The following is a 115,343-nucleotide window of genomic DNA, read 5'->3' as shown; positions in this document are numbered from 1 at the left end:
CCTGCAATCTCAGTAAGTACAAGTGTTCTACCTACAAAATGCCACGTTGGCAGGAAATTAAGAGCCAAAACAATAATTCCTAATCCCCCCATCCAATTGCACGATGCGCGCAGCATCTGTAAGCCGATCGGCATTGCTTCCGCGTCAACAAGCGAGACACCTGTAGTAGTCCACGAGGCCATGGATTCAAACAGAGAGTCAATAATCGATAGATTGAGTCTGCTGAGGTAGAACGGAATAGCGGTGATAAATACCATAGTGAGCCATGTAAAAATTGTTGTCATGAAGCATATTCTAGAATTCATGCGAGTCACATCATAATAGAAAACCTTTTGACCAACATATCCGATAGCTAATGTTGTAACGCAAATTGCTCCTATGTTTATAAATTCGTCATAATCATGATATCTGACGCACAGTAAGACAGCCGGAACAATGAATGCTCCGAATATCATCATTGATGCGAATATCATGTGAAGGACGAATTTCTTTTCTTTGTTAATCATCTGTGCCTCTGCTGTAACTGTAACCTGTTCTTAATCTTACTATACTTATATGATCTATACGTATATCTATACGCGATTTCTGTTCCAATAGTGACGCGAGAACATTATAAGAAATGTGCTCAGCTCCAGTCTTCCGATTATCATTACGAGAGCCAGAATAAATGTCGCAAAATCATTATAGAAATGGAAGTTTTCTATTGGTCCGACCTGTGCAAGTCCGGGTCCTACATTACTTACACATGATAAAACAGCCGTAAAATCGGTAAGCAAATCTGCATTAGATCTGAGTGAAATCAGCATCGTGGCTGCAGCCAGAGTGAAGAAGTATGTGATGATAAAAGATACCATATACATCATCACTTCGCCTGAAATCTTGGTGCCGTTGTATTTTACATCATCGATGACATTATCATGCAATCTGACACGAACCTCACGCTTGATCATTTTAAAAATAGATAGCACTCGGATAAGCTTAATTCCACCTGCAGTCGATGAACTCATTGCGCCTGTAAACATAACCATGATCAGCACCATCTTACAAAATGCCGGCCAGAGATTGAAGTTTCTGGTTGCGTATCCCGTAGTAGATATCATCGTCGAAACTTGGAATGCCGCATCAGTAACCGTTTTTGATATCTGACTGTAGCCGCCCTGCATCATGAGACTTATGCTAATCAGTGTCACAGATACAGCCAGTATACATCCATACAACCTGAGCTCTTCATCGGCAAGCGCAGTTTTGATCTTGTCGAATATCATAGTGAAGAACAGGTTAAAGTTAGTGCCGGCGATTATCATGAATACCGTTATAACCCACGTAATGTAGTAGCTGTGGAAGTGTGCAATACTATCGTTATATGTTGAGAAGCCTCCGGTTGCCATCGTAGCAAATGCGTGGGCAACTGCATCATATAAATTCATTCCTCCTAAAAGCAACAGGGTGGTAAGTGCTATCGTGAGAAGGAAATAGGCGATGTAGAGGCTTCGTGCTGTGTCCGAAAATCTGGAAGTAAGCTTTGTAACCGTAGGTCCCGGTGTTTCGGCACTTGCTACGTTTTGCGCCTTTACCCCTAGATTAGGTACAAGCGCAACCATCAATACTATAATTCCCATGCCTCCAAGCCACTGGGTTTCCGAACGCCAGAACAGCAGGGATTTTGGAAGTGCTTCGACATTTGTCAGTATCGTTGCGCCAGTAGTTGAGAAGCCTGAGCACATTTCGAAAAAAGCGTCGATGATATTTGGAATGGATCCCTGAATGACAAATGGAATTGCAGCAAGGATAGACGACATAATCCATGCGTATGTAACGATAAAGTAACTGTCGGTGTATCTTAACGATTCAGAATGTGTATCCCGTCCAAATACGCCAGAAGCAACGATGCCGAGAGCTATTGATATAGCGAGAGCAATTGTGAACGCAACCGCTGAGGAATATTCTTTGTAAATAAACGCAACGAATAGAGGTAGCATCATGCTACCTCCGATTATAAAGTGTAATTTCCCGATGATATTGATAACTCTTTTACACATGGCACTTACTTAAGAATATTTAGCCTGATATTGGGCTTAAACAACTTTTCCACATATCCGATGTTGGAGATCATGCAGACGATGGTCACACGATCACCCGGTTTTATCCTCGTATTACCGTCAGGGATGATAGTTTCCATTCCGCGGTGTATAGCTGCTATGATTATATAATCCGGCAGCTTCAAATCCTTAAGCGAAACATTTATCATACTCATACCTTCCTGAGCATACACCTCCATAAGCTCTGCCTGACCCTGCAGAAGGACAGATGAGATAACCTTTTTGGCGCCCCTGATCAGCCTGAGAACAGTTGTAGCACTTATGTCCAGGGGATTGAGTACGACATCGATTCCTAGCTTGGAAATCAACTCCGTATAGCTATCGTGGCTTACCTTTGAGATAACATCCTCTATGCCGTGAGTCTTTGCCATGAGAGCTAATAGCAGGTTCTCTTCGTCATAACCGGTTGCAGTTACGAATGCATCCATTTCATCCATGTCTTCTTCGGTGAGGAGTCCTACGTTGGAACCATCTCCGTGAAGAATCATTACATTCTCAAGTCGATTAGCCAAATAATGGCAACGTTCCTTGTCTCTTTCGATGAGCTTGACGAATGCGCCGTATTCCGAAAGTCTGTCGGCAAGATAGTATCCGGTTTTTCCGCCGCCGATAATCATTACCTTTTGGACGGAAGAACGATGTATTTTGGTGTGAACGCGGCTTGCAAGCTCGAAGACATTTTCTTTTTCGCCGATGAGGTAGAGCAGGTCATGAGCTTCTATAACGGTACTTCCATGAGGGATTATCATTTTGCCCTTGCGAGATATGCCGACCATCATCATATCCGGCATGATTGTTCGGAATTCAATCAGTGACTTCCCGATCAGCTGTTGCTTTTTGTCAGCCTCAAATTCAATCAGAGCAATGCTTCTCGATGTGAAAATTCCGTTACTCAAGGTGTATTTTTCAACCAGATACCTGTAGATTTCCGAAGTTATTAACAGGTCAGGATTGATGAGCATGTCAATGTTATAGTGCTCCCTGAGGAAATCATGCTGATTCATGTGTTCGGGTTCACGCACTCTGGCGATAACTCTCTTGCAGCCGAGAATCTTGGCAAAAGAAGCAGCGAGAATATTTGTATCGTCAGAAGTAGTGGTAGCGATAAGAAAGTCGAATGTTTTCACGTCAATCCTGTTGAGAAGTTCGATAGTCTTAGCGTCTCCCAGAACGGTAAATACATCAAACTGTTGTGAAAGAATGTCGAGCTTTTTCTCGTTGTTATCAACAACCGTTATGTCATAATCGCCATCCAACAGAGCTTCAGTAAGCCTGATTCCAAGCTTACCAGCGCCAATAATTGCAATTTTCATTTATTGCCTTCCTGTCTAATAATTATAAAATATAGATAATCCAAGCTTTTCAATATATAATAAACAATTATATATACAGTTTCCGATAGTTCAATAGTGCATTATAATTCAACCTTAGATTATTTGCAATTGGCTGTAGACAATTCGTGAGTATATATTATTTGGTAATTTTTTCAGAGTTAATTTAGAGGTATAAGGTATAAGAGGTATAGATGGGAATTAAAATTATAGGACTTGATCTCGACGGGACGACCCTGGGTACCAATGGCTGCTTGCCGGATTTGAACAAGGTTGCAATTGAACGCGCAATTGCTTGCGGGGTTAATGTTGTAATAGCAACAGGCCGCGTTATAAGCGCTGTGCCTGATGATATCATGAATATCCGTGGTCTTCGATACATTATCTCTTCAAACGGGGCACATGTGCGTGATTTGCAGCTGGACAATGATGTGTATACAAGCTACATTGATCCTAAAGTAATAGGGCGTGTAGTTGATTTAGCTAGGGAAAGAGATCTCCGGTTAGAAGCCTTTCACGGTGGAAGGGCTTACATCGATGCGACGCTATATCACGACATAGATGTAAGAGGTAGCGTGCACAGAAGACGGGAGTATGTGCTCAAAACAAGGAATCCTTTGGATGACATCTTTGAATTTATGCTTGCAAATTCAGAAGAAATTGAAAATATAAATATTTTCTTCGAAGACAAGGATAAGCTTGAAGCTACTCGCATAATTGTAAATGAGTTCGATGATGCCAATATCACGTCATCTGTTCCAAACAATATCGAGATTGGAGGCGTAGGATCCGGCAAGAGCAAGGCTATTTCTGAGCTGCTTAGGATTCTATCGATAGACAGATCCGATTTGCTTTGCTGCGGAGATGCAGCTAACGACATTCCGATGATAGAGCTTGCCGGCGTTGGCGTCGCTATGGAGAACGCATGGGATATTGTAAAGGCACATGCAGATTATGTTACCGACACCAACATTAATGGCGGGGTCGGGAAGGCGATACTGAAGTTCTGCTTCGGTGAAGATGTGTAACGGTTTTTAATCATTTTTAATGCAAATTACTTAAACACAAAACATGCATATAGACCGGGAGCTCACTATTTCCGGCTCTATATGCACTTTTTATGCAAGCATAATGATTCGTCGGCTATTTCATGATACAAATACCTTACAGGTGTATTCACAGATGGTCGTCGGAAGGTGAGTTATGAATTATAACAGAGCTATAGGGAATATAGGGGAAGACATGGCATCGGCGATATTGAAACAGTATGGATATGATGTCATTGATAGAAATTATAGATGTAAACTTGGTGAAATTGATATAATTGCAATTGAAATAAAATCAAGAATTATCAGCTTTATCGAAGTTAAGACAAGAACCGGAAGTACTTATGGTTACCCGGCTCAATCAATATCCGGATCTAAAATCAGGCATATCAGGAATGTTGCCAATATTTTCTTATCCGAACATAAGGAGTTTAATAGCTACAACGTTAGTTTCGATGTCTTCGAGATTGAGACAAGATTCAATACCGATTGCTTCTAGAGGTGAACATGCTTTCGAACATAAAAAGTGGAGTTATCATAGGGATAGACGGTAGGGTTGTAAATATTGAAACGTGCATTACCAATGGACTTCCTAATTTCAATATTGTCGGACTTGCATCAAAATCTGTTGTTGAGTCCAGAGAAAGGATTAAAGCATCGATCATTCAGTCAGGATATGCGTTTCCGCATGGACATATAACGGTCAACCTGTCTCCGGCAAATTTGAGCAAGAAAGGCAGTCACCTGGACCTGCCGATTGCTATTGGCGTATTGGCAAGTCAGATGGTTGTGAATGATATCAAAGCAAGAGAGTATGCGTTGATCGGAGAACTCTCATTAAATGGCAAAGTTATGCCGATTGATGGAGTATTACCGATTGTACTCTCCTTAAAAAAGGCAGGTATAAAAAGAATCATATTGCCTAAGCAAAACACCGTCGAAGCATCCATGGTAGGAGACGTTGCGATTATAGGAGTTGAAAGCTTGGAAGAAACCATTGCCTCGATTAACAATCAGATAACTGAAAGCAATATTCAGAAGTCACGACTGGAAACTGATAACCTCAAATGGTCTCGCATGCCGGATTACAACGAAATTCGTGGACAAGAATACGCAAAACGAGCTCTTGTGATTGCAGCAGCAGGATATCATCCGATGCTTATGATCGGTCCGCCCGGTTGCGGTAAGACTATGCTGGCCAAGAGACTGCCGGGGATACTTCCGGAGCTGTCTAAAGAACAGCTTCTAGAATCAACAGTGGTACATTCAGTGGCAGGTAAGCTCAATAAGGGTCAAAGAATGCTGTCCCATCGACCTTTTAGGTCACCACATCATACTGTAACACGTGCTGCGCTACTTGGCGGTGGGATGCAACCTGTACCCGGAGAGCTGTCTCTTTCCCACAACGGAGTGCTGTTTCTTGATGAACTGTGTGAATTTGATACCTCGCTGATTGAATCGCTTCGACAACCGTTGGAAGAGCACACTATAACTATTTCTCGGCAAGGTGCGACATACGAGTTTCCTTGCGACGCATTGGTTGTTATGTCGGCAAATCCTTGCCCATGTGGATTTCTGGGTTCTGAATCCAAAGAGTGCACTTGTACTATGGCTGAAATTGCGAGATACAGAAGGAAACTCAGCGGTCCTATGTTAGATCGGATTGATATTCAACTCAACATGCACGAAGTGACATATTCTGATCTTGAAGCGGTTAATTTGCAATCTGCCGGAAATCTTTCTACCGTTGAAATGCGTGGGATGGTTAGTTCTGCTAAAAGCTTTTCGATGATGAATGGACGAGGTGACAAGTGCGGAAATATCAGTGACAGCCGTATTCGTGATGCGTGCCGCCTCGGGAGGAATGAAAAAGTATTTCTGGAAAATGCATATAACAAATTAAAGCTTTCTCCAAGGAGTTATATTAGGACGTTAAAGGTAGCAAGGACTATTGCGGACATAGGACAGTCGGAAAGCGTAACCGTAGATCATTTGGCTGAGGCGCTACGCTATAGAAGCAGTGATTTTGAGAATGGAAGGTGATGAACATTCAATGGATGACAAAATTAAGATAATAGATATTGATTCAGATTATTATCCGGACAATCTGCGTATGATACGTAACCCCCCTGAACGTCTTTATTGCATTGGAAATGTGCAGCTACTGAAGAAACGATCGGTTGCAGTAATCGGTTCCAGAAAATACACTTTATACGGCAAGATAGTATCTCAGATGATCGGGAAAGAACTCGCATTAGCAAAAATTCCTGTTATCTCAGGATTAGCATACGGAATTGACAGCTTTTCACATGAAGGGACAGTTTCGGTCGGAGGTGAAGCAATAGCTGTTCTTGGTACCGGTATTGATATAATTTATCCGGTCAGAAATGCCTGGCTATACAAAGCAATCAAGAAACGAGGTGTCATAGTATCTGAATATCCACCGGGAACTTCCGGTTCAAAGTTTACATTTCCACAGAGAAACAGGATTATAAGCGGTCTAGCAGAAGCAGTAGTGGTCGTTGAGGCGGGATTAAATAGCGGATCGCTCCTTACTGCTGAATACGCAAACGAGCAAGGTAAGACCGTTTATGCTGTTCCGGGCAATATAAATAGTCAATTTAGTGTGGGAACTAATAAGCTTATCAAAGACGGTGCAATCCCAATGATCAGCGTTGGGGAGATTGCGGCTGATATTGCAGGATACGAGCATGTTCCAACAAAGATTGAAGAAAAAAGCTTAGGAGGTGATGAGCTGAGAGTATACGATGTTATTCGAAAATGTAACGGCTGCACTATCGATTTCGTTGCACACAATCTCAACATAAACGCAGGAAAAGTCAGTGCTATACTAACAGTGCTCGAGATTAAAGGTGCTATAATTACGTATGGCGGCAAAGTATTTCTTGCAAAATAAAAAAACAGGGTTTATCATGAACTCTAATATTTAATCGTATAGAGGAAAGTTATATACCTGCAATAATGAGTAAGGGGTAAATTAATGCCTAGAACAGCAATCGAAACATCAACGCAGAAGAAAAGCACGACCAAAACAAAAAAGCGTACAACTAGAAAGCGTACTCTGCTTATAGTTGAGTCACCTTCAAAAGCCAAAGTAATTGGCAAATATCTCGGCTCGTCCTATAACGTGTTGGCATCAGTTGGACATGTTAGAGACCTGCCAAAAAGCAGACTTGGAATTGACCTCAGTGATGATTTTGAGCCTGATTACATTAATATAAGGGGGAAGGGTGACAAGATTAAAGAACTTAAGAAAGCCGCTGCCGCTGCATCGCGCGTGCTTCTGGCAACTGATCCCGATCGCGAGGGAGAAGCAATATCTTGGCACTTAGCGTTTTTACTTGACATCGATCCTACGAGCAATTGCAGAATTGTATTCAACGAGATTAACAAGGAGGCTGTTAAGGAGGCGATTAAAGCTCCTAGACCAATAGAGATGGGACTGGTTGATGCTCAGCAGGCAAGACGTATACTCGATAGGCTTGTCGGATATCAGATAAGCCCTTTGCTTTGGCAGAAGGTGAAAAGAGGGCTGTCAGCAGGTCGTGTTCAGTCTGCGGCACTTAAGATGATTTGCGACAGAGAGCGTGAAATCAATTCATTCATACCTGAGGAATATTGGACAATAGCTGCTGACTTTGGTGATAACTTTATCGCAGGCTTGAGCAAGTTTAAGGGTAAGGATATCAGAATTAATACCGGTGAAGAAGCTGATGAAGTGGAGAAGCAGCTTTTAGCCGGAAAATTCATTGTGAAGAGTGTCAAATACGGCAAGAGAAAGCCAAAACCTTATGCTCCGTTTACAACGAGCTCCTTGCAGCAGGATGCATCGATTAAACTGGGGTTTCAGACCAAAAAGACGATGCAGATTGCCCAGCAGTTGTATGAGGGCATTGATGTTAAGGGCATCGGCACTCGAGGCCTGATTACGTATCTGCGTACTGATTCAGTTAGAGTATCCTCGGTTGCCAAGGAATCTGCGGCTGAATACATAACTGCTCATTTTGGGGCTGAATACAGCCACAATAATTCTTTCTCAAATAAGAATAAAGATATTCAGGATGCTCACGAAGCGATAAGACCGGCAGATGTGACACTAGAACCGGAAGATATACGTGACTCGCTGACACCTGACCAGTTTAAACTCTATAATTTAATATGGAATCGCTTTGTTGCCTCCCAAATGTCTCCGGTTGAGTTTGATACAGTTTCTGTTTCCATAGATAATAACGATTATGAGTTTAGAGCAACCGGCTCCAGACTTGTCTTTGATGGCTGGAGAAAGGTATATCCGGTATCCAGTGAGAAGGATATATCCATTCCCGAACTTGGCGATGGAGAAGTGCTATCTTGTGACTCTATTTTGAAGGAGCAGAAGTTCACACAGCCTCCGGCCAGATATACCGAAGCGGGATTAGTTAAAGAGATGGAAGAAAAAAATATTGGACGTCCAAGTACATATGCGGCTATAATTACGACTCTTACCGGCAGGCGGTATGTTACCAGGGAAAAAAAGAACTTAGTTCCTACTCAATTAGGCTTTGATGTGACAGGAATATTATCTCAGTATTTTGGAGACATAGTCGATGTCGAATTTACCGGAGAGCTTGAAAATCATCTCGATCAGGTGGAGCTGCAAAACGAGGCATGGAGAAGTGTTATTAGGGATTTTTACGGGCCCTTTAGCAAAGAACTAAAAATTGCTCAGGAGGAAGTTGAAAAAATTGAGCAAGAAACAGTTCTTAGTGATCAGGTTTGCGAACTATGCGGAAGACCTATGGCGATAAAGGAAAGCAGGTTTGGTAAGTTCCTGGCATGTACCGGCTATCCGGAATGCAAAAATACAAAACCGATCATCAAGGAAATTGGTGTAAAATGCCCAAAATGCGGTAAGCCGATTGTCGAGAAGAGAACCAGACGCGGGGGAAAACTTTTCTATGGTTGCAGCGGATATCCGGATTGTGATATTTCGTTCTGGGATAGACCAACCGGAGAGTTGTGCCCAAAATGCGGCTCGATGCTCATAGAAGGAAAAGGTAAAAAGAAAAAAATAAAATGTTCTAACGATAAGTGTGATTATGTGCACTTTGATCAGGAACAATAGATATAGACAAAACTGGAGGTTAGAATGATACAATTTCATGCAACAACCATATGTGCCGTTAAAAGACCTAATGGCGATATATGCATAGGGGGAGATGGACAAGTTACAATGGGTGAGACAACCATCATGAAAAACGGTGCGAAAAAAGTAAAAAAGATATTTAAGGGTAAAGTCCTTACCGGCTTTGCAGGTTCGGTTGCTGATGCTTTTTCTCTTACTGATAAATTCGAGAACAAGCTGCAGGAGCACGACGGAAATTTAAAGCGTGCTGCAGTTGATTTGGCGCAGTTTTGGAGAAATGATAAGGCTACACGAAGTCTAGAAGCGTTGATGATTGTTGTAGATACGGATGACATGCTTGTGATTTCCGGAAATGGTGAAGTAATTGAACCCGACAAGGATGTGGTAGCTATCGGTTCAGGTGGTAATTATGCATATTCTGCGGCTTCAGCACTTTTTGACAATACAGATTTGGACGCAGAAAGCATCGTGCGTAAATCACTCGAAATCGCTTCCTCGATTTGCGTATATACAAATGATAATATTTCAGTAGAAAAGCTATAGGGGGTTAAAATGAAACAGAACCTTAAGATAATGACTCCTAAGCAAATTGTGGCAGAGTTGGATAAGTATATTATCGGACAATCAGAAGCTAAGAAATCTGTTGCGATTGCACTTCGTAACAGGTATAGAAGAAGCCAGCTCAGTGATGCTATGCGTGAGGAAATCACACCTAAAAACATACTGATGATGGGACCAACCGGTGTTGGAAAGACAGAAATTGCCAGACGTCTTGCCAAGATTATGGAAGCCCCTTTTGTTAAGGTTGAAGCTACGAAGTTTACTGAAGTAGGATATGTCGGACGCGACGTTGATTCTATGGTTAGAGATTTAGTAGAAGCATCAATCAGGATTACCAAGCAGCAGAGAATTAATGAAAAATATGATTTAGCAGATGAAATTGTTGAAGAGAAAATTATTAATGCACTAATTCCCGGAGAAGTTCCCGGAGAATCCGATGACAACGCAAAGAATGTAAATGGCCCTAATCCGTTCGAATTCTTTTTGAATAATTCGAACTATCCAAGCCAGAAGAAGCAGTACGAAGAGCAGCAGACTAACGATAAGCAAAGTACACCTATTCCTGAAGATGTAGCTATGGCAAAAGAGCAGGTTAAAGTACATCTCAGAGAGGGCAAATTGGAAGATCAGTTGATCGATATAGAGGTTGACGACACCCCTAAAACTAATCAGCTGGACATGCAAAATGAAGGTGTGGGAATTGCAATCGGTAATATCTTCGGCGACATGCTGCCTAAGAAAACCAAGCACAAAAAATTAACAGTTAGAGAAGCAAGAAAAGTTTTGCGTGAGCAGGAAGCACAGAATCTGATTGATATGGATCAGGTTGTTGACGATGCCATAGAGAATGCAGAGCAGAATGGAATAATCTTTATAGATGAGATTGATAAAATTGCTTCAGGCAGTTCTATGGCCTCGGGAGCCGATGTTTCTCGAGAGGGAGTACAGAGAGATATTCTACCGATTGTTGAAGGAAGTGTCGTCAACACTAAGCACGGTCCGGTTAAAACCGATCATATGCTCTTTATCGGAGCGGGTGCTTTTCACGTGTCAAAACCTTCGGATTTGATTCCGGAGCTTCAGGGTAGATTTCCTATAAGTGTAGAGTTGAAGAATCTCGATAAAGATGATTTTAAGCAGATATTGACGGCAACTGAAAATGCAGTCACAAAACAACAGAAGGCGCTTCTTGAAACAGAAGGTGTTGAGGTTGAATTTACTGACGATTCGATTGATGAGATTGCTGAAATGGCTTATTTGATGAATGAACAGACCGAAAACATCGGTGCCCGCAGATTATATACCATCCTGGAAAAGCTGCTGGAGGATATATCCTTTGAGTTGCCTGATGATTACATAGATAAGGTTATGATTGACAGGGAACTTGTAAGAAATAAATTCAAGGAGACTGTCAAGGAAGTTGATGTTGACAAGTACATACTATAAATGAAATTATATGAAACTGTATATCGGGAAGCCGAAGCAGAATATTCAATTCAAAAATCTCGCTTTATAGCACATATTTTTCCTGTCGAGACCTACGATGAGGCAAAGGCTTATATATCCTCAGTAAAGTTAAAATACAAGGATGCTACGCACAATGTACCGGTGCTGGTCATTGGAAATAAACAAGAGATGCAATGGTCGAGCGAAGATGGTGAGCCACAGGGGACTGCCGGCGCACCGGTTCTTCGCATGATTGTGGATAGCGGTTTAACCAATCTTGTTATTGTGGTTACAAGATACTTTGGCGGAATAAAACTCGGTACTGGTGGCTTGATGCGCGCATACACAGCGGCAGTCAGGTTAGCTCTTAACGAGGCTAAGCTCTGTGAGGTTAGAGAATCAGTTTCGTTAAAATATGAGATTCCGTATAATCATTTGTCACAAATTGAAAAATTTTCAAAATCAGGGCTTTTCAAGATTGATAAAATAGAGTACACTGATATGGTCACTTTGGAAATAAGTGGCGATAAAGCTCATAGAGAGGAAATTATATCTGTCGTCACAGAGGTTACATCCGGTGTATGTAACCTTGTAGATGAGGAGGCGAGAAAATCAAAAATTGTGATTGACAGCACAGAATAGCTGTGCTAGTATAAGTAACGCAGTTGAGTGAAATTGTAGGCACAAAATTGGAGATTTGAGGTTATAAACTCTAGTGCGACAAACAAATATTATGGACGCTTAGCTCAGCTGGGAGAGCATCTGCCTTACAAGCAGAGGGTCATAGGTTCGAGCCCTATAGCGTCCACCATATTTTGGCCGGGTAGTTCAGTTGGTTAGAATGCCAGCCTGTCACGCTGGAGGTCGACGGTTCGAACCCGTTCCCGGTCGCCAATTTAGTAAATATGCTGATGTGGCTCAACGGTAGAGCAGCTGATTTGTAATCAGCAGGTTGGGGGTTCGATTCCCTCCATCAGCTCCAGCTTTCGAGGGATTCCCGAGTGGCCAAAGGGGGCGGACTGTAAATCCGTTAGCTGTGCTTTCGATGGTTCGAATCCATCTCCCTCGACCAATATATGTGCGGAAGTGGCTCAGGGGTAGAGCATCGCCTTGCCAAGGCGAGGGTCGCGAGTTCGAATCTCGTCTTCCGCTCCATTTTGCGGATGTAGTTCAATGGTAGAACTTCAGCCTTCCAAGCTGATAGCGTGAGTTCGATTCTCATCATCCGCTCCATTTTTTGCTTTTGCGGGTCCATAGCTCAGTTGGATAGAGCAACGGCCTTCTAAGCCGTGTGTCCGGGGTTCGAATCCCTGTGGGCTCACCATTTTTTTAGGAATTAATTTGGTTAAGTAGACGAACTAGAAGTCATGATTTTGGGGTATAGCCAAGTGGTTAAGGCAACGGACTTTGACTCCGTGATTTCGCAGGTTCGAGTCCCGCTACCCCAGCCATTGTGACCCATTAGCTCAGGTGGTAGAGCACTTGACTTTTAATCAAGGTGTCCGGAGTTCGAATCTCCGATGGGTCACCAAATTATTTGCAGCATCCGGAGAGGTGTCCGAGTGGTTTAAGGAGCTGGTCTTGAAAACCAGTGATTCTGAAAGGGACCGTGGGTTCGAATCCCACCCTCTCCGCCAAGGATCATTTTGTCGTAGCTTTTGGAGAAGTACTCAAGAGGCTGAAGAGGACGGTTTGCTAAACCGTTAGGGTTCGTTATTAGGGCCGCATGGGTTCGAATCCCATCTTCTCCGCCATATTAATAAATATACCATAGGGGTATAGCTCAGTTGGTAGAGCAGTGGTCTCCAAAACCACGTGCCGAGGGTTCGAGTCCTTCTGCCCCTGCCAATGTTAACGGGGTGTAGCGCAGCTTGGTAGCGCAACTGGTTTGGGACCAGTGGGCCGCGGGTTCAAATCCTGCCACCCCGACCATTTTTGGGCCATTAGCTCAGTTGGTCAGAGCGTCCGGCTCATAACCGGCAGGTCCTGGGTTCAAGTCCCCGATGGCCCACCATTATTTATTTAGTTTACATGCCCAGATAGCTCAGTTGGTAGAGCAAGGGACTGAAAATCCCTGTGTCCTTGGTTCGATTCCGAGTCTGGGCACCATTATTAAAGGAAGCTTTTCGGCTTCTTTTTGTTTTCTATAAATATTCTATATATTGGCTTATTAATTTTAATTATATTTATATATTGTGTTTTTGTTATCTTTTATTAATTTTGCACTGCCATATTCATATTAAATATTGAAATTTCAACGGTTATAGCCTGCAATTTCTTTAAATGATATTCATAATTTGTTATCATATTTAAAAGTGGCGTGTCTGTTCGCGCAATTTTGTGTAATTTATCGATTTCGAATGAATATATTTATTAAGAAAGAGGAGCTAATGAATAACAGTTTAAGGAAAAAACTTAATTATTGTTTGGCGGTATTCATCTTTTCACTTATTATAGCTGCGTTTTGCTTCACTGACGTAGATGCTCAGTCTGTTCAGAATGCTACCGGATATGTCAATTCAAGCATCGGTGTCAACGTGAGGTCAGGCGCATCTACTTCAACAAGCAAAGTAATGGGGATCTCCAACAAAAGGAGAGTTACAATAACAGATGTTGTGTTTACGTCAAATTCTAATGGGGATGCTAAATATAGATGGTACCATATAAAATACGGAGGAAGGAGCGGCTACATCAGATCTGACTTTGTTAACAGGGTAGAATATTCCGCTGTTACAGGAAGAACTACCGCGGCTCTTAACAGCAGACTGGGTGCGGGTACCGGCTTCAAGCGGTCTACAACATTTGGAGCTAATGTTAATCTGACAGTGTTATTAAAGGCCAAGGCCAACAACTCCAATGTTAACTGGTACATGATTAAATATAACGGCGGGTATAATTTTGTGTGTGCTTCGTGGGTAAATATAACCGGCAGTATTTTTTCCGGCAATGAAGGCGGAACATCCAGCAATACCGGTACTACAACTCCACAGAATAAGCCCGGCATACAACCGACACCGGGGAATTCCCAGAACGGTCAGCCTTCCGATAATCAGACTGCACAGGGCGATTTTGAAAGCTCTATAGCTGCTTTTCCGGAGGATTATAAGGTTAAGTTGAGAGCGCTTCACGCTGCACATCCTAACTGGAAGTTCGTAGCGAAAAATACCGGCATAGATTGGAATACTGCGCTGGCTAAAGAGAGCAGAGATGGTGTTTCGCTCATTAATGGAGCATACCCTCTATCTTACAGAGATGTAAACTCATACAGCTTCAAAGCAAATAATCAAGCAAGACCTTTATACAATGCAGCTAAAGCGGGAGCAAGTACGATAGGTTCGGTTAATGCCAATACAGAGCTTGTGCTTCTCGATGAAGTATTCGCTGAGAATAAAGGTAGCGATGATGCGAAGTATGTACACGTAAAGACTGCGTCAGGGCAGATTGGATACATTCAGAACAGTGTTACTAATGAGAATTATTCAAATGAAGTATCCGGAACTGTGAAGGGTGGATACACTAATATAAGAAAAGGTGCCGGCACAGGCTATAGCAGAGTCGGAGGTGCTAATACCGGCAACAAAGTTTCCATTGTTTTGACAGCAAAGGCTGCTGACGGAGTAACCTGGTACAAGATTAAACATAACAACGGTTTCGCATATATTTGCGGCAATTTTGTTCAAGTTGATAACACAGCAGGTGGTACTCAGCCGGCACAGACACCTAAGGCATTGAATAATAACGGTTCTGTATATGGAACTGTAAAGCAGGAAGCAACCTATCGGATGGGACCATCAAATCTCTTCAAAGAAGTTGGAAAGATTGCAAATGGACAGGGCGTAACTATTATTTCTGTAGTTAAGAATGTTGATAATCAAAGCTGGTATAAGATTGCAGTTAGCGGCAAGGTATACTATGCTCCTGTTGATTCGATATCAGCAGCTGCTGATGTGAAATCCGACGATGCAAGCGTTAGTGGTAAGGTTCGCGATTATTTGAACTATAGGGCTTCGTATGATTTGTCCGGTGTGCCAGCAGGAACATTCTCCAAGAATACCGATGTAGTTGTTACGGGTGCAATCAGCTCTGCAAACTACACATGGTATAGACTTCAGTATAAGGGAAGAACCTATTATGCTGCATCTAATTGGATTACGCTTAGCGACCAGAAATATGAGGGGCGGGAAGCTGACGCACCTGCGCAGGAAAGTTCGACAAATGCTCAGCCTACTGTAGTCGGAATAGATTCGCTTCAGGGAACAGGTAAGTTCATAGCATCTGGAACATATATTCCTAAGGACGGATCAACATGGTTCAATGCTAACACTGAAGTTATCGGATACTACATGGATCCACGTAACTTTATAAACGAGAACAATATCTTCATGTTTGAAGATCTCTCATATCAACCATATCAATCCAATGCAGCGGTATCTAAGATCCTCTCGGGAACAGCACTTGAACGTAACGGATTCATGCCGGGTTGGTTCGTAAATGCTGGTCAGCAAAACGGTATGAGTCCAATCGCACTTGCAGCTCGTGCAAGACAGGAAACCGGAGGCGGCAGTATCGCAATAACCGGATATACGTACTTAGGCAAAACCTACTATAACCCATATAATATAGGAGCATATTCCGATGCTAATCCGGTGATGAGAGGTATGGAATATGCTAAAAGCCAGGGTTGGGATTCAAAGGAAAAGGCAGTTTTCGGCGGTGCTAAATTCATCGCCAACGGATACATCAAGAAGGGTCAGAATTCCGTATACTTCCAGAAGTTTAACGTTGCCAACGGCCCGAGCAGAGTAGGAACTCACCAGTATATGACTAATATTTCTGCCGGATATACTGAGTCGATTTCGACTAAGAACAGCTACAGCGCATATGGAATTACAAATGAATCTCTCGTATTTATAATTCCGGTGTTTAGCAATATGCCTGCGTCGACATCATTACCACACTAGTGATCGATGATTATTGGTTGAGCGTTTTACCCGATAGTCAATACGCTCTTCTTAAATTTAATAACAAGCCGAAACCGGGTAGCAACACTGATGTTGTTATCCGGTTTGATTCTGATTATTTGTTTTTTCTGCGAACTTTGCGCCTTGATATGTGTCTCTGGCGCGCAATCCGTTGTTAATTGAATTGAGGATTGTCCTTTTTTTATAGCTCCACTCCGGACTAACCAGCAGCATTCTCGGAACATCGCCAGTTAAGCGATGAATTGTTACATGAGGAGGAATGCGTTCTATCATACGAATAACTAAATCCACATATTCTTCAATGCTATTAAAAGATACGTAGTCAGGCATTTCCTGATATAGCGGGGAAGATCGAACGATATTCATCAGATGTAGTTTTATGCCAAATATCGAACTGCTGCAAACATAGTCAAGAGAACTCAACATATCATCTTGTGTTTCGCCAGGAAGGCCGAGGATGAGATGTACAACTGTCTTGATTCCTCTTTTTCTTAATTCGCAGACGGCTCTATCATAATCGGATAGCTGGTATCCAATATTCATCGAATCCAGTGTAGCATTATGAATTGACTGAAGTCCCAGTTCAACCCACATAAAGTGTTCTTTGTTAATCTCTGAAAGCAACTCCAGTACATCATCATAGAGACAGTCCGGTCTTGTTGCTATTGCAATTCCTTCGATTTCGGGATGCGATAGTGCCGCGTAAAACTTCTCTCTCAAAATATCTACCGGCGCATAAGTATTGGTGTGACTTTGGAAATAGGCCAGATATCCCACATTAGGCCACTTATTCTTGAGCAATTCTATCTGATCTCGTATATTTGATGCTAGTTCGCCAGAGCCTCCTGAAGAGCAGAACTTGCACCCTCCATATCCGACAGAGCCGTCGCGATTGGGGCAGGTAAAACCGGCTTCGATGGAAAGCTTTACCATCTTCTTCCCGAAATGTTCCTTGAGATATGTGCCTATTGAGTAAATTCTATTTTCTTTAATCAATTTCAATTGAAGCTCCAAACTGGTTTATAAATAAGTTGTATTTATTACAATATGTCATTTTTACTAGAAAACAACAAGAGATTTCTGTATAATTAATAGATAATTTGCAAAAAGAGGTAAATCCGATGAAAGAAAAATGCGATACCTACGTGAGATTTTGCACTAATGAGCTTCAACCCAATAGGTCAACCGCTTACCTCAATGTGAAGCTGGCTGACAGAAAACCGAGCATTCTGTTGCATGCATGTTGCGGACCGTGTTCTACGACGTGCGTTGAACGCCTGGCCTTTGATTACAATGTAACCGTTTTTTATTATAATCCAAATATAATGGATCAGGAAGAATATCTTTTGCGTAAGGACAACCTGATTAAGTTTCTTGATGCTTTTAACAATGAGTATCGTGATATGACTCATGTAAATTATATCGAGGGAGATTACAAGGTTGAAGATTTCATAAAGGTTACAAAGTCGCTGTGCGACGAGCCTGAAGGTGGCAAGCGTTGTGATGTGTGCTTTGAGCTTAGGCTTGCAGAAACGGGACGTAAGGCTAATGAGCTCGGAATGGACTATTTCGCGACAGCGATGGCCGTTAGTCCGCATAAGGATTATGCGTCAATTCTGAAAATTGGACAATCCATCGGTGACGCCAAAAACGTCAAGTTCTTGGATATGGACTTTAAGAAAAAGAACGGTTTTGGCAGAAGCGTGGAATTATCCAAGAAATACGGTTTATATAGACAGAAATTCTGTGGTTGTGAATATGCTCGAGCTATGATGAAGAATCACGAATAGCCGGGATATATCCGTAACGCCGAATATGAATATAAATTTAGATTTTTTATGGAAAGGTACTGAGATAAAATGGGCAAATTATTACTTCCGAAGGGTTATAAACCAATCATAGATCATGTTGAGACGCAGAGGGCAATCAAGAAGATTAAAGACTATTTTCAGCAGGAGCTGGCTTACGGTCTGCAGCTTCGGCGTGTTTCGGCGCCTCTCTTTGTGTTCCCGGAAACCGGACTTAATGATAATCTGAACGGCTATGAACGCAGAGTAAACTTTACAGTGAAGGACATTGATGAAAAGGAAGTCGAGGTTGTGCAGTCACTTGCAAAGTGGAAGAGGATGGCACTTGCAAAGTATGAAGTTGCTCCCGGACACGGCATTTACACGGATATGAATGCCATCCGTAGAGATGAGGAGCTCGATAACATACATTCCATCTATGTGGATCAATGGGACTGGGAAAAGGTTATCAGAGCTGATCAGCGCACCGAAGAGTACCTGGAGGAGACAGTCACAACTATCTACAATGCGATGAAAAATCTCGGTGACTACGTAAATCGTCTATATAGAGATATTCAGACAGAGCTTCCAAATGAAATAACTTTCATCACCACACAGGAGCTCGAGGACAGATACCCCGACAACACGCCCAAGGAACGTGAGAGATTTGCTGCGAAAGAATATGGTGCAGTATTTATTAAGAAGATTGGCGGAGTACTCGCGTCCGGACAGAAGCATGATGGTAGGGCGCCCGACTATGATGATTGGGAGCTTAACGGTGATATCATCGTTTGGAACGATGTGCTCGATGACGCTCTGGAGTTATCATCCATGGGTATACGTGTTGATAAAGAGGCTATGGTGTACCAGTGTAAAATAGACGGCAAGGAAGACAGACTTAAGCAGTCCTTTCACCAGAGTGTGTTGAGTGGCGACGTACCGCTATCTATTGGCGGAGGAATCGGACAGAGCAGAATTTGTATGTTTTTCCTTCAGAAAGCACATATCGGAGAAGTTCAGGCTTCTGTATGGCCGGAGGACATGATTGAGGCCTGTGCGAATGACAATGTTTTTTTGCTGTAAGATGTTCCGATAGATAGCTAATAAAATATCAGAGAAAGGATTCGTGTTCATGAGATATATCGATGTCGTTATTGATAATAAAAGTGAATATACGGATTCTTTTTTTACTTATAAGGCTCAAGATGATATCGCGGTAGGCGACAAGGTTTATGTTCCTTTTGCAAATCGCACAAAGAGCTCCGAAGGTTATGTTGTCAAAATTGACACGCTCCCCAAGCTTGACGAGAATAAAATAAAAGCTGTTTCCGGTGTCGACAGAGATCGTTCTTTAACATCTGAAATCATTGATACTGCAATATGGATGAGATCGAGATACGGAGTCAAGTATATCGATGCAATCAAAATGTTTGTTGTTGGCGGAAAGCGGATTCCGGATACATCGCAGGATGCAGATAACGGGGATACTGAATATCGAGAGTCGCCGCTTAAACTGTCTCAGGAGCAGCAGGCTGCTTTGACACAGATCTGCAACTCTATTGATAACGCAGCCGGCAAGACTTTCCTTATTCATGGCGTTACGAATTCGGGCAAGACAGAGGTATATATGCGTGCAGTTCAACGTTCTCTGGAAAAGGGAAAAACGGCCATAGTTCTTGTTCCGGAAATCGCACTGGCGTCGCAGATTGCGGAGAGGTTTGCAAAAAGATTCGGAAAAGATAATATCGCCATCATGCACAGCAGGCTCAAGACAAGCGAACGCCTTGCAGAATGGATTCGAATCAGAACCGGGAAGGCAAAAGTAGTCATCGGAGCCAGGACTGCGATTTTTGCACCGGCATCAGATATCGGGGTAATTGTCATAGATGAAGAGCATGAAGCTACATACAAATCTGACCACAATCCCAAATTTGAGACTGTTGATGTCGCTTTCAAGAGAGCCGGCCAGCACGGTGCAACTCTGGTTCTAGGAAGCGCAACACCAAGCATAGTTTCGTATAATAGAGCAAAGTCGGGCATTTATCAGTTAATCGAGATGAAGAATAGAATCGGCTCCAGTATCATGCCGGAGGTTCAAGTCGTCGATATGCGAGAAGAGCTGAGAGCAGGTAATTCCGGAGTGATAAGCAGAGCGCTTTTATCATCGATGGATGAAACGCTTGCAAGTAATGAGCAGGTAATTTTGTTTCTAAACCGTAGAGGCTTTTCTACACAGATCATGTGTCCGGATTGCGGTTACACAATGACTTGTCCCGACTGCGATATAACGCTCACGTATCATAAAAAAGAAAATGCAGCTATCTGTCATTATTGCGGCCGCAAATTTAAGGTGTCTGTTAAATGCCCTGACTGCGGAAACGAACATATGGCGTATGTCGGAACCGGTACTGAAAGGCTGGAAGAAACGATTGCCGAACTGATTCCTGCAGCTAAGGTTGAACGCTTTGATCTTGATACAGCAAAAAATAAGCGCGAGATCGAAGCTCTGCTCAAGAGGTTTAGAAATAAAAAGACAAACGTGCTTGTGGGAACACAAATTCTGGCAAAGGGTCTTGATTTTAGAAATGTAGGCTTAGTTGGAATAGTACTTGCCGACTCATCATTAAATATCCCCGACTACAGGTCTCCGGAACGCACATTTCAGCTCATCACTCAAGTTTCAGGTCGAGCCGGCAGAGCTAGTGGCGACAGTAAAGTTGTACTTCAAACTTATCAGCCGGATGATGATACGATAAAGAAAGCAGCGACCGGTGATTACGACGGATTCTATGAATCTGAGTTGCTTCACAGAGAGCGCATGAATTATCCGCCTTTTTCTGATATTATATCTATTACTTTTGTAGATAAGAAAGAGCTTAAAAATGGTGTTAGCTCAACGCTCGAACACGCAGCTGATTTTAGGAAATACCTGTTATCGATGAAGAATTTACCGACCTCCACAACAATCTATGAGCCGAAGTTTGACCTACAAAGGGGTGGAGCAGAACGCAATAGAGTGTATTTTTTTATAAAGGCACCTAAGGGCAGCAGGAAAGGCTTTGTAAATGCGTACATGATGTACCGAGATATGATGATAAAACATAAGAGTACTTGTCATATTGAAATGGATATCAATCCTTATGGTATAATATAGGGCGTAGATAGAAAGGAAGTACCATGGCACTTAGAAAGATTGTAATCAGGGGTGATGAAATCCTCACTAAGCAGTGCAAGCCCGTGAAAAATATTACTGACAGAATAAAGATTCTCTGCGAGGACATGATCGAAACAATGGTTGATGCTGACGGCGTAGGCCTTGCAGCTCCACAGGTCGGAGTTATGAAAAGGATTTTCGTCTGCAGACCGGAGCTCGAGGATTTTGAGAAGGTCTACGTGATGATTAACCCTGAAATTTTGGAGAAGGATGGTGAGCAGGATTCTGCAGAAGGATGTCTCAGTGTGCCCGGTTATATAGGAATGCTAAAGAGACCTGAGAGAGTTAAGCTGAGAGCTATGAATCTCGATGGAGCTACTAATGAGTATGAATTCAGCGGTTTTGCGGCAACTTGCATTATGCATGAAAACGATCATCTAAATGGTGTTGTATATCCGGATATCGCAGAGGAAGTGTACACAACGGAGCAGTACAACGAGATGATGGCTGAGATCGCTGAAGAGAGCGAGAATAAAAATAAAGAAAAGGAAGAAAAGGAAGACAAGTAGATGCACATTGTTTACATGGGAACTCCTCAATTTGCCGTGCCGACATTGCAAAAGCTGATTGCTGAAGGACACGAGATTGATCTGGTTGTAACTCAACCGGATCGCAAAGGTAATAGAGGCAAGGTAATATACTCTCCGGTTAAGGCGTGTGCGCTGGTGCACGGCATAGATGTTGCACAGCCATTTAGCATCAAGAATGATCCCGAGTTTGTAGACCTGCTCAAACAGATTAATCCTGAGCTGATTGTCGTAGCAGCATTTGGTCAAATCCTTCCTCAATCGGTGCTGGATATTCCGATACATGGATGTATCAATGTACACGGCTCGTTGTTACCGGAATATAGAGGTGCAGCGCCTATGCAATATGCTATTCTTGATGGCAAGACTGAAACGGGTGTGACAATTATGAAGATGGAAGCAAGTCTCGATACCGGAGATATGATCAGTTCTGCCAAAACTGAGATTGATCGCAAGGATATCGTCGAATTGTCTGAAGAGTTGGCGGAGCTTGGTGCCAACCTTGCAGCAGAAGCTGTCAAGCAGATAGAGCGGGGTCAAGAAACCTACACAAAACAAGACGATTCTCTGTCATCATACGCTCACATGATTAGCAAAGAAGATGGTTATACTGATTTTAATGCTTCGGCAGTATCAATAGATAACAAGATCCGTGCGTTCAAGGCTTGGCCAGGAACCTATACAACTGTAGGCGATAAGATATTAAAAATATTCGAGGCCGTTCCAACAAAGGATGTAGATGACGAGGCTCCTTATGGTACGGTTATAGAAGTAGACAGAGATTCGTTTGTTGTCAGATGTGCTGATGGCGCGCTGAAAATATACGAAGTTCAGCTACAAGGAAAGAAGAGAATGCCGGTTGCTGATTTCATACGGGGTTTCAGTCTGGATGTAGGTATGCGCCTGGGGATGCGCTTATAGACTGTAAATTGGAGGTAGTTTGAATATGTATATGTTTAATGGATATTATTCATCGTTGATCGTGCTAATTCCGGCAATGATATACACGATGATTGTTCAGGCACGAATTAATAATGCTTTTTCAACTTATATTAAAATTGAAAACAGCAAAGGAATATCCGGAGCTGAAGCCGCTAGATGTATGCTAGATGCAAACGGATTGCAGCATGTACAAATAAACATATTAGAAGGCAGTGCGCTTGAGAATTTCTACGATCCGCGCAGCAATACTGTAAATCTCAGTGCCGAGATCTACAATCAAGCTTCCGTTGCTTCAATATGTATTGCATGCCACGAAGTTGGACATGCAGTGCAGCATTCAGTCGGATATGCCCCTGTCAAGATGAGGAATGCTTTAGTACCGGTCATGAATTTGGCACAGAACACCTCGTGGCCGCTGATTTTATTGGGTCTGCTTTTATCTGCTACAAGCAACTATGGTTCCTTGCTGTTTAATATTGGGGTGCTATGCTTTGTAATTGTGGTGATCTTTCATCTGATTACGCTGCCGGTTGAGTTTAATGCGAGCAGCCGAGCGCTCAAGCAGATGAAGGAACTCAATCTTGTCGATAGCGCAGACTATAGGGGCAGCAAGAAAGTTCTCCATGCTGCTGCTATGACATATGTTGCAGCCCTGGCAACTGCAGCTGCTGCGCTCATAAGGGTACTGCTGATCAGAGGAAGCAGAGACTAATGAGTACGAATTGGAAGGCTGCGTATACAGCATTGTACAAAGTATACGCAGAAGATGCATATTCAAATTTGGCAATTAACGAAGCTCTCAGGGATAGTGATGTATCCTCGCAGGGCTTCGTTCGCGTTATGACCAAAGGAGTAATTCGCGATACTATCCTGATAGATGCCAATATAAACAGGTTTGCTGATAACGGAATAAAAAGTATTAAAAAAAGGCCCTTAATCATTCTACGTATGGGATTCTTTGCGATCGCCCGGATGAATTCCGTACCTCCGTACGCAGCGGTAAATGAAGCAGTGTCTCTAGCCGGGAGAATGACGCCGGGGGAGAAGGGATTTATCAACGCAGTGCTCCGAGCATTTGTCAGGGACGGCGGAAATTTAGTAATTTCAAGTACTGATGATAAGCTTAAAGAGATATCGTACGGGTATTCGTTTCCGTATCACCTGGTCAGATTTCTCAGCAAGCAGTATGGCAGCTCTGATATCGAAAAAATTATAAAAGGACTCTATGATATACCTGAACTGAATATTCGCCGGAATTCTAACGCTTGCGGTAGAGTCGATTTACTGAAGCGCTTGCATGATAGAGGGATAGTCGCATTTGTAAATGAGCTTACTCAAAATGGAATCATCGTTGAAGACGGCCAAGTTGTAAATACGCCGGAATATATGAGAGGGATGTTTTCAATACAAAGCACTTCATCTCTTCGCAGCATCGAATCATTCAATCCTGCGCCGGGGGATAAGGTGCTGGATCTGTGTGCTGCTCCAGGCGGAAAGGCGGCTGCAATGGCCGAAATGATGAATGATGAAGGGGTAATTATTGCAACGGATATTCATGAGCATAGAATACGGCTGATCAATGATACAACTGCTCGTCTAGGGCTAGGCTGTATTGATGCCGAGGTGGCGGATGCTGCTGTGTACAGAAGCGATTTTGACGAATACTTCGACAAAGTGCTAGCCGACGTACCATGTTCAGGACTCGGAGTAATCGCCGGTAAGCCGGAACTAAAACTGAGGGTAGATTTGGATGAGCTTCCTGAATTATACAAGCTGCAGTATCAGATCTTGGAAAACGCTTATAGATACCTTAAGCCGGGAGGCACACTTATGTATTCGACTTGTACAATCAATAAGAAGGAAAATGAACAGATTGTCGCAAAGCTGTGTGATTCCTTTGAAAAGGCACGGGTTATTGAATACAATTCAATTTTACCGTATAATAAGCAAGTAGGATTTTACTATTGTAAGATTCGGAAATAGTATCGTTTATAATATATAATTTACTCAGGTGGTAAGACTTTAATGAGAGTAGGATATTTAACAGATATGGGCATGAAGCGGCCCAAAAATGAGGATGCTGTAAAGGTACTTAGAGACAGCAATTTTTTTATGTTAGCAGACGGAGTAGGCGGTAATAAGTCCGGGGAGATTGCAAGTACTGCAGTGCTGGATTTCATGGCGGACTACGTGTATAACAACCCTATCGAGCTGGTCGAAGGCAGCGAGGCTATCTTTGTCTATTTCGAGAACGCCGTTAATTTTGTTAACGAGAGCATTTTGCAGCTTTCAAGCACTAGGCCGGAGTATGCAGGGATGGCGACAACGCTTGTATTTGCCTATGTAGATCACAAGATCCTGTATGTCGGCAATGTTGGCGATAGCCGCGTTTACTTCCTGCACAAGGATGAGGTTCATCAGATCACAGATGATCATACCTATGTAAATGATCTCGTCAAGATGGGAGCAATTACGCGCAGGGAAGCCGATAATCACTATAAGAAAAACGTGATCACTAGAGCAATTGGTGCCAACGCATATAACAACCCTGACTGCTTCAACATATACATGGAGCCGGACGATAGAGTATTGCTCTGCAGTGACGGGCTGTATGAGGAAGTCTCTGATAAGGAAATCCTTGAGATTTTTGAAGAGAGCGATGATATGCAGGACTGCGCTGAACGCCTGGTTGAACGCGCTAATCTAAATGGTGGAAACGATAATATTTCAGTAATTTGCATCGATATGTTGGAGGAATCAGATGAGTAGTAGACTTCTATCTGGCCGTTATGAACTCCTAGAGAAAATCGGTGATGGTGGTATGGCAGTCGTATACAAAGGCAAGGACAGACTGCTGAATCGCTTTATCGCAATCAAGATATTGAGGCCGGAGTTCACAAAGGATGCTTCGTTCGTTGAGAATTTCAAACGCGAGTCGCAGGCCGCCGCCGGACTTTCTCATCCCAACATCGTAAGTGTGTATGATGTCGGCAAGGAAGGAAATATCAACTATATTGTAATGGAGCTGGTTGAGGGGAAAAATCTAAGCACTATTATCGCTGAAGAAGCACCGCTCGACTACCGCAGAGTAATCGACCTGACTAAACAGGTTGCATCAGCTCTTAGAATCGCGCATAAGAATAAGATTATTCATAGAGATGTCAAGCCTCATAATATCATGGTCACTTCCGATGGTGTTGCCAAGCTGGCAGATTTTGGTATTGCCAAGGCTGTTAACGATGCAACTCTTTCAACTAACAGTAAGGTTATCGGATCAGTCCACTACTTCTCGCCTGAACAGGCAAGAGGTAACTACGTAGATGAGCGTTCCGATATCTATTCGCTTGGTATTGTTATGTATGAGATGCTAACCGGGAGAGTTCCGTTTGATGGAGATAATCCTGTGTCCATTGCGCTTAAGCATATCAACGAAGAGATTGTACCTCCACATGAATATGTAGACGGAATTCCACCTGCGCTTGAACGAGCAGTACTCAAAGCTACGAACAAGTTCCAGACCAATAGATTCAATAGCGCTGATGAGCTTATCGAAGAGCTCGACAATATAGAATTTGTTACAAAGGTTGTCGGGAATTCAATATTTGCCGAGGCCTCTAACGAGGTTGCACGCAAACGTTCAGATTTGGAGGACCCATCCGAGGATGAGGAGCTGCTGTCAAATCGCAAAGGCAAAAAGGCCAAGAAGAATAAGAAGCAGGGCAATAGCAGTCGCAAGAAGAAAATTATAAGAATTGCACTTGCCTTAGCTGCGATTTTGTTAATTGCTCTCGGTGTTGCTTTTGCAACGGGAAAATTCTCAGGAAAAGCGAAGGTGCCGGATCTTTCCGATATGACATACAAGGAAGCAAAAAAGGCAGCTGATGATGCCGGCTTCAAAATTGAAAAGGGGAAAGCTGTTTATTCGTCAGAGATTTCTGAGGGTCATGTAGTTGAACAGAATCCCGCAGGAGGCGAAGAAGCCAAGAAAGGCTCGACGATCAAGGTCAATTTAAGCAAGGGCTCAAAGGATGGAACTGTTCCTAATCTAGTAGGCCAGAATTATAAGAAGGTCGAAAAGGATCTCAAGAAAGCAGGATATAAGCTTGGTATAGTTAAGTCAGAGACATCGACTAAGCCTGAGGGAACTATCTTGAGTCAGGATCCCGCCGCCGGCAGCAATGCTGATAAGGGAACGAAGATTAACATAACAATAAGCGACGGAAAAGGTAAAGACAAGGGAACTGTTCCTTCTGTTACCGGTAAGTCGCTGGAAGAGGCAAAAGCCGCTATAAGGAATGCCGGATTTAGCGTTGGAAATATCACGTATGATGAAAGCAATGTTTATGGAAACGGCTATGTTATGTGGCAGCAGTATGCCGCTAACACTTCGCTTGAAAAAGGGCAAACTATAGATATCGAGGTCAGCAAGGGAGCTCCTTCATCAGGCGGAGGATCCTCCGGCAGCTCCGGCGGAAGCAGCGGTACAAAGTTATAGTATGCTGGGAAGAGTTGTTAAGGGAATTGGCGGTTTTTACTATGTAGATGATGGTCAAAGCGTGATAATAGGAAATGCGCGAAAAAATCTCAAGAGAGGAAAGAACATCATTTACGTCGGAGATATTGTCGAGTTTGAGCTTAGAAATGAAGATGGTGATTGTATTATCAACAAGGTGCGCGAAAGGAAAAATTTTCTTTCGCGCCCACCTGTTTCTAATCTGGACAAGCTGGTGGTAGTTTTCGCAGCTGCGTCGCCCAATCCTAATACCTTTATAATCGATAAGTTCACGGCAGCTATTCTGTACAATAAAATCGACGTTATAATCTGTATCACCAAGCCGGATCTCGTTTCTAATGATGAATTGAATAAGCTTGTCTCGACATATGATAGGGCTTTTCGGGTCGTTACAGTAAACGGAAAGACAGGAGAGGGAATACAGGAGCTGTACAAAATTATCAAAGGTAATAACGTTGCGCTTGCAGGTCCTTCAGGAGTCGGTAAATCAACCGTTATGAATTATCTGACTGGTAGAAATGATATTGAGACAGGAGCAATCAGCGACAAGACATCCAGAGGTCGTCATACTACGAGGCACGTGGAAATATTCAACATGGACGCTGAAACTCATTTCTATGATACGCCGGGCTTCACTTCGCTTGATATGCCCAGGATTGACAAGTATAGCGTCAGGGAGTATTTTCCGGAGATTAGAGAATACAAGGGGTACTGCAAATATCTAGATTGTATTCACGTGCAAGAACCTGAATGTGCCGTCAAGGAGGCGGTTACAGAGGGTAAAATAGCTAAGAGCAGATACGAATCTTATCTTGCGATTTTAGAAGAGGTAAAGAGATGGCAAAAATAGCACCTTCGATATTGGCCGCAGATTTTGCGAAGCTTGGCGCAGAGGTTGAGGATATCTGCAGGAGCGGATGTGACTATATTCATGTTGACGTGATGGATGGTGCGTTTGTACCAAATATAAGCTTTGGAAGTGCTGTTATGAAGAGTCTCAACGGATACGCAACTGTACCGTATGATGTTCATCTGATGATCGAAAATCCGGATCGGTATTTAGAGGATTTTGTAACTGATAACACTGAGTTCATCACAGTGCATTACGAAGCATGTTACCATATATGCAGGACGATTTCACATATCAAGGAGCAAGGGCTGAAGGCCGGCGTATCTATTAATCCCGGAACTCCGGTTTCTGCATTGGAAGCAGTTCTCCCACATGTTGACTTGGTTCTGGTTATGGCTGTAAATCCCGGATTTGGAGGTCAGACCTTTATTCCTGAAACTGTGGCAAAGGTTGCCAAGCTCAAGGATATCAGATCTTCAAAAACTTATGACTTCACCATAGAAGTTGACGGAGGAGTATGTGACAGAAATTCGTCCAAACTAATAGCCAATGGTGCAGACATTCTTGTTGCCGGTTCAGCAGTATTTAAACAAAAGGATAGAGCTCAGGCAATTATGAACCTGAGAAAGATTGATGCATAAAGCCAATGCCCGGCCTTCTAGCTTCTTAGAATGGCCAGGCAATTTTTCATATCTTCAGGAAGTGACGCCTCTACAGTTAATTTCTCCTTTGTCATAGGATGCCGAACTGTCATCTGTGCCGCATGTAAAGCCTGACGTTCCATCAGGCCCGGTGCGTCGCCGCCGTATAGACGGTCTCCGGTGATAGGATGGCCGACATGCTTTAAATGAACCCGTATTTGGTGCGTCCGCCCCGTATGGAGAGTGACCTCAACTAATGTGTTATTTGTAAATCTCTCTAACACACGTACATCTGTTATGGCGTCTTTTCCGCCTTCTTCGAGAACTGTTCTCTTTATTGACTCCTCTCTGGGTCTGCCGATAGGAGCATGAACAGTAAATTCATCTTCATCGATAATCCCATTTACTATAGCTATATACTGCTTATGTACTGTATTGGATCTCATCTGATGTGAGATATCGTTCTGAGCATTGGCGTTCTTGGCTACGATAACAATACCTGATGTATCCATATCAATCCTGTTCGCAAACCTGATTTTATAACTCTGATCGTGATCCTGCATATATTTCATTATGCCGTTTGCAATTGTATGATGCGGATGCCCCTTGGTAGGATGGACTATAATACCGGGCTGTTTATTGATAAACATCAGATCATCGTCCTCATACAGAACAATGACAGGAATATCCTCAACCGGGAAATCACTGGTCTCTTGCGGCAGTCTGATTGAAATCACATCTCCTTCTTCAGGTTTTTTGAATCCGGGTGTTTGTATATCGTTTAGATCAACCAGCTGCTGATATTTCATCTTGGTTTTAAATCTGGATGAGAATTTGAAGTTGGCCTTGATAATCTGGTTGATTGAGAGTCCAACCTCGTCTTGTGTAACGGTGTGATTGTATTTTCCCATTATTTCCTCTTGTTTTAATAGTATTTTCTACATTATTTATAGTAATTTACCCTTCAGCTTTTCCCAGTAATCATAGCCCGGGAGCCTAACCAGTTGGATCTGGCTGTCGGACTGCGTGACGTCAATTTTGGAAACTCGGCTAAATTCTCTGGTAAATCCGTCATAAGCGAGCAGCAGCTTATCGCCGACTGTACTTTTGCGAGTAATCATTCGTACTTTTTTGGAAGCAGGGTAGAGTATGCTTGATCTAAAGCACCTATATGCACTGGTGTTCAAGGGTGCCATAGGCGTCAGCTGCAAAGCATCAAGCTGTGGTGCAACCAGAGAGCCTCCAAGAGAATAGTTGTGTGCCGTAGAACCAACAGATGTGGATACCAGCATTCCATCACCTATAAACTCCTGTATTGGAGTATCATCCATGATGATGGCAAGGTGTGCAAGTTTAGCGTACATCCCCATTACAAGTATTTCATTGATGCCGATAAGCTCGTGCACACCGTCTCTATCGGTAACCAAAGCTCTAATAGGCTTGATTTTTTCAATAGTGTATTCTCTGCGTTCAAAATATTCCACAAACATCTCCAGCTGAGAGGGCATCAACTCCTGAAAAAATCCGAGATGACCTGTATTTATTCCTATTATAGGAGTTTCAGGCAATCTGCACTCATGAGCGCAATTCAGGAACGTTCCGTCTCCTCCAATGCACGCAATCAAATCAACTGACTCGTCGTACGTATCAGCGACTTCAATTTGACGAGCTTCCAAAACTTTAACGAGCTCAGCTCTGGTAGCCTTGGATAGTCCCGTATCATTACTATAGATGTATATCATTGTCGGTTTCATTTGAGTCCCTCAATCTAGATCATCTCATCGAGCTCTGCAACGAGGTTATTGAATGTTGATAACGCAGAAAGAACCGGTTCCTCAGCGCTCATATCTACGCCCGCAATCTTGAGCAGCTCTATAGGATGGTTAGAATCTCCTGTTGTCAGGAATTTTAAATAATCATCGCGCTCTGCTTCTCCGCCGTTGAGGATTCTGTTTTCGATAGCGTTTGCTGCAGAGTAGCCTGTTGCATACTGATATACGTAGTACGCACGGTAGAAGTGTGGAATCCTCGACCACTCGTACTGTATAAGGTCATCGTGCTCGATAGCAGAACCGTAGTACATAGTGTTGAGCTTGTCATACTCCTTATTCAGCGTTTCTGCAGTGAGCGAACCGCCGGCTTCTACAAGCTCATGGGCTAACTTTTCAAATTCGGCAAACATAGTCTGCCTAAATAGAGTCCCTTTAAATTCGTCTATATAGAAGTTGACAAGATACTTCTTCATATCGTCAGATTCAGAGGTCTGAAGCAAGTAGTGAATAAGCAAAGTTTCATTCACTGTACTCGCAACCTCGGCAGTAAAAATCGAATGACTGCCATATATATATGGCTGTTCCTTGCGCGTGTAATACGAATGCATCGAGTGCCCGCCTTCGTGAACAAGCGTAAACACATCTCTGAGATCTCCGCTGTAATTCATCAAAATGTATGGGTAGCTATCATAGGAGCCAAAACTATATGCTCCCGAGGTCTTGCCTTTATTCTCATAGACATCCACCCAGCGCTCTTCAGTCAAGCCCTTGCGAAGCACGCTGACATATTCCTCACCAAGAGGAGCGAGTGCTTTGCATGCGATATCAACAGCCTCTTCAAAGCTGCACTTGAGGCCTTCGGGTTTAACCAGAGGTCTGTATACATCGTACATTTTAAGCTCGTCTACCCCAAGGGCTCGCTTTCTGAGCTCCATATATCTATGCATAGCCGGTAAGCTTCTGTGCACTGCATCAATAAGGTTCTCGTATACGGAGATAGGGATGCATTCGCCAGACAACGCACTGTCGAGAGTTGATTCATATTTGCGCATTCGTGACATAATCACATCATGCTTGACGTTGTAGTTGTACATAACCGAAATGGAATTGTTAAATTCCTTATATCGTCCATAAAGCAATTCAAAAGCTTGCTTTCTCACGTTGCGATCTTCCGACTCCATGAGCTGTACGTAATTGCCATGGGTTAGCTCTACCTCATTGCCGTCATCATCTGTAACAGTGCCAAATGTTAAGTCGGCATCGCTGAACATCGTATATATCTCGTCCGGGGCTTTTGCCGTCTCACTCAGCTGCGCTATTATTCGTTCTTCATCAGATGAGAGAACGTGCGGTTTGCTGATCATGATGGAATCGAGCATAAACTTATAAACTTTGAGTTCAGATAGCTCTGCGACATAGCGGTCAATAGTCTCCTTGTCGGTTTCGAGGAGTTCAGGCGTGAAGAATGACAGGTTGGCTGATATCTGAGCTACAACTGATAACGATTTGCTGTTCATCTCAGTGTATTTTGAATTTGCATTGTCCTCATCATGACGCATGCGAGAGTATACAAAAGCATTTTCCGCCTTGCGCATAATATCGACATACAGGTCGAGAGCGTTCAGCAGATGCGAAGCGGATGATGTAATCGTTCCTCTAAGCGATGAGAATTCCTGACTTTCGGTTAGGGCGGAGGTTAAATCCTCGTCCCATTTTGATTCGTCAGGATACATAGCTTCAATATTCCATTTATCATAAGCCGCTATCTCGGAGCGGTTTTTTGATTCGTATTTATTCATTTAGTTAACTCCTTATGCTATAATTGACGATGTATCATTATAGCATAAATCATTTTAAAGGTGAATTAATGGACAGAGATAAGCTGTACGAAATATTGGATATTGAGTCTCCCGACGAGTTCGAGTACTACGAAAATCTGTCAGCTCTGTTGGAAGCAGATGAAATGATAGACAGTGATCTCATTTTAGCCTTGCTGAAGGAAATAGAGCTCGAAAAACTCGCGGATATGTTAGAATCATACTTTGACGAATGGAACAAGGTAATCCCGGATGAGCTTGCCGAACTGTATGTGACCATCGATACCGCAAAGCTCAGTATAATGGGAAATTTCAACGAATATATGACGGATGAAGATTATTCTTCGCTCGCTCAAGCGATATATGATTTTAGACGCTGGTACGTACTCGAGGATCACGTGCATGACGAGGAGTCGGGAATTGAACTCAATGTGAGGGATGCGCGATACAACTTGAGCGCATCGAGATTCACAGGAGACGAATGTAATTACAATTTTGACGATGCATATCAATATGTCGGAGATTCATACTCGGTCAAGGTATCTGACATCATAGAGGCTGAATACAATTAGGAGGACATATGCTGGAAGTTATTGCGCTCGATTCGGGCGTTAGACTAATACTAAATTCGATGGATTCAGTGAGATCGTTATCCATCGGTATATGGTGCAACAACGGCTCGGTGAATGAGAATGACGATGAGCAGGGGATATCTCATTTTATCGAGCATATGCTTTTTAAAGGTACGGAAAACCGCAGTCACTTCGATATCGTCAACGAAATCGACAGTCTGGGCGGTCAGACGAACGCTTTTACAGGCAAGGAAGCCACCTGCTTTTATGTAAAATGCCTTGATGAACATTTTCGTGCGACAGCAGATGTGCTTACCGACATGATCTGCCATCCGACGTTTCCGGCAGACGAGCTTGAGAAGGAGAAGCTTGTAATCGTTGAAGAGATCAACATGAATGCTGATGATCCTGACGATGTTGCGTTTGACATGCTTGAAGACAGTATTTATGTGGGGATGAGAATGGCGCATCCGGTGCTTGGTACCAAGGAAACTGTGTCTTCGTTTGATCATGACAAGCTAAATGAGTACTATTTTAATCACTACACAAGAGACGAGATTGTAGTATCGATAGCGGGATCGTTTGACAAGGCGGAGGTGATAGGGTACTTTGCCGAAAAGTTTTACAACCTCAAGGAGCACAGAGCAGACAGTACAGTCAAGAATATATCCAAGGTTCCTGATGGCAGCTATCTGGAGATTCGCAAGGAGATTGAACAGTCGCATTTGGCTATGGGCGTAAGGCTGTTTCCGGCGGATGATGACAGAAGATATCCGATGATGCTCTTATCCAATCTGCTGGGGGGAGGCATGTCCTCGCGTCTGATGCAAAATGTCCGTGTCAAGAAAGGGCTGGCATATTCAGTCTATGCCATGACTGGCTTCTATGCGCATATTGGAGTATTCATCATTTCGGCCGGAGTTGCAAAGGAAAGAACACAGGAAGCTCTCGATGCTATCAGAGAAGAATTGGACAGGCTCAAAGGTGATGATATCAGCCTAATGGAGTTCAACAGCTCAAAGGAGCAGCTCAAGTCCGGATTTATATTCAGTCAGGAAAGTGTACAGAGCCTGATGATATTTAATGGGCGAAATATGCTCACATATGGTCGGTGTATTTCACCTTCTGAAGTGCTTCAGACAATTGAACGTATCACACTCGACGATATTAACGCTATCAAGTACATGATAGCTGATTACGATTCATATAGCATAATTAATGTTACGGGTAAAAATTAACCGTTAAATATATGAGTTTGCTACTGTATACTTCGTACTTATCGTCGAAGCGCTAACGATAAAACAGAAAGGATATCATTAATTATGGAGCTGAAAGTTATTTCAAGGAGCGGTGTTTTGCCGGGATACGCTACCGACGGAGCTTCAGGTCTGGACCTCAGGGCTTATCTGGATGAATCCATTACACTGGCTCCTATGGAGAGACGCTTAATTTCTACCGGTATTTTCATACAGATTCCGGAAGGCTATGAAGGTCAGGTTAGGGCTAGGTCGGGACTTGCCATTAAGCATGGGATCGGGCTTGTAAACAGCATCGGTACGATCGATTCCGATTACAGAGGTGAGCTCAAGATACCGATGATAAACTTTGGAAGTGAAGAATTTACTGTTCATAACGGAGACAGAGTTGCTCAGCTTGTAATTGCCGCTTATGAGAGAGTTGAGCCGGTTTTAGTCGAAGAACTGGATGATACTGAACGCGGTGCAGGCGGTTTTGGACACACAGGGGTAAAGGGATAGATGCTATTAAGACAAGAGCTTGAAGAGCGTGAATATGAACTGCTCGATGCAAGAGCATCCAAAGCTCTGGCATCCGCCGGCAGAGAGGTTCCCGAAGAAAAGTGCGACTTCCGTACGGACTATCAACGTGACCGTGATAGAATTATTCATTCAAAGGCATTTCGGAGGCTTATGCACAAGACTCAGGTATTTCTCGCACCCGAAGGAGACCACTATCGGACGAGATTAACACATACCCTTGAAGTTGCCCAGGTTGCGAGGACTATAGCCAGAATTCTCAATTACAACGAAGATTTGACCGAGGCGATTGCTCTGGGTCATGATTTAGGGCACACTCCATTCGGTCACAACGGCGAGGATGTGCTCAACCGCATTCACGAGGGTGGCTTCCGTCACAACGAGCAGAGCTTGCGAACAGTCGAGCGCCTTGAATGTACTGCCAAAAGAATAGGGCTTAACCTTACAAAGGAGGTACGGGACGGGATTCTGAATCATCGCGGTGCAGTAATCCCTATCACACTGGAAGGTCAGATCGTCAAGATTAGCGACAGAATCGCCTATATTAATCACGATATTGACGATGCGATTCGCAGCAATGTTATCAGTGCTGCAGATTTACCTGCCGAGGATCTTGATATTCTCGGTCATTCGCATAGTATGCGCATCAATAATCTGATAACGGACCTCGCCAGAACAAGTGATGGGAAGGATGTCATCAAGCTTAGCCCTGATTATAACGACGCGCTTTTACATCTTCGAAAATATATGTTTGATAATGTATATTGCAGCGAACTTGTTAAGAAAGAGGAAGATATGAATAAAGTCGAAGTCGTCATCACTGCACTCTATGATTATTTCGTTCAGCATCCTGCCAAAATGCCCGAGCTTTATCGCGAGGTTGCATCGGAGGATGGAACCGGGATTGCAGTTAAGGATTATGTTGCGGGTATGACAGATCGCTATGCGATATCTCTATATTCAGAACTTTTCGTTCCTCGCGGCTGGACAGATTTTAAATAATGATTTATTTTGCGCACAAGCCTAGAGCAGTAAGGAGAGACTATGGCATTCAATAGCAATTTTGTAGATGAGATTAAATCGAAAGTCAATATTGTAGATGTCATCGGACGTGAAGTCCCCCTCAAGCGTGCTGGTAGCAATTACAAAGGACTGTGTCCCTTTCACAATGAGAAGACACCATCCTTTATGGTCAACGAGCAAAAACAGATATTCAACTGCTTTGGCTGTGGAGAGAAAGGTGACGTTATTCACTTCGTTCAGCGATATAACAACCTCGAATTTATGGAGGCATGCGAAAAGCTGGCAGAAGAGTACAACATCGAGCTTCCTAAGCGTGGTGGTCATAAGAAAGTTGATTTGACTCACTACTACGAGATAAACTCCATGGCTGCCAGATTTTTCTTTGATAATCTGACGAAGCATGCTAACCCTGGATACACGTATATCCATAAGCGCGGACTTAGTGATGACACTATTCGCCATTTTGGTCTGGGATACTCGCCTAATTCATGGAATAACCTTTATGACTATTTGCGAGATAAAGGCGTGTCCGACGAGGATATGCTCAAGCTGGGGCTTGTCAATAAGGGCAAGAAAGGTCTGTATGACAAATTTCGCGGACGAGTCATGTTTCCTATCTTCAACACTCAGAGTAAGATCATAGGCTTTGGAGGCAGGGCGCTTGGTGATGAGATACCTAAATACCTCAATTCTTCGGAGAGTGATGTGTTCCTCAAGAAGAACAATCTATACGGACTAAACTTCACCAAAAAGTACATTGGAAAGGACGATCAAGTCCTGATGGTCGAAGGATATATGGACGCTATTTCTCTTTATCAGAGTGGCGTTCGTAATGTTGTCGCTTCGCTTGGAACCGCATTGACGGAGAATCAATGCCAATTGATCACCAGATACACCAAGAATGTCGTGTTATCATACGATTCCGACAGTGCCGGTATCAAGGCGGCACTCAGAGGTATTGATGTAATGCGCACAGTGCACGCTAACGTCAGGATACTCCAAATTAAAGGCGGTAAGGATCCTGATGAATTCGTCAAAAAATATGGCAAGGAGGAATTTTTAAAGCTGGTAACAGGGGCGTTGCCGGCCACTGATTTCTCACTGGAGATGATTAAGAAGAATTTCAACCTTGACGACAATCTCGAGTTGATTGAGTACGTGCGCAGTTGTGTGCCTATTCTCAAAAAGCTCGGAGCCGTCGAACAGGATCTGTATATCAAAAAATTGGCTACAGAGTTTGATATCTCTGAGCATGCAATTCACACGGAGCTTGCTTCAGCTGAAGGGTCAAGAAGATACGGATATAACAATAACCGCTTTTCTGACAGACAAGATCGCATTCGTTTAAAATACAGTAATGACGAGCGCATAGAACTGTCGTTACTCTATCTGCTGACAAGGGATGCGCGTTTTCTCGGGCAATTTGCTGAGGACGGCATTGAGTTCAGAACCGGCATAGGCCAGCAGTTTTTTGAGATTGCCGAGAAGTTAATCAGTGGAAAAGCTGCTTCGGAAATACGGATAGAGGATGTATATAAAGAAGTGGATCCTGAGGATGAAAAGAAGCTTCGGAACCTGCTCTCAAATATAAGAATAGGTGCGGATGAAGCTTCGTACTATAGAGAATGTTACGTCAAGTATATGCAGATGCAATATGGGGAAAAGATAATAGAGCTTCAAAACGCGATTGCAGTCGCAGAGAAGCTGGGAAATGAAGAAGAGATCTCACGTCTTGCGCTGCAGCTACAAGATATAGAAACTAAAAGAAGAAAGGTCAGGTAGAACATGCCAAAAAAGGAAACAGGCGAAGCAACTGCAAATGAGCGCGTTGAACAGGCTGTCGAGGAGATCATGAAGCTCTCCGAGAACACGGGTAATGAGATTACACTTGCTGAAATTGGAGAGCATCTATCAAAGATTAAGCTCAATAAAGACCAGATTGATGAGGTTTATGATCTGGTTGAGAAGAACGGCATCAGTATTGTCGACACTAGGGAGCCTAATGGCAATGAGCTTGATGATGTCGAGGATGAGGATGACTCAGCTGATGGGGTTGTGCTTAAAAACAACGGAGAGATCGATGTTGATGCTACAGTTCCTAAATCTCTTCCTACCGATGATGCCGTCAGAATGTACCTCAAGGAGATCGGAAAGGTACCGCTGCTGACCGGAGAACAGGAGAGAGAGCTCGCAATCCGCATGGAACAGGGAGACGAAGATGCTAAGAAAAAGCTCTGCGAGTCCAATCTCCGTCTGGTCGTCAGCATTGCTAAGAGATACCTCAATAGAGGTCTGAGCTTCCTCGATTTGATTCAGGAAGGCAACCTTGGACTGATAAAAGCCGTTGACAAATTTGATTACACCAAAGGCTATAAGTTTTCGACTTATGCAACTTGGTGGATTAGACAGGCCATTACACGTTCGATTGCTGACCAGGCCAGAACGATCAGAATTCCTGTGCACATGGTTGAGACTATCAACAAGCTGATTAGAATTTCCAGACAGCTGCTGCAGGAACTAGGGCGCGAACCAACTTCAGAGGAAATCGCTAAGGAAATGGGTATTACGGTGGAAAAGGTTAGAGAGATTAAGAAAATTTCGCAAGACCCGGTTTCGCTTGAAACCCCAATCGGCGAAGAAGAGGATAGCCATCTCGGAGACTTTATTCCGGATGATGATGTGCCGGCACCGGTTGAGGCTGCAGCTTATTCGATGCTCAAGGAACAGCTTATGGAGGTACTCGACACACTGTCAGAGAGAGAAAAAAAGGTACTGATGCTAAGATTCGGACTCGAGGACGGCAGACCGCGTACACTCGAGGAGGTCGGTAAAGAGTTTAATGTTACCAGAGAGCGTATTAGACAGATTGAAGCTAAAGCTCTCAGAAAGCTTCGCCACCCGAGCAGGAGCAAGAAGCTTAGAGATTACTTGGAGTAAATATGAAGGCTAGTGACAGAATCAAAGCTATTTGCGCAGCTGTCGCTGAAGGTGAGACTGTTGCGGACATAGGCACTGACCATGCCTATGTCCCGTTAATTCTATACAAAAGTCAGACTTCACCGTCAGTGATTATGTGTGACATAAGTGAAGAATCGCTATCCAAGGCTAGATCCAGCTTTCAAAATGCCAACATAGTCATGCCGGAATCTGCATTTAGGGTTGGTAACGGACTTGATGTTATTAAAGCCGGTGAAGTAGATGATGTTATAATAGCTGGCCTCGGTGGACTTACGATAGTTGATATATTATCGGAGACTGATAAGCTGTACAGTTTCAAAAAGCTGATTTTGCAGCCTAGAAATAACAGTGGCTGTGTCAGGAGCTTCCTGTATGAAAAAGGCTTCGACATTATTACGGATTTGCTCGTCATGGAGGGAAATTTCTCGTGTGAAGTTATTGTCGCGCTCAGAGGAGAGATATGTTTGACGGATAAATATTCCGGTTTATTCACAATAAGAGAGCTGCCCTATAGCAAATCGGACATTCGTTGGAGATACCCGAGGGTTATACTGCAAAGCGAAAAGCGAGTAGTTCTGAATCGTCTTCAACATGCTATAAATAACCATGTTCAGGAGATTAATAACCTGCGCAGAAGCAGAGAAGATAATGGCAATCGCATTAGACTTGTGAAGTCCGAGCTTAAATACCTGCGTGAATTAAAGGGTGAGATAGATGAATAAGCGACTTAATTTTATCGGCGTTGCCACGATGTATGTAGGCGTAATTATGGGTGCCGGATTTGCCTCCGGCAGAGAATGCTGGCAATTTTTCGGCATATTTGGAAGCAAGGGATATATTGGAATTATTCTAAATGGAATAGGCTTTCTGCTGATAGCTGCCATGCTCAACTATGTTGCGATCTCCAAGAACACCATAATGCTCGGGGAATTGATATCTCCTTTCAAAAGCGTGAGACTCTCAAAGGCAATAGGTGTGATATTAGCATTTATCTACTACACCATGCTAATCGCTATGTCATCTGCCGGCGGTGCTCTAGTCAATCAGGTCTTCGGTATACCTCAGTGGATTGGCGGGGGAATCATCACTGTGCTTACACTGCTGACAGTTCTCGGTGATTTTTCCAGAGTATCGGAAGTATTCAAGAGATTTGTACCTATGCTGTTTGCTATCTGCATATTAGCGATTATATTGGTTCTGTCAGTTCATACAGACGCTCCTGCGGGTAAATCCTTCAAACCCGGAGGCATATCTCCTAATTGGCAGCTGTCCGCGTTGCTGTTCTTGTCATATAATTCGCTCGGTATGATCGCAATGGCCGGATCCTCTGCAGTGAATGCCAAGAACTCAAAACATGCATATCTTGGTGCAGCATTAGGGTTAGCTTTTCTCACCGGACTTACACTGATGCTCCTGACAGTTCTTCTAAAGGGGCCGGAGTACTCGAGCACATTAGGACTTCCGATGGTGGGATGGGCGTCTTTAGTCAATAGAAAATTTGGTTATATATATGCAGTTGCCCTCATGGGAGCGATTTATCAGACTTCATGCAGCACATACTACGGATTTAGCACTACCATAAAAAAGGGCAAGTATAAAAAGTACGTGCTGATTGTCGGCGCTGTCATCGGATTTGTCCTCGGGCTAACTGATTTTAAAGATATTGTAGGTGTTCTGTACCCGGCACAGGGATACATAGGGTGGCTAATTTTGCTGTTGATATCATTAAACTTCTTTAATGAACTTATTAATAATACAAGAATTGTCAATAATGAATTAAAATAGATTCATCACAATTACTACGTATTTTACACAATGTATTTGTGTTATTATATTCTGAAATGGGTAAACTGGATGATCGCATGGTGCTGTGCACCATGAGGAAAGTCCGGGCTCCGCAGGGCAAGGATGCCGGATAACGTCCGGCGTAGGTAACTATAGGGAGAGTGCAACAGAAACATTCCGCCGAAACGGGTAATGCCGTGGTAAGGTTGAAATGGTGAGGTAAGAGCTCACCGGCATCGTGGAGACATGATGGCCGTGTAAACCCCATCCGGAGCAAGACTAAGATAGGCATAAAACGCGACGGCCCGTCGCAGCCGGTAGGTAAGTCGCTTGAAGCAGTTAGCAATAGCTGTTCTAGATGGATGATCGTCAAATACAGAACCCGGCTTATAGTTTGCCCATTTTAATTTAGGGATACGAGTAAGGGGACGTCTCGATACTCTATCGGGACTTTTTTAGGTGTAACATATGAGATTAGGTATTGATGTTGGATCAACTACGGTTAAGTTAATCGTTCTTGATGATTCAAATAATATCGTTTATTCGAAATATGAGCGTCATATGTCGAATGTTTTTGATAAAGTTGCCGAACTTCTCGGTGATATGGAGGATGAGCTTGGCGACATTGAAGTAAATGCCGTAATTACCGGTTCCGGCGGCATGGCATTAGCTCAGATACTGAGAATAAAGTTTGAACAAGAGGTGATAGCTTGCAGCAAGGCCATCGAGACCATTATCCCGATGACTGACGTCGCTATAGAGCTGGGTGGTGAAGATGCCAAGATCACATTCTTTGAGTCGACTATCGAGCAGAGGATGAATGGTGCATGTGCCGGCGGTACCGGAGCTTTTATCGACCAGATGGCAGTCCTTCTTCATACAGATGCGGAAGGACTTAATGAAGCGGCCAAAGAGCACACAATGATTTATCCGATCGCTTCAAGGTGCGGTGTATTTGCCAAGACAGATATTCAGCCCCTTATTAACGACGGAGCCAATACTGCGGATATCGCAGCTTCCATATTTCAAGCAGTTGTAAATCAGATGATCAGCGGACTTGCCTGCGGTCACCCGATCAAGGGACATGTCGCGTTCCTTGGTGGACCGCTCCAGTATCTCTCGGAGCTGAGAAAGCGCTTCGTCGAAACACTGGAGCTCAGCGATGATGAGGTTATTTTTCCGGACAATGCAAAATATTTTGTGGCAATTGGAGCTGCAATTCTTGCAAAGAATGAATCCAATAAAGTTTCATTAGCAAAATTGATAGACATAGTTCGTCACGCTGATCCGGCTGCTGCCGGAGGAACAGCTTATCTTGATCCGCTATTTAATAGCGAAAACGAGCTCGCGGAGTTTAGAGCCCGCCACGCCGGGGCAAAAGTCAAGAGAGCCGACATTGCTAATCAGTCAGGTGCTTTGTTCCTCGGCATCGACGCAGGTTCTACGACAACCAAGGCAGCTCTCATCAACAGAGATAAGGAGCTGGTTTTCGAATATTATCAGAGCAACGAGGGCGATCCTCTCAACGTAGTACACAACATCATGAATGCTATATACGACAGGATACCTGAAGCTGCATTTATCGGAAGGTCAGTGGTAACCGGCTATGGAGAGGGGCTGGTGAAGGCAGCATATAGACTGGATGCCGGCGAAATTGAGACGATGGCACATTATAAGGCTGCAGAAGAATTTCTTCCGGGAGTGTCGTTCATCCTGGATATCGGTGGTCAGGATATGAAGTGCATGAAGATTAAGGATGGAGCCATAAACAATATCATGCTCAACGAGGCATGTTCGGCTGGTTGCGGTTCCTTTATCGAAACCTTTGCAAAATCAGTAAATACGAATGTAGAGGACTTTGCCGAATATGCGCTTGAATCGCGTAGTCCTGTGGATTTAGGTACCAGATGCACAGTATTTATGAATTCTAAGGTAAAGCAAGCTCAGAAGGAGGGTGCTTCTGTTGCCGACATCTCAGCCGGTCTTTCGTATTCAGTTATCAAAAATGCCCTGTACAAGGTAATGAAGCTCAGGAATCCTCGTGAAACCGGCGACAAAATCGTCGTTCAAGGTGGTACCTTCCTCAATGAAGCGGTTTTGCGCAGTATCGAATTAATTCTAGGCAAGAATGTCGTTAGACCGGATGCCTCCGGCTTGATGGGTGCATACGGTGCGGCCATCATCGGTTATAACGAATACGTTGAAGGTAATAGGTCTACCGTTCTTAGCAAGGATGGGCTTGATAGCTTCTCTGTTGAAACAAGCAATGACAGATGTCAGAAGTGTGGTAACCACTGTCTGCTCACGATTTCATCATTTTCGGATGGAAGCAAGTACGTCTCGGGGAATAGATGTGAACGAGGAGCAGGTGATACTGTTAAACCTCACAACAATCCCGATCTGTACAAAGAGAAGATGAAACTGCTGTTCGGCAGATACAATCTCAAGGCAGACGAGGCGAAGCGTGGTGTTATCGGAATCCCAAGAGTGCTCAACATGTATGAGGACTATCCGTTCTGGCACGGTTTTTTCACAAAGCTCGGGTTTAGCATCGTTCTAAGCCCACAGAGTTCCAAGAAGCTATATGAATCGGGTATGGACAGCATCTCATCTGACACTGCATGCTATCCGGCTAAAATCACTCACGGTCATGTCAAATGGCTTGTCAAGAATGGAGTTAAGAGGATATTCTATCCTTGCGTCAACTTTGAGGTTATAGAAGACAAGACTGCAGCAAACCATTATAACTGCCCGATTGTTGCTACATACCCTGAGGTAATTGACAAGAATATGGCTGAGCTGTTCTACGACAACGGAGTCGAGTTCTATCATCCTTTCCTGCCGTATGATGATGATGACAGAATGGTTGAAGAGCTGCATAAGTTTTTCTCTGGTAAGCGTAAGATAGATATCGACAGAGTCAGGAACACGGATATCATCAATAAATTTAAAACCGACACTAGAGAATACGGCCTTTTTGATATGAATATCTCCAGAAGCGAGCTGAGAAAAGCCATAAGAGCCGGCAGAAGTGCGTATCGCGAGTTCAAGGATAACATGGATAAGCTTGGTACCGAAGCCCTCAAATTCATGGAAGAGCACAACAAGAAGGGAATCATTCTTTCCGGCAGACCCTATCACCTTGACCCTGAAATCAATCATGGCATCAACAATGTAATCAACCAGCAGGATATGGTTGTATTGACTGAAGATTCGATTGCCAATAAGATTGAAATTGCCAGAAATGTACGAGTCCTCGACCAGTGGACATATCACTCGAGATTGTACCGCGCAGCTGTGTTTGCAGGGCAGCGCGATGACCTCGAGTTGGTTCAGCTCAATTCGTTCGGCTGTGGTCTGGATGCAGTTACTACTGACGAAGTGGATGAGCTGCTTGGGAAAAACAACAAGCTGCATACAGTGCTCAAGATAGACGAAGGTTCAAATCTTGGAGCTGCCAAAATCAGAATCAGGTCTCTTAAGGCAGCCCTGGATGAGAGAGAAAAGGCTGGTGCTCACACAAAGGGCATAAACACACCTTACGAGCGCGTTGTCTTCACTAGAGAGATGAAAGAGGATTACACTCTGCTTGTCCCTCAGATGTCGCCCGTTCACTTCCAGTACTTTGCCCCAATCCTGAAAGCCGCCGGTTACAGGGCTGAACTTTTGCCGGAGTCTACCAGGAACTCCGAAGAAGAGGGCTTGAGATATATCAACAACGATGCCTGCTATCCGACTATAGTTACGCTTGGTCAGATTATATCGGCACTCAAGTCCGGCAAATACGACCTCAATAAGGTCGGGGTATTCATGTCGCAGACCGGCGGTGGCTGCAGGGCTAGCAACTATGTTGCACTTCTCCGTAAGGCTCTCAGAGATCTCGGCATGGAGCAGGTTCCTGTAATCTCATTTAATGCTGCAGGACTTGAGAAGAATCCAGGATTTAAAATTACTCCTAAGATGGCACTTAGACTTGTGTTTGCCGTAAACTACGGAGACTTGATCATGAAGTGCTTATACCGCACCAGACCTTACGAAACGGTTAAGGGGAGTGCAGAGAAGATTATGAACTCGTGGTATGACAGAATTGTCAGCAACGTACTGGATTGTAAGACAGGTACGTTTAAGAAGAACATCAAGCGGATTGTGAGCGAATACGATAATCTTCCAATATACGAGGATATCAAAAAACCAAAGATCGGGATCGTAGGGGAGATACTCGTTAAATACCACCCGAATGCCAACAACAATCTGGTTGAAATAATCGAGGCTGAGGGAGGAGAAGCCGTTGTTCCGAGCTTCATCGGATTCTTTGAGTACGGCATGCTCAACAAGACCTTTAACTTCAAGAACCTCTCAGGTTCACGCAAGGAAATGATCTACAACAGTGCTGCGCTCAAGGCTGTTGAACATTATAGAGAATTCGTAAGGCAGGCTTGCCGAGACAGCAAGCGATTTGAACCCGATGATTACATCGAGGAAACAGCTGAGAACGCTGAGCACATATTGTCCGTCGGAAACCAGTGCGGAGAGGGATGGCTTTTAACTGGAGAGATGGTTGACCTCATCAACTCCGGAGTCAAAAACATTCTCTGTCTGCAGCCGTTCGCCTGCCTGCCTAATCATGTTACCGGAAAGGGCATGATTAAGGTTATGCGCAGCTATGACGAGGATGCCAACATCGTAGCTATCGACTACGATCCCGGTGCCAGCAACGTAAATCAGCTCAACAGAATCAAGATGATGATGTCGACTGCATTTAAGAATCTTGAAAAGAATTAGGGCTTATGCTATCATGTTACGGCAAATTGTTAGAAATTAGATAGAAGGAGGTGCCACCTGTGGGTAGACATGGCACAATAGCAGGTAGAAAATCTGCGCAGGACGCAAGAAGAGCAGCAATGTTCACTAAGTATACAAGACAGATTATTGTTGCGACTAAGGAGGGTGGCGACCCAGAGTTTAACTCATCGCTTAGAGTTGCAATCGACAAAGCAAAGGCAATCGGCATGCCTAACGATAACATCAGCAGAGCTATCAAGAAAGGAACCGGCGAGTTAGCAGGTGAGTCGTATGAAGAGCTGGTATTTGAAGGATACGGTCCATCAGGTGTCGCTGTTATTGTCGAGGCACTTACAGATAACAAAAATAGAACCGCTGCATTTATCAGATCTACATTTGACAGAAACGGCGGTAATCTCGGAACTCCCGGATGCGTATCATACATGTTCTCAAGAAAGGGTGTCATCGTCATCGCTAAGGCTGACGGACTCGATGAAGACTCTGTTATGATGGAAGCGCTTGAAGCCGGTGCCGAGGATATGATTGTCAACGAGGATAACCTCGAGATCAGAACGGAAGCTGCCGATTTCCATACAGTTCTCGATGCACTCAAGGCCTCCGGTTATGAGATTGTTGAGTCTGAGGTTGAGTTTATTCCCTCGATGGAATCAAACGTAGATGATGAAGCCTCAATTAAGGCCTTACACAAGCTGATCGATACGCTGGAGGACAATGACGACGTTCAGAAGGTGTCGTATAACTGCGATTTACCTGATGTAGAGTAGTCTGGTTTCCAATCACTAATCGATCGATATTTCAAGTATTGAAATATAATTAATTGGCACTATAATTTAAATATAAGTTCTGGGATATGCGTTGTGTATCATTAATTGAACCTACACTTCTTGCACGGGATTCCGCGTTCGCTGCTAGGCGATATACTCGATTATCGGGTTTCCGATATATCCGGGAATTACTGAATAGCGACAGGAAGTACCCACCTTATCTTTCGATAGGGCGTCAATTAAGAGCATGACGGTATTTCGGATCTTTGCTTTAAACGCAAGCCTCGTCTTTGGACGAGGCTGTTATTTTAATTACAATAATTACATGCTATAATGTGATGAATTGATATATACTTGCTGTTTTATATCCGCTTGACGTGTAATTTAATAAGAATCAAAGCGAAAGGTATCGGAAAATGGGCTTTAAGAGAATTGACGTAAAGGAAATCAAAGGGTTCAAGCTTGGAAATGCCGAAAATCAGGCTACAGGTACTGGTTGTACAGTTATCATATCGGAAGAAGGAGCAGTCGCCGGGGTTGATATCAGAGGAGGAGGTCCGGCTACTCGTGAAACTGATTTGCTAAAATCAGAAAACACCGTCCAGTTCATCAACGCAGTTGTCCTGAGCGGCGGCAGCGCATTTGGCTTGGAAGCAGGATCAGGAGTAATGAAATACCTCGAAGACAAAGGCGTAGGCTTTAATATGGGGGACAGATGCATACCGATTGTCACACAAGCATCCCTGTATGATCTAGATGTGGGAAGCGCCGATGTGAGACCTGATGTTGAGATGGGAAAGCAGGCATGCATCAGCGCATATGAAGACAAATTCGAGCACGGCAACCATGGAGCCGGAACCGGCGCATCTGTTGGAAAGTTATACGGTATGGACAGGGCTATGAAATCATCTCTCGGTACCTTCGCATGCTCCGACGGTGTGCTTGAAGTCGGGGCAATCGCCGCTGTCAATGCTTTGGGGGACGTGTACAACGGCAATAACAACATAATTGCAGGTCTTCTGAGCAAGGATAAGTGTTATATCAAGGGTTCGATCTCTGTGATGAAGAACCATGTTCACGGAGAAGCCGGTCCTGAAGCTCCAGATATCAGAGATCCATTTAAGAGAGGGGATGTAAACACAACATTTAAATTTGACAACGGTGAAGAAGTTGATTTGGCCGTAGAAGCTTCTGTAGAGAATAAGGCTGATTATCTCACCGAAGCGGCAATAAAATCGACATTAGAATCTCAAGTTCCGTTACAAGCCAAAGCCGAATCTTTATCGGCGCGTGCTGAGCCAGAATCCGCAAGTGCCGTAGCCGATGCTTCTATATCTAATGCTGAAGTAACTTCTGTTGACCCCGATACAAGTGGTGAGGTTAATGATATTGAAGCCAGGATTGAAGAATTACAAGCCGAACTGGATGATGCAGGATCTGATAAGCCTGAATATGAGCCAATTACTATAGAGGAGATGGGCTATGATGTACCATTTAACACAACCATTTCATGCTTAATTACCAACGCTAAGCTGACTAAGCCTCAAGCTAACAAGCTCGCTTCAATTCTGCATGACGGCTATGCAAGAGCGATTAAGCCGGTACACAGTACGTTAGACGGTGATGCAATATTCGTGATGAGCACAAATCAGATTGAGGTCAACTTCGACGCATTTGCAGCACTCGCCACAGATATACTTCAGTACAGCGTTATCGATAGCGCGCTTGCCGCCACGGACGCTTATGGTCTGAAGTCTTCGCGTTCAATAATCGACAAATAAAATTCTTATTTAAGATTTAAGAGGGAAACTGACAATGAGACTAGTAATAATAGATGGCAATAGCTTGCTCTTCAGAGCATATTTCGCTATGAGGCCAATGATGACAAAGGATGGGGTGTACACGCACGGTGTGTACGCCTTTATCAATATGCTAAATAAAATTACGTCCGACTACACTCCCGACTACATAGCGGTGTGCTTCGACATGAAGTCGGAGACCTTCAGACACCGGCAGTACAGCGAATATAAAGCCGGAAGACAGCAGACGCCGATTGAATTGCTCTCACAGATTCCTCTTATGCACGATGTCCTGCATGCTATGAATATCAGGGTGTTCGAAAAGGAGTCATATGAGGCAGATGATCTGATAGGTACTATTACGGCGGATGCTTCCCGCATGGGCATTGAATCTATAGTAATCACCGGTGATAAGGACGAGCTTCAGCTGGTAGACGAAAACACAAAGGTAGTCATCAATAAAAAGGGTATGACAGAGTTTACAATGTATGACGAGGAGGCTATATTCGAGAGATACTCTCTTACACCGCTGCAATTTATAGATTTAAAAGGCTTGATGGGTGATAAATCAGACAATATTCCGGGCGTTCCCGGCATTGGTGAGAAAAAAGGAATAGCTCTGCTCAAGGAGTACGGCTCAGTTGAAGGCGTAATAGAACATGCTGATGAGATTAAGGGCAAGATGGGTGATAACATCAGAGCCAATATCGAGATGGCAAGACTGTCCAAAGCTTTGGCAACAATCATGCGTGAAGTTCCCGTAGCATACGATTTTGATGATCTGAGATACGTTGAGCCTGATTATGAAACTCTGATCAAAGTGTACAGAGAGCTTGAATTCAACAGCTTAATCAAAAAGCTGCGGTTGAGCAGCAGCGCTGCCGAAGAAGAGGTGTTAAATTCAGGCGCAGATATCAGCTCGGAGCTGGCCAAATTCAAACGAGTTGATCCGTCTAAGTTTTACGCTAAAGTATCTGCCGGCAGTGAGGTTGTCGTCCTGTACGAAGGAGATAACAACCACACCGGTCTTCCTGAACTGAAAAGGCTAATGCTTCTGTCTTATGTCGATAAGCTGTACACAGAGCTGACGCTATCCCCGCTCAACGTATCAACCGCTTTAACTATTCTTGCAAATCAAGGCTATAGATATATCGGATATGACCTGAAGCCGTTGCTATATTCAATGCTTCGTTACGAGATCAGAGGTGTGCGCATTGTACATGATGATTTAATCGCTGAGTACCTGATCGATCCTAACAGGAACAGGTACGGTATAGACAAGATGCTGATCAAGTATACGGCGATTGCATATGATGAGTCGGCAGATGAGCTGACACAGCTGTATTATATTTGGATGGTCTGTGTGGAGCAACGCAAGCTTATTGAGTCTAACAATCTATCTAAGGTCTATATCGAATGCGAGTTACCTCTGATTGAGACAATGGCCGATATGGAGGCATCAGGAATACGTGTTGATAAGTCGGTTCTCGAGCAGGTCGGCGTTGAGCTCGATGATAAGATCGCGGCACTTGAGTCCGCTATCTACGATAAGGCCGGCAAGGTGTTCAATATCAAATCGCCCAAACAGCTGGGAATAGTACTTTTTGAAGATCTGGGCATCCCATATCCCGCTCGCAGCAAGAAAAAGACCGGGTATTCGACTTCCGTCGACGTGCTGGAGAAGCTACAGACAGACAATCCGATTATCGGCGATATTCTCAAGTACAGAAAGGCTACAAAACTGAGAAGCACTTACATCGATGGACTTATCGCTCTAATTGGTGATGACAATAGAATTCATCCTCATTTCAATCAGACTGTCGCCGCTACAGGACGTATCAGTTGTACGGAGCCCAATCTGCAGAATATTCCTATCCGCGATGAATACGGGAGGAATATACGCAAGGCGTTCGTAGCTGAGGACAATAATCATACATTCATCGGCGCGGATTATTCACAGATTGAATTGCGTATTCTTGCAGCGCTCAGCGGTGATGAGGTGCTTTTAGATGCCTTTAACAACAACGAGGACATTCACCGCATAACTGCTTCAAGAGTCTTCAATATACCTCTTGACAAGGTCACAGCTCTCGACAGAAGCAGAGCTAAGGCGGTTAACTTCGGAGTTATCTATGGCATGAGCGGATTCGGGTTGAGCGAAGAGCTGATGATCTCCAGAGCCGAGGCGCAGAAGTATATAGACGACTATTTTGCTAAGCACGAAGCTGTAAAGGCATATCTTGATGAGCAGATCAGGATAGGAGAGCGTGACAATGCCGTCAAGACTATTATGGGACGTATCAGACAGATACCGGAGTTCACATCGCGCAAATACATGGAGCGTCAACTAGCGCACAGACTTGCTATGAATACTCCCATTCAAGGAAGTGCAGCAGACATCATAAAGCTGGCTATGAACAGGGTTTATAGGGAATTGGAGGATAGAAAACTCAAATCAAAGCTCGTCCTGCAAATTCATGATGAGCTGATAATTGAAGCGACCAATGAAGAGATTGACGTCGTCAAAGAGCTGCTAAGGCGGAATATGGAGGGTGCTGTCGAACTAAAGGTTAAGCTGTTATGCGACATGCACACCGGCAGCACATGGTACGATTTAAAATAAGGATATAATATGCTAAAAATTGCTATTACCGGCGGAATAGGTGCCGGAAAAACTGCGATTACTGATTATCTCAAGTATCTGGACTTCACTGTCATAGACGCCGATGTGATATCAAGGGAAATGACCGGTCCGGGCGGGTGCGCAATCACAGCAATTTGCGAGAAATGGGGATCGGATATTGCCAATCAGGAACGCGGCTTGGATCGTGATCTAATGCGTAGCATTATATACAGCAACGAAGAGAGTAAGCGTGAATTTGAGAATATTGTCACCAAATCAGTGATTAAAACCGTAGCTCGTCTTCTAAAAGTACATGAACTGCGAGGCAGTAAGGTAGTGTTCGTCGCCGCGCCACTTCTGTTCGAGTGCGATATGCAGGATGATTATGATGCCGTATGGCTTGTAATCGCAGATAAGGACACACGTGTAGAGCGTGTTTCTGAAAGAGATGACCTGGGATATGAGATTATCAACAGAATCATTGCTTCGCAGATGAGCGATGATGAAAAAGCAAAATTATCATCAGATGTAATCGAAAATAACGGCACCCTTCCTGAGCTTAAGAAAAATGTGGACAAGCTTTTGAACAAATACGGTCTCGAAGCTTAGTTGAGCATATATAGTATTTGTGATACAATTCTATGTCATTATATAGGACGAGGGAGATAGTATGAGAGCTGATTTTTTATACAAATTAAGAGTTCTTTCGGGAGCAAGATTCGCTAAGCTTAACGAGGTTACAACTGAAATTAACAAGAGATGCGGAAAGAGTAAGGCCGGCATTATCAAGGATATTTTTCACTGCTACAGGAAGTTTGGAAGTGGATATTATGATTATATAATCTATCATTTTTATGAGCTCGACGACAGTATGCGTGACACGTACATGACTCGTATGCGCAGCAAGAAGCTCGTAACATTTCTCAACGATCCTGAGATGGCAAAGCTTTTTGATAACAAGAATCAGTTCGATGAGGTTTTCAAGGAATTTATCTCCAGAGATTACCTGGATGCTGTAAATTGCGATTTAGCGGAGGCGACACGCTTCTACAACGAAAATGAAATCGGATTCGCTAAGATGCTTGACCTTGCATGTGGCAAGGGGGCGGAAATCATCAGGATGGCTGATTTTGAAAATGCTGAGGCGTTCTACAATTACATCAAGGAAAAGGGCTTTGGTGTAGTAGAGGAATATCTGATCAATCACGATAAAATTAGAGAGGTATACAAGCCGGCTCTCAACACCATGCGAATGATTACTATAATCGGGGACGATGGGCAGCCGCACTTGTTTTTTGCGGCACAAAAATTTGGAGTACACGGACGTTTCATCGATGTTCATGGAATTCATGCGCCAATTGATCTCGAGACAGGAGTTGTACATTTTCCATTCCACAGCGGTAATACCGATACAGATTTGATATACACAAAGCATCCTGATACCGGATATGACCTTACTGAGTATGAGGTTCCGATGTTCCGGGAGGCTAAGGATATGATTCTCAAGGCTGCCATGAAGGTCCCTGAGATGAGATATGTTGGCTGGGATGTTGCAGTTACAAATAAGGGACCCAAGATTGTAGAAGGCAACGATTACACAGCATATGACTACATGCAGCTACCACAGCAGAACCCCGGCAGGGTCGGTGTGATTCCTGATATCCTTAAGCTCGTTCCAAGCTTCAAGGATGAACTGTACAAGTAAGTGATGATAAGTGATAAATTTCTATTGTGATAGGTAAGAATTAGAAAGGTCGGCGTATTTCAGATGGGTAAACTGCGTTACTTTTGTGCACTTATAATTGCAAAGCTTTCGATTATAGCGCTGAAGATGACCGGGCATAAGGGAACAAACTTTCCCGGAATAGTTGCAATTAAAATATGTCCAAATTTTCTCAAGTACATCAAGCTGCCTAACAAAATAATCGGAGTAACGGGTACTAACGGCAAGACTACTTGTTCCAACTTGCTGAGAGACTCGCTTGCTGTGCTCGGAGAGAGCGTACTCAACAACTCCGCCGGTTCCAATACTATCACCGGCATCACTGCATCACTGATTACCAGCGTCAATGTGTTCGGCAAGCAGAGATATGGGACGGCAGTATTCGAGATTGACGAGCTGTCATCAAGGCGGATTTTTCCATATGTGCACATAGATCATCTGATAGTTACTAACTTATCTCGCGACTCCATCATGCGAAATGCTCATCCTGAATACATTCGTTCAGTGCTGGAGGCACATATCGATAAATCAACTAAGCTCATTTTAAATGCAGATGATCTTATATCTTCGCAGCTATGTCCTGACGGTGACAGGGTGTTTTTTGGCATCGACCTGCTCAAAAGTGATAAAACTGAGTGCACCAATCTTATTGACGATTGTCCAATCTGCCCGGTATGCAATAATAAATTAAAATATACAAGGAATAGATACAGCAATATAGGAAGAGCATACTGTCCTAATTGTGATTTCAAGTCTCCTGATGCTGATTATCTCGCTACAGACATTAATCTTGAATCAATGACTATGAATATCGAGCTTGAGGGGGAAAGCTGTACATTTAGGCTGTTTAACAACGGAACCTTTAACATTTATAATGAGGTTACATTAATAGCAGCGCTTAGCGAACTCAGATATTCAGTAGATGAAATCAAGGCTGCAGTAGACAACGTAAATATTACAAAAGAACGTCTTAACCTGTTTAAAGCCGGAGACATCTGTCTTAGCTCAGTACTCTGCAAGGATAGAAATGCTTACGCAAGCTCCCGTGTTTTTGAATATATAGATGCACAGCCGGGAGACAAGGAGATCCTGCTATTCAATAACAATTTTCAGGATGATGTCAAATGGTCGGAGAACACGTGCTGGCTCTATGACGCTGATTTTGAGCTGTTGCGGGACGATAGAATAAAAACCATCATAACTACAGGTTCACGCGGACTTGATTTCAAGCTCAGACTCTTAATGGCCGGAGTGCAGCCTGACAGAATTAAGTTTGTACGGGACCCTCTATCATGCATTGATGATTTGAAGTTTGCAAAGGGAGAGACGATATATCTCCTTTATGGAACCGACCCGTTATCGCCTGCTCGCAAGGTGAGAGAAAAGCTGGAGAAATATCTTAAAGACATGGAAAGGTTAACTAAATGATTATTGAAATGCTCTATCCCGAGCTAAGCAATCTATATGGGGATTCTGCCAACATCAAATATCTGCAGGAATCACACCCTGAGACCAAGATTATCGAGACACACCTAGGTGATAAACCTTTCTTTATTGACGGAAAGGTTGACCTTGTCTATCGCGGCACGCTTACCGAGCACGGGCAGCAGCTATTTATCGAAAATGCTGAGCCGTACGTTGGAGGATTTAAGACTGCCATTGAACGCGGGCAACATTTCCTCGTGACGGGGAACGCTGTTGAGCTCTTTGGCAACTACATTATAGATAAGTCCGGAGAAAAGATTGACTGTCTGGAGCTCTTTGATTTTCATGTAGAGCGCGACATAGTCGCAAAAAGATTCAATTCGCTGTATGTAGGCACGTACGCGGATCTCAAGGTTGTAGGGTTCAAGAGTCAGTTCTCGCAAGGCTTTTATGATAGTGAAATACCGGCTCTTTTTGATACAACAAGAGGTCCGGGCTTCAACCCTGATATCAAACAGGAAGGTATCCATTATAACAATTTTATGGGTACATATCTGCTCGGTCCGCTGTTGATACTTAACCCGGATTTCACGAAGGCTTTGGCTGCTGAATTAGGTATAGGCGGTTTTACGCCTGCGTATTACGACATAGCCAGAGAAGCGTATGCGTTCAGACTCAATCAATATACCGATGCCAGCACCGGATTCTATTACTAGTTGATTAGATCCGGTTGTTTAAACATTCAGATATTGATTGAGTTATCAAACGAGCGCTCGGATCGCGATTCCCGGAAAATTCTATTTATTTGGAACTTTACCGTTAACGTTGACGTTGACATTTACGAAGTTTAACTTATTTTAAGAAATTACTTGCATTTTCACCTGTTTTTTTGTATATTTAAGTAGTCGTGTGGCTGTGGCGGAATGGCAGACGCGCATGCTTGAGGGGCATGTGGGAGACCGTGCTGGTTCGAGTCCAGTCAGCCACACCATTTTTTTTACAAAAAATAAGATTTGCCGGCGTGGTGGAATTGGCAGACGCGCGGGATTCAAAATCCCGTGGTAGAAATACCGTATGGGTTCGACCCCCATCGCCGGCACCAATCATATTTTCACTTATATTAACGAAAATATTGGAGGTGCTGAAATGAAGAATGCAGGTGTTTTTAACGTTGTTCTACTGGTAGCTTTTATCGCTTTGATCTACTTTATGATGATCAGGCCGCAGAGAAAGCGTGATAAGGAAGTTTCCGACATGCGGGCTTCGCTTAAGCCCGGAGATCAGATTGTCACTATCGGCGGTATTGTCGGTAAAGTTGTTAGGATCAAGGATGATCGTATCCTAATTGAAACCGGTTCCGGCAAAACCAAGATGGAAATTGTAAAAACCGCAGTCGGTAGTGTAGTGGGTAAGCAGGCAGCTGAAAAGCTGGATGATTCCACTTCCGAAAAGGAAGCTGAGCCGGAAATTGAGGAGACTCACGTAAACAGAAGCAAAAAGGTTACTCCTAAAAAGCTTGGAGCTAAAAAGTCAGAAAACGAGAACGGTAAAACCGACAAATAACAGTGAACTGAAAAGGTGTGCAGCTGCACACCTTTTCCTTTTGCATATTTTTCTCTAATTTGTATCAACTGTAACCCCCCGATACGGTATCACAAATTTAAATACCCGAAATGTTCAAAATCCTAGAAAATCCATATTTATCAAGGGATTTATAACTTGAAGAAATCGACTATATAATGTAAAATATCTTGAAGTATTATTTGACAATAAGGTCGTGTGACCTTAATTTTGTTTTTATATTTATCATTGATGAAGGAAAGGCAATTCACAATCATGAAAACTGGAACAAAGAAGCTTTTGGCGACTATAGTGACTCTCATCATCGTTCTGGGATGGACAGTTGCTATAAAGGGTGTTGGTCCCATAAAGAGCATCAGCAAACAGATGAAATACGGTCTTGATATTAACGGCGGTGTATATGTGCTTCTTCAGGCTGACACTAAGGCAAAGGGGTCGGATCTTGCGAAGCTCATGGATCAGACTAAGAACGTTCTTGAGAATCGTGTCAATGCAATGGGTATATCGGAAGCAACAGTATCTGTTGAGGGAACTAACAAGGTTCGTGTTGAGATGCCAGGTGTTGATGATGCGGATTCGGCAATCAAGCAGATCGGTAAAACAGCTCAGCTGAGATTCCTCCTCGCTGACGGAACTCAGATAATGAGCGGTAACGATATCAAGGATGCAGCCTTCAGCACAGATCAGAGCAACGGCGGATACAAAATTACAATGGACTTTACATCTGCAGGTTCTGACAAGTTCGCCAGGGCAACTGAAAGGACTTCGCGCGGTTCAGTTACTTCGACACTCAAAAATGCCGACGGTACACCTGTAGATGCACAGTCTATCATCATCATGCTGGACAATAAAGTGATTTCAGCCCCGACCGCTAAGAGTGCTATTAACAGCAGAAGCTGTGAAATCACCAGACCTGGCGGCTTTTCCAAAGAAGAAGCGTCACAGACGTCATCTCTCATAAGAGGTGGAGCACTTCCTGCAAGCTTGTCGGAGGTTAACTCGTCCGTTGAAACCGCAACCATAGGCGCAAACGCCTTGGTTAAATCGGTAAAGGCCGGTGTCATCGGTCTGGGACTTGTATTTCTGATCATGTTAGCTGCCTACGGTTTGCTTGGTTTTATCGCTGACCTTGCTCTTTCTCTATATGTCCTGATAGTGCTGGAGATCATGGCAACTCTCGGAGCAGTTCTCACGCTTCCAGGAATTGCCGGAATTATACTCTCGATAGGTATGGCGGTTGACTCCAACGTAATCATCTTTACAAGAATCCGCGAGGAGCTTTCAAAGGGCAAGTCCGTCAGAGCTGCTGTCGATTCGGGATTTAAGTCAGCTCTATCTACTGTTGTAGACGCTCAGACAACTACGCTGATTGCCTCAATTGTTCTATACCTGATTGGAACGACAGCTGTAAAGGGATTCGCGCTGACCCTGATGATAGGTACTGTCTGCAGTATTTTTACGGCAGTTATTATCACTCAGTTGTACGTAACACTTCTTGCGGACAGCAAGAGGTTCGGTCATAACAAATTCTTTGGAATCAGAGAAGACGGAACTCCAAAGTTCAAAATTAAGCGTCAGTTTAACTTTGTTGCTAACCGCAAGAAGTTCTACGCTCTATCGCTTTGCGTTATCATGATAGGAATTGCATGCGCTGGATTTAAAGGCTTTAACTACGGAATTGACTTCACCGGCGGTACAACTATTCAGCTTGAGATGAGCAAGAAGGTAGATATCAACGAAGTAAAGCAGACTATAGCAAAGCATAAGCTTGACCCTCAGATTGTGTATGCCGGTGCGGGGAACACACAGGTTGTAATCAAGACAATTAAGGCTCTCAAGGCTGATAAAAGGCAGGATGTAATCAATACAATCGACGCTAAGTATCATCTCAAGAAAGGCGCTGTTTTATCGTCAGAGGAGTTCGGACCAACAGTCGGCAAAGAGCTTCGTCACAACGCTGTTAAATCTATTCTGATTGCGACATTTTGCATGTTGATATATATCAGGTTCAGATTTAAAAATTGGAATTACGGATTAGCTGCTGTAGGCGGACTGGCTCACGATGTACTCGTAACACTTGCTCTATATGCGATATTTGGATTTACGATCAACAACCCGTTTATCGCCGGCATCCTGACAGTTGTAGGTTATTCAATCAACGATACAATCGTTGTATTCGATAGAATTCGTGAGAATACCAAGTTCTACAAGCGTAAGGAAGTTGAAACTCTGATTAACGACAGTATCAACCAGACACTGTCGAGATCGATTATGACATCATTGACAACGTTAGTCGTCATGATCCCGCTGTTTATTCTTGTGTCATCTGAGATCAGACAATTCCTGATTCCACTGATTATCGGTGTATCGGTCGGAACATACTCATCGATATTCCTGTGCAGTCCTCTGCTCTATGAATCAATGCGCAAGAGAAGTATGTCTAAGTATGCTAAGCGGGTTGAACAGAATGAAAAGCAACGGAAGAGAATTGAACGTGCAAAGCGCGAAAATGACGGCATAATCAAATAGCCGCACAAAATTCAACTATCGGAGGCATCAATTTGCAGGCACAAGCTCCCGTTATGACAACTGAAGAATTTATAGCTCAACTCAAAAGTATTAATCCCAAGTACGATTTACCGCTTGTTGTTAAGGCTTTTGAAATTGCTAACAGATTACATTCAGGGCAACTTAGGAAAAGTGGCGAGCCGTACATTATCCATCCTATTGCTGTATCTTTTATATTGGCAACTTTTGGTATGGATACAGAGACAATCATTGCCGGCTTGATGCATGACGTCGTAGAAGATACGCCTTATACGCGCGAGCAGCTTGTCGAGGATTTTGGTGAAGAGATTGCGCTTCTCGTAGATGGTGTAACAAAGCTCGGCAACATCAAATACGATTCAAAAGAGGAGCTTCAGGCGGAGAACTTCCGTAAAATGTTCCTCGCTATGTCAAAGGACATTCGTGTATTGATTATTAAGCTTGCCGACAGGCTTCATAACATGCGTACGCTCGAATATATGCCTACCACTAAGCGAGAGGAGAAGGCTCTCGAAACACTTGAGATATATGCTCCGCTCGCCGGTCGGCTCGGAATTTACAGCATTAAATTTGAGCTTGAGGATCTTGCTCTGATGTACCTACATCCTACTGAGTACAGGGAGCTATCCAACAAGGTTAATAAGAGGCGTCAGAGCAGGGAAGCCGTTGTTCAGCAGTTAATCACCGAGATTAAAGCGGGACTTGACAAGGCAAACATCGAATATGAGGTAACGGGGCGCTCCAAACACCTTTACAGTATTTATAAGAAGATGGTAATCCAAAAGAAACAGCTGGATGAAATATTTGATTTGACTGCCATCAGAGTGATTGTCGATAATATCAAGGACTGTTACGCCACTCTGGGGCTTGTTCATACTAGATGGACTCCAATTCCCGGCAGATTCAAGGATTACATAGCTATGCCTAAACCCAATATGTATCAATCGATACATACGACGGTGCTCGACGATGAAGGAAATCCCTTTGAAATACAGATCCGCACCAAGGAAATGCATCGCATAGCTGAATATGGTATTGCAGCACACTGGAAATACAAGGAAGGCAAGTCCGACAGCAAGCAAAACGAAGACGAGAAAAAGCTGGCTTGGCTCAGACAGGCTCTGGAGTGGCAAAAGGAGACGGACGACTCTCTGGAATTTCTCGAGACGCTCAAGGTTGATCTTTTCGACCATCAGGTCTTTGTATTTACACCTCATGGTGATGTAGTCGAATTACCGGCATCCTCTACGCCGATCGATTTTGCATTTAAAATTCATACCGACGTAGGTGTTAGATGTGTTGGAGCCAAGGTTAACGGCAAGATGGTTACTATTGACCATAAGCTTATGACCGGTGATATCGTAGAGATTATAACCTCTGCGAACTCTGCCGGTCCGAGCATGGATTGGCTCAATATAGCCAAGAGCTCTCAGGCTAAGAACAAGATTCGAAACTGGCTGCGCAAAGCCGATAGAACAAGTGTAGTTGAAAAAGGCAAGAATAATATAACCAACTACATTAAGAAAAAAGGGTACGATCCAACGCTTGTAGCTAAGAATGCGTACCTTCTCAGAGCCGTCAAAGATCTGGGTATGAGCAATATCAACGAGCTTTACGCATCTATCTCTAGCGGCGGTGCAGCACAGACCAGACTAGGTCAGCGCCTGATTGAGTATTACACTGAGGAAACTCACAGGGAAGAAAAGAAAAAAGACGAGATAATTAACAAAAAGCCTAATAGAAAGGAACACAACTCAGGAACTCCCGGGATTACAGTGAAGGGCGCCGACAACCTTTTGATAAAGGTTGCCAGATGCTGCAACCCTGTTCCCGGAGATGACATAATCGGCTTTATAACTAAAGGGCGAGGCATTACGGTTCACCGTAAGGATTGCACCAATATTTTGAGCCTTCCTAATGAGGAGAAGGCAAGGCTTATAGACGTTGAATGGGAAACACCTAAGCTCGGTCAGACGTATTACGCTGATGTAAACGTATCGGGACAGGATAGAAAGGGAATGTTCAGCGATATCTCCAAGGCATGTGAGGATTTGGATATCAAGTTGTCCGGTGTGAATATGAGGCCGATAGAGGACAATTTTGTAACATGTACTTTGACCGTCTCAATTTCTGATACGCATCAGATGCAGAGACTTCTCATCGCACTCAGAAATGTTCCCGGAATATCAGAAGTATATAGGGTTAGATCATAATGAGTATAATTTTTACAAAGATTGAAGCTGCTCCAATTGGAGAAAACACATATGTAATAAAGGATGAGAGTACCGGTAAATGCGCAGTTATCGATCCGGGTTGTATGACTGCGTCTATCAACAGGTTTATTTACGACGGATCCGGCCTCGAATATATCCTTCTCACTCATGCGCACTGGGATCACATTGCTGCTCTCAATGAGTATGTATCCAAATATCCTGACGCGCGTGTCGTGGCGAGCTTTGATGAGCGGGAGATGCTTATCGATTCGTCGATTAATCACAGCGCTCGTTATACAGAATCCGCAATATCCAGAGAAGCCGATATATACGTGTCTGACAACGAGGAGCTTTCGCTCGGAAATTCCAAGCTTAGATTTATCGCAACCCCCGGACATACAAAAGGCGGGATGTGCATCCTCGTTGACGATAAGCTTTTTAGTGGAGATACACTGTTTCTCAGGAGCGTAGGCAGAACCGACTTATATGGTGGCAGCTGGCAAGATCTGAAGGCATCTATCCAAGATAAGCTATTCAAATTGGATGGTTCGACGAAGGTGTATCCCGGTCACGGTCCATCGACAACAATTGAATTAGAGATGAGGGAAAATCCTTTTGTATAGACTGTACGTTAACGGAATAAGCAATGAGCATCATTATTCGGAGCTTGCTCGCGAGTTTTTCAGCGATGGCGACTACGAGGTAGTTCCGATTTATATTAAAAATGCGGGTGGTCTTGCACTCGGTGCAAACAGTTTCATCTTCAACTCGGAGGATACTCTCGATAGAGACGGCATCAAAAAAGAGATGTTCTTTCGTCTTTCTTCGATTACCGGTATAACTCCCGATTGGGGAACGCTGACGGGAGTTAAACCTCTTAAGCCGGCCATGAACCTATATCTTGCAGGTAGCGATCTGGAGGAGGTCGATAATAGCCTGTCAGAGATATATCTTGTATCCGATGCCAAGAGAGCTCTGATCAACGAGATTCTTAAGTACCAAACTGAAAATGTACCTGCGGCTGATGACAATAACTGGGCTATCTATACTGGCATTCCATTCTGTCCCAGTATCTGTTCTTATTGCTCTTTCGGATCTGAATTGGCAAGGGAGAAGTCAATAGCTAGATATCTCCCCGAATTGAATCGTGAGATTTCAGAGTGCGGAAGTCTGTTTAGAAGGAGTGATAAGCGAATAGAAAGCGTGTACTTTGGAGGCGGAACACCTACATCACTGAAGGCTTCCGAACTAAAAGCACTATTTGAAAGAATTGAAGCTTCATTCGACATAAGTCTTTCAGACCTTGAAGCCACCGTTGAGGCGGGAAGACCTGACACTATTGATGAACAGAAGCTCAACGCTATCAGAACTGCAGGGGTTAACCGCATAAGCATCAACCCGCAGTCGATGAAGGATGAAACCTTGCACAGGATTGGCAGATTACACTCATCCCGTGATATCGCACATGCGTTCGAGCTTGCAGCATCATATCGCTTTGAAGTAATCAACTCAGACGTAATCGCCGGACTTCCAGGTGAAGACGCTAACGATGTTGCAGATACGGTTCGCGAACTTATAGAGCTAGGCGCCAATAATATTACCGTGCATACATTATCGGTCAAGCGAGGCTCCAAGCTTAAGAGCGAAGATCCCGAATACTATCTGCGCGGAGTGAGAGAAGTTGAGAATATGCTGGAGCTTACAGCTCAAATCCTACATGAAGCCGGATTTATACCTTATTACGTATATAGACAAAAGCATCAGATGGGCTCTTTTGAAAATACCGGCTGGTGCAGGCCGGGGCTTCATTCAATGTACAACGTCCGAATTATGGAAGAAATGCAGACTATCATCGGCCTGGGGGCAGGTGCCATAGGCAAGAGATTCTATAAAGATGACAATCGTCTGGAACGAATTCCAAACATTAATGACTACAGGATGTACGTAGACAGAATAGAAGATATCATAGCAAGGAAACGCAGATATTTCGATTAATAATATAATTTTCAGGAGGAGATTATGGCTATCAAAGCACCAAAGGGAACTAAGGATACAATGCCGAAGGACTCGTTTAAAGTGCAATACATTGAAAGAGAGTTTGCCGAGCTGTGCCGCCGCTACGGTTTTGGCGAAGTTAGGACTCCGATGTTCGAGAGCACCGAACTGTTCAACCGCGGAGTGGGCGAGACAACAGATATCGTTCAGAAGGAAATGTACACTTTTGAGGATCTGGGTCATCGCAGCATAACCTTGAAACCGGAAGGAACATCTCCGGCTGTAAGAGCTTTTATCGAAAGTCGCGATTACGCTGAAATGCAGCCTACTAAGTATTATTACAACACTCCGTGCTTTAGATATGAGAGACCTCAGGCCGGTAGACTTAGAGAATTTCATCAGTTCGGAGTGGAGAGCTTCGGAACGCCTGACATGATGGCAGACGCAGAGGTTATAGCTCTTGCTTCGGATTTTCTGACCAAGGTCGGGATTGAGGATATCGAACTTCGCATCAACAGCGTCGGCTGCAGAGAATGCAGGCCTGTATATAGAAAGGCACTACAGGATTACCTGCAACCTTATTACGGGGAATTGTCCGAAACAAGTAAGACCAGATTTGAATCTAATCCGATGCGTATCATAGACAGCAAGGATCCACATGATCAGGAGATCGCCCAGGCTGCACCTGACATGCTTGATTACCTGTGCGATGATTGCAGAGCTGCGTTTAAGGAGCTCAAGTCAAACCTGGATGCTATGGGCATAAGGTATACGATTGATCCTGGAATTGTCCGCGGTCTGGACTACTACACAAAAACTGCGTTTGAGTTCGTAACTACCGGGATTGGTGCACAGGACACGGTGTGTGGCGGTGGCAGATATGACCATCTGGTCGAAGAAATCGGAGGACCTTCAATTCCCGGAGTTGGATTTGGATTAGGTAAGGAAAGATTGATAATCCTGATGGAACAAAAGGAATCCTTGATTGAGGATAACAATGCTCCGGATATTGCGGTTTCCTTCATAGGTGACAAAGCCAGACTGTACGCACTAGGTCTGGTACACGAGCTGAGGCAGCAGGGCGTAGCTGCGATTATAGACACTCTCAACCGCAACCTCAAGGGGCAGATGAAATACGCCAACAAATTAAAAGCCGGATATTCAGTGGTAATTGGTGATGACGAGATTGAGCACGGCGTTGTTACACTCAAGGACATGAAGAGCGGAGAGCAGAAGCAAATTAATAGCAAGGATATAACTAAGGAGATTACAAAATAATGTCTACATTACTTAAGAGAACACATATGTGTGGAGAATTACGACTGGAGGACGCAGGTAAGGACGTTGTCCTAAATGGCTGGGTTGCTAAGGCGAGAAGTCTCGGTAGTCTGGTATTTGTCGACATTAGAGATAAATCCGGAATTACTCAGGTTACTTTTAATGAAGACATACCCGAAGACCTGCTGGAAAGAGCCAAGTCTCTCCGATCAGAATACGTTATAGGAGTTACCGGTGCGGTAAAGGCGAGAGCCTCCAGGAACGCAAAGCTTCCGACAGGCGATGTCGAAGTATTTGCAAACGACTTAGTGATTTACTCTGAAGCGGATACTCCGCCGATTTACATCAGAGATGACGATAATGTAGATGAGAATTTGAGGTTAAAATACCGTTACCTGGATTTGCGCAAGAACAAAATGCAGCATAATCTCACCTTTCGCCACATACTAACCAAGCTTGCCAGAGATTATTTTGACGAGAATGGGTTTATCGAGGTTGAGACACCAATGCTCATCAAGCCTACACCTGAGGGCGCTAGGGACTACCTTGTACCGAGCAGAGTAAACCAAGGTTCGTTTTATGCACTGCCGCAGTCTCCTCAGATGTTCAAGCAGCTTCTCATGGTTTCTGGAGCTGACAGATACTTTCAGATAGTAAAGTGCTTTAGAGATGAGGATCTCCGAGCTGATAGACAGCCGGAATTCACGCAGATTGACCTCGAGATGTCATTTGCTGATTCTGAGGATGTTATGACCATGCAGGAAGGCTTCCTAAAGCGTGTCATGAAGGAACTCAAGGGTGTAAACCTTAAAGCTCCATTTCCTAGACTTACATACGCTGAAGCGATGGAGAGATATGGATCGGATAAACCTGACACTAGATTTGAAATAGAGCTCAACAAGCTAAATGATATCTTCGAAGGAAGCGAATTTAAGGTATTCCGAGATGCTCTCGCTGCAGGCGGAGATATCCGTGGCATCTCTGTTCCCGGCGGAGCAGCTGAGTTCTCACGTAAGAAGATAGATAAGCTCACAGAAGAAGCCAAGCACTACGGAGCGAAGGGTTTGCTCTGGATTAAGGTGGAGGAAGCCGGGTATGCGTCTTCCGCTAGCAAATTCCTCAGCACCGAAGAGCTTGACAAGGTTAGAGAACGCTGTAGATCCAATGTCGGCGATATCATCTTTATAGTATCCGCGGCAACGAAGGTTGTTTTCGATACTTTAGGTTGGCTCAGAAGAAAGATAGCGAGCCAACTTGGATTACTCGATGATAACAAATTCAACTTCCTTTGGGTCGTTGATTTTCCGATGTTTGAGGAGGACGAGGATGGTAATCTCAAGGCTATGCATCATCCTTTCACACAGCCTAAGCTCGATGAACTCGATAAGCTTGATGGAGATATACTGTCTCTGAACGCCGATGCTTACGATATCGTACTCAACGGAGTGGAGCTCGGTGGCGGTTCAATCAGAATCCACGATAGACAGCTGCAAGACAAAATGTTCCAGGTTCTTGGTCTTGGTGAAGAAGAACGGATGGAGAAATTCGGATTCTTTATTGAAGCTTTCAAATACGGCGCCCCACCACATGCCGGCCTTGCATACGGACTCGATAGAATGGTAATGCTGCTACTCGGCGAGAGCAGTATCCGTGAAGTAATAGCATTCCCTAAGAATGCAAACGCTGAGTGTCCTGTTTCCGGGGCACCCGGCAAGGCAGACAAGGTTCAGCTAGAAGAGCTGGGGCTTGCAATTGTTAAAGAAGATAGTAATTAGAAGATACAAAATGAGCAAGATAGCGATATTTGGCGGTACATTTGATCCCATCCATCTCGCGCACATCAGATTAGCTGAAACTGCTGTGGATGAGCTGTACCTTGATAAAGTCATATTCATGCCCAATGCCGTATCTCCGTTCAAGCTCGACGCCAAGATATCATCTGGTGCAGATCGCTGTAATATGATTGAACTTGCGATACAGGGCAATCCTCAGCTTGAGCTTACGAGGTATGAGATTGAGAAGAAAGGAATTTCATATACCTACGAGACCTTGATCGAGTTGTCCAGGATATATAGCTCTCGCTTATACTTTATCCTTGGCTACGACTCCGTGGTCGCTATAGACAAATGGCACAGAGGGGCAAATATACTTCGTGAGTTTCCACTCATTACGGCTTTACGACCGGGTACAGAAAACGAGATAGGGAAGAACAAGATACGAGAATACAGAGAACTGTATAGTGCCGAAATACACATTCTGCATATGCCGCCGATCGATTGCTCATCATCTGCGATAAGAGAGGCTTGCCGAGCGGGGAACCCTCTCACGGGACTGGTAGATGAGAAAGTCGAGGAATACATAATTGCAAACGAACTATACAAAGATTAAAGAGCTCGACGAATATCTGAGAAGGGTTTTAAAGCCTAAGCGTTACACGCATTCGCTAGGTGTCGTAGAAATGGCAGGCACGCTCGCTGAAATTTACGGAGCAGACGTGCAAAAGGCCAGATTCGCCGGACTCGTACACGATATTGCAAAATGCAATTCATGTGAGATGATGAACCGACTTATCCGCGAATACGGCGTGGAGCTGCGGTATATCAACAACCCGGAGCTTGCTCATTCCAAGGTCGGAGCAGCAATGCTCAAACAGGATTTTGATATTTGCGATGAAGATGTTCTAATGGCAGTTTCCTCGCACACCGCCGGCCGTTACGGAATGACGTTGCTTGAAGAAATTGTATACGTTGCTGATGCGATTGAAATGAACAGGACGTATGCTGAAGCTTCCGCGCTAAGAGAGCTTGCAAAACACGACATTGACAAAGCGTGCCTCGAAATTATCGATTACAGCATTGCGCTGCTTGGAAAAAGAGGCATCAAGATAGATACAGATACATACGAAGCAAAACGCTTCGTACTTGATAAAATTAACCGAAAGGAAGTGTTCATATGACAATGCAGAATAATGCAATCGAGATTGCCAAGGTTTTATCCGAGAAAAAAGCTCGCGATATCACAGTGATTAACATTGCGGAGAAGTCATCCTTCGCAGATTTCTTCATCAACGCAACTGCCGGATCTGAAAGGCAACTGAGTGCGCTGCTGGATTTCGCAGAGGATAAGGCTGCTGAGTTGGGGCTCGAAGAGAAGAGCGTTGAAGGTCTACATGGCTCAGGCTGGGTTCTAGTCGATCTGGGAGATATCATTATAAATTTATTTACTGCCGAGACAAGAGACAAGTACACTCTGGACAAGATTTGGAGCGACTGCGAAACTATATACATAGAAGAGCAAAGAGAAAAGGATGAAATATATGAGAGATAAGTATAACTTTGAAGAAATCGAAAAGAAATGGCAACAGGTGTGGTCTGACGAGCATGCCTTCAAGACTGTTGACGATGAGACAAAAGAAAAATATTATGTGCTTGAGATGTTCCCATATCCATCAGGTAAGCTACACATGGGACATGTGCGCAACTACTCAATCGGAGATGCTATAGCCAGATTCAAGAAGATGAAGGGCTACAATGTGCTGCATCCTATGGGATGGGATTCATTCGGACTGCCGGCTGAAAACGCAGCTATTAAGAACGGCATTCATCCGGCTATCTGGACTGACAGCAATATCGCTGAGATGCACAAGCAGCTGGCCGGGTTGGGCTTCAGCTATGACTGGGACAGAGAGGTCGCAACATGCAAGGACGACTATTATCGCTGGATGCAGTGGCTGTTCATACAGTTCCAGAAAAAAGGGTTGGCATACAAGAAGGAGAATCCTGTAAACTGGTGTCCTTCCTGCCGGACAGTACTTGCCAACGAGCAAGTAGTCGAAGGCTGCTGTGAGCGTTGTCACACGCCTGTAACTAAGAAGCACCTGTCGCAGTGGTATCTTAAGATTACGGATTATGCAAACAGACTTCTCGAGGAGCTCGACACTCTGGACGGATGGCCTAACAAGGTCAAACTGATGCAAAAGAATTGGATCGGAAAGTCCACGGGTGCCCAGATTAGATTTGCAATAGACGGAACGGACCGTGAGCTCGAGGTATTTACAACCAGATGTGACACAGTATACGGAGTGACCTTCATGGTTATGGCTCCTGAGCATCCATATGTAACTGAGCTGACAAAGGGAACTGAGTACGAACAGGCAACTAACGACTACATAGATGAGTGCACTCACAAGAGCGAAATAGAGAGAGTTTCGCTAACCAAGGAGAAAACGGGTGTATTTATCGGTCATTACTGTGTAAATCCGTTTAACGGCAAGAAGATTCCAATCTACATCTCCGATTACGTCATGATGGACTATGGTACCGGAGCAGTTATGGCCGTTCCGGCACACGACCAGAGAGACTTTGAGTTTGCCAGGAAATTTGGACTCGATATCGTACCGGTTGTTGACGTCGAGGATCCGGCTGTAGACCTCAACAACCTGGAGTCTGCTGCTCCTGCGGAGGGAAGGCTTATCAATTCGGGCGAGTTCAACGGTATGGATAACCTCAAGGCGATTCCCAGGATAATTGATCTTATCGAAGATAAGAGAATAGGTCAAAAGACAGTTAACTATAAGCTCAGAGACTGGCTTATCTCAAGACAGAGATACTGGGGCTGCCCAATACCTATGGTTTACTGTGAGGATTGTGGCTGGGTGCCTGAAAACGAAAAAAAACTCCCGGTCAAGCTGCCTACAGATATCGAATTCACGGGTAAGGGAGAATCTCCAATCGCTACAAGCAAGACTTTTATAGAGACAATCTGCCCGTGCTGCGGCAAGCCCGCAAGAAGAGAGATCGACACAATGGATACATTTGTTGATTCTTCCTGGTACTTCTTGAGATACTGCGATCCTAAGAATGCCGAGAAGCCGTTTGACAAGCAGAAGGCTGATTACTGGATGAACGTCGACCAGTATATCGGAGGCGTAGAACACGCAATCCTGCACCTGCTCTATGCCAGATTCTTCCAGAAGGTACTTGCAGATCTCGGTCTTGTTACCGCAACAGAGCCTTTCCGGAATCTGCTCACACAGGGAATGGTTATCAAGGACGGAGCCAAGATGAGTAAGTCGCTCGGCAACGTCGTAAGCCCCGAAGAGATTCAGAAGAAGTACGGAGCTGACACCGCCAGACTGTTTATACTTTTCGCAGCACCACCGGAAAAAGAGCTCGACTGGTCTGACGCCGGAGTTGAGGGCAGCTACAGATTCCTCAACAGAGTTTACAGACTTGTGTACGAATATGTAACCGATATCAGAGACGCCGACTCCGCAACCGGCGAACTGGTTGTATCCACCTCTGAGGACAGAGCTCTCAACTATCAGCTCAACAAGACTATCAAGAAGGTCTCTGAGGACGTTGGTGGAAGATTCAGCTTTAATACAGCTATAAGCTCAATCATGGAGCTTGTAAATGAGCTATACAAATACAAGCAGCTTGACACCGTGAACATGCCGCTTCTCGACAGAGCTGTCAAGAGCATGATACTCGTTTTGAGCCCATTCACGCCGCACATCTGCGAAGAGCTGTGGTCAGAGCTCGGGGAAGAATCTCGTGTGTTCGAAGCTGCTTGGCCTGAGTTTGATGAATCAGCTCTCGTACTTGACGAGGTTGAGATTATCGTACAAATTAACGGCAAACTTAAGGACAAGCTGACCATGTCCAAGGACGCTTCTAATGAGGAGCTTGAGAAAGCAGCTAGAAGCAGTGATAAGGTGAAGGAGGTTGTTGGTGAGCTAAGTATTGTTAAGGCCATTATAATTCCTGGCAAACTTGTTAACTTCGTTGTTAAATAAGCTCTGATGACACATAGATGACACATATGAGAATAGATAATAATAAAAATAATAATAAAAAGTTCCAGAACGATGACAAGTTAAAATCAGCAGGGACTGATAAAAGAAAGGTTGTTAAAAATAGTGCCGGAGGAGCTGCTTCGGCGCGAAGCGGCAGCTTCGCGGTCAGTGATAATTCTCGTTCCAGAGCAAAGAGCATGAGGTCACTATTGAGCAAATCATCGAGTGACCGTTCTACCGGCAATAACGAGACTCGCAAAAAACGAAACAGCAATAATAACCACAAGAACAATTCAAATAAAAGCAACAATGCCAGAGGTATTCAAAGTTCCGGGTACAATCGGAAAGCTCAGAATAACAGAAAATATAACAACGGCAGACGCTCAAAGACACCGCTTGAAACTATGCGGATCATGCCTTTAGGCGGGCTCAAGGAGATAGGCAAGAATATTACGCTTGTTGAGTACAAGGATGACATACTGATTATCGATTGCGGCTTCTCTTTCCCGGAGGATGAGATGTTTGGTATCGACGTCGTAATACCTGACTTCACATACCTCAAGGAGAACCTTGAAAAAATCCGAGGTCTTATTATCACACACGGGCACGAGGATCACATCGGAGGTGTACCGTTTCTTCTAAAGGAGATCAATATACCTGTATACGCTCCGCCTCTTGCGATGGGGTTGATCAGAAATAAGCTCAAAGAGCATGGCCTAAGCATGGATGAGCACGTTATTGACGCTGGTGCTGTATTCAATGTGGGTGCATTTAGAATAGAGGCTATCCACACTAATCACAGTATTGCGGATGCGATGGCCTATTCGATCAAATGCCCGGCAGGTCACCTCGTGCACACTGGAGACTTCAAGATTGATTATTCGCCGCTCGACGGAAAACGCATCGACCTGGCTAAGTTCGCACAACTCGGACAAGAAGGTGTTGACGTGCTGATGTGCGATAGCACTAATGTACTCAGACCGGGATATACTCCGTCAGAGAGAGTTGTTGTTGATTCGATGAACGAGATTTTCTCTAAGACGGATAAGCGTCTTATCATAGCGACATTTTCGTCCAACATATATCGCATCAAATACTTCATGGAGGCTTCCATCAAGTATGGTAGAAAAATTGCAATTTCAGGACGTTCTATGGAAAATGTTTCGACGCTTGCTCGGGAACTGGGATATCTCGACCTTCCGGAATCAGCGTTTGTAGATATCCGTAAGATTGGAAATATTCCGGATGCGAACATTACGATTATCACCACCGGAAGCCAGGGAGAGCCTATGTCGGCGTTGACAAGAATGGCAAACGATGCTCATAGGGCGGTTAAGCTCAAGAGCGGGGACACTGTCGTATTCTCATCGTCACCAATTCCCGGCAATGCAAAGGCAGTGACCAATATCGTCAACAAGCTTTACGAGAAAAAAGTTAATGTTTTTCTGTCCGACTTTGTCGATATACACGTCTCAGGTCACGCGTGCAAGGAAGAGCTTAAGTTAATCCACTCGTTGGTCAGACCGCGCTTTTTCATTCCGGCACACGGTGAATATCGTCATTTGAGAGAACATGCTCATCTAGCCGAGTCCTTGGGCATGGATAGAGGCAACATCTTCGTAATGAACAACGGAGATGCGCTGAGAATTACCGGCAAGCAAGCCAAGATAGAGCCATCTCAAGCATCCGCAGAGGATGTTCTTGTCGATGGTTACGGAGTAGGCGACGTTGGCAACGTTGTACTGAGAGACCGCAAACAGCTATCTGAATCAGGATTAATCGTAATTGCCGTATCGATAGACAGCAATTCCGGACTGCTGGCAGCTCGGCCGGAGCTGATTACTCGCGGATTTATCTATGTAAAGGAAAACATGCCGCTTATCAATGAAGCTACTGATACCGTTTACGATTCAATTGAAAAATGGAATAGTTCCGGTTCAGAAGATTATAACGCTTTGAAGGGTATTATCAAGGATGACATGAGAGGCTTCATATACAAAAAAACTCGGAGAAGTCCTGTGATTCTGCCTATAATTATGAATATTTAACATTATAAACAATCAAGTATGCAGGAGGTTATTACATGAACGTATATGCAAGCGCACATGATCTTGCAGCTGCAATAAAAGCGAGTAACGAGTATATAGATTTCGAGAGACTTCGCAAGGAGCTCGAACAGGATGCTAATCTAAGCCGGATGATAAAGGATATCGAAAAGCGTCAGATTGAAATCCAGACTAAGCAGCTTAAAGGGGAAGAGGTTGGACAGGAAGCCGTTGCTCAAATGCAGTCATTATATGCAATGATGGCATCTAACCCGAAAGCGGCCGAATACATGCAAGCCGAAGCGAGATTTGCTATAATGATGAAGGACGTATATGAGATCCTTTCGGATGTTGTCAAAGTCAATATTTAAATTTGATTTGAACATCTGTAAGTATATAAGGTAACATATACATTAGATTGATGATTTAATATAAATTGTGATATTTAAAGAAAGAGAGATTAAATATGATCAGTGCAGGAGATTTCAGAAAAGGCGTAACTTTTGAGATGAACGGCGAGCCGCATGTTGTACTCGACTTTCAGCACGTTAAGCCGGGAAAGGGTGCAGCTTTCGTAAGAACTAAGTATAGAAACATCCTTACAGGAGCGACAAGAGAAGAGGCCTTCAACCCTAACGATAAGTTCCCTAAGGCTCATATCGAGACTAAGACTATGCAGTACCTCTACAACGATGGAGAGCTCTACTACTTCATGGATCAGGAGACTTTTGATCAGGTTCCTCTAAGCGCTGATCTAGTTGAGGATGCTGTCAAGTTCATCAGAGAGAATGACACTGCTACAATCAAGTTCTACCAGGGAAATGCATTTGCGGTTGAAGCTCCGAACTTCGTAGACCTTAAGGTCATCGAGACTGAGCCGGGAGTTAAGGGCGATACGGCTACCAACGTAACAAAGGCTGCTACGGTTGAAACCGGGGCTGTTATTCAGGTCCCTATCTTTATCGAAGAGGGAGAGATGATTCAGATTGACACCAGAGATGGTGGAGAGTACCTCGGCAGATCCAAGTAATCCAAGCTCATTGGTATTACAACTATTAATTATTGAATAGACGTTTAGGTAATTGTTAGCTGATCTTGATTCGGTATCGATATTGGCTAACATTATTCCTAGTTGTGGGAGGAAATATGAAGAAATCAGCAAAGAAAGCTTTGACCATTCTTATTGTGATATTGCTCATCCTAATCGCTTTAAGTGCTACGCTTCTAATCATAAACAGACCAAAGGATAGAAACGATAACACTTTCGTAATCGTCAAGATTGAAGCAGGATCTTCGACAGACGATATCGCACGCGCACTGCACAAGAAGGGTGTTATAAGCAGTGTGTCTAAATACAAGCTTGTATCCAAGCTGTGGAGATACGACGGTAAGTATAAGGCTGGAAGCTTCTCTGTTTCTCCCAGCATGAGATCTAGTGATATAGCGCAGACAATTTCAAAAGGGGTATCCAGCACTAAGAATTTCACGATTCCTGAAGGTTATACGCTCGAACAGACAGCAAAGAAGCTTGACAAGGAAGGCATTGTCAATAAGGACAAATTCCTCGATGTAGCAAGACATGGGGATTTCAGCAAGTTTAGCTTCCTGAAGGGAGCCCAGTCAGGTGATAACCACCTTGAAGGCTATCTGTTCCCGGATACCTACGCTGTGGACTTGGATGCAGATGAAACGCAGATTATCACAACAATGCTCAATCAGTATGACAAGGTATTTACCAAGAAATACAGGGAGCGTGCCAAGGAACTCAACCTTACGGAAAATCAGATTATCATCATAGCTTCTCTTATAGAGAGAGAGTCACAGTATGACGGAGATAGAGCAAAAATCGCAAGCGTTATCTACAACAGAATCAAAGCCGGCATGCCTCTGCAGATTGACGCCACTATTCAGTACGCACTTGGGAAAACAAAGGAGAATCTGTCAATTGATGATACTAAGATTGATTCTCCATTCAACACATACACCAATAAGGGACTGCCTCCGGGGCCGATCTGCTCACCCGGCAAAGAGTCCATCAAGGCAGCGCTGTATCCCGAAGATACAGATTTTCTGTACTACGTTGTAAGTGAGAAGCTGGACGGTACACATAACTTCAGCAAGGATTACAACCAGTTCCTCAAAGATAAGGACGCATATTCAAAGGCATTAGCGGAGAAGAACAAATAATGAGCATAACCGATAAACGAATCATTGAATTCTTAGACTCATTCTATTCTCCGATCAATGGTGAATTAGCTAGGTTAAGGCAGAAATGTGAGGATGATAACGTGCCGCTCATCCTGCGCGAGACTGAAAGCTATTTAAACACATTTCTTAAGATAACCAAACCTAAAGACATCCTTGAAATAGGAACAGCATATGGTTATTCAGCGTGTTATTTTGCAACAGCATGTGAGGACTCTCACGTAACAACGATAGAGAGAGCCCCGCACATGTATAGAAACGCAGTTTCGAATATTGAAGCTATGAAGCTGAGCGACAGAATAAATGTAAGATTCGGAGATGCCAACGACATTCTTGATTCTATAATTGGTGATAATAGCCGAGACTCAGACTTTGACCTTATATTCATCGATGCTGCAAAGAGCCATTATAGGGAATTCTTTGACAGAGCGGAGAAGCTTGCTCGACCCGGTGCCAGCATTGTATGCGACAACATGCTTATCCACGGATATCTGACAGGTTCAACTGTCGATCCGGGACACAGACACCGGACAAGTGTCAAGAGAATGAAAGAATTTTTGGAGTATTTAAACGGAAGAAAGGACTTGACCATATCGTTACTGAGCTGCGGTGATGGTCTTTCAATAGTTAAATTAGATGACTAAGAAGAAAATCGAACTACTTGCTCCTGCGGGAGATCTCGAAAAGCTTAAAACCGCCATTATCTATGGTGCTGACGCCGTTTATTTCGGCGGAGAGCTGTTCAGTCTGCGCGCCGGAGCGGGTAACTTGTCTATAGATGAAATCAGAGAGGCTATGGACTTTATCCACAAGCATGAGGCAAGAGGATACATGACCATCAATATCTATCCTCATAACGAGGACATCGCACCTCTCAAATCGTACCTTGAAAAGATAAAGAATATTCCTATCGACGCTTTTCTGATTTCCGATCCGGGAGTTATGACTATCGTCAAGGGGATTATACCTGACGCTGAAATTCACATCAGCACTCAGGCAAATACGACCAACTACATGACTGCAGCCTTTTGGGTGCAGCAGATGGGAGCTAGTCGTATCGTAGCTGCCAGAGAGATGAACCTCGAGGAGCTTCGTCAAATGAAGGAAATACTCCCTCCCGAGACTGAAATTGAAGCCTTTGTTCACGGCGCAATGTGTATGTCATATTCCGGACGATGTCTGCTTAGCAACTTTATGGTTGGACGAGATGCTAATCGCGGTGCGTGCACACATCCTTGTCGCTGGCAATACTCTCTAGTTGAAGAGAAGAGACCTGGTGAATACTACCCGGTTGAGGAGGACGAGCGCGGCAGCTATATCATGAACTCCAGAGACCTATGCATGTTGGACAAGCTTCCTGACCTTATTGAGGCAGGCATATACTCACTCAAGATTGAAGGTCGAATGAAGAGCTCCTTCTACGTTGCTACTGTCGTTTCTGCGTACAGGGCTGCACTTGATGCGTATATGGAGGATCCGGAGCACTACGAGTTCCAGGAGAAGTGGTTTGATGAACTATGCAAGGCCAGTCACCGTGACTTCTATCATGGCTTCTATTATTCCAAGCCGGATAGCTCCGCACAGAATTACGTAAGCAGCGACTACACAAGGGAGTATTCATTTATCGGAGTGGTCAAGGAATGCGAAACGGACACCGGCCTTACTGTCGTTGAGCAGCGCAACAAGTTCTGTGTGGGAGATGAGATCGAAGTCTTTGGACCTCGCACAGAGTACACTGATGAGATTGTACGCGAGATGTACGATGAGGACGACAAGCCCATCGGAGCTGCACCTCATCCACAGCAGACAGTCAAGGTAAAGCTTAGCAAGACCTATCCGGCCGAGTTTATTCTCAGAAAGAAAAAATAGTGTATCGGTAAATTACCGGTAGTTAGTGTAAAGTTTTTGTTGGCATGAGAAGATAAAAAATAAAAAAAGGAAGTCTGAACTTCCCAGATATACAGCAATTCTTTAATTTAAAACTAAAATGAATTGTAAGCTTTAATAGGCTGGATTATACTGATAAAAAGGGACGCTGAAAATACTAGAATTAAGTAAGGAGCATACTATGTCACCTGACCCCGTGAGTTGGCCCATATACATACTGATACTGCTGATAGTGATGGTTTCCAACGGATTGGTATCCGCTGCGCTCAATGCGCTCGACTCTGTCGACAGGAACAAGCTCAACGAGATAGAAGAAGACGATCCGAACAACAAAAGAGCAGAACTCGTCCATAGCTATATTAAAAAGCCATCCAGATATCACTATCCAGACAGGCTGTTTATGTATTCGATGTCCATCGTTGCTATCGTGATATTTAATTTCGGATTCTGCTTCAAGCTCTACTCGTATCGGTTATTGCCAATCGCAGCCAATGTGATATTTGCGATATTTTACATCGCCTGGGCGGATATATTGCCTAAGAAGCTTTCCGCACAAGCTGCGGAGGCGTATGCGCTTAGGCTCGCAAGGCTGCAGCGAGTTATCTGCATAGTGCTGCTGCCTATAACCAAGCTTTGTGTCGGTATTGCCAACATCATTCTTCTCATTCTAAGAAAGGATCTCGATGTTGATGACGCGCAGTTTTCCGAGGACCACGTCAGATCGATGCTCGACAAGGGACAGGAAAGCGGTGAACTCAAGGAAGAGGGCAGGCGTATGATTGACTCTATTTTCGAGTTTGATGATCTGCTAGCCTACGAGATCATGACGCCAAGAACGGATGTCTTCATGATTGACCTCGAGGATGATAAAGACGAATACTTTGAAGAGCTGATGGAGCTCCGACATTCCAGAATACCTGTCTGCGAGGGTGACACGGACAATATCATAGGTATTCTCCATATCAAGGACTATCTACTCAAGGGTGCAACTGACGGCTTTGACAGCATCGATATCAAGGAGATACTCAGAGCCCCTTACCTTGTGCCTGAGACAAAAAATATCGACTCACTGTTCGTCGAGCTTCAAAAGACAAAGCAGCATTTATCTATACTTATAGATGAATACGGCGGCTTTAGCGGAATCGTCTCGATCGAGGATATCATCGAGCAGATTGTCGGAGACATTGACGATGAGTTCGATGATGAGGATCGTATAATCGAGAAGGTTTCGGATAACGAGTATATTGTGGATGGAAATGTGTATTTGGATGACCTCGATGAAGAGACCGGAATTGAACTTGAATCAGAGAACAGCGAAACTGTCGGTGGATTTATCATCGATTACATCGGTGAGATTCCTAAGGAGAATTCAACATATAAGCCGATCCGCTATGAGAATATCATTTTTCAGATATTGGAGGTTAAGGATAGACGCATTGAGAAGGTGCGCATCTCTATAGATGAAACAGATACAGAGATTGAAAAAGGAGATGATTCTGATGAGTAATATCGATACGAGCAGCGGCAATATCATGATTGAGGATCAGGTGATTGTCGGTTATGTCACGGAAGAAGTTCAGAAAATTGAAGGCGTAAGTCGCATGCTTTCCAGTATCTCGGATAGCTTTTCAAAGAATATACTCGGCAGAGACAGCGGTATGAATGGCGTTCGTATCACTCGCGACGGCAACAACATCACGATTAACATTCATATAATCGTGTACTACGGCATAAATATTCCCAAGATTTCGTATGAAATTCAGGGCGCTGTAAAGCAAACAGTAGAGGAATACACGGGGCTTACCGTAGACGCAGTTAATATCGGGATTGAAGGCATCGATAGGGAGAAATAGCTTTAATGAACAGAAGAATAATAAGAGAAAATATAATGCAGCTCGTATACCAGATGGACGTCTCGGATAACTTCGATTACGAAAAGCATAGCTGTGTTGAGGAGGCCGAAAAGGCGCTTAGACAGAAGCAAGCGATAGAGACCCTTGAAGCGATTCGCGACCACATCGCAGACATCGACCGCCTTATCGCCGATAACATCGACCACTGGGATATCAAGAGATTGCCTAAAGCTGACCTGGCGATACTCAGAACAGCACTCGCAGAGATGATTTATATCAATACGATTCCTGCAAATGTCTCCATCAACGAGGCGGTAGAGCTCGGCAAGACATATGGTGACGACCGTTCTTACGCTTTTATTAATTCCGTGCTCGGTAAGATCAACAGGCAGTTACATGAACAACGGCAGATATAGTCTAGGCATTGACACATCAAACTACAAAACGTCTGTCGCGGTGACAGATGAAAAGAACAATATAATATTTAGTAAATCTGAATTTCTGGAGGTTGAGCATGGCGCGCGCGGACTCAGACAGTCTGTCGCTTTCTTTAAGCACGTTAATGTTCTGCCTTCATTTATTGATGACGCACTTTCCGCTGTTAATCCTGATGAGATTGGCTGCATTGCTGTATCTGAAGCTCCACGCCGATTAGCCGGATCATATATGCCGGTATTCGCGGCAGGAGTGGACGCGGCCAGACTTATAAGCTCCAGCCTTCAGATACCGCTGTTCAAATTTTCTCATCAGGAAGGTCATGTGTCTGCTGTGCTTCATTCTTTTCCTGATGAGAGATTAGATGGTAAAATACTATTTTTTCATCTTAGCGGAGGTACTACTGAGGCGCTGCTGACAGAAATCGAAGACTCACACTACAACCTGCAGATAATCGGAGGAACCAGAGATATAAGTGTCGGTCAGCTTCTGGATAGGACAGGTGTTGCACTCGGCTATGATTTTCCGGCAGGAAGATATCTGGATAATCTGTCATGTGACAGAGGCTATGACGGTTCAAGACTGCTAAGCAAAATCAAAGTGACAGACGGCTGGTTCAATCTGTCAGGTACAGAGTTTCAGGTTATGAAGTCCATTGCGGATTCTGGCGACGAAGTCGTGCCCGAATTGCTGGAGCGGATAAGCATCCTTCTCTGTGATGCCGCGTGCATGCTTGCCGATAAATTTGCAATCGACAGAGTCTATATGGCCGGAGGAGTTTCCTCCAGTCAATATTTTAGAATGAGGAGTAGAGCTTTAAATGCTCACGAGAGATTTGAAATGCGCTTTGGGCTTCCCGAATTATCCGGTGATAATGCTGCAGGCATTGCATTGCTCGGAGGAAGGGCATTGTGCGAGAAGGGGAATAGATGAATCCATTTTCAATAACACAATTTAACGAATACGTAGCGAGGAAACTTAACAGCGACATCAACCTCAGAAACATCCCCTTGACAGGTGAGGTTTCCGGAGTTTCGATGAGCAATGGACACATGTATTTTTCCCTAAAGGACGAAAACAGTGTTCTGCGTGCAGTCGTATGGAGAAACAATATTTCTAGAATCGACACATCACTTATCACAAATGGTAGTAAAATAGTTGCGTTAGGCGACATGAGTGCCTATGCCCGCGGAGGCAGCTACTCTTTCTCTGTTCGCATGGTCGAAAGCTTCGGAGAAGGTGATCTTGCAAAGGAATACAACAGAGTCAAGAAACTCCTCGAATCAGAAGGTCTGTTCTCCCGAGAGCACAAGAAGCAAATTCCCCAATTTGCTAAACGCATCGGAGTTGTAACATCTGATACAGGAGCTGCCGTAGAGGATATCAAGAAGATCATTACCGACAAAAACGATTACGCTGATATTCTTATATTTCCAACACTCGTGCAGGGTATTGGTGCACCGGCCAGCATTATCAGCAGCATTAAATTAGCTAACGAGATCAGCCTCGGCGGCACGAAGATAGATGTGCTTATAGTCGGACGTGGTGGTGGTTCCGCTGAAGATCTTGCCGCTTTTAACGATGAAGGTGTTGCAAGGGCTATATTTGCATCAGAGATTCCCGTCATCAGCGCTGTCGGCCATGAGTCGGATGTATCTATCTCCGATTGGGTCGCTGATGCAAGAGCAGAGACACCTACTGCCGCAGCCGATATGGCTGCAATCAACACGTTTGAACTTCGAGAGCAGATTGAACACAATAAGCTCGAGCTCAGAAAATCGATCGACTACAAGATCAAAACTGAACGCAACAACATCAAGCTTCAGAGAGATCACCTCGTGCACGTCATGAACAGCAAAATTCGCGAGATGAGATTAAGCGTGGATAAGGCGGTTATAACCCTTAATGCAAACAATCCGAGAAATATTCTCAACAAGGGATACTCACTGGTGACCAAGGATGGGCAAGTGGTCGGAGAAGCGGCAAAGATCGCTATAGGAGAGATTTATACGGTAACGATGACCGATGGCTCTTTTGAAGCCGAAGCTATCGGTAAAACACAAATTTAAGGCAAATACATACTCGAATTCATGAGGTGAGAGAAAAATGACACAAGCAACAGAAAAGACATTTATGGAGGCTTACCGGAGCTTAGTAGACGCTGCAACCAACATAACCAAACAGACCACGTCCATAGACGATTCTCTCAGACTGTTTGATGAGGGTATGAAGGATGCAGAGCGCTGCACCAAGATGCTCGACGAAGCGGAACAAAAAATCGAAATTTACACCAAGGAAGGCAAGTAGAGGTCACCATGCACAGTTACGATGAATATAAAGCGATAATAGAACAGCATCTGCTAGACTACATTCCGAAAATTGATATCAAAGCCAGAACGCTTTTCGATTCTATGAAATACAGCGTGATGAGCGGCGGTAAAAGACTGCGCCCTGTTATGCTTCTCGCTGCATGTGAGTTTTCAGGCGGAGACATCTACGAGGCTCTGCCATTCGCTTGCGCTCTTGAATACATACACACTTATTCTCTAATCCATGACGACCTGCCGGCGATGGATAACGACGACCTTCGCAGGGGGAATCCAACTAACCACAAGGTATTTGGCGAGGATATCGCTGTTCTCGGGGGAGATGCTCTGCTCAACACTGCTATGGAAGTGATGTTCAGAGATTTAACTTACTTCTTCGATGACTCAGAGAAGCTCAAGCGTCACAGCTGTGCCGGTCTCACCATTGCAAAGGCGGCTGGTGTTACCGGCATGATTGCAGGCCAGGTGGTAGATGTAGAGAACGGCATGGATGATTGCTCACAGGAGTTCGTTGACTTCATCGAGGAAAACAAAACAGGAGCTCTTATTGCTGCACCTGTTATTGCCGGCTTGGGAATCGGAGGGGCGGACAAAGAAATGATAGATGCATTCACAGTATATTCCAGATGCATCGGCAAAGCATTTCAGATCTCAGATGACATATTGGATATGACCGGCTCAGTTGACGAACTGGGCAAGACTCCCGGCAAGGACTCGCATCATGAAAGGGCTAATTTTGCCTTAGTCAACGGAATTGACAGCGCTCGGGCTGAACTTCACACGCTCACGATGTCGGCAATTGAGTCTATTGAGAAATACGAGTCACCCGATAAAAAATTCTTTACAGATCTGGCAATTAAGCTAGAAAAAAGGAGAGCTTGATGAAATACGATCTTGAACATGAAGATCTAATATCAATAATTAAGAATACAGACGAGCACGACTTAGGTGATCTCTGCCATGATATCAGAGAGTTTTTGATACAGAAAATCTCTAGGACAGGCGGCCATCTCGCATCAAATCTCGGTGTTGTTGAACTAACGATAGCGATGCACAAGGCGTACGACAGCCCTAATGACAAGCTTATTTACGATGTCGGACATCAGACCTACGTGCACAAGATTATAACAGGTCGAGCAGGCGAATTCGACACACTGCGCAAGTTCAAGGGGCTCAGCGGATTCCCTAAATCCTATGAAAGCGTGCACGACGCATATGATACCGGTCACAGCAGCACTTCTCTAGGTGCGGCAGCTGGGTATGCAGTCGCTCGTGACCTCCGAGGCGAGGATAATAATGTAGTAGCTCTAATCGGAGACGGTGCGATGACTGGAGGACTCGTGTATGAGGCTCTCAACAACATCGGCTCGAGCAGACTCAATATCAAAATTATCCTTAATGATAACGGTATGTCTATTGCCCACAACGTCGGTGCCATGTCCAAGCACCTGCAAAGACTTCGCAGCTCGTCAAACTATATCAACGCTAAGAAATCCATCCGCACTTCGCTCGATAATGTTCCGTTAATAGGCAAATCTATTTCGAAGGGAATCAGCAGGACTAAGTCGAGGATTAAACTGTCAGTGCTCGACCAGCAGGGAATTATCTTTGAAGAGCTGGGTATCAAGTATATCGGTCCGGTTGACGGATATGATATTCCTAAACTTCTGGGGGCATTCAGAGCCGCAAATGCAGTTGACGGTCCTACGCTCGTGCACGTAATAACCAAGAAGGGACAAGGTTACTCTTGGTCTGAAAAATACCCGAGGAAGTTCCACGGAGTTGGTCCGTTCAATATAAGTAACGGTAATTTATTATCGTCTGATTGCGTTTCAAAGCCGGTTTCGTTCTCTGAAGTTTTCGGCAACAAGCTGCTCGATCTGGCCAGACAGGATGACAGAATAGTGGCCATAACCGCTGCAATGGGAACGGCTACAGGACTGGGCCCATTTTACGAAGCCTTTCCGGATAGATTCTTTGATGTCGGAATTGCCGAACAGCATGCAGTCCTCTTCGCTGCCGGCCTTGCTAAGGCGGGGATGATCCCTGTTGCACCGATTTATTCATCCTTTCTGCAGAGAGCCTACGATCAGCTAATCGAGGATGTCTGTATCCAGAACCAACACGTTATCTTTGGAGTAGATAGAGCCGGCTTAGTCGGAGCGGACGGAGAAACACACCATGGAGCTTTTGATTTGAGCTATCTATCAAGCATTCCTAACATGACAGTCTTGGCTCCTGCGGATGGAACGCAGCTTGAAGAAATGCTCGATTACGCTATAAATGAAATGAATTCTCCAGTAGCAATACGCTACCCCAGAGGATCGTCGAAGTTTAAACACCTCAAGCTAAGGCCATTTGCGGGAAAAAACATCGGGCTGTCCAAGGGCAGTGACGTCACAATTCTTGCTGTCGGCAGCATGCTAGATACAGCACTTGAAGCTGCAAGAGCACTTATGGCAGAGGGATACAGCGTGGGCGTGACGAGCATCGGAGTGGTAGCTCCATTTGAAGAAGCTTTAACGGAAATCAACACCGAGCTGGTTGTAACCATCGAGGACAATATGAAGCGAGGCGGATTTGGAGAGAACTTTGCCGCTGCCGCAATTACTTGCGGTCACAGCTACGGAGTTATCAATATAGCTATTCCTGATGAATTTGTAGGACATGGATCTATTGAACGGCTGCGAGATGAGTGCGGCATGATGCCGGACGATATTGTGAAAGGAGCAATTGAGTATTTTGAAAGAAAGGCTTGATGTCATACTTGTAAATAAAGGACTGGCTCCTTCCAGAGACAATGCCAAGAGGACCATTATGGCCGGCCTCGTTACTGTAGATGGAGTAGTTGAGACCAAATCGGGTCAGAAGTTCAACGTTGACAGTGAGTTCGCAGTCAAGGAGAAGCTGCTTAAATACGTGAGCCGCGGCGGGATCAAGCTCGAAAAGGCAATTGATTCGTTTGGAATTGATCTTGCAAATTGCTATACTGTCGATATGGGCGCGTCAACGGGCGGATTTACCGATTGCATGCTTATGAATGGTGCAGTAAAGGTCTATGCCTTGGATGTTGGATACGGCCAGCTGGACTACAAGTTGAGAGTGGACTCTCGTGTAATCAACATGGAGAAGACCAATATCCGTTATCTGGATATGAATCTGATAGCGAAGCCCATCGACTTCATTTCGATCGATGTTTCGTTCATCTCACTGAGACATATGTTTCCGGTTGCATCTGCCTTGCTGAAGGATGACGGGGCTGTTATGTGCCTTATCAAACCGCAGTTTGAAGCCGGCAGGGAACAGGTTGGGAAGAAGGGAATCGTAAGAGACGACAGAGTACATTTAGATGTTATAGAGAAGGTTATCGGGTATGCTGCACTTGAGGGATTATATCCGCATGGCTTGGATTATTCCCCGGTCAAGGGCACAAAAGGCAATATCGAATATTTGCTATATCTCAAGAAGAGCGAATCAGACTCGGACATTTCACCACGGGAAGTCGTCGCAAGAGCGCATAGCGAATTAGACGATTAGAATTTATAGGGGGATTAGCGTCATGACACTATCACCGATGATGAAGCAATATTTTGCCATTAAAGAGCAATACAAGGACTGCCTGCTCATGTATAGACTGGGTGACTTCTATGAGCTCTTTTTTGACGATGCACTTACAACATCGAGAGAGCTGGAGTTGACTCTCACAGGCAGAAACTGTGGGCTTGAGGAGCGGGCTCCAATGTGTGGAGTTCCATTTCATGCAGCAAACTCCTATATAGCGAAGCTCGTGTCCAAGGGATACAAAGTAGCAATTTGCGAACAGATTGAGGATCCCAAGGAAGCTAAGGGGATTGTTAATAGAGAGGTTATCAGAATTATTACGCCGGGTACGATCGATATTGACGAGGCTACCAGTGCCAAGGACAATCTATATCTTGCATCGATATATGTAAACGGCAGCTCCAGCGCAATTGCTTATGTCGACATCACAACCGGTGAATTTAATGCGCTTGAGATAAAGGATGACGGTGACTGTGAGCAGCTGATTGCGGAGCTTTCACGAATCGTACCAAGGGAGATTATCTGCTACAGTAAAGACGCTTCAGCTTTTATTGACAGATATAGCAAAATGTCACCCGAAACTTATATAAATGAGATAGACGACTCATACTTCAAATATTCGTCTTGCGCCGACATTCTCAAGACCCAGTTTGGAGTCACGTCGCTTATCCCTCTGGATATACAGGACAGACGGGAGATAACCATTTCAGCCGGAGCGCTGCTGCTCTATCTGACGGAGACCGAGAAGCAGGCTTCGCCTCAGATTAAGCATCTCAATATTAAGGAATCTGACTCCGGCATGGTACTTGATCGTTCAACCATGCGAAACCTGGAACTGCTCGAGACTCAATACAACCATAGTCAAAAGGGCTCTCTTCTCGGCGTGATAGACAAGACGCATACCGCTATGGGAGGAAGACTTATTAGGAGATTTATCAAGGAGCCTCTCAACAATTCCAATGCTATCAACAAGCGACTCGATGCTGTCGAAGTGCTTGTTGATCTGCCTCTCAACAGAGCAAACATCGTAGCATCGCTCAAACACGTCTACGATTTTGAACGCCTTACTGCCAGAATCGCCAGCATGAGGGCTAACGGGAAGGACATGGTGGCACTCAAGACGACGCTTCACGAACTCCCCGCCATCAAGGATGAACTGAAGCACATAGATGCGCCTCTTTTAAATGAAATCTTTTCATCACTCGATGATTTTTCGTCGTTAGAGGAGCTCATTGAGAACTCTATAGTGGATGAACCTCCGTTTACAATAACTGATGGGGACTTGATTAAGTCCGGATATTCAACCGAGCTGGATAACCTCAAGCTGTCAATAAAGGATGCGAAGGCTTGGATAACAGGGCTAGAGGCTAAGGAAAAGGAAAGAACCGGCATCAAGAATCTAAAGGTGGGATTTAACAAGGTGTTCGGATACTATATTGATGTCAGCAAGTCCAATCTACCGCTTGTCCCGGATGATTACGTGCGCAAGCAGACGTTAGTCAACAATGAGCGTTACATAACTCCTGAGCTTAAGGAGAAGGAAAGTCTGGTCCTCTCAGCCGAGGCTAAGATCAACAGCTTGGAATACGAGATTTTCAAGGAGATCAGAGCTTCTATCGAGCCTTATATCGCGAGGCTGCAGAAAGCCTCAGCTTCTGTTGCGTTGCTCGATGTACTCACAGCTCTTGCAGCTGTAGCATCCCGGTACGGATACGTCAAGCCGGCGGTTGACGATTCAAATGTAATAGATATCAGAGAGGGTCGCCACCCTGCGGTTGAACAGATGATTGGAGAAGGACTCTTCGTTTCAAACAGCACCCTGCTCGATACCGTTTCCCGCAGCATGCTGATAATCACCGGACCTAATATGTCAGGCAAGTCTACGTATATGCGTCAGACAGCAATAATCGTGCTTATGGCTCAGCTGGGCTCTTTTGTACCTTGTGAGAGTGCTCACATCGGCGTTGTCGATAGGGTATTTACGCGTATAGGTGCTTCAGACAACCTTTCATATGGCCAGTCAACCTTTTACATTGAGATGAGTGAGCTAGCCAATATTCTGCGAAATGCAACTGATCGAAGCTTGATCATTCTCGACGAAATCGGACGGGGCACGAGTACCTTTGACGGGCTATCCATCGCCTGGGCTACAATAGAATATTTATCAAAACCGGGAAACTGCATCCGCACCATGTTTGCAACTCATTATCACGAACTGACTGTACTCGAGAGCAGGTTCGCCAATGTCAAAAATCTTTCCGTAGCAGTCAGCGAGCAGGGCAGCGATGTAGTGTTCCTGCACAAGATTTCTGAGCAACCGGCCAGCAAGAGCTACGGTATACATGTTGCTAAAATTGCAGGTGTTCCGGCGGAGATTAGAAGAAAGGCAAGCACCAAGCTGCGAGAGTTAGAATCGGATTCCGGCACATCTCCATTGACCAGTGATCAGATTTCTTTCTTTGGACAGAACTTTGAATCCTCGGAGGACGGTCGGTACGACGACGTAGTAGATGATATCAAGAGTATAGATCTCAATAATATCACCCCAATGGACGCAATGATTAAGCTCAAGGAACTTCAGCACAAGATAGAGGAGTTATAAATGATTAGAATTCTTGACGAATTTGTAGCAGATAAAATAGCTGCCGGCGAGGTTATCGAACGACCGCTCTCAATTGTAAAGGAACTTGTTGAAAATTCAATTGACGCCGGCTCCACACAGATAGTAATAGAGATCAGGAACGGCGGCAAATCATACATACGCGTAACTGACAACGGCTCGGGCATTGAGAGCAACGAAGTCGAACTGGCTTTTGAGAGGCACGCTACAGGCAAAATCGCGACACTCGGCGACCTCAATCATATAAGCACATTAGGCTTCAGAGGGGAAGCTCTTGCCAGCATTACAGCGATATCCCGGCTCACAGTCTATACCAAGACAGAGGCTGATGAGATGGGAACAAAGCTCAAAATGCAGGGAGGTAATACCATAGGTGCCGAGAAGACAGGTATGAATACGGGAACCACTATGGTTATCGAAGATGTATTTTACAACACTCCTGCCAGACGAAAATTCATGAAGAGCGATGCTGCTGAAGCTACTGTAATCATAGATATGATACAGAAGCTGGCTATATACTATTCTCACATAGCTTTTAGACTCATTAACAACAAGCAAACAGTAATATCGACTCCTGGAAATGGCGATAAACTCACTACCATACAGTCGATTTATCCGACTTACCGAGAATTGATCGAAATACAGGGGGAATATACCCATGGCTTTATATCTGATCCGGGCAGTACGAAGAGCAATAAACGCGGTCAGATATTTTTTGTCAACGGCAGGTATATCAACAGTCCCACAATCGAAAAGGGTATAGCAAAAGGATATGGTGATAGAGTGTTTTCGGGTCATCCGACTGCAATCCTCTTCATCGAGGTTAACCCGGAAGATATAGACGTCAATATCCATCCAAACAAAAAAGAGGTAAAATTTCTGCACGAGGATGAAATTGTCAGGGATATAGCAGCTGCAATCTTAAGAGTTATCAGCTCTGAAAATGCAATTCCCGCAGCAATCGGCTCCAGGTCGGAGGATAAGGCTACAGCCAGTGCTGCTTTTACGTCAACCTACCTTGATGATGACCGGAAAAAAGTAACGGAAGGCGAAAGCACCCAGGTCGACATTCGGTCATTTCTTGCGAATAGAACTCGGGTCGCAGATAATGATGATAATTGCAAATCTTACGGAGCAGACAAGAGCATGATTATTGACTCTTCGGAATATTCAAAGGTATCGGAAGCAGCCGAATCAAACAATATAAACGAAGAAATCATCTCCTCTGTTTCAGCTGATACTGTCGGTTCAAAAAACAACTCGCCCGAGGTATCAAAATCCAATGACACTGCTTCCGATAATGATATAATTAGTAAACGTATATCACTTAAGACTCCATCGGTAAGAGCCTTTGAATTCGATCAGCTTATTTACAAAGGGTACCTTTTCGATACATACATCATCATGCAATCGTCTGATGTCGCTTATCTGCTCGATCAGCACGCTGCACATGAACGAATTATGTACGAGAGATTTATCAATATGTACAACGAGGCGGAACACATCTCTCAGCCGATGCTGGTGCCATTCTCGATAGAGACATCCAGCGACGTGTATTCTGATGAACGCTTCTGGATGGATGATTTAACCAAGCTTGGATTTGATATCGACGACTTTGGAAATAATACTTTTATTATCAGAGGTATTCCGACATACATGGATAGAGGAGAGGCTGAGACGTTCCTGCGCACCTACATTGAGGACCCGGAATCACGATCTGAGAGGGGCAACACTGTTGTGGTTGATAAACTGATCATGAGGTCATGCAAAGCGGCTGTAAAGGGCAATAATCGCCTCAGTACACGAGAGATCAATGAGCTGCTCGAGCAGCTTTCAGGCTGTGTCAATCCATTCAGTTGCCCACACGGCCGACCTACCTTTATAAGGTTCACTCTATCTGAAATTTCACGCGCATTTAAGCGATAATGCGTTTACATAGAAGGGAAAGAAATATGACGACACTTAATGCGAAAAAGGTGTATATAATAGGGGGTCCGACAGCCGCCGGTAAGAGCGTGGTTGCTCTGTATCTCGCCAAGAGAATTCAGGGCGAAATCGTTAATTGCGATTCGGTTCAGCTGTATAAACACATGGATATCGGAAGTGCAAAGCCCTCCCTGAAGGATATGGCGGCAGCTCCACATCACCTTTACGGATTTGTAGATCCGGCACATGACATCACTGTCGCACAGTATCAGAAGCTGGCGTTCGAGCAGATTGATGAAATTATCTCGCGCGGCAAGACGCCGATAGTTGTAGGTGGAACGGGTTTATACCTCAATTCATTGATTTACAAGATGTCATTTGCTGCGAAGCCAATTAATCTCAAGAGACGTAGTGAACTCGAGCATCTGGCAGCTGAGCGAGGCAACGAATATCTGTTCGAACTGCTATCAGCAGTTGATCCTGAGGCAGCCGCACGGATTCATCCCAACAACCTGCGCAAGATTATCAGAGCGATAGAAGCTTACGAGCTTGGCTCAAAGCTGGAATCTATGGACAAGCTGGAGCCTAACACCGAGTATGACTTCAACATCAATATAATAAGCATGGACCGTAAATGGCTGTATACCCGCATCAACCGGCGCGTCGACAAGCTGATGGATGAAGGTCTTCTCAAGGAGGTCGAGCACCTGCTCGAGATGGGCTACAATCAGGATACGCCTGCTATGAAGGGAATCGGATATAAGGAGCTGATTTCATACCTGAACGGGGATATAACGCTGGATGAAGCCGTTAAAAACATCAAGACAAACACCAGGCACTATGCAAAACGTCAGCTAACTTGGTTCAAACGTTATCAAAACGCTCACTGGATAGAGATTCAGAGGGGTCAGACGGTCGGCAACATCGTCGACAACATCCTTGAGACTGGTAAATAACTGGGGAAGATATGGCTATCAATAAGACTACCGGGGACACCGTTCAAGGTGCCAAGCGGCTCAAAATTCACAACAAAAGCGACAAGCCTGACAATGTGATTGAGCGTGAAAATGAAATATACATGCAATGCGAGACCGTTGAACGGGAGCTGCCGAGTTTTCTGCGTTCATATTTTGTTTATTTGAAAGGCAATGTTCTCCCTATGTCGAGACTCGCATACCTCCACGATGTGCGATTTTTCTTTGATTATCTCATTGCAAACACATCGCTCACTGACGCCGACGTGCCAAAGGGAATTAAGCTCGAAGAGATTCAGCAGATTACCGCCATGGATGTAAATCTCTACATCGATTACTGCCGCAAGTACACGGTCGATGACGGAGACAAAATAATAATTTACGAGAACAACAACAAGACACTGGCTCGCAAGAAGTCCTCGATTTCCGTGATGTTCAAGCAGCTATACCGAGACGGATTCCTCGAAGCCAATATTACAGATGGATTCGACCCCATAAGAGTTCCCAAGCCGGGCGAGCGTGAAATCAAGGCTCTGCAAGATGATGAGGTAATGGTCATGCTCGATGCAGTAACTACAGGTTCGCATCTCACGCCACATGAACGCAAATACTGGGAGAAGACAAGGCTAAGAGACAAGGCGATTTTAATGCTTTTTCTGACCTACGGACTCAGGCTTTCCGAGCTGCAGCAGCTCAACATATCTTCATTCAACTTTTCGCGTGGCGAATTTACCATTTATCGCAAGCGAGGTAAGGAATCCAAGATGCCGATCAACAGCTCGATCCAGCTGACACTTCAGGATTACCTAGGCAACGAGCGAAGTACCATAGCCGAGGAGTCCGAAGTGGACGAAGACGCGCTATTCCTGTCTTTGCAGGGAAGACGTATGACCGCGAGAGCAATACGTGAGCTTGTAAAAAAATATACGGCTATTGCGCTTAACACGACTAAACACAACGGCTACAGTCCACACAAGCTTCGTGCAACTGCAGCTACCAGCCTTATCGGACGCGGCAATTCAATCTACGACGTGCAGGCGCTGCTTGATCACGAACAGGTTACCACTACACAGCTCTACGCTTCCCACAAAATGAATGTCAAGCGAGAGCTGGTCAAGGATATGGAATGGGAACTGGAGAGAAAGGACAACGACTGATGACAAGCTATAACAAGCATCTAATTAAAGACTTTGGCATTAAGCCGGAGGTTCTGGAATTGATAGACAAGGCGGAAGCCAAGCTAAAGGACAAGTTCGATACACTTGAGGATATATGCGCTATTAACCAGCTTAAGGTGCTGAACGCATTTCAGGAGAATAACATCAGCGACACTCACTTTAGTTGGAACACCGGCTACGGATATGATGACGCCGGCCGTAATGCTGTAGAAAATGTATATGCGAGCATTTTCAACACGGAGTCAGCTCTTGTAAGACCTAACATCGTAAATGGGACACACGCTCTGTCGACGACTCTTTTTGGACTTCTCAAGCCCGGCGAAGAGCTGATATATGTAACCGGCAGGCCATATGATACTTTGCAAACCGTAATCGGTATTAACGAACACGAATACATGGGCACTCTGACCGACTATAGTATCCAATACAGCGAAGTTGCGCTAAATGGTGATCTCGATGTCGATCTCGAGGCCATCAAGGCTGCGCTTCACGACAATACAAGAGTTATAGCAATGCAGCGTTCGACAGGCTACGACTGGAGACCTGCTATCACACTCGATAGTATTCGCAAGGTCACAAAATTGATACATGAAATTCGTCCTGACATCATCGTCATGGTCGATAATTGTTATGGAGAGTTCGTAAGTGAGGAAGAGCCGACAGACTTCGGTGTTGACGTCATCGCAGGATCACTTATCAAGAATCCTGGTGGCGGCCTCGCACTTTCCGGCGGATATATCTGCGGAAGGAGAGAGCTCGTTGAGCGAATTTCGTACAGACTCACGTGTCCAGGTATAGGGGCGGAATGCGGACTTACTTTTGGGCAGAACAGGGCTGTATTACAGGGAATATTCCTCGCTCCAAAGGTCGTAAATGCAGCTCTTCGCGGTGCTATGCTGTGCGGTACGGTGTACGACATGCTCGGATATGAGGTATGTCCACCGGTGACGGCTGAAAGAAGCGATATCGTAGAGGCCATCAAATTCAACGATCCTGATCTCGCTATCACATTTATCCAGGCTATCCAGTCCGCAGCACCTATTGATGCCTATGTTACGCCAATCCCTTGGGATATGCCCGGTTACGACGATCAGGTCATAATGGCCGCCGGCGCATTCGTACAGGGATCATCAATAGAGCTCAGCGCCGATGCGCCTCTGCGTGAACCGTACATAGCCTACTATCAGGGCGGGCTTACTTACGAACACGCTAGATTCGGTATCATCAAGAGCTTGCAGCAGTTAGTGGATAAGGGCTTAATCGATGTCAAGAAAGCACAGAAAAATATCTGAATACAGAGAACACATGCGAGAGACCAAGGAGAGTTGGCGCCTGTTCAAGGAAGACGTGCACGTCAACGTTCAGAATTCAACCTTTAAGAACCGTGTAATCGCTCTCCTCAAGCTCTTCGTGCTTATTTTTATAATGATAGGGCTTCCAATCATCTTATTTCTGATGTTCAGGAATACATTGTTTAATAAAGATTATCTGTTAAATATTCCAAATAAGCTTGAAGATTTTAAGACTTTTGCTTTCATTCCGCTGATTATCTTGCAAATAGTTCAGATTATCGTCTGTTTTATTCCCGGGCAGCCGATACAGTTTGCTTCCAGTTATTTGTACGGAATACTTGGTGGATATTTGATATCTATTATCGGAGCACTTATCGGTTCGACGATCACTTATTTTCTCGCCAGATTCCTCGGAAACGAATCGCTTCACCTCATATTTGGAGAGCAGAAGGTAAGCTCATATGTGCGCAAGCTCAACAGTAAACGCTCTTATATGCTTATCTTCCTTATATACCTGATTCCGGGTATTCCAAAGGACTTCGTAAGTTATGTAGCCGGAGTTTCTAATATAAGACTGCGTCCATTTCTTGTTCTTTCGACACTGGGAAGGACTCCTGGAATTATCGAAAGCCTGTTATTTGGTGCTTTTTTAGCCGATAAGAACTACATTGGTCTTGTAATAGTTGTCGCAGTAAGTCTTTCTATCCTTTGGTTCTGTATTACAAGGCGAGAAGCGATTATGAATTTAATAGGTTCATACGAAGATACTACCGATGATAACTGATTAGAAGTCTAAAACGGTGTACACCGTATAACGGATGACACCGAGATTGTTGCATTTATATTGTAAATTCATAATAAAAAGGAAAATATTATGTCGAAAAAGGACAAAATAGAAAAGACTAATGCGATGAGACAGCTTGATAGCGTCGGCATTGAACACGCAATAGGAGAATATGAATATGACGAGACAGAACTCTCCGGAGAGCATGCAGCTGAAGCGCTTGGCATATCAAAAGACGAAATTTTCAAGACACTCGTGACGAGGTCAAACACCGGAGATTACTTCGTGTTTGTAGTTCCGGTAGCTTCTGAGCTCAATCTTAAAAAGGCTGCATCAGCGGCCGGAGTAAAAAAGATAGAAATGATTCACGTCAAGGAACTTCTACCTCTTACAGGTTACGTACGAGGCGGTTGCTCACCGATAGGAATGAAGAAACCTTTTCCCACATTTATCGATGAAACAGCCATGCTATATGACAGGATTTACATTTCAGCAGGCAAAAGGGGAGCTCAGATAATTATTAACGGCGAAGTACTGGCTGATTTTATAGGAGCCTTATTAGTAGATATTACTGCGTAGAATGCGTAGAAAATATCGGTAAATGTAATAAAATTTAATATATACAGTCATAAAAGTGCTGCAATTACTGGACTGCAGCACTTTTTATTTTTTTCAAACATTTGTTCGATTTTCTATTGACTTCTCCTGGGCATAGCGTTATACTATGAGTACTTCAAAAGAACATTTGTTCTTTTATTTAAAATATAAGGATTTGACTTTTAGCAAGTCTATCTGGGAGGATGTTATTATGAAGAAGAGATATAAGATTGTATCACCAGTTAGATTCTTTATTTTTGTTTTGATTGTTATCTTGAGTTTGACCGTGCTCGTATACAATTTGCTCGGTTTTGCAGCGACTGAAGCCGGCACGACAGATACGTATAGACAAGTCGAGATTCATCAGAATGATACATTATGGTCAATTGCAGATAGATATTGTGGCAAGTCAATTGACCCTCGTACTGCTGTAGATAAGATATGTAATATAAACGGCATCAACGCATCTGATGTGCAGCCCGGGGATACCATTCTGGTTCCGGTAGAATCCTAATAGACGTCGTTATAAGCTATAAGATAAACTTGGATTTTTTGAGGCTTATATTTCGCTTTAGAGGCGTTTTTTTAGAAATTAGGGTATAGTTATCCACGTAATTTCTATATGGATAATCAGATTATGTACTATGTACATCTCAATTATTAATTAGGTATTGATACAGTGTTAATCACTTGTTGTCAAATACATAAAGCTCCATTTACACGGCTGCCGCAAGGCAGTCGCTTTCGAGCATTATATACTATTCCCAAAATTATGATTTTAGGAATAGTTATGCCTGTCTTGATCCCTTCTCTTCTAATCTAATGTGCCCACGCCCCTTAATTAATAAGACTTGGCACCATATATTCCTGTTGTTATCAGTGCTATTGGACCAACGTGTACTCCCAGATACGGACTTACTACCGCCCAGGTCGGCGGTAGTACCGCAACTAAGAGAGCAAGGGTTAACACCTCTCTGTGTTTACCCTTGCTGTTTTTATGATCAAATTCAACTCTTTTATTCATACAATATGTCTCTTTCCTACTATCTCATTGTGATATAGCCGTGATACGAAGTCATGTTGTCTGATCTGGCTATATCCGATAAGAAGATACCCGAGATTCCATACGACTTCTTGAGGTATGGGAAGTCTTGAGTTTCAGCCCATGCCGGCTTAGCCACCTTCTTGCTTGCGTTTTCAGTAGCTGTAACCCACGCAGACTGGCACGGAAACCACATCTCGACCAGGCGATCAAACTCGCAATTATTTACTTCCTTGATAATCCTGCTGGATAGGCATCTTAAGCACTCATCCTGTTCGGTGTATGCCGGGATAAGCTCTTCCTTGATCCACTTGTCGCCTTCTTCCTGACTTATACCTTCAGGGTAACGAACCACGAACTGCCATCTGTAGTTAGGACCATCCTCAACCGTTCTGCCTTCCCCCTTGAAATCTTCTTCCCACCAAACTGGTACAAAAGCGAATATAAATGGAACTGTTCCAAGCTCCTCGTTCCCCTTCGTCGATCTGGCATCGTCACCTTCAAAGTTCTCTTCTTTTCCTTTTTCAATCAAGTGAGACTTTCCTTCATCAGGAATATTGTTCTGCCATACGAGTACGTCCTTAGGGAAGAACTCTGTCAGCGCCTTATGATGAACAAACTCTCTGATGTCATTTGGATTTGCCAGCCAGTAATGTTCAGTCATCTGCATCCTTACGGTTCCAAATCTCTCACCTCCCGGAGGTGTTGGAAGCGCCTGGTAGAATGCGTACTTAGATACATAAGGTCCAAACTGCGAAATGCTATCCGGAATGTGATATCTGTACAGCCAATTCTCAAGCTTTATTCTGTAATCTTCATGAGCCAAATCGACATAGATAAGGCTTCTAACTGGATAAAAATCAGGTCTCTTCATCGTGTTCTCTCCTCCTAATACGCCCCAAACTGCGTAAATTGCCAATCGCTTACAATCAATTAATTGATATCATTATTATAATTATAATAATATCTTTTCCAATTATCTTCTAAGCCGTTAATCATTTAAACGCAAACTGCTATTGGAAATTATATCCCGGTTCCTGCATTACTCGTGGCAAATCGCTCTTGATGCTTTGTCAGCAACCGGGTACCAAACCATAGCGATAATTAGCGTAGGGATGTAACATGGAATGAATCCAGCTACAACAGCAAACAAATACTCGCTCATTGTTCCGTGACCGGCAACAAATACTCCAAATGCAGTCATCACAAGATCAAGAATAACTACAAAGAATAGAGCAATAATCATATTTGCAAGTAGGCCGAACTTGAAGGTATTGTCCTCTGCGTGCTTACTTGCAAACTTAAACCCAATCATTCCAACTGGTAAGAAGTTAATAAAGAATGTCAGCACATAAGCTAGGCAAAAGCTTGGAATAAATCTTTCCATACTTAGGTTTCCACCGAGTGCAAGTGCAACGATTGTTACAACAATGCTCAATGGCAAATCCATAATTAGTGCATATACTGCTGTTAGTTTTTTACTCTTAGGCATAATCACCCCTCCATCCATCAAAGAAACTAATCAATAGTCCAAAATCGTTAAAATCAAAACGACCATGTTCGTTTATATTCTAAACAAACATGGTCGTTTTGTATAATTGAATATCGGGTATGCATTACATAACCGCGCTGTTATATTACATAGGCATATCAAAGGAAAGACTTGCAGTTTATTATAGGCCCTGCACCGCATCCTTTATTATCTGATAGAGCTCTCTCACCTCGTCATTAGTGCTGCTATTAATAATCGCTACACTTACATATTCAGCTTCAATAAGATCTAAAGCTCCTATATCCGCATCCTTTAGATATCCCGTATATTCGTCACAAATCGCAACACCAAGGTTATACCTGACGCAATTTACCATAGATTCAAAATTGTTTACGAACTGAATATTAGGCCGAATCCCGTACGGTTGCATAGATGTGTTGATACTCTTTACAATTGAATCGTCCATTATACTCCACGGTGCAAAGAATTTCTCATTTACGAAATCTTCAGGAGACAGCTCAGCCTTGGAAGCAATAGGATTATATTTACAATAAATGAGTTTTTTCCTCGCAGTCAAGATATTGCTGCTCTCTATCTCAGCAAATGAATCAAATGTACTCTTGAGAGAAATCGCAAGATTCACTTCATCAGTAAGGAGCATTGTCGACAGTTCCTTAGCTCCATAGTAATTAATGATGATATCGACATATCCATGAGAATCTCTGAATTCCTTAATCACTCTGGTGAGCCAGGGTGAAAAATCCCAGCCCTCAAGTATACCGACAGTTATAGTCTGACTCGTAACTCCCTCGAGCTCTGAGACCTCGTGCTTGATGTTTCCCATCTCTGCCTTGTATCTGCTAAAAAAATCATAATACCGCCTACCGGCCTCTGTAAGCTCAGTGCGCTTGTTATTTCTAATAAAGAGTTTAACCCCTAATTCCTTCTCCATAAGCGCAATCTGTTTAGAAATAGCGGGTTTGAGAGACAAATAGCTCTTCCGAAGTCTTGGTAAAACTTGAGTTAGTAGCTACGGCCATAAAATAATCGATTTGAAGGTCATTCATGTCATTCATCGCCCTTTTACACACAAGTGATAACTTCAATTCATACAATGTACGCCTAGCCGCTACGTTCGTCAAGCAGCAGCTAGGCTTTTCTTCCTGGTGTTCCTAGTGATGGAATAATCTAAATCCTGTAAATGCCATTGCGATTCCGTACTTGTTGCACGACTCAATTACCAGGTCGTCACGAGTTGATCCGCCAGGCTGAGCAATATATGTTGCACCGCTCTCATGAGCTCTGTCAATATTGTCGCTAAATGGAAAAAACGCATCCGACGCAACAGAAACGCCGCTTATCGCAGAGAGGATTTTTTTCTTCTCCTCAATTGTAAATGGCTGTGGCTTTTCGCAGAAGAGTGTCTCCCACTCGATATCTCCACGTGACTCTGGCGTATCCTCCATAGCAATATATCTGTCGATAAAATTATCCTTATCAGGTCTCTTGACCCCCCTTTTGAATGGCAGATTCAGAACCATATCTGTCTGTCGCAGATGCCAGTTATCTGCCTTTGCTCCGGCAAGTCTGGTACAATGTACCCTCGACTGCTGTCCTGCTCCTACACCAATAGTCTGTCCATCAACAGCATATGCAACTGAATTGGACTGCGTGTATTTAAGCGCAATAAGGGCAATTACGAGATCCTCCTTTGCCTCCTCCGTAATATTCTTATTTTCCGTTACAACCTGCTCTAGGCACGACCTGTCAATCTTGATGTCGTTATGCTTCTGTTCAAAGGTTATCCCAAATACCTGTTTTGTCTCCACATCCGGAGCCTTGAAATCCGATTTAACCTTGAGAATAAGATAATTGCCCTTTTTCTTCTGCTTGAGAAGCTCAAGAGCTTCATCTGTAAATCCGGGTGCAATGATGCCATCAGAAACCTCGCGCTTGACGAGTCTTGCGCAGGTCTCATCGCACACATCGCTTAGTGCGATAAAATCTCCAAAAGATGACATTCTATCTGTACCTCTAGCTCTGGCGTAGGCAGTTGCAATTGGAGATTCATCGAGCCCGGGAACATCATCAACAAAGCAAGCCTTCTTAAGCCTATCGCTCATAACTCTGCCAACAGCTGCAGCGGACGGGCTAACATGCTTAAAGGACGCAGCAGCAGCCTTTCCTGTTGCTGCTTTGATTTCACTCACCAGCTGCCATCCGTTAAGTGCATCCAGCAGGTTGATATACCCGGGTCTGCCATTCAGAACCTCGAAAGGCAGCTCAGAACCATCTTCCATATATACAGAAGCCGGTTTCTGATTAGGATTACATCCATATTTTAGTTCGATATTTTTCATTAATTCCACCACCCTAACACTAATAAAGCGAAATCATAAGTTAATCTCTGTCTCGATTGCCTTTTGTGGATGACGCCCGATGATAGGATCTATCACATCGCTGATTAATTCCTCGACCTGTGAATGACTTCTACCCACATACAACTTCGGATCCATAGCCGCCATAATTTCATCCCTTGATAATCCAAAAGATGAATCATTGGCAATCCTATCTACAAGGTCGTTGTTGAGACCATCTCTCTTGACTCTTAGTGTTGCAGCATGTGAATGGATCCTAATCTGCTCGTGCAGCGCCTGTCTGTTGCCGCCCTTCTTAACGGCCTCCATCATTATGTTCTCAGTTGCAATGAACGGAAGCTTTTCCATTGTACGAGCATTTATTACTTTAGGGTACACTACCATATCACTTGTGATATTGATATACAGATTAAGAATCCCGTCCAAAGCTAAAAAAGCTTCAGGGACCGAAATTCTCTTGTTAGCCGAGTCATCCAGGGTTCTCTCAAACCACTGCGTAGCAGCTGTAATAGCCGGATTTAGCGAATCAATAATGACATATCTGGCAAGCGATGTGATTCTTTCGGATCTCATTGGATTGCGTTTGTAAGGCATCGCAGATGATCCAATCTGATGCCTCTCAAAAGGCTCCTCCATCTCGCCGAATGACTGCAGAATTCTAAGATCATTAGAAAACTTTGATGCGCTCTGTGCAAGCCCTGAAAGCGACGATAATATGTTAGCGTCTACTTTACGAGTGTACGTCTGTCCTGAAACCGGGACACATCCGGACACGCCAAAGGTATTTGCTATAATCTCGTCAAGCTTCTTGACTTTGGATTCATCGTTGTTAAAGAGCTCCATGAAGCTGGCCTGAGTACCGGTTGTACCCTTTGAGCCAAGCATGCGAAGATCCGTGAGTCTTCGCTCAAGCTCAACCACATCAAGGGATAGTTCATACATCCACAGCGAAGCTCTCTTGCCAACCGTTGTGAGCTGAGCCGGCTGAAGATGTGTATACGCCAGACAAGGCATATCTTTGTATTCTCTCGCAAATTTCTTGAGATTGATAAGCACCTGTACAGACTTCTCAAGAATCAGCTCAAGAGCCTTCTTCATCAACAGAACGTCGGTATTATCACCAACGTAACACGATGTAGCACCGAGATGAATTATAGCCTCTGCCTTGGGGCAACGCTTGCCGAATGCATATACGTGACTCATTACGTCATGGCGAACATCCTTCTCACGAGCTTCGGCAACCTCAAAATCCACAATATCCTTATTGGCTTCCATCTCCTGAATCTGTTCTTCAGTGATATCAAGCCCCAGCTCGCGCTCTGCTTTAGCTAGAGCAATCCACAGCTCATGCCAGGTAGTGAATTTCTTCTTTTCGGAGAAGATATACTTCATCTCCTTGCTCGCATATCTGGTCGACAGCGGCGACATATATTGCAATCTTGTAGTTTCCATTAGTCCCCCATCCTCTTATTGTAAATTTTAACTTCCCTCTCGAGCGTATCAAAATCAATCATCATAGTGCACAGAGCAATCTTATTGTCTGCATCCAGGCTGTTCCAGATTGTCTCGCTAAATTCTTCAAAGGAATCGGGAATTCTGAACAACTTTGGTTCCCCTTCAAATGTAGGTAATGGCGAATCATTGCCCTCATAGGTATGTATGAAATGTCCTGTGTTATCTCGAGATGCATACTCATAGAAATATCTGCTGCAATCAGTTCCATGACCATCTGAATCCTTGAGAATGCTGAGCTTGTAGGAACCATCTACCATATTCAGAATGCTGCTGATTCTAGGAGTGAAGTGCGGAGCGTCCGGCTCAAAGCATCTAGTTCTGAGAGCTTCTTCAAAAGTTTTTCCCTCGTTGAGGAATTCCTCGACTGTATCGGTTTGATCGCCATTAGTGACAATAAGATTTCTACCGTTAGTCTTAACGGGATAATATATGATGAGTGTTGGATCTATTTCGGCATTCTTATCAAACGGTGCGATAGCAATCATATCGGCATCTTGGTAAAACACTCTGTTACGGCTATTTTCACTTCTTCCCATTATAAAATAGGCAACGGCAATCCTCCTTGATGTTTTTCCAATCAGGATGCCCCTGCCCCAATAGTCATTAGAAGCGAGAAAACTAAGTTCGTTAATTTGTATCTTGTTCATTGCTCACCCTATCTAAATAACTCTGCAATATTATTATAGCTGCCTGCTTATCTATTACCTTTTTGCGGTCGCCCCTTTTAACATCGCCGGCTATGAGGATGTTTTCCGCAAGTTTGGTTGTAAATCTTTCATCTTGCCACACAAGCTTTACATGTGCAAGACCTGAACTTCTAAGCTTATTTTCAAGCATAGTACGGAATTCACGTACTTTTTCAGTCTGTATACTGTCGGTTCCGTCAAGGCCAAGAGGAAGCCCTACCACAATAGTATCACACTCGTATTCGCGCACTAAACCAAGCACCTTGGTAGTGTCCTTTCGAATACCAACACGCTCTATCGTAGTGACTCCCTGCGCAGTGATATCCAGCAGATCACTTACTGCAATTCCTATCGTCTTATCACCGACATCAAGTCCTATTTTTCTCATAAATAATTCTATTTATCCAGTTCAAGATAAGACTTGAGGATCTCCTCAAGGAGCTCGTCTCTATCAATCTTGAGAATCAAATTTCTGGCATCATTGTGGCTTGTAATATAAGATGGATCACCGGATGTCAAGTAGCCTACCATCTGATCGATAGCATTATAGCCTCTCTCCTGTAGGGAATCATAAATCTGATGAAGCGCTTCTTTATTGGAAAGCTGTTTCATCTTTGCGCTTTCAAACAAAATAGTGTCCTTGCTCATATCTGCCTCCTATTTTATAAAATCATATAAAAATATATTTTAGTTGATAGGCAAATAAGTCTGTTACACATCTGCCCGTCGACTTGCTAACTTTATTTACTTACTACCAGCTTCTCTGCCAGCGCAAATGCCTCATCCAGCTTGCTCACATCCTTAGCCCCAGCCTGAGCCATACCGGCCTTGCCACCGCCATTTCCACCAGCCACCTGAGCTATTTCCTTAACAAGCTTCCCTGCATGGAAGCCATCACTTACAAGCTCGTCACTTACCGAAACTATGATAGCAATCTTGCCATCATTAACTGCAGCTGCCACAAATATAGATTTGCTCTCCCTGGATTTGATAGCATCAGCCATCTCTCTGAGCTGTTCTACGTCCGTATTGTCAAATCTTCTCGTAATTAGCTTGATGCCATTGATATCAACGCCAGCCAAGATAACGTCGTCAAGAGCCCCCGCAAGCTCATCTGCTTTTAATGATTTAACTGTCTTCTCCAGCTCCTTATTATCGGCAACTAGCTGTGCAGCCCTCTTTTCCAGATCATTTGGATTAGATTTAATAGCTGTACATACGTTTGAAATCAGGCTTTCCTTACTCTCAAGATAATCGATAACCTGAGTTCCGGTAATCGCCTCAATTCTTCTAATTCCGGATGCAATACCAACTTCAGCTGTAATCCTGAAGGCTCCGATTTTGCCGGTATTATCGATATGAGTACCACCACAGAACTCGACGCTGTAGTCGCCCATGCTTACAACTCTGACAATCTCACCGTACTTTTCACCGAAAATTGCCGTAGCCCCCAGCTTCTGAGCTTCTTCAATTTTCATCTCCTGCATGCGGATAGGGAGAAATGCATCAATCTTGGCATTTACAATATCCTCAACCTGCTTGATCTGTGCAAAACTCATCGCCTCAAAGTGATTGAAATCAAATCTCAAATACGCTTCGTCCACGTATGATCCGGCCTGGGCTACGTGATCGCCCAGTACATCCTTAAGAGCCTGCTGCAAGATATGAGTAGCGCTGTGCCCTCTAGCGGTTCTGTTTCTGCAAACAGCATCTATCTTAAGCATCGCCTTATCTCCGGCACTTACAGCATCAGCCGATTCATCGACAAAGTGCAGATAAATGTCATTCTCTTTTGTTACATCCACTACATGGTAGTCATTTCCTGCGACAGTAATTACTCCGGCATCGTGTAGCTGTCCGCCACCCGTAGCGTAAAATGGAGTTCTGTCAAAAATCAGTATATCCTTGCCATCGTTACTGCTGGAATACAGCACCTCAGCTTCGGCTTCAGTTTCAGTGTATCCGAGGAATTCAGTCTTAGGCAGCTTGTCGTACTCTGCAGCATCCTTCCATGCTACCTCAGCTGTAGACTTCTGACCCTGACGAGCCAGTTCCTTCTGCCGATTCATGTTATCCTTGAAACCATCCATATCCACAGTGATGCTTCTATCGGCAAGAATTTCTTCAGTCATCTCAACAGGGAAGCCATATGTATCATATAGCTTAAACGCATCTGCACCATCTAGCACTGTCCTTCCGGACCTTTCCAGTGCAGCGGCGTACTCTTCGAGAATCCCCAGGCCCTTATCCATCGTCTTTGCAAACTGTTCTTCCTCGATAGTAATTATTTTCTTTATATAGTCATACTTGTCAACGAGTTCGGGGTAAGCACTCCCGGAAACTTCAACTACAGAATCCATCAGCTCTGCCAAGAAATTTTTCTCTTTGATTCCAAGAAGCCTCCCTTGCCTGGCAGCTCTCCTGATAAGACGTCTAAGCACGTATCCTCTGCCCTCGTTGCTGGGCATAATACCATCAGCAATCATAAAGACCATAGAACGCAGGTGGTCGGTAATAATTCTAAGACTGACATCAGCTGTGTCATCACCGGCTTGATACTTCACATCCGCCATCTTCGCAACAGCATCCAGAATTCTTCTGATAGTATCTATATCAAAGATAGAATCAACATCCTGCATGATGCATGCAAGTCTCTCAAGGCCCATTCCGGTATCGATATTAGGATGCGCGAGGTTTGAATATGATCCATCCTCTTCCTTAGAGAACTGTGAGAACACATGATTCCAAAACTCGATATATCTATCACATTCGCATCCAGGCTTGCAGTCAGGATCGCCACAGCCGTATTCCTCTCCTCTATCATAGTAAATCTCTGAACATGGTCCGCATGGACCAAGTCCAATCTCCCAGAAATTGTCTTCCTTACCAAGTCTAACGATTCTCTCTTCAGGCATTCCCAGCTTAACCCAAATATCGTGCGCCTCATCGTCATCAGTGTAGATAGTAGCCCATAGCTTGTCAGTTGGCATCTTGAGATACTGTGTTATAAATTCCCATCCCCAAGTCAGCGACTCTTCCTTGAAATAGTCTCCAAAGCTGAAGTTTCCGAGCATTTCAAAGAAAGTCCCATGGCGAGATGTCTTACCGACGTTTTCTATGTCTCCGGTCCTAATACACTTCTGGCATGTAGTCATCCTCTTTGAGGGTGGAGTTTCAACACCTGCAAAATATGGTTTAAGTGGTGCCATTCCCGAGTTGATGATGAGCAAGCTCTTATCATTCTTAGGAATAAGCGATGCACTACCTGCCGCATAGTGACCCTTACTAACGAAGAAATCACGGAACATATCTCTTATTTCGTTAAGACCCAGTTTTTCCATTCAACAACACTCTCCCTTATATACAATGCCTATATTGTATACTGAAACTCCAATATTCTCAAGCAATTAGCACTCCGGTATCTCAATTAATCTACTATTTCTATGCTTTCAAGTTGACTTTTCACATCAGCCCTTATTTCAGCTAAAAATTCTCTTCTGAGTTCAGCTTGCTCAAGCACTTCATCAGGAGTAAGGCCCTCAGATTTTTTCTTGTGAGCAAGCTCATTGATTCTATCGATTTTTTCCTTTTTCATTGATCCTCCATCATAAAATATCCTATTATGTAAGCATGTCATACTCACTTTTGTGAGTATGACATGCACGCGACGTATACGTACTATTTATCCATCTTGCTTCTCTTAACAAGAGTCTCGTATCTATCGTTCGCCTGCTTTGCAGCTTCAGCGAAAAGCTGCTTAGCTCTCTTAGGATTAGTCTGCTCTAGAGCCCTATATCTGACCTCACCCTTCAAAAAATCATTGTATTCAAGAGTCGGCTTCTTGCTGTCCAGCATCAAGGGATTTTGGCCATTTGCCGTCCTTCGAGGATCGAATCTAAATAGATTCCAATATCCTGACTGTACAGCCTTCTTCATCTCGTTCATCGAGCAATTCATACCGGCTCTAATGCCATGATTAATACATGGTGAGTACGCGATTACAATCGATGGTCCATTATATGACTCGGCTTCTCTAAGAGCAGCAAGCGTCTGACTTGGATTTGCACCCATCGCAACTTGTGCAACATATACGTATCCGTACGACATCGCAATCTCAGCGAGATTCTTCTTGCCTACAGTCTTACCAGATGCAGCAAACTGTGCGATAGCACCGGCAGGTGTCGCCTTTGAAGCCTGCCCTCCGGTATTGGAATAAACTTCAGTATCAAATACCAATATATTGACATTTTCGCCGGATGCGATTACGTGGTCAAGACCGCCGTATCCGATATCGTAAGCCCAGCCATCGCCACCAAAAATCCACATTGATGGTTTTGGCAGTAAATCCCGATTGTTCATCACAAATTTAGCATCATCGTTGTCGCTGCCAGAGCATACACTTATCAGCTTGGCTGCCGCCAACTCAGCTACACGGTCATCATCCATGGCTTCGATCCACTCTGTTGCCTCCTTGTGGAACGCCTTTTTGTCAGCCAATCTCTTAACCGCTGATCTCATTTCATTTCTGCGGGTTTTCATTGAAATAGCCATACCTAAACCAAACTCCGCATTGTCTTCAAACAGAGAGTTGGACCACGCCGGACCTCTACCCTCACGATTGATGGTATAAGGCGTACTTGGAGCGCTTCCGCCCCAGATTGAGGAACAACCAGTAGCGTTAGCGATAAACATTCTATCACCAAATAGCTGTGTAACAAGTTTAGCATACGGGGTCTCACCACATCCCGGGCAAGCTCCCGAAAACTCGAGTAGAGGCTTGATAAATCCGATATTCCTTGGATTTTCCCTATTGCCATCAAGTATCCGCTCGTCAGTATGGTCATTTGCATATTCAAACACCTTCTGCTGAGCAGCGGAACGCTCGTCTTCATAAGGAATCATCTTTAGCGCCTTTTCCTTTGCAGGACACACATCGACACAAGAACCACAGCCGGTGCAGTTGACAGTAGATACGGAGATCATGAACCGGAAGTCGCCATTAGCCTTTGATTGTAAGGTGATTCCACCTGCTGCCTTCGCATCCGCATCGCTGAGAGCAAAAGGTCTGATTACACCATGCGGACACGAATATGCACAGAGATTGCACTGTATGCAGTTATCAGCTATCCATAGTGGAACATCTATTGCGATCCCTCGCTTTTCAAATGCTGCGGTTCCTGCCGGAATAAGTCCGTCTGCAAAATCAAGGAACTTAGAGGTAGGAATCTCATCGCCCTTCATAGCAGCGTCTGTAATCAATATATCATTGAGATACTTAACCATCTCCGGTCTGTCTGATTGAAGCTCTACCTTGTCGTCACTAACGGTTATCGACCTCCAGAGGTCAGGCACTGCAACCTTGTGAACATGCGAAACACCGGCATCTACAGCTTTGCAGTTCATAGACACGATATCATCACCCTTGCTAATATAGCTCTTCTTGATTGCGGCCTTCATGTAATCTACCGCCTCTTCGATAGGCATTATATTAACAAGCTTAAAGAACGCTGCCTGAAGTACAGTATTAGTTCTTCTAGATCCGAGACCGACTTCATTGGCAAGCTTGACAGCGTCACACGTATAAAACTGAATGTTGTTTTCAGCGATGTATCTTTTAGCAGCAGCAGGCAGATTCTTATCTAGCTCCTCATCAGACCAGCTACAGTTTAGAAGGAATATGCCGCCGGGATTTACATCCTGTACAATGTCATACTTATGCATGTACGACGCACTATGACATGCGATGAAATCAGCAGAGTTAACATAATAGGTTGATCTTATTGGATTGTCTCCAAATCTCAAATGAGAAATAGTAACTCCGCCAGACTTTTTGGAATCATACTGGAAGTAAGCCTGAACATACCTGTCTGTATGATTTCCTATAATCTTGACACTATTTTTATTAGCTCCAACAGTTCCATCAGCACCAAGTCCCCAGAACTTACATGCAACTGTTCCCTCAGCCGAAACTATTGGGTTTGATTTTCTCTCCAACGATAGATTTGTCACATCGTCTGTGATGGAGATGGTAAATTCTTTCTTAGGTATGTCAGAAGCCATGTTGTCATACACAGCAATGATATCGCCAGGCTGTGTGTCCTTTGATCCGAGTCCATAACGACCTCTTGTCAATTTAACGCGAATATCCTCAGCATCTGCAAGCGCAGAGACAACATCCAGATAGAGGGGCTCACCATTTGAACCCGGCTCCTTTGTTCTGTCTAAAACAGAGATATTCTTAACTGTATTAGGGAGTTCTTCTACAAAACATTTGCTAGAGAACGGTCTAAACAGCCTAACCTTTATCAATCCAACCTTTCTACCGTCGTTTTTATTAAGGTAATCAACAACTTCCGCTGCAGTTTCGCATACGGATCCCATCGCGACGATTACATCTGTGGCATCAGGTGCTCCATAATAGTTAAATGGCTTATAATCAGTGCCGATACATTTATTAACCTGATCCATAACGCCTTTAATTATATCAATTGATTCATCGTAGGATTTATTTCTAGCTTCATTATGTTGAAAAAATGTCTCTGGCTGTTCAGCAGATCCCATTAGATGAGGATGACATGGATTGTTGGCGCGATTCCTAAATTTGTCCACTGCATCATAATCCAGCAGAGATCCCAGCGTATCATAATCCCATACCTCAATCTTCTGCTGCTCATGGCTCGTCCTGAATCCGTCAAAAAAATGAAGTATTGGCATGCTCGACTTAATCGCAGCAAGATGAGATACTGCAGCGAGATCCATAACCTCTTGAGGACTATTCGCAGCAATCATTCCAACGCCAGTTGCTCTAGCAGCCATGACGTCGGAGTGATCTCCAAATATGGATAGTGCATGCGTAGATACAGCCCTTGCTGCTACGTGAAATACGCCAGGTAACTGTTCACCGGCGATTTTATACATATTGGGAATCATTAGCAATAATCCCTGAGATGACGTATATGTGCTTGTTAAAGCGCCTGTGTTGAGAGCTCCGTGTACAGCTCCGGCTGCGCCGCCCTCTGACTGCATCTCCACTATGCAAACCTTTTCCCCAAACAGATTCTTCCGTCCTTCTGAAGCCCATTTATCAATATTTTCGGCCATGACTGAAGATGGCGTGATCGGGTAAATCGCGGAAACTTCCGAAAAAGCATATGCAACATGAGCCGCAGCCGTGTTGCCATCCATAGTCTTCTTTATCCTTTTTACTTTATTCATCCTAGATGCCCCAACTTTCTTTATTTCAATGGCTATAGTTTAACATGATTCATATATCCATTCAATGAAAATGGATACTGCAAACACTTGTATTTTATGCAGTTACAGCCTCTAAGAAATTCTGAATTCCCAAAACATTCATAGCCATAAATGTTATAATTTCTTTGTTAGTCGGTGACGAATATATGCTAGGAAATATGTAGTCATAAACAACGGTATCCTTCGATCCACATCGATAAGTTTCCCATAAGACCTTCATAGTCTTACGAATAGATTTCTCTACGGCTTCCGGTGATACATTGAACTTCTCAGCAACACACTTGTATACTTCGCCAACGACAACAACACTGTTATCAATGAGTAAATACTTACAGACAATCACGGCTTCAACCAAGTAATATGTACCTATTCTATCTGGCATCAGAATTAATCCCAACAAAACTTTTCTCAGCAAATGCTCATCGACAAGATAATCTAAATCATAAACACCTTCCATTCTGTAAAATATTAATTTTTGAATTTCCGCAAAGATAATCTTGAGTTTAAAATCTCCAAGATGCCTCTCCGGATTTATGAAATTTAATGCTGAACTTATGGGCTCATTTTTTAAAAAGTCTATGCCGCATAACGGATCTGGAATTTTTTTAGAAGAATTAGAAACTTCATTTAGATTTAGTTTGGTATTCATAGTCAACCTGTCCTTCTCAACATACCTGCTAATGTCCACACTCTGACATTAGACTGTAATCATACCTTTTAGCTTTTCAAATGTCGCTTCTCCAATCCCTTTTACCTGTTTAAGATCTTCAATTTTAGTAAATCTGTGTCCCTTGCGATAATCTATAATCCTCTGAGCAATCGCGTCTCCTACACCAGGAAGCTCAGTAAGTTTCGGCTTATCCGCCAAATTAATGTTGATCAGACCTCCCTTTTCGGATTTTCCCGCGGTGCTTCTGCCGGAATCACATTCAGAGGCATCACCGCTGTCGATTTTGCTCGGTATCACAAGCTTTTGTCCGTCCTGAACAAACTCAGCCTGATTAATCGCATCAAGATTAGCACCTTCTTTAAGACCGCCGGCTTTTTCGATCAACTCAAAAACTCTGGTCTTCTTCTCCACCTTATATACCCCTGGTGAATTCACTGCCCCGCTTATATCAATGTAGAACTCTTCCTTGTGCTCTGCTACCTCCTTAGTTTTGACTTTATCAGCTTTGTCAAGCTTTATCGTATTAGCGTTACTCGACTTAATATGCAGCACAGCGGCACCCACCAAGATTACTATCAATATGCCTATCTTATACTTGAGCTTCCTATCCTTAGAAAATTGAAATTTTATGCACTGAACTGCTCGACTCACTTGGTCACTATCAAAGATTTTCATATTTTGCCCTTTCTTGGGGCAAGATTCAACTATAAATATAATACAATTTAGACAATTATTTTTCAATATATTTGAATATTGGTTTGTCATAAAATTTAACCATAAATTATTTGTTAATTAGACATTATAATAGTGTGATTTAAAGGGATTGATCATATGTATATACCATGCATGCCGTAGAAATTATAAAAAGATCTCATAAAAAAGGTGAATACAGATTACAAATAATGCAATCTCGTATTCACCAATTATCGTAAACATATCTAACTGCACAGCATCTAGTGGATGACAGCACACGCCTCCATATATTTTGTATAATTATTCAATTAGGCTCATATATCGTATTTTCTTATGTTTATCCGCACGGGCACTAATCTTCATAGTATTCGAATTCATAGTCCTCGATCCTGACAGTATCGCCTTCCTTGAGTCCAAGCTTCTCAAGCATCTTAATCCCGCCTCTATCAACTATAAACTTATATAGATATCTCATCGAACCAATATCGTTGAAATTAGTAGATCTAAATATCTTGGACAACTGCTTGCCTTCCAGTACATACACTCCGTCCAAATCTCGATAAGCTTTTAGCTTCTTGAAATCCTCATCTATTTCATCCCGCACAAAATCAAAATACTCAATCTCATCACTTTCAGGTTCAATGTAATTCTCCAGCTCATTAAGTGCGGCATTGAGCAGTTCCTGCACCCCTTGTCTAGCTACGGCCGAAATCTTAAAGACACGCTTACCATCCGCTTCAACAAACTTTACAAAATTTTCAAGCCTTTCTTCGTCGCAAGCAGCATCGATTTTATTTGCAGCAACGAGCATCGGTTTTGACAAAAGTTTTTCGTCGTACTGCCCGAGTTCTTCAATTATCTTCTTATAATCATCAATTGGATCACGGCCTTCACTTCCGGAGATATCAACGACATGAATAAGAACCTTTGTGCGCTCTATGTGCTTTAGAAACTTTAGACCAAGCCCCATACCTTCATGAGCACCCTCAATGATACCGGCAATATCAGCCATTACAAAACTCTTATCATACATATCAACGACCCCAAGATTAGGATCTATAGTAGTGAAATGATAATTAGCAACCTTTGGTCTGGCGCTTGTCGATACAGAAAGCAGTGTAGACTTACCAACATTAGGAAAACCTACTAAACCGACATCCGCTATAAGCTTAAGCTCAAGAATCACAGTCCTTTCCTTGGGCAGTTCTCCAGCCTCAGCAAAATTAGGTGCCTGTCTGATAGAATTCTTGAAATGAACGTTTCCTTTTCCGCCTTTTCCACCTTTTGCGGCAACAAGTCGGTCACCCTTATCCGCCATATCTTTCATAAGAAGTCCGGATTCCTTATCGATAATCATTGTTCCTATGGGAACCTTAATCTCCAAATCCCGGCCGCGCTTTCCGTACTTCTTACGCCGCATTCCGTTTTGACCATTTTCAGCTTCATATTTGCGTTTGTATTTGAAATCCATCAGCGTGCGCAGGTTGCTGTCAGCAACGAAAATTATATTGCCGCCATCTCCGCCGTCTCCTCCGTCCGGACCACCCTCAGGAACATATGGCTCTCTTCTGAAGGTTACTGCTCCATCTCCGCCCTTTCCGGATGTGATTATAATTTCTGCTCTATCTACGAACATATCAATCTCCAATACTAAAATTGACCCCTCATAACAAAGGGTCAATAAGTTTACGCTTCTTCGCCGTATACGCTGATCTGTTTTCTCTTCTTGTCAAATCTCTCAAACTTAACGTTTCCATTGATCTTTGCAAACAGAGTATCATCTCCGCCAATACCAACGTTGTTACCAGGGTGGAACTTTGTTCCTCTCTGTCTAACAAGAATGCTTCCGGCACTTACATACTGTCCTGCACCTATCTTTAGCCCCAAACGTTTCGACTCGGAATCGCGACCGTTCTTGGAACTACCTACTCCTTTTTTACTTGACATGACTAGTCACCTCCTATATTGAACTGATTATATTACTTGGATTCAATTGCCGAAAGAATATCAGCCTTAGTAGCCTTAGCCGGAACCTCAACTCCAAGCTCATTAGCGATTGCAAGAAGCTCATCCTTCTTCATTGAAAGGGAAGCCTTAATCTCCGCTTTGGCCTTAGCCGGCGCTGTCTTCTTAGCTACTGCGCCGATGCCTGTAACCTTAACTAGCGTGTATGGCTGTCTGTGCCCATTCTTTCTTCTGTAGTCCTTCTTAGCTTTGTACTTAAAGATAATAACCTTTTCGTTCTTACCCTGCTCCAGTACCTCGGCTTGAACTGTACATCCTTCAACAAAAGGTGCACCTACCTGAAGCTTATCTCCTCCAACAGCTACAACCTCGTCAAAGGTAACTGTCTCTCCTACTGCAGCGTCGAGCTTTTCTATCTTAAGTACATCATTCTCCTGTACTCTGTACTGCTTTCCGCCTGTCTTAATTACTGCGTACATATTAAAATCCTCCTCAAACCAGACTCGCCAGAATCACGGGTGCTATGCTTTATAACCCATTCTGAGCGGCTAACCAACCAAGTATAACATGTTCTAGTATTTATGTCAAACCCTAGAACATGTTATGCATAATTACTCAATAACTACACCGTCTTCATCAACTTTGAGATCATCTTCATCCCTGCCGTGAATTTCATCCATAATCTTGATCTTGAGAGTCTCAAGGATATCTGGATGAGAGATAAGGAATTCCTTGACATTCTCACGCCCCTGACCAATTCGCTCACCTTCGTAACTGTACCACGAACCAGCTTTATCGATAAACTTCATATCTGTTGCTGTGTCAAGAACATCTCCGGCGATGGAAATACCTTCTCCATACATGATATCGAACTCAGCAAGCTTGAATGGAGGCGCAACCTTATTCTTGACAATTTTAACCTTGGTTCTATTACCGATGGTCTCATCCCCTCGTTTGATCGAATCAGCGCGTCTAACATCAAGGCGCATGCTGGCATAGAATTTAAGTGCCCGACCGCCTGTAGTTGTCTCAGGGTTACCAAACATAACTCCAATCTTCTCTCGAAGCTGGTTGATAAATATAACGCAGGTATTTGTCTTGTTAACTGTTCCCGCAATCTTTCTAAGCGCCTGTGACATAAGTCTTGCCTGTAGCCCTACGTGTGAATCTCCCATATCACCCTGAATCTCTGCCTTAGGTACAAGAGCTGCAACGGAGTCGATTACAATCAAATCAATAGCTCCACTGCGCGCGAGCATATCACAAATCTCAAGCGCCTGCTCTCCGGTATCAGGCTGTGATACAAGTAAATCATCAACATCTACGCCAAGATTCTTGGCATAAACCGGATCAAGGGCATGCTCAGCATCGATAAATGCAGCCTTTCCTCCCGCTTTCTGAGCCTCTGCAATACAGTGCAGCGTGAGTGTTGTCTTACCAGAAGATTCCGGTCCGTATATCTCAACAATACGTCCACGCGGTACACCGCCGATACCGGTAGCAACATCCAAGGAAATAGATCCTGTAGAGATCGCTTCTATACTGTTGTTAAGCCCATTGTCTCCGAGCTTCATGACGGCGCCCTTGCCAAACACCTTCTGTATCTCATCAAGAGCATGCTCTAATGCCTTCTCCTTGTCATTTATATTGCTAATGCCCTTGTCTGATTTGCTTGATTTACCTGCCATAGTTCCTCCTGTATCACATCGAACATTCGTTCGTATTCTATATGCAAACTTTTCATTTGTCAAGATTATATAATCTCATCTCGATTACGGTCAAATTAAAAATGCCCCTAATCCTGCAATATCTGCACTTTTATCTAATATAATTATAATTTTCCCGTCAGAAAACGATATCAGAGCAACCGGAGCTGCATTGCAGAACTAAAATCGAATCCTAAAAATATCACGGATTAAACTATTCCACCTTCAAACTTAAAGCTTTTCATTCAAAATATTATATACTGTCAGCAGCATCCGCAGCTTGAAGTAATTCCGATTCCACTTTCTATCATTTCTCTTGGTATTTAATTCTATAAATCCACGCTTATTGCCGAGCTTACCTCCGCAAGAATACCCGATAAATGCATTACCGTTCTCTCTGCCTTCGTCCGCTTCAGGGCCAGCATATCCGGTTATAGAAACTGATATGTCGCTTTTTGATTTTCTCCTGGCACCATCTGCCATCAGGACTGCAACTTCACCGCTTACAACAGAAAATTTATCAATCACAGCCGTATCTATACCCAAAATCTCGGATTTTGCCTCTACACTATATGTTACAAATCCCTCTGCAAACACCGACGAAGCTCCGGCAACATCTGTGATACACGAAGCAAACATTCCGCCGGTACACGATTCTGCAGATGACAGCCACAGTCTTCGTCTCTGAAGCTGATGAACTACAACCTGATTAAGCTCATCGTCATCATAGCTATAGATGTATTCGCCAATCAATCCATCTATCATCTCAATCATCTCATCAACTGCATACTTAGCCATTTCGGCAGTATCTCGTTGCGATGCAACTCTAAGCGCGCATTCTCCCTCCTTTGCGTAAGTTGCAATAGTCGGATCACTCTGGTTATTAATCACAGGCATCAGTTTGGTCTCGAGGTCAGATTCTCCTATTCCTATTGTTCTGATGACCTTGTAATACATTTCCTTGCTAGAAAATCTCTTCAGGTAATCCACAACGCAGTGCTTAAACAGCCACTTCATTTCCCTTGGCGGACCGGGCAGGCAGATTGCACATTTTCCATCCTTCTCCAGTCCAAACGCCGGCGCCGTACCTGCCTCGTTATGAAAAATTTCTGCACCAACCGGCATGTACGCCTGTTTGCGATTATTTTCTGCCATACTGCGATGCCTCTCGTCAAAATACGACTTAATTTCCGCATAGCATTTCTCGTCAAAGTACAGATCGACCCCCATGGCCTCCGCAACGATTTCCTTAGTCAGGTCATCCTGCGTAGGTCCTAGACCACCGGTACAGATAACCATGTCCATTTCATTAAGTGATGCCTTTACAAGCTCCTTAAGCCTCACCGGGTTATCACCAACAACATGGTGATACATAACATTAAATCCCATGTGGTTGAGCTGATTCGAGATATAGGTAGCGTTAGTATTAACAGTCTGACCAAAGAGAAGCTCGGTACCAACTGCAATTATTGAAACATCCATCGAAATATTACCCCTTTACGCAATTATCGGCGTACCTTCAAGTACACCGATAATGTTTTATATAATTTATATATGCATCAGCTTGCATGTAACAAATAGCTACATCGAAAACACATCCTTGTTCTTGATGATGTATTCGCACCCTGAATAAACAGTCGCGATAAGCGATGCCCAGAATACCCACATGCCCGCGCTCATTAATAGATATACCGAATCAAATCTCAAAGCGAGGATAAGCAACGGAACCGCAATCATCTGAAGAACAGTTTTGAATTTCCCGCTCATACCGGCCGCAATTACCCTGCCCTCCGAAGCTGCAACGGTTCTCATCCCGCTCACTGCAAACTCCCTTGCCAGAATAATTATCAGCGCCCATGCAGGGATAGTTCCCTCCCCAATCAGCAGGCACAAAGCAGAATACACCAGGATCTTATCAGCAAGCGGATCCATAATTTTTCCAAAGTTAGTAACAAGTCCCCTCGCTCTTGCAATTTTCCCATCAAGCATATCTGTAAATGATGCCAATATAAAAATGACGAATGCCACAAAATAATAATGCATCATAAATGCACCGACAAAAAACGGAACAGCTATCATACGACCAACTGTCAATTTATTAGGTAAATTCATTTAAACCTCCTCGCCCACGAGGTCATACTCATAGGCCTCTGTAATCTTGACGTTAACTATATCTCCCAGCTCATGCAATCTCTCGCTGACGAAGCTGACCTCGTTGTCGATCTCCTGCGCATCGTATTTAGTCCTACCAATGTAGCTGCCATCATGAATTTCATCAATCATAACCTCATAGGTCTTGCCCAGCTTGGCTTGATTGAGTTCCTCACTGATCGACAGCTGAAGCTCCATGATGCTGTCTCTACGCGTCTCCTTGACGTCCTCAGGGAGCTTATCATCCATTGTATACGACAGAGTTCCCTCTTCATCGGAAAATGCAAATACCCCTAATCTATCTATCCTTGCTTCCTTTACGAATTCCATCAGCTCTTTAAAATCATCTTCGCTCTCTCCCGGAAACCCGACAAGCATCGTAGTTCTGATATGTACATCAGGAATATTTGCGCGGAGCTTCCTAAAGGTCTCCCTGATTGATGCTCCTGTCGACTTGCGCTTCATCCGGGATAGGACGTTATCAGCGATGTGCTGAATCGGGATATCGAGGTAGTTGCAAATCTTGTCGTTAGCAGCTATAGTCTCTATCAGTTCATCTGTAATACCATCGTCGTACACATAGAGTAGTCTAATCCATTTAATCTCATGAATTCTACATAGCCGTCTGAGCAGTTCCGGAAGCATAGCCTCACCGTACAGATCCTTGCCGTAATACGAGGTATCCTGAGCGATAATTGTCAGCTCCTTGATTCCCTGCTCAGCCATGACCTCAGCTTCCTTGACTGCGTCCTCGATTTTCTTGCTGCGGAAT

General features: G+C 43.9%; 97 protein-coding genes, 17 tRNA genes, 2 other RNA genes and 1 pseudogene (2 of these 117 cut by a window edge). 89 read left to right on the top strand and 28 right to left on the bottom strand.

Translation table 11 applies throughout. The annotated features are described in order from the left end of the window. From HMPREF1152_RS08225 to trkA, 3 genes are all read right to left on the bottom strand, one after another. On the bottom strand, positions 1-506 hold the start of the coding sequence (locus tag HMPREF1152_RS08225; protein ID WP_009644802.1) for a TrkH family potassium uptake protein. It extends 967 nt beyond the left edge of the window; only the first 506 of its 1,473 coding nucleotides appear in the window; its start codon is at positions 504-506; the stop codon falls past the left edge of the window. 66 nt (positions 507-572) lie between these two features. Continuing rightward, positions 573-1,982 carry a TrkH family potassium uptake protein gene (locus tag HMPREF1152_RS08220; protein ID WP_009644607.1) on the bottom strand — a complete coding sequence of 470 codons (1,410 nt, stop codon included), beginning with the start codon at positions 1,980-1,982 and terminating at the stop codon, positions 573-575. Positions 1,983-2,044: 62 nt separating this feature from the next. Beyond that, positions 2,045-3,412 (bottom strand): Trk system potassium transporter TrkA, encoded by a 1,368-nt coding sequence (gene trkA, locus HMPREF1152_RS08215; protein WP_009644853.1) that lies wholly within the window; start codon positions 3,410-3,412, stop codon positions 2,045-2,047. A gap of 212 nt (positions 3,413-3,624) precedes the next feature. Here trkA and HMPREF1152_RS08210 point away from each other — a divergent pair, with 212 nt between their 5' ends. The 24 genes from HMPREF1152_RS08210 (at position 3,625) to HMPREF1152_RS08095 (ending at position 16,590) form a co-directional block, all read left to right on the top strand. Beyond that, positions 3,625-4,458, top strand: coding sequence for a Cof-type HAD-IIB family hydrolase (locus HMPREF1152_RS08210; protein WP_009644591.1), 834 nt, complete (start codon positions 3,625-3,627; stop codon positions 4,456-4,458). A 175-nt stretch (positions 4,459-4,633) separates the two neighbouring features. Then, positions 4,634-4,975 carry a YraN family protein gene (locus tag HMPREF1152_RS08205; RefSeq protein WP_009644659.1) on the top strand — a complete coding sequence of 114 codons (342 nt, stop codon included), beginning with the start codon at positions 4,634-4,636 and terminating at the stop codon, positions 4,973-4,975. Positions 4,976-4,983: 8 nt separating this feature from the next. Further along, positions 4,984-6,519 (top strand): YifB family Mg chelatase-like AAA ATPase, encoded by a 1,536-nt coding sequence (locus HMPREF1152_RS08200; protein ID WP_009644718.1) that lies wholly within the window; start codon positions 4,984-4,986, stop codon positions 6,517-6,519. A 10-nt stretch (positions 6,520-6,529) separates the two neighbouring features. Beyond that, positions 6,530-7,393, top strand: coding sequence for a DNA-processing protein DprA (gene dprA / locus HMPREF1152_RS08195; RefSeq protein ID WP_169731147.1), 864 nt, complete (start codon positions 6,530-6,532; stop codon positions 7,391-7,393). 84 nt (positions 7,394-7,477) lie between these two features. After that, complete coding sequence (gene topA / locus HMPREF1152_RS08190; protein ID WP_083844360.1) at positions 7,478-9,601, top strand: type I DNA topoisomerase; 2,124 nt, start codon at positions 7,478-7,480, stop codon at positions 9,599-9,601. Between the two features lie 24 nt (positions 9,602-9,625). Further along, positions 9,626-10,165: an ATP-dependent protease subunit HslV gene (gene hslV / locus HMPREF1152_RS08185; RefSeq protein ID WP_036381036.1), complete on the top strand. Its 540-nt coding sequence runs from the start codon at positions 9,626-9,628 to the stop codon at positions 10,163-10,165. Positions 10,166-10,174: 9 nt separating this feature from the next. Next, positions 10,175-11,629 carry an ATP-dependent protease ATPase subunit HslU gene (gene hslU, locus HMPREF1152_RS08180; protein WP_009644761.1) on the top strand — a complete coding sequence of 485 codons (1,455 nt, stop codon included), beginning with the start codon at positions 10,175-10,177 and terminating at the stop codon, positions 11,627-11,629. Further along, positions 11,630-12,271, top strand: coding sequence for a YigZ family protein (locus tag HMPREF1152_RS08175; protein ID WP_009644841.1), 642 nt, complete (start codon positions 11,630-11,632; stop codon positions 12,269-12,271). A 93-nt stretch (positions 12,272-12,364) separates the two neighbouring features. After that, positions 12,365-12,440, top strand: a tRNA-Val gene (locus HMPREF1152_RS08170). Positions 12,441-12,446: 6 nt separating this feature from the next. After that, positions 12,447-12,523: transfer RNA gene (locus HMPREF1152_RS08165), tRNA-Asp, on the top strand. Between the two features lie 13 nt (positions 12,524-12,536). Beyond that, positions 12,537-12,611: transfer RNA gene (locus HMPREF1152_RS08160), tRNA-Thr, on the top strand. Positions 12,612-12,616: 5 nt separating this feature from the next. Next, a tRNA-Tyr gene (locus tag HMPREF1152_RS08155) sits at positions 12,617-12,701 on the top strand. A gap of 8 nt (positions 12,702-12,709) precedes the next feature. Next, positions 12,710-12,784: transfer RNA gene (locus HMPREF1152_RS08150), tRNA-Gly, on the top strand. A gap of 4 nt (positions 12,785-12,788) precedes the next feature. Further along, positions 12,789-12,862 (top strand) — tRNA-Gly (locus HMPREF1152_RS08145). A 14-nt stretch (positions 12,863-12,876) separates the two neighbouring features. Further along, positions 12,877-12,953, top strand: a tRNA-Arg gene (locus HMPREF1152_RS08140). A gap of 50 nt (positions 12,954-13,003) precedes the next feature. Then, positions 13,004-13,080: transfer RNA gene (locus HMPREF1152_RS08135), tRNA-Gln, on the top strand. Positions 13,081-13,084: 4 nt separating this feature from the next. Continuing rightward, positions 13,085-13,160: transfer RNA gene (locus HMPREF1152_RS08130), tRNA-Lys, on the top strand. 17 nt (positions 13,161-13,177) lie between these two features. After that, positions 13,178-13,266: transfer RNA gene (locus HMPREF1152_RS08125), tRNA-Ser, on the top strand. 23 nt (positions 13,267-13,289) lie between these two features. Next, positions 13,290-13,383: transfer RNA gene (locus HMPREF1152_RS08120), tRNA-Ser, on the top strand. Positions 13,384-13,401: 18 nt separating this feature from the next. After that, positions 13,402-13,477: transfer RNA gene (locus tag HMPREF1152_RS08115), tRNA-Trp, on the top strand. 7 nt (positions 13,478-13,484) lie between these two features. Continuing rightward, a tRNA-Pro gene (locus tag HMPREF1152_RS08110) sits at positions 13,485-13,561 on the top strand. A gap of 5 nt (positions 13,562-13,566) precedes the next feature. Further along, positions 13,567-13,643: transfer RNA gene (locus tag HMPREF1152_RS08105), tRNA-Ile, on the top strand. Between the two features lie 19 nt (positions 13,644-13,662). Further along, positions 13,663-13,738, top strand: a tRNA-Phe gene (locus HMPREF1152_RS08100). 281 nt (positions 13,739-14,019) lie between these two features. Continuing rightward, entirely contained in the window at positions 14,020-16,590 is a 2,571-nt protein-coding gene (locus HMPREF1152_RS08095; protein WP_009644628.1) for an SH3 domain-containing protein, read from the top strand. 96 nt (positions 16,591-16,686) lie between these two features. On the opposite strand, the gene HMPREF1152_RS08090 is transcribed toward HMPREF1152_RS08095, so the two are convergent. Further along, a complete protein-coding gene (locus HMPREF1152_RS08090; RefSeq protein ID WP_009644657.1) occupies positions 16,687-17,613 on the bottom strand; it encodes a TIGR01212 family radical SAM protein in 927 nt (308 codons plus the stop codon). A gap of 119 nt (positions 17,614-17,732) precedes the next feature. Between HMPREF1152_RS08090 and HMPREF1152_RS08085 the strand changes: the two genes are divergently transcribed. The 11 genes from HMPREF1152_RS08085 (at position 17,733) to rpe (ending at position 29,085) form a co-directional block, all read left to right on the top strand. Then, positions 17,733-18,401 carry an epoxyqueuosine reductase QueH gene (locus HMPREF1152_RS08085; RefSeq protein WP_009644612.1) on the top strand — a complete coding sequence of 223 codons (669 nt, stop codon included), beginning with the start codon at positions 17,733-17,735 and terminating at the stop codon, positions 18,399-18,401. Between the two features lie 69 nt (positions 18,402-18,470). Beyond that, complete coding sequence (gene asnA, locus HMPREF1152_RS08080; RefSeq protein ID WP_009644827.1) at positions 18,471-19,481, top strand: aspartate--ammonia ligase; 1,011 nt, start codon at positions 18,471-18,473, stop codon at positions 19,479-19,481. A gap of 49 nt (positions 19,482-19,530) precedes the next feature. Then, on the top strand, positions 19,531-21,552 hold the full coding sequence (priA, locus tag HMPREF1152_RS08075) for a replication restart helicase PriA (RefSeq protein ID WP_009644730.1): 2,022 nt from the start codon (positions 19,531-19,533) through the stop codon (positions 21,550-21,552). A 23-nt stretch (positions 21,553-21,575) separates the two neighbouring features. After that, on the top strand, positions 21,576-22,121 hold the full coding sequence (gene def, locus HMPREF1152_RS08070; protein ID WP_009644813.1) for a peptide deformylase: 546 nt from the start codon (positions 21,576-21,578) through the stop codon (positions 22,119-22,121). Further along, a complete protein-coding gene (gene fmt, locus HMPREF1152_RS08065) occupies positions 22,122-23,060 on the top strand; it encodes a methionyl-tRNA formyltransferase (protein ID WP_009644719.1) in 939 nt (312 codons plus the stop codon). Between the two features lie 25 nt (positions 23,061-23,085). After that, positions 23,086-23,793, top strand: a complete 708-nt coding sequence (locus HMPREF1152_RS08060; RefSeq protein ID WP_009644626.1) for a zinc metallopeptidase — start codon at positions 23,086-23,088, stop codon at positions 23,791-23,793. Continuing rightward, positions 23,793-25,064, top strand: coding sequence for a 16S rRNA (cytosine(967)-C(5))-methyltransferase RsmB (rsmB, locus tag HMPREF1152_RS08055; RefSeq protein ID WP_009644850.1), 1,272 nt, complete (start codon positions 23,793-23,795; stop codon positions 25,062-25,064). The genes HMPREF1152_RS08060 and rsmB overlap by 1 nt, the downstream gene beginning before the upstream one ends. Positions 25,065-25,106: 42 nt before the next feature. Further along, the gene (locus HMPREF1152_RS08050) at positions 25,107-25,850 is read left to right on the top strand and encodes a Stp1/IreP family PP2C-type Ser/Thr phosphatase (protein WP_009644782.1); all 744 of its coding nucleotides are present in this window, start codon (positions 25,107-25,109) and stop codon (positions 25,848-25,850) included. After that, entirely contained in the window at positions 25,843-27,576 is a 1,734-nt protein-coding gene (pknB, locus tag HMPREF1152_RS08045; protein WP_050992659.1) for a Stk1 family PASTA domain-containing Ser/Thr kinase, read from the top strand. The genes HMPREF1152_RS08050 and pknB overlap by 8 nt, the downstream gene beginning before the upstream one ends. Before the next feature lies 1 nt (position 27,577). Continuing rightward, entirely contained in the window at positions 27,578-28,444 is an 867-nt protein-coding gene (gene rsgA / locus HMPREF1152_RS08040) for a ribosome small subunit-dependent GTPase A (RefSeq protein ID WP_009644843.1), read from the top strand. Then, positions 28,432-29,085, top strand: coding sequence for a ribulose-phosphate 3-epimerase (rpe, locus tag HMPREF1152_RS08035; protein WP_009644685.1), 654 nt, complete (start codon positions 28,432-28,434; stop codon positions 29,083-29,085). Before rsgA ends, rpe begins: the two co-directional genes overlap by 13 nt. 17 nt (positions 29,086-29,102) lie before the next feature. Here rpe and HMPREF1152_RS08030 read toward each other — a convergent pair whose 3' ends face one another. From HMPREF1152_RS08030 to pepF, 3 genes are read right to left on the bottom strand one after another with little or no spacing between them, the layout of a single operon-like run. Next, a complete protein-coding gene (locus HMPREF1152_RS08030) occupies positions 29,103-29,996 on the bottom strand; it encodes an RluA family pseudouridine synthase (protein WP_009644595.1) in 894 nt (297 codons plus the stop codon). A 36-nt stretch (positions 29,997-30,032) separates the two neighbouring features. Beyond that, positions 30,033-30,839, bottom strand: a complete 807-nt coding sequence (locus HMPREF1152_RS08025; RefSeq protein ID WP_009644742.1) for an NAD(+)/NADH kinase — start codon at positions 30,837-30,839, stop codon at positions 30,033-30,035. Between the two features lie 14 nt (positions 30,840-30,853). Further along, positions 30,854-32,656 (bottom strand): oligoendopeptidase F, encoded by a 1,803-nt coding sequence (pepF, locus tag HMPREF1152_RS08020; protein ID WP_009644752.1) that lies wholly within the window; start codon positions 32,654-32,656, stop codon positions 30,854-30,856. A gap of 68 nt (positions 32,657-32,724) precedes the next feature. Between pepF and HMPREF1152_RS08015 the strand changes: the two genes are divergently transcribed. The 54 genes from HMPREF1152_RS08015 to HMPREF1152_RS07760 all read left to right on the top strand — a co-directional run bounded on the left by HMPREF1152_RS08015 (position 32,725) and on the right by HMPREF1152_RS07760 (position 93,533). Next, positions 32,725-33,246 (top strand): hypothetical protein, encoded by a 522-nt coding sequence (locus HMPREF1152_RS08015; RefSeq protein ID WP_009644791.1) that lies wholly within the window; start codon positions 32,725-32,727, stop codon positions 33,244-33,246. Between the two features lie 8 nt (positions 33,247-33,254). Continuing rightward, the gene (locus HMPREF1152_RS08010) at positions 33,255-34,484 is read left to right on the top strand and encodes a M16 family metallopeptidase (RefSeq protein WP_009644708.1); all 1,230 of its coding nucleotides are present in this window, start codon (positions 33,255-33,257) and stop codon (positions 34,482-34,484) included. Positions 34,485-34,568: 84 nt separating this feature from the next. Further along, positions 34,569-35,003 (top strand): dUTP diphosphatase, encoded by a 435-nt coding sequence (gene dut / locus HMPREF1152_RS08005; RefSeq protein WP_009644789.1) that lies wholly within the window; start codon positions 34,569-34,571, stop codon positions 35,001-35,003. Beyond that, entirely contained in the window at positions 35,004-36,023 is a 1,020-nt protein-coding gene (locus HMPREF1152_RS08000; RefSeq protein WP_009644844.1) for a deoxyguanosinetriphosphate triphosphohydrolase, read from the top strand. A 42-nt stretch (positions 36,024-36,065) separates the two neighbouring features. Beyond that, positions 36,066-37,826 carry a DNA primase gene (gene dnaG / locus HMPREF1152_RS09650; RefSeq protein WP_009644630.1) on the top strand — a complete coding sequence of 587 codons (1,761 nt, stop codon included), beginning with the start codon at positions 36,066-36,068 and terminating at the stop codon, positions 37,824-37,826. A 3-nt stretch (positions 37,827-37,829) separates the two neighbouring features. Next, a complete protein-coding gene (gene rpoD, locus HMPREF1152_RS09645) occupies positions 37,830-38,981 on the top strand; it encodes an RNA polymerase sigma factor RpoD (protein WP_009644733.1) in 1,152 nt (383 codons plus the stop codon). 2 nt (positions 38,982-38,983) lie between these two features. Further along, positions 38,984-39,724, top strand: coding sequence for a tRNA (adenine(22)-N(1))-methyltransferase (locus HMPREF1152_RS09105; RefSeq protein ID WP_009644807.1), 741 nt, complete (start codon positions 38,984-38,986; stop codon positions 39,722-39,724). Further along, a complete protein-coding gene (locus HMPREF1152_RS07980; protein ID WP_009644816.1) occupies positions 39,717-40,787 on the top strand; it encodes a YkvI family membrane protein in 1,071 nt (356 codons plus the stop codon). Before HMPREF1152_RS09105 ends, HMPREF1152_RS07980 begins: the two co-directional genes overlap by 8 nt. Positions 40,788-40,844: 57 nt before the next feature. Continuing rightward, an RNA gene (rnpB, locus tag HMPREF1152_RS09140) (RNase P RNA component class A) lies at positions 40,845-41,192 on the top strand. Between the two features lie 63 nt (positions 41,193-41,255). Then, the gene (locus HMPREF1152_RS07975) at positions 41,256-45,569 is read left to right on the top strand and encodes a 2-hydroxyacyl-CoA dehydratase (protein WP_009644683.1); all 4,314 of its coding nucleotides are present in this window, start codon (positions 41,256-41,258) and stop codon (positions 45,567-45,569) included. Positions 45,570-45,628: 59 nt separating this feature from the next. Further along, on the top strand, positions 45,629-46,354 hold the full coding sequence (locus HMPREF1152_RS07970; RefSeq protein ID WP_009644674.1) for a YebC/PmpR family DNA-binding transcriptional regulator: 726 nt from the start codon (positions 45,629-45,631) through the stop codon (positions 46,352-46,354). Between the two features lie 73 nt (positions 46,355-46,427). Then, a non-coding RNA gene (gene ssrS, locus HMPREF1152_RS09445) (6S RNA) lies at positions 46,428-46,623 on the top strand. 147 nt (positions 46,624-46,770) lie between these two features. Further along, entirely contained in the window at positions 46,771-48,135 is a 1,365-nt protein-coding gene (locus tag HMPREF1152_RS09100) for a P1 family peptidase (RefSeq protein WP_009644750.1), read from the top strand. A 34-nt stretch (positions 48,136-48,169) separates the two neighbouring features. After that, positions 48,170-50,776, top strand: coding sequence for a DNA polymerase I (gene polA, locus HMPREF1152_RS07960; RefSeq protein WP_009644826.1), 2,607 nt, complete (start codon positions 48,170-48,172; stop codon positions 50,774-50,776). Between the two features lie 9 nt (positions 50,777-50,785). Continuing rightward, complete coding sequence (gene coaE / locus HMPREF1152_RS07955; RefSeq protein ID WP_009644662.1) at positions 50,786-51,385, top strand: dephospho-CoA kinase; 600 nt, start codon at positions 50,786-50,788, stop codon at positions 51,383-51,385. 61 nt (positions 51,386-51,446) lie between these two features. Further along, a complete protein-coding gene (locus HMPREF1152_RS07950; protein WP_009644704.1) occupies positions 51,447-52,481 on the top strand; it encodes a sugar-transfer associated ATP-grasp domain-containing protein in 1,035 nt (344 codons plus the stop codon). Positions 52,482-52,544: 63 nt separating this feature from the next. Continuing rightward, positions 52,545-53,927, top strand: a complete 1,383-nt coding sequence (locus HMPREF1152_RS07945) for a Mur ligase family protein (protein ID WP_009644778.1) — start codon at positions 52,545-52,547, stop codon at positions 53,925-53,927. Beyond that, positions 53,924-54,640, top strand: a complete 717-nt coding sequence (locus HMPREF1152_RS07940) for a hypothetical protein (RefSeq protein ID WP_009644805.1) — start codon at positions 53,924-53,926, stop codon at positions 54,638-54,640. The genes HMPREF1152_RS07945 and HMPREF1152_RS07940 overlap by 4 nt, the downstream gene beginning before the upstream one ends. 193 nt (positions 54,641-54,833) lie before the next feature. Then, positions 54,834-54,915 (top strand) — tRNA-Leu (locus HMPREF1152_RS07935). A gap of 24 nt (positions 54,916-54,939) precedes the next feature. Next, positions 54,940-55,026: transfer RNA gene (locus HMPREF1152_RS07930), tRNA-Leu, on the top strand. Between the two features lie 44 nt (positions 55,027-55,070). Continuing rightward, complete coding sequence (gene yajC / locus HMPREF1152_RS09440; RefSeq protein ID WP_009644627.1) at positions 55,071-55,487, top strand: preprotein translocase subunit YajC; 417 nt, start codon at positions 55,071-55,073, stop codon at positions 55,485-55,487. Positions 55,488-55,760: 273 nt separating this feature from the next. Beyond that, entirely contained in the window at positions 55,761-58,034 is a 2,274-nt protein-coding gene (secD, locus tag HMPREF1152_RS07920; protein ID WP_009644625.1) for a protein translocase subunit SecD, read from the top strand. A gap of 53 nt (positions 58,035-58,087) precedes the next feature. Beyond that, a complete protein-coding gene (locus tag HMPREF1152_RS07915) occupies positions 58,088-60,265 on the top strand; it encodes a RelA/SpoT family protein (protein WP_039883906.1) in 2,178 nt (725 codons plus the stop codon). Beyond that, complete coding sequence (locus HMPREF1152_RS07910) at positions 60,265-60,888, top strand: MBL fold metallo-hydrolase (protein WP_009644749.1); 624 nt, start codon at positions 60,265-60,267, stop codon at positions 60,886-60,888. Before HMPREF1152_RS07915 ends, HMPREF1152_RS07910 begins: the two co-directional genes overlap by 1 nt. Beyond that, positions 60,881-62,260: a coproporphyrinogen dehydrogenase HemZ gene (hemZ, locus tag HMPREF1152_RS07905; protein WP_009644648.1), complete on the top strand. Its 1,380-nt coding sequence runs from the start codon at positions 60,881-60,883 to the stop codon at positions 62,258-62,260. The genes HMPREF1152_RS07910 and hemZ overlap by 8 nt, the downstream gene beginning before the upstream one ends. Before the next feature lie 24 nt (positions 62,261-62,284). Continuing rightward, a complete protein-coding gene (gene hisS, locus HMPREF1152_RS07900) occupies positions 62,285-63,538 on the top strand; it encodes a histidine--tRNA ligase (protein WP_009644604.1) in 1,254 nt (417 codons plus the stop codon). After that, a complete protein-coding gene (gene aspS / locus HMPREF1152_RS07895) occupies positions 63,538-65,313 on the top strand; it encodes an aspartate--tRNA ligase (protein WP_009644781.1) in 1,776 nt (591 codons plus the stop codon). The genes hisS and aspS overlap by 1 nt, the downstream gene beginning before the upstream one ends. A gap of 10 nt (positions 65,314-65,323) precedes the next feature. Next, entirely contained in the window at positions 65,324-65,926 is a 603-nt protein-coding gene (gene nadD / locus HMPREF1152_RS07890; RefSeq protein WP_009644722.1) for a nicotinate-nucleotide adenylyltransferase, read from the top strand. Further along, positions 65,901-66,494, top strand: coding sequence for a bis(5'-nucleosyl)-tetraphosphatase (symmetrical) YqeK (gene yqeK, locus HMPREF1152_RS07885; RefSeq protein ID WP_050992657.1), 594 nt, complete (start codon positions 65,901-65,903; stop codon positions 66,492-66,494). The genes nadD and yqeK overlap by 26 nt, the downstream gene beginning before the upstream one ends. Continuing rightward, the gene (rsfS, locus tag HMPREF1152_RS07880) at positions 66,491-66,865 is read left to right on the top strand and encodes a ribosome silencing factor (protein ID WP_009644613.1); all 375 of its coding nucleotides are present in this window, start codon (positions 66,491-66,493) and stop codon (positions 66,863-66,865) included. Before yqeK ends, rsfS begins: the two co-directional genes overlap by 4 nt. After that, on the top strand, positions 66,855-69,335 hold the full coding sequence (gene leuS, locus HMPREF1152_RS07875; protein ID WP_009644682.1) for a leucine--tRNA ligase: 2,481 nt from the start codon (positions 66,855-66,857) through the stop codon (positions 69,333-69,335). The genes rsfS and leuS overlap by 11 nt, the downstream gene beginning before the upstream one ends. Before the next feature lie 26 nt (positions 69,336-69,361). Continuing rightward, entirely contained in the window at positions 69,362-71,383 is a 2,022-nt protein-coding gene (locus HMPREF1152_RS07870; protein WP_330368136.1) for a ribonuclease J, read from the top strand. Positions 71,384-71,418: 35 nt separating this feature from the next. Next, positions 71,419-71,751, top strand: a complete 333-nt coding sequence (locus HMPREF1152_RS07865) for a YlbF family regulator (RefSeq protein WP_009644756.1) — start codon at positions 71,419-71,421, stop codon at positions 71,749-71,751. A gap of 95 nt (positions 71,752-71,846) precedes the next feature. Then, positions 71,847-72,410 carry an elongation factor P gene (efp, locus tag HMPREF1152_RS07860; RefSeq protein ID WP_009644688.1) on the top strand — a complete coding sequence of 188 codons (564 nt, stop codon included), beginning with the start codon at positions 71,847-71,849 and terminating at the stop codon, positions 72,408-72,410. Between the two features lie 116 nt (positions 72,411-72,526). Further along, positions 72,527-73,567, top strand: coding sequence for an endolytic transglycosylase MltG (gene mltG / locus HMPREF1152_RS07855; protein WP_009644640.1), 1,041 nt, complete (start codon positions 72,527-72,529; stop codon positions 73,565-73,567). Then, positions 73,567-74,229 carry an O-methyltransferase gene (locus HMPREF1152_RS07850; RefSeq protein ID WP_009644784.1) on the top strand — a complete coding sequence of 221 codons (663 nt, stop codon included), beginning with the start codon at positions 73,567-73,569 and terminating at the stop codon, positions 74,227-74,229. The genes mltG and HMPREF1152_RS07850 overlap by 1 nt, the downstream gene beginning before the upstream one ends. Then, entirely contained in the window at positions 74,222-75,454 is a 1,233-nt protein-coding gene (locus tag HMPREF1152_RS07845; protein WP_009644828.1) for a peptidase U32 family protein, read from the top strand. Before HMPREF1152_RS07850 ends, HMPREF1152_RS07845 begins: the two co-directional genes overlap by 8 nt. A gap of 199 nt (positions 75,455-75,653) precedes the next feature. Further along, positions 75,654-76,979 carry a hemolysin family protein gene (locus HMPREF1152_RS07840; RefSeq protein WP_009644740.1) on the top strand — a complete coding sequence of 442 codons (1,326 nt, stop codon included), beginning with the start codon at positions 75,654-75,656 and terminating at the stop codon, positions 76,977-76,979. Continuing rightward, positions 76,972-77,325, top strand: a complete 354-nt coding sequence (locus HMPREF1152_RS09095) for an Asp23/Gls24 family envelope stress response protein (RefSeq protein ID WP_009644697.1) — start codon at positions 76,972-76,974, stop codon at positions 77,323-77,325. The genes HMPREF1152_RS07840 and HMPREF1152_RS09095 overlap by 8 nt, the downstream gene beginning before the upstream one ends. A gap of 5 nt (positions 77,326-77,330) precedes the next feature. After that, positions 77,331-77,741 carry a transcription antitermination factor NusB gene (gene nusB, locus HMPREF1152_RS07830; protein WP_009644823.1) on the top strand — a complete coding sequence of 137 codons (411 nt, stop codon included), beginning with the start codon at positions 77,331-77,333 and terminating at the stop codon, positions 77,739-77,741. Beyond that, a complete protein-coding gene (locus HMPREF1152_RS07825; protein ID WP_009644732.1) occupies positions 77,722-78,693 on the top strand; it encodes a peptidase M22 in 972 nt (323 codons plus the stop codon). The genes nusB and HMPREF1152_RS07825 overlap by 20 nt, the downstream gene beginning before the upstream one ends. Next, positions 78,690-79,829, top strand: a complete 1,140-nt coding sequence (gene xseA / locus HMPREF1152_RS07820) for an exodeoxyribonuclease VII large subunit (protein ID WP_009644777.1) — start codon at positions 78,690-78,692, stop codon at positions 79,827-79,829. Before HMPREF1152_RS07825 ends, xseA begins: the two co-directional genes overlap by 4 nt. A gap of 37 nt (positions 79,830-79,866) precedes the next feature. Next, positions 79,867-80,067, top strand: a complete 201-nt coding sequence (gene xseB, locus HMPREF1152_RS07815; RefSeq protein ID WP_009644792.1) for an exodeoxyribonuclease VII small subunit — start codon at positions 79,867-79,869, stop codon at positions 80,065-80,067. Between the two features lie 8 nt (positions 80,068-80,075). Continuing rightward, positions 80,076-80,969 carry a polyprenyl synthetase family protein gene (locus tag HMPREF1152_RS07810; protein WP_009644619.1) on the top strand — a complete coding sequence of 298 codons (894 nt, stop codon included), beginning with the start codon at positions 80,076-80,078 and terminating at the stop codon, positions 80,967-80,969. Continuing rightward, positions 80,969-82,846 (top strand): 1-deoxy-D-xylulose-5-phosphate synthase, encoded by a 1,878-nt coding sequence (gene dxs / locus HMPREF1152_RS07805; RefSeq protein WP_009644747.1) that lies wholly within the window; start codon positions 80,969-80,971, stop codon positions 82,844-82,846. Before HMPREF1152_RS07810 ends, dxs begins: the two co-directional genes overlap by 1 nt. Next, on the top strand, positions 82,830-83,624 hold the full coding sequence (locus tag HMPREF1152_RS07800; protein ID WP_036381521.1) for a TlyA family RNA methyltransferase: 795 nt from the start codon (positions 82,830-82,832) through the stop codon (positions 83,622-83,624). Before dxs ends, HMPREF1152_RS07800 begins: the two co-directional genes overlap by 17 nt. A gap of 22 nt (positions 83,625-83,646) precedes the next feature. Beyond that, positions 83,647-86,250, top strand: coding sequence for a DNA mismatch repair protein MutS (gene mutS, locus HMPREF1152_RS07795; RefSeq protein WP_009644798.1), 2,604 nt, complete (start codon positions 83,647-83,649; stop codon positions 86,248-86,250). Then, positions 86,251-88,194, top strand: coding sequence for a DNA mismatch repair endonuclease MutL (gene mutL, locus HMPREF1152_RS07790; RefSeq protein ID WP_009644809.1), 1,944 nt, complete (start codon positions 86,251-86,253; stop codon positions 88,192-88,194). It abuts the gene before it with no gap. A gap of 26 nt (positions 88,195-88,220) precedes the next feature. Further along, positions 88,221-89,150, top strand: coding sequence for a tRNA (adenosine(37)-N6)-dimethylallyltransferase MiaA (miaA, locus tag HMPREF1152_RS07785; protein ID WP_009644775.1), 930 nt, complete (start codon positions 88,221-88,223; stop codon positions 89,148-89,150). Positions 89,151-89,161: 11 nt separating this feature from the next. Beyond that, on the top strand, positions 89,162-90,325 hold the full coding sequence (locus HMPREF1152_RS07780; RefSeq protein ID WP_009644671.1) for a tyrosine-type recombinase/integrase: 1,164 nt from the start codon (positions 89,162-89,164) through the stop codon (positions 90,323-90,325). After that, entirely contained in the window at positions 90,325-91,638 is a 1,314-nt protein-coding gene (locus HMPREF1152_RS07775; RefSeq protein ID WP_009644852.1) for a methionine gamma-lyase family protein, read from the top strand. Before HMPREF1152_RS07780 ends, HMPREF1152_RS07775 begins: the two co-directional genes overlap by 1 nt. Continuing rightward, positions 91,610-92,422 (top strand): TVP38/TMEM64 family protein, encoded by an 813-nt coding sequence (locus HMPREF1152_RS07770; RefSeq protein ID WP_036381529.1) that lies wholly within the window; start codon positions 91,610-91,612, stop codon positions 92,420-92,422. Before HMPREF1152_RS07775 ends, HMPREF1152_RS07770 begins: the two co-directional genes overlap by 29 nt. Before the next feature lie 90 nt (positions 92,423-92,512). After that, entirely contained in the window at positions 92,513-93,001 is a 489-nt protein-coding gene (gene ybaK, locus HMPREF1152_RS07765; RefSeq protein ID WP_009644759.1) for a Cys-tRNA(Pro) deacylase, read from the top strand. Positions 93,002-93,230: 229 nt separating this feature from the next. Continuing rightward, the gene (locus HMPREF1152_RS07760; RefSeq protein ID WP_009644686.1) at positions 93,231-93,533 is read left to right on the top strand and encodes a LysM peptidoglycan-binding domain-containing protein; all 303 of its coding nucleotides are present in this window, start codon (positions 93,231-93,233) and stop codon (positions 93,531-93,533) included. A gap of 327 nt (positions 93,534-93,860) precedes the next feature. Here the strand turns inward: HMPREF1152_RS07760 and HMPREF1152_RS07755 are convergent, their stop codons facing one another. The 21 genes and pseudogenes from HMPREF1152_RS07755 to rimO form a co-directional block, all read right to left on the bottom strand. Next, entirely contained in the window at positions 93,861-94,043 is a 183-nt protein-coding gene (locus HMPREF1152_RS07755) for a hypothetical protein (protein ID WP_036381532.1), read from the bottom strand. 19 nt (positions 94,044-94,062) lie between these two features. Beyond that, positions 94,063-94,935 carry a hypothetical protein gene (locus HMPREF1152_RS07750; protein WP_009644653.1) on the bottom strand — a complete coding sequence of 291 codons (873 nt, stop codon included), beginning with the start codon at positions 94,933-94,935 and terminating at the stop codon, positions 94,063-94,065. A 168-nt stretch (positions 94,936-95,103) separates the two neighbouring features. Beyond that, the gene (locus HMPREF1152_RS07745) at positions 95,104-95,553 is read right to left on the bottom strand and encodes a hypothetical protein (RefSeq protein WP_009644724.1); all 450 of its coding nucleotides are present in this window, start codon (positions 95,551-95,553) and stop codon (positions 95,104-95,106) included. Positions 95,554-95,734: 181 nt separating this feature from the next. Beyond that, positions 95,735-96,544, bottom strand: a complete 810-nt coding sequence (locus HMPREF1152_RS07740) for a LysR family transcriptional regulator (protein ID WP_009644857.1) — start codon at positions 96,542-96,544, stop codon at positions 95,735-95,737. 181 nt (positions 96,545-96,725) lie between these two features. Continuing rightward, on the bottom strand, positions 96,726-97,913 hold the full coding sequence (locus HMPREF1152_RS07735) for a phosphoribosylaminoimidazolecarboxamide formyltransferase (protein WP_009644629.1): 1,188 nt from the start codon (positions 97,911-97,913) through the stop codon (positions 96,726-96,728). A 33-nt stretch (positions 97,914-97,946) separates the two neighbouring features. Beyond that, positions 97,947-99,383, bottom strand: a complete 1,437-nt coding sequence (gene purB / locus HMPREF1152_RS07730; protein WP_009644702.1) for an adenylosuccinate lyase — start codon at positions 99,381-99,383, stop codon at positions 97,947-97,949. Next, the gene (locus HMPREF1152_RS07725; RefSeq protein ID WP_009644667.1) at positions 99,383-100,093 is read right to left on the bottom strand and encodes an IMP cyclohydrolase; all 711 of its coding nucleotides are present in this window, start codon (positions 100,091-100,093) and stop codon (positions 99,383-99,385) included. Before HMPREF1152_RS07725 ends, purB begins: the two co-directional genes overlap by 1 nt. Then, positions 100,074-100,520 (bottom strand): Holliday junction resolvase RuvX, encoded by a 447-nt coding sequence (gene ruvX, locus HMPREF1152_RS07720; RefSeq protein ID WP_009644727.1) that lies wholly within the window; start codon positions 100,518-100,520, stop codon positions 100,074-100,076. The genes HMPREF1152_RS07725 and ruvX overlap by 20 nt, the downstream gene beginning before the upstream one ends. A gap of 8 nt (positions 100,521-100,528) precedes the next feature. Continuing rightward, a complete protein-coding gene (locus HMPREF1152_RS07715) occupies positions 100,529-100,780 on the bottom strand; it encodes an IreB family regulatory phosphoprotein (RefSeq protein WP_009644620.1) in 252 nt (83 codons plus the stop codon). 92 nt (positions 100,781-100,872) lie between these two features. Beyond that, positions 100,873-103,473 carry an alanine--tRNA ligase gene (gene alaS / locus HMPREF1152_RS07710; RefSeq protein WP_009644799.1) on the bottom strand — a complete coding sequence of 867 codons (2,601 nt, stop codon included), beginning with the start codon at positions 103,471-103,473 and terminating at the stop codon, positions 100,873-100,875. An 86-nt stretch (positions 103,474-103,559) separates the two neighbouring features. Beyond that, a complete protein-coding gene (locus HMPREF1152_RS09435) occupies positions 103,560-103,727 on the bottom strand; it encodes a DUF896 domain-containing protein (RefSeq protein ID WP_009644681.1) in 168 nt (55 codons plus the stop codon). Between the two features lie 83 nt (positions 103,728-103,810). After that, positions 103,811-107,347 carry a pyruvate:ferredoxin (flavodoxin) oxidoreductase gene (nifJ, locus tag HMPREF1152_RS07705; RefSeq protein WP_036381543.1) on the bottom strand — a complete coding sequence of 1,179 codons (3,537 nt, stop codon included), beginning with the start codon at positions 107,345-107,347 and terminating at the stop codon, positions 103,811-103,813. A 94-nt stretch (positions 107,348-107,441) separates the two neighbouring features. Beyond that, positions 107,442-108,035 (bottom strand): sporulation initiation factor Spo0A, encoded by a 594-nt coding sequence (locus tag HMPREF1152_RS07700; RefSeq protein ID WP_009644655.1) that lies wholly within the window; start codon positions 108,033-108,035, stop codon positions 107,442-107,444. A 48-nt stretch (positions 108,036-108,083) separates the two neighbouring features. Further along, a complete protein-coding gene (locus HMPREF1152_RS07695) occupies positions 108,084-108,707 on the bottom strand; it encodes a helix-hairpin-helix domain-containing protein (protein ID WP_207634901.1) in 624 nt (207 codons plus the stop codon). 394 nt (positions 108,708-109,101) lie between these two features. Beyond that, entirely contained in the window at positions 109,102-110,385 is a 1,284-nt protein-coding gene (obgE, locus tag HMPREF1152_RS07690; protein ID WP_009644854.1) for a GTPase ObgE, read from the bottom strand. 50 nt (positions 110,386-110,435) lie between these two features. After that, positions 110,436-110,696 (bottom strand): 50S ribosomal protein L27, encoded by a 261-nt coding sequence (gene rpmA / locus HMPREF1152_RS07685; RefSeq protein WP_009644673.1) that lies wholly within the window; start codon positions 110,694-110,696, stop codon positions 110,436-110,438. Positions 110,697-110,887: 191 nt separating this feature from the next. Beyond that, a pseudogene (rplU, locus tag HMPREF1152_RS07680) lies at positions 110,888-111,193 on the bottom strand (50S ribosomal protein L21); the annotation flags it as partial. Positions 111,194-111,325: 132 nt separating this feature from the next. Next, entirely contained in the window at positions 111,326-112,402 is a 1,077-nt protein-coding gene (gene recA / locus HMPREF1152_RS07675; protein WP_009644645.1) for a recombinase RecA, read from the bottom strand. A gap of 249 nt (positions 112,403-112,651) precedes the next feature. Further along, on the bottom strand, positions 112,652-113,902 hold the full coding sequence (locus tag HMPREF1152_RS07670) for a competence/damage-inducible protein A (RefSeq protein WP_009644670.1): 1,251 nt from the start codon (positions 113,900-113,902) through the stop codon (positions 112,652-112,654). A gap of 99 nt (positions 113,903-114,001) precedes the next feature. Beyond that, the gene (pgsA, locus tag HMPREF1152_RS07665) at positions 114,002-114,532 is read right to left on the bottom strand and encodes a CDP-diacylglycerol--glycerol-3-phosphate 3-phosphatidyltransferase (protein ID WP_009644814.1); all 531 of its coding nucleotides are present in this window, start codon (positions 114,530-114,532) and stop codon (positions 114,002-114,004) included. Next, a protein-coding gene (gene rimO, locus HMPREF1152_RS07660) for a 30S ribosomal protein S12 methylthiotransferase RimO (protein WP_009644741.1) crosses the window boundary here: on the bottom strand, positions 114,533-115,343 show its 3' portion. Its footprint extends 512 nt past the window's final position; only the last 811 of its 1,323 coding nucleotides appear in the window; its start codon lies beyond the right edge, outside the window — the gene reads right to left on this strand; it ends in the stop codon at positions 114,533-114,535.

This window comes from Mogibacterium sp. CM50, from assembly GCF_000293155.1.
In the GTDB taxonomy this organism is placed as follows: Bacteria; Bacillota; Clostridia; order Peptostreptococcales; family Anaerovoracaceae; genus Mogibacterium; species Mogibacterium timidum.
Note: the sequence above shows the minus strand (reverse complement) of the source record. Positions and strands in the feature narration are given on the sequence as shown.

What these genes read in the sequence shown, in the direction of transcription:
- HMPREF1152_RS08220 (WP_009644607.1), bottom strand. Translation starts at nt 1,982, where the DNA reads ATGATGCTACCTCTATTCGTTGCGTTTATTTACAAAGAATATTCCTCA.
- trkA (WP_009644853.1), bottom strand. Translation starts at nt 3,412, where the DNA reads ATGAAAATTGCAATTATTGGCGCTGGTAAGCTTGGAATCAGGCTTACT.
- HMPREF1152_RS08210 (WP_009644591.1), top strand. Translation starts at nt 3,625, where the DNA reads ATGGGAATTAAAATTATAGGACTTGATCTCGACGGGACGACCCTGGGT.
- HMPREF1152_RS08205 (WP_009644659.1), top strand. Translation starts at nt 4,634, where the DNA reads ATGAATTATAACAGAGCTATAGGGAATATAGGGGAAGACATGGCATCG.
- HMPREF1152_RS08200 (WP_009644718.1), top strand. Translation starts at nt 4,984, where the DNA reads ATGCTTTCGAACATAAAAAGTGGAGTTATCATAGGGATAGACGGTAGG.
- dprA (WP_169731147.1), top strand. Translation starts at nt 6,530, where the DNA reads ATGGATGACAAAATTAAGATAATAGATATTGATTCAGATTATTATCCG.
- topA (WP_083844360.1), top strand. Translation starts at nt 7,478, where the DNA reads ATGCCTAGAACAGCAATCGAAACATCAACGCAGAAGAAAAGCACGACC.
- hslV (WP_036381036.1), top strand. Translation starts at nt 9,626, where the DNA reads ATGATACAATTTCATGCAACAACCATATGTGCCGTTAAAAGACCTAAT.
- hslU (WP_009644761.1), top strand. Translation starts at nt 10,175, where the DNA reads ATGAAACAGAACCTTAAGATAATGACTCCTAAGCAAATTGTGGCAGAG.
- HMPREF1152_RS08175 (WP_009644841.1), top strand. Translation starts at nt 11,630, where the DNA reads ATGAAATTATATGAAACTGTATATCGGGAAGCCGAAGCAGAATATTCA.
- HMPREF1152_RS08095 (WP_009644628.1), top strand. Translation starts at nt 14,020, where the DNA reads ATGAATAACAGTTTAAGGAAAAAACTTAATTATTGTTTGGCGGTATTC.
- HMPREF1152_RS08085 (WP_009644612.1), top strand. Translation starts at nt 17,733, where the DNA reads ATGAAAGAAAAATGCGATACCTACGTGAGATTTTGCACTAATGAGCTT.
- asnA (WP_009644827.1), top strand. Translation starts at nt 18,471, where the DNA reads ATGGGCAAATTATTACTTCCGAAGGGTTATAAACCAATCATAGATCAT.
- priA (WP_009644730.1), top strand. Translation starts at nt 19,531, where the DNA reads ATGAGATATATCGATGTCGTTATTGATAATAAAAGTGAATATACGGAT.
- def (WP_009644813.1), top strand. Translation starts at nt 21,576, where the DNA reads ATGGCACTTAGAAAGATTGTAATCAGGGGTGATGAAATCCTCACTAAG.
- fmt (WP_009644719.1), top strand. Translation starts at nt 22,122, where the DNA reads ATGCACATTGTTTACATGGGAACTCCTCAATTTGCCGTGCCGACATTG.
- HMPREF1152_RS08060 (WP_009644626.1), top strand. Translation starts at nt 23,086, where the DNA reads ATGTATATGTTTAATGGATATTATTCATCGTTGATCGTGCTAATTCCG.
- rsmB (WP_009644850.1), top strand. Translation starts at nt 23,793, where the DNA reads ATGAGTACGAATTGGAAGGCTGCGTATACAGCATTGTACAAAGTATAC.
- HMPREF1152_RS08050 (WP_009644782.1), top strand. Translation starts at nt 25,107, where the DNA reads ATGAGAGTAGGATATTTAACAGATATGGGCATGAAGCGGCCCAAAAAT.
- pknB (WP_050992659.1), top strand. Translation starts at nt 25,843, where the DNA reads ATGAGTAGTAGACTTCTATCTGGCCGTTATGAACTCCTAGAGAAAATC.
- rsgA (WP_009644843.1), top strand. Translation starts at nt 27,578, where the DNA reads ATGCTGGGAAGAGTTGTTAAGGGAATTGGCGGTTTTTACTATGTAGAT.
- rpe (WP_009644685.1), top strand. Translation starts at nt 28,432, where the DNA reads ATGGCAAAAATAGCACCTTCGATATTGGCCGCAGATTTTGCGAAGCTT.
- HMPREF1152_RS08030 (WP_009644595.1), bottom strand. Translation starts at nt 29,996, where the DNA reads ATGGGAAAATACAATCACACCGTTACACAAGACGAGGTTGGACTCTCA.
- HMPREF1152_RS08025 (WP_009644742.1), bottom strand. Translation starts at nt 30,839, where the DNA reads ATGAAACCGACAATGATATACATCTATAGTAATGATACGGGACTATCC.
- pepF (WP_009644752.1), bottom strand. Translation starts at nt 32,656, where the DNA reads ATGAATAAATACGAATCAAAAAACCGCTCCGAGATAGCGGCTTATGAT.
- HMPREF1152_RS08015 (WP_009644791.1), top strand. Translation starts at nt 32,725, where the DNA reads ATGGACAGAGATAAGCTGTACGAAATATTGGATATTGAGTCTCCCGAC.
- HMPREF1152_RS08010 (WP_009644708.1), top strand. Translation starts at nt 33,255, where the DNA reads ATGCTGGAAGTTATTGCGCTCGATTCGGGCGTTAGACTAATACTAAAT.
- dut (WP_009644789.1), top strand. Translation starts at nt 34,569, where the DNA reads ATGGAGCTGAAAGTTATTTCAAGGAGCGGTGTTTTGCCGGGATACGCT.
- HMPREF1152_RS08000 (WP_009644844.1), top strand. Translation starts at nt 35,004, where the DNA reads ATGCTATTAAGACAAGAGCTTGAAGAGCGTGAATATGAACTGCTCGAT.
- dnaG (WP_009644630.1), top strand. Translation starts at nt 36,066, where the DNA reads ATGGCATTCAATAGCAATTTTGTAGATGAGATTAAATCGAAAGTCAAT.
- rpoD (WP_009644733.1), top strand. Translation starts at nt 37,830, where the DNA reads ATGCCAAAAAAGGAAACAGGCGAAGCAACTGCAAATGAGCGCGTTGAA.
- HMPREF1152_RS09105 (WP_009644807.1), top strand. Translation starts at nt 38,984, where the DNA reads ATGAAGGCTAGTGACAGAATCAAAGCTATTTGCGCAGCTGTCGCTGAA.
- HMPREF1152_RS07980 (WP_009644816.1), top strand. Translation starts at nt 39,717, where the DNA reads ATGAATAAGCGACTTAATTTTATCGGCGTTGCCACGATGTATGTAGGC.
- HMPREF1152_RS07975 (WP_009644683.1), top strand. Translation starts at nt 41,256, where the DNA reads ATGAGATTAGGTATTGATGTTGGATCAACTACGGTTAAGTTAATCGTT.
- HMPREF1152_RS09100 (WP_009644750.1), top strand. Translation starts at nt 46,771, where the DNA reads ATGGGCTTTAAGAGAATTGACGTAAAGGAAATCAAAGGGTTCAAGCTT.
- polA (WP_009644826.1), top strand. Translation starts at nt 48,170, where the DNA reads ATGAGACTAGTAATAATAGATGGCAATAGCTTGCTCTTCAGAGCATAT.
- coaE (WP_009644662.1), top strand. Translation starts at nt 50,786, where the DNA reads ATGCTAAAAATTGCTATTACCGGCGGAATAGGTGCCGGAAAAACTGCG.
- HMPREF1152_RS07950 (WP_009644704.1), top strand. Translation starts at nt 51,447, where the DNA reads ATGAGAGCTGATTTTTTATACAAATTAAGAGTTCTTTCGGGAGCAAGA.
- HMPREF1152_RS07945 (WP_009644778.1), top strand. Translation starts at nt 52,545, where the DNA reads ATGGGTAAACTGCGTTACTTTTGTGCACTTATAATTGCAAAGCTTTCG.
- HMPREF1152_RS07940 (WP_009644805.1), top strand. Translation starts at nt 53,924, where the DNA reads ATGATTATTGAAATGCTCTATCCCGAGCTAAGCAATCTATATGGGGAT.
- yajC (WP_009644627.1), top strand. Translation starts at nt 55,071, where the DNA reads ATGAAGAATGCAGGTGTTTTTAACGTTGTTCTACTGGTAGCTTTTATC.
- secD (WP_009644625.1), top strand. Translation starts at nt 55,761, where the DNA reads ATGAAAACTGGAACAAAGAAGCTTTTGGCGACTATAGTGACTCTCATC.
- HMPREF1152_RS07915 (WP_039883906.1), top strand. Translation starts at nt 58,088, where the DNA reads ATGACAACTGAAGAATTTATAGCTCAACTCAAAAGTATTAATCCCAAG.
- HMPREF1152_RS07910 (WP_009644749.1), top strand. Translation starts at nt 60,265, where the DNA reads ATGAGTATAATTTTTACAAAGATTGAAGCTGCTCCAATTGGAGAAAAC.
- hisS (WP_009644604.1), top strand. Translation starts at nt 62,285, where the DNA reads ATGGCTATCAAAGCACCAAAGGGAACTAAGGATACAATGCCGAAGGAC.
- aspS (WP_009644781.1), top strand. Translation starts at nt 63,538, where the DNA reads ATGTCTACATTACTTAAGAGAACACATATGTGTGGAGAATTACGACTG.
- nadD (WP_009644722.1), top strand. Translation starts at nt 65,324, where the DNA reads ATGAGCAAGATAGCGATATTTGGCGGTACATTTGATCCCATCCATCTC.
- rsfS (WP_009644613.1), top strand. Translation starts at nt 66,491, where the DNA reads ATGACAATGCAGAATAATGCAATCGAGATTGCCAAGGTTTTATCCGAG.
- leuS (WP_009644682.1), top strand. Translation starts at nt 66,855, where the DNA reads ATGAGAGATAAGTATAACTTTGAAGAAATCGAAAAGAAATGGCAACAG.
- HMPREF1152_RS07870 (WP_330368136.1), top strand. Translation starts at nt 69,362, where the DNA reads ATGAGAATAGATAATAATAAAAATAATAATAAAAAGTTCCAGAACGAT.
- HMPREF1152_RS07865 (WP_009644756.1), top strand. Translation starts at nt 71,419, where the DNA reads ATGAACGTATATGCAAGCGCACATGATCTTGCAGCTGCAATAAAAGCG.
- efp (WP_009644688.1), top strand. Translation starts at nt 71,847, where the DNA reads ATGATCAGTGCAGGAGATTTCAGAAAAGGCGTAACTTTTGAGATGAAC.
- mltG (WP_009644640.1), top strand. Translation starts at nt 72,527, where the DNA reads ATGAAGAAATCAGCAAAGAAAGCTTTGACCATTCTTATTGTGATATTG.
- HMPREF1152_RS07850 (WP_009644784.1), top strand. Translation starts at nt 73,567, where the DNA reads ATGAGCATAACCGATAAACGAATCATTGAATTCTTAGACTCATTCTAT.
- HMPREF1152_RS07845 (WP_009644828.1), top strand. Translation starts at nt 74,222, where the DNA reads ATGACTAAGAAGAAAATCGAACTACTTGCTCCTGCGGGAGATCTCGAA.
- HMPREF1152_RS07840 (WP_009644740.1), top strand. Translation starts at nt 75,654, where the DNA reads ATGTCACCTGACCCCGTGAGTTGGCCCATATACATACTGATACTGCTG.
- HMPREF1152_RS09095 (WP_009644697.1), top strand. Translation starts at nt 76,972, where the DNA reads ATGAGTAATATCGATACGAGCAGCGGCAATATCATGATTGAGGATCAG.
- nusB (WP_009644823.1), top strand. Translation starts at nt 77,331, where the DNA reads ATGAACAGAAGAATAATAAGAGAAAATATAATGCAGCTCGTATACCAG.
- HMPREF1152_RS07825 (WP_009644732.1), top strand. Translation starts at nt 77,722, where the DNA reads ATGAACAACGGCAGATATAGTCTAGGCATTGACACATCAAACTACAAA.
- xseA (WP_009644777.1), top strand. Translation starts at nt 78,690, where the DNA reads ATGAATCCATTTTCAATAACACAATTTAACGAATACGTAGCGAGGAAA.
- xseB (WP_009644792.1), top strand. Translation starts at nt 79,867, where the DNA reads ATGACACAAGCAACAGAAAAGACATTTATGGAGGCTTACCGGAGCTTA.
- HMPREF1152_RS07810 (WP_009644619.1), top strand. Translation starts at nt 80,076, where the DNA reads ATGCACAGTTACGATGAATATAAAGCGATAATAGAACAGCATCTGCTA.
- dxs (WP_009644747.1), top strand. Translation starts at nt 80,969, where the DNA reads ATGAAATACGATCTTGAACATGAAGATCTAATATCAATAATTAAGAAT.
- mutS (WP_009644798.1), top strand. Translation starts at nt 83,647, where the DNA reads ATGACACTATCACCGATGATGAAGCAATATTTTGCCATTAAAGAGCAA.
- mutL (WP_009644809.1), top strand. Translation starts at nt 86,251, where the DNA reads ATGATTAGAATTCTTGACGAATTTGTAGCAGATAAAATAGCTGCCGGC.
- miaA (WP_009644775.1), top strand. Translation starts at nt 88,221, where the DNA reads ATGACGACACTTAATGCGAAAAAGGTGTATATAATAGGGGGTCCGACA.
- HMPREF1152_RS07780 (WP_009644671.1), top strand. Translation starts at nt 89,162, where the DNA reads ATGGCTATCAATAAGACTACCGGGGACACCGTTCAAGGTGCCAAGCGG.
- HMPREF1152_RS07775 (WP_009644852.1), top strand. Translation starts at nt 90,325, where the DNA reads ATGACAAGCTATAACAAGCATCTAATTAAAGACTTTGGCATTAAGCCG.
- HMPREF1152_RS07770 (WP_036381529.1), top strand. Translation starts at nt 91,610, where the DNA reads ATGTCAAGAAAGCACAGAAAAATATCTGAATACAGAGAACACATGCGA.
- ybaK (WP_009644759.1), top strand. Translation starts at nt 92,513, where the DNA reads ATGTCGAAAAAGGACAAAATAGAAAAGACTAATGCGATGAGACAGCTT.
- HMPREF1152_RS07760 (WP_009644686.1), top strand. Translation starts at nt 93,231, where the DNA reads ATGAAGAAGAGATATAAGATTGTATCACCAGTTAGATTCTTTATTTTT.
- HMPREF1152_RS07755 (WP_036381532.1), bottom strand. Translation starts at nt 94,043, where the DNA reads ATGAATAAAAGAGTTGAATTTGATCATAAAAACAGCAAGGGTAAACAC.
- HMPREF1152_RS07750 (WP_009644653.1), bottom strand. Translation starts at nt 94,935, where the DNA reads ATGAAGAGACCTGATTTTTATCCAGTTAGAAGCCTTATCTATGTCGAT.
- HMPREF1152_RS07745 (WP_009644724.1), bottom strand. Translation starts at nt 95,553, where the DNA reads ATGCCTAAGAGTAAAAAACTAACAGCAGTATATGCACTAATTATGGAT.
- HMPREF1152_RS07735 (WP_009644629.1), bottom strand. Translation starts at nt 97,913, where the DNA reads ATGAAAAATATCGAACTAAAATATGGATGTAATCCTAATCAGAAACCG.
- purB (WP_009644702.1), bottom strand. Translation starts at nt 99,383, where the DNA reads ATGGAAACTACAAGATTGCAATATATGTCGCCGCTGTCGACCAGATAT.
- HMPREF1152_RS07725 (WP_009644667.1), bottom strand. Translation starts at nt 100,093, where the DNA reads ATGAACAAGATACAAATTAACGAACTTAGTTTTCTCGCTTCTAATGAC.
- ruvX (WP_009644727.1), bottom strand. Translation starts at nt 100,520, where the DNA reads ATGAGAAAAATAGGACTTGATGTCGGTGATAAGACGATAGGAATTGCA.
- HMPREF1152_RS07715 (WP_009644620.1), bottom strand. Translation starts at nt 100,780, where the DNA reads ATGAGCAAGGACACTATTTTGTTTGAAAGCGCAAAGATGAAACAGCTT.
- alaS (WP_009644799.1), bottom strand. Translation starts at nt 103,473, where the DNA reads ATGGAAAAACTGGGTCTTAACGAAATAAGAGATATGTTCCGTGATTTC.
- HMPREF1152_RS09435 (WP_009644681.1), bottom strand. Translation starts at nt 103,727, where the DNA reads ATGAAAAAGGAAAAAATCGATAGAATCAATGAGCTTGCTCACAAGAAA.
- nifJ (WP_036381543.1), bottom strand. Translation starts at nt 107,347, where the DNA reads ATGAATAAAGTAAAAAGGATAAAGAAGACTATGGATGGCAACACGGCT.
- HMPREF1152_RS07700 (WP_009644655.1), bottom strand. Translation starts at nt 108,035, where the DNA reads ATGAATACCAAACTAAATCTAAATGAAGTTTCTAATTCTTCTAAAAAA.
- obgE (WP_009644854.1), bottom strand. Translation starts at nt 110,385, where the DNA reads ATGTTCGTAGATAGAGCAGAAATTATAATCACATCCGGAAAGGGCGGA.
- rpmA (WP_009644673.1), bottom strand. Translation starts at nt 110,696, where the DNA reads ATGTCAAGTAAAAAAGGAGTAGGTAGTTCCAAGAACGGTCGCGATTCC.
- recA (WP_009644645.1), bottom strand. Translation starts at nt 112,402, where the DNA reads ATGGCAGGTAAATCAAGCAAATCAGACAAGGGCATTAGCAATATAAAT.
- HMPREF1152_RS07670 (WP_009644670.1), bottom strand. Translation starts at nt 113,902, where the DNA reads ATGGATGTTTCAATAATTGCAGTTGGTACCGAGCTTCTCTTTGGTCAG.
- pgsA (WP_009644814.1), bottom strand. Translation starts at nt 114,532, where the DNA reads ATGAATTTACCTAATAAATTGACAGTTGGTCGTATGATAGCTGTTCCG.